This window comes from Micromonospora sp. NBRC 110038, from assembly GCF_020884815.1.
Taxonomy (GTDB): domain Bacteria; phylum Actinomycetota; class Actinomycetes; order Mycobacteriales; family Micromonosporaceae; genus Micromonospora; species Micromonospora haikouensis.
This window is the reverse complement of the sequence record NZ_BBOL01000001.1, coordinates 621,199-736,541: the sequence shown is the minus strand read 5'-3', so window position 1 is coordinate 736,541 and position 115,343 is coordinate 621,199. Positions and strand designations below refer to the sequence as shown.

96 protein-coding genes, 3 tRNA genes and 1 pseudogene (2 of these 100 only partly in view) are annotated in these 115,343 nt (G+C 73.7%); 36 read left to right on the top strand and 64 right to left on the bottom strand.

Annotation, left to right across the window (positions count from 1 at the left end; all coding sequences use genetic code 11):
- The 3 genes from LPU61_RS03145 to ftsY form a co-directional block, all read right to left on the bottom strand.
- Positions 1 to 518, bottom strand: the start of a protein-coding gene (locus LPU61_RS03145; protein WP_043962325.1) for an ammonium transporter. The gene continues 892 nt to the left of window position 1, outside the view; the window shows 518 of its 1,410 coding nt (coding positions 1-518); it begins with the start codon at positions 516 to 518; its stop codon lies beyond the left edge, outside the window.
- A gap of 182 nt (positions 519 to 700) precedes the next feature.
- On the bottom strand, positions 701 to 1,612 hold the full coding sequence (locus LPU61_RS03140; RefSeq protein ID WP_229404048.1) for an aminoglycoside phosphotransferase family protein: 912 nt from the start codon (positions 1,610 to 1,612) through the stop codon (positions 701 to 703).
- Positions 1,572 to 2,759, bottom strand: a complete 1,188-nt coding sequence (ftsY, locus tag LPU61_RS03135) for a signal recognition particle-docking protein FtsY (RefSeq protein ID WP_043962323.1) — start codon at positions 2,757 to 2,759, stop codon at positions 1,572 to 1,574. The genes LPU61_RS03140 and ftsY overlap by 41 nt, the downstream gene beginning before the upstream one ends.
- 149 nt (positions 2,760 to 2,908) lie before the next feature.
- Here ftsY and LPU61_RS03130 point away from each other — a divergent pair, with 149 nt between their 5' ends.
- The 3 genes from LPU61_RS03130 (at position 2,909) to LPU61_RS03120 (ending at position 5,739) form a co-directional block, all read left to right on the top strand.
- Positions 2,909 to 4,627: an alkaline phosphatase D family protein gene (locus tag LPU61_RS03130; protein ID WP_229404046.1), complete on the top strand. Its 1,719-nt coding sequence runs from the start codon at positions 2,909 to 2,911 to the stop codon at positions 4,625 to 4,627.
- 26 nt (positions 4,628 to 4,653) lie between these two features.
- Entirely contained in the window at positions 4,654 to 5,094 is a 441-nt protein-coding gene (locus tag LPU61_RS03125; protein ID WP_052503669.1) for a MarR family winged helix-turn-helix transcriptional regulator, read from the top strand.
- Between the two features lie 123 nt (positions 5,095 to 5,217).
- Positions 5,218 to 5,739 carry a DinB family protein gene (locus tag LPU61_RS03120; protein ID WP_229404044.1) on the top strand — a complete coding sequence of 174 codons (522 nt, stop codon included), beginning with the start codon at positions 5,218 to 5,220 and terminating at the stop codon, positions 5,737 to 5,739.
- A 42-nt stretch (positions 5,740 to 5,781) separates the two neighbouring features.
- On the opposite strand, the gene LPU61_RS03115 is transcribed toward LPU61_RS03120, so the two are convergent.
- The 3 genes from LPU61_RS03115 to LPU61_RS03105 all read right to left on the bottom strand — a co-directional run bounded on the left by LPU61_RS03115 (position 5,782) and on the right by LPU61_RS03105 (position 10,575).
- Positions 5,782 to 6,402 (bottom strand): HAD family hydrolase, encoded by a 621-nt coding sequence (locus LPU61_RS03115; RefSeq protein ID WP_229404042.1) that lies wholly within the window; start codon positions 6,400 to 6,402, stop codon positions 5,782 to 5,784.
- Positions 6,402 to 10,070: a chromosome segregation protein SMC gene (smc, locus tag LPU61_RS03110; RefSeq protein WP_229404040.1), complete on the bottom strand. Its 3,669-nt coding sequence runs from the start codon at positions 10,068 to 10,070 to the stop codon at positions 6,402 to 6,404. Before smc ends, LPU61_RS03115 begins: the two co-directional genes overlap by 1 nt.
- A gap of 310 nt (positions 10,071 to 10,380) precedes the next feature.
- Positions 10,381 to 10,575, bottom strand: a complete 195-nt coding sequence (locus LPU61_RS03105) for a hypothetical protein (protein ID WP_036374707.1) — start codon at positions 10,573 to 10,575, stop codon at positions 10,381 to 10,383.
- Between the two features lie 356 nt (positions 10,576 to 10,931).
- Between LPU61_RS03105 and LPU61_RS03100 the strand changes: the two genes are divergently transcribed.
- Together LPU61_RS03100 and LPU61_RS03095 are read left to right on the top strand one after the other, a co-directional pair.
- Positions 10,932 to 12,239, top strand: a complete 1,308-nt coding sequence (locus LPU61_RS03100) for a CAP domain-containing protein (protein WP_229404553.1) — start codon at positions 10,932 to 10,934, stop codon at positions 12,237 to 12,239.
- Positions 12,240 to 12,442: 203 nt separating this feature from the next.
- Positions 12,443 to 13,321 carry an endo alpha-1,4 polygalactosaminidase gene (locus tag LPU61_RS03095; protein WP_229404038.1) on the top strand — a complete coding sequence of 293 codons (879 nt, stop codon included), beginning with the start codon at positions 12,443 to 12,445 and terminating at the stop codon, positions 13,319 to 13,321.
- Positions 13,322 to 13,436: 115 nt separating this feature from the next.
- Here LPU61_RS03095 and LPU61_RS03090 read toward each other — a convergent pair whose 3' ends face one another.
- The 9 genes and pseudogenes from LPU61_RS03090 to rsmD all read right to left on the bottom strand — a co-directional run bounded on the left by LPU61_RS03090 (position 13,437) and on the right by rsmD (position 21,639).
- Positions 13,437 to 15,692 (bottom strand): caspase family protein, encoded by a 2,256-nt coding sequence (locus LPU61_RS03090; protein WP_229404037.1) that lies wholly within the window; start codon positions 15,690 to 15,692, stop codon positions 13,437 to 13,439.
- A 338-nt stretch (positions 15,693 to 16,030) separates the two neighbouring features.
- On the bottom strand, positions 16,031 to 16,888 hold the full coding sequence (mutM, locus tag LPU61_RS03085) for a bifunctional DNA-formamidopyrimidine glycosylase/DNA-(apurinic or apyrimidinic site) lyase (protein ID WP_043962316.1): 858 nt from the start codon (positions 16,886 to 16,888) through the stop codon (positions 16,031 to 16,033).
- Positions 16,889 to 17,066: 178 nt separating this feature from the next.
- Positions 17,067 to 17,822, bottom strand: a pseudogene (gene rnc, locus LPU61_RS03080) (ribonuclease III); the annotation flags it as partial.
- Positions 17,823 to 17,919: 97 nt separating this feature from the next.
- Positions 17,920 to 18,945, bottom strand: a complete 1,026-nt coding sequence (locus LPU61_RS03075; RefSeq protein ID WP_043964139.1) for a fatty acid synthesis plsX protein — start codon at positions 18,943 to 18,945, stop codon at positions 17,920 to 17,922.
- A 114-nt stretch (positions 18,946 to 19,059) separates the two neighbouring features.
- Positions 19,060 to 19,233 (bottom strand): 50S ribosomal protein L32, encoded by a 174-nt coding sequence (rpmF, locus tag LPU61_RS03070; protein ID WP_043962315.1) that lies wholly within the window; start codon positions 19,231 to 19,233, stop codon positions 19,060 to 19,062.
- A gap of 5 nt (positions 19,234 to 19,238) precedes the next feature.
- Entirely contained in the window at positions 19,239 to 19,802 is a 564-nt protein-coding gene (locus LPU61_RS03065) for a DUF177 domain-containing protein (protein WP_043962314.1), read from the bottom strand.
- A 109-nt stretch (positions 19,803 to 19,911) separates the two neighbouring features.
- Positions 19,912 to 20,409, bottom strand: a complete 498-nt coding sequence (locus tag LPU61_RS03060; protein ID WP_043962313.1) for a hypothetical protein — start codon at positions 20,407 to 20,409, stop codon at positions 19,912 to 19,914.
- 181 nt (positions 20,410 to 20,590) lie between these two features.
- The gene (coaD, locus tag LPU61_RS03055) at positions 20,591 to 21,079 is read right to left on the bottom strand and encodes a pantetheine-phosphate adenylyltransferase (RefSeq protein WP_043962312.1); all 489 of its coding nucleotides are present in this window, start codon (positions 21,077 to 21,079) and stop codon (positions 20,591 to 20,593) included.
- A complete protein-coding gene (gene rsmD / locus LPU61_RS03050) occupies positions 21,076 to 21,639 on the bottom strand; it encodes a 16S rRNA (guanine(966)-N(2))-methyltransferase RsmD (protein ID WP_043962311.1) in 564 nt (187 codons plus the stop codon). The genes coaD and rsmD overlap by 4 nt, the downstream gene beginning before the upstream one ends.
- Before the next feature lie 311 nt (positions 21,640 to 21,950).
- Between rsmD and LPU61_RS03045 the strand changes: the two genes are divergently transcribed.
- Positions 21,951 to 23,231: a cell wall anchor protein gene (locus LPU61_RS03045; RefSeq protein ID WP_229404034.1), complete on the top strand. Its 1,281-nt coding sequence runs from the start codon at positions 21,951 to 21,953 to the stop codon at positions 23,229 to 23,231.
- A 757-nt stretch (positions 23,232 to 23,988) separates the two neighbouring features.
- Here the strand turns inward: LPU61_RS03045 and recG are convergent.
- Together recG and LPU61_RS03035 are read right to left on the bottom strand one after the other, a co-directional pair.
- Positions 23,989 to 26,220, bottom strand: a complete 2,232-nt coding sequence (recG, locus tag LPU61_RS03040) for an ATP-dependent DNA helicase RecG (protein ID WP_043962310.1) — start codon at positions 26,218 to 26,220, stop codon at positions 23,989 to 23,991.
- Positions 26,217 to 27,866, bottom strand: coding sequence for a DAK2 domain-containing protein (locus LPU61_RS03035; protein ID WP_229404033.1), 1,650 nt, complete (start codon positions 27,864 to 27,866; stop codon positions 26,217 to 26,219). Before LPU61_RS03035 ends, recG begins: the two co-directional genes overlap by 4 nt.
- Positions 27,867 to 28,121: 255 nt before the next feature.
- Between LPU61_RS03035 and rpmB the strand changes: the two genes are divergently transcribed.
- Together rpmB and LPU61_RS03025 are read left to right on the top strand one after the other, a co-directional pair.
- Positions 28,122 to 28,313, top strand: coding sequence for a 50S ribosomal protein L28 (gene rpmB, locus LPU61_RS03030; protein ID WP_007075181.1), 192 nt, complete (start codon positions 28,122 to 28,124; stop codon positions 28,311 to 28,313).
- A 92-nt stretch (positions 28,314 to 28,405) separates the two neighbouring features.
- A complete protein-coding gene (locus LPU61_RS03025; RefSeq protein WP_043962307.1) occupies positions 28,406 to 29,662 on the top strand; it encodes an ATP-grasp domain-containing protein in 1,257 nt (418 codons plus the stop codon).
- 93 nt (positions 29,663 to 29,755) lie between these two features.
- Here the strand turns inward: LPU61_RS03025 and LPU61_RS03020 are convergent, their stop codons facing one another.
- Together LPU61_RS03020 and LPU61_RS03015 are read right to left on the bottom strand one after the other, a co-directional pair.
- Positions 29,756 to 30,223 carry a GNAT family N-acetyltransferase gene (locus tag LPU61_RS03020; protein WP_229404031.1) on the bottom strand — a complete coding sequence of 156 codons (468 nt, stop codon included), beginning with the start codon at positions 30,221 to 30,223 and terminating at the stop codon, positions 29,756 to 29,758.
- Positions 30,224 to 30,253: 30 nt separating this feature from the next.
- Positions 30,254 to 31,192 (bottom strand): thiamine-phosphate kinase, encoded by a 939-nt coding sequence (locus tag LPU61_RS03015; RefSeq protein ID WP_043962304.1) that lies wholly within the window; start codon positions 31,190 to 31,192, stop codon positions 30,254 to 30,256.
- A gap of 248 nt (positions 31,193 to 31,440) precedes the next feature.
- Between LPU61_RS03015 and LPU61_RS03010 the strand changes: the two genes are divergently transcribed.
- Both LPU61_RS03010 and LPU61_RS03005 read left to right on the top strand, forming a co-directional pair.
- On the top strand, positions 31,441 to 31,674 hold the full coding sequence (locus LPU61_RS03010) for an Lrp/AsnC ligand binding domain-containing protein (protein WP_043962303.1): 234 nt from the start codon (positions 31,441 to 31,443) through the stop codon (positions 31,672 to 31,674).
- Positions 31,675 to 32,310 carry a DUF3515 family protein gene (locus tag LPU61_RS03005; protein WP_082106224.1) on the top strand — a complete coding sequence of 212 codons (636 nt, stop codon included), beginning with the start codon at positions 31,675 to 31,677 and terminating at the stop codon, positions 32,308 to 32,310.
- A 100-nt stretch (positions 32,311 to 32,410) separates the two neighbouring features.
- Here LPU61_RS03005 and LPU61_RS03000 read toward each other — a convergent pair whose 3' ends face one another.
- From LPU61_RS03000 to LPU61_RS02990, 3 genes are all read right to left on the bottom strand, one after another.
- Positions 32,411 to 33,508 (bottom strand): D-alanine--D-alanine ligase family protein, encoded by a 1,098-nt coding sequence (locus LPU61_RS03000; RefSeq protein WP_229404030.1) that lies wholly within the window; start codon positions 33,506 to 33,508, stop codon positions 32,411 to 32,413.
- Between the two features lie 202 nt (positions 33,509 to 33,710).
- Positions 33,711 to 33,950: a hypothetical protein gene (locus tag LPU61_RS02995; protein ID WP_374199575.1), complete on the bottom strand. Its 240-nt coding sequence runs from the start codon at positions 33,948 to 33,950 to the stop codon at positions 33,711 to 33,713.
- Entirely contained in the window at positions 33,923 to 34,126 is a 204-nt protein-coding gene (locus tag LPU61_RS02990; RefSeq protein ID WP_043962300.1) for a hypothetical protein, read from the bottom strand. The genes LPU61_RS02995 and LPU61_RS02990 overlap by 28 nt, the downstream gene beginning before the upstream one ends.
- A gap of 228 nt (positions 34,127 to 34,354) precedes the next feature.
- Here LPU61_RS02990 and LPU61_RS02985 point away from each other — a divergent pair, with 228 nt between their 5' ends.
- On the top strand, positions 34,355 to 35,200 hold the full coding sequence (locus LPU61_RS02985) for a helix-turn-helix transcriptional regulator (protein ID WP_043962299.1): 846 nt from the start codon (positions 34,355 to 34,357) through the stop codon (positions 35,198 to 35,200).
- A gap of 3 nt (positions 35,201 to 35,203) precedes the next feature.
- On the top strand, positions 35,204 to 35,416 hold the full coding sequence (locus LPU61_RS02980) for a DUF397 domain-containing protein (RefSeq protein WP_043962297.1): 213 nt from the start codon (positions 35,204 to 35,206) through the stop codon (positions 35,414 to 35,416).
- Between the two features lie 168 nt (positions 35,417 to 35,584).
- Here LPU61_RS02980 and LPU61_RS02975 read toward each other — a convergent pair whose 3' ends face one another.
- The 4 genes from LPU61_RS02975 to LPU61_RS02960 form a co-directional block, all read right to left on the bottom strand.
- Complete coding sequence (locus tag LPU61_RS02975; RefSeq protein ID WP_229404028.1) at positions 35,585 to 36,337, bottom strand: putative protein N(5)-glutamine methyltransferase; 753 nt, start codon at positions 36,335 to 36,337, stop codon at positions 35,585 to 35,587.
- Positions 36,338 to 36,407: 70 nt separating this feature from the next.
- Positions 36,408 to 37,523: a cystathionine gamma-lyase gene (locus LPU61_RS02970; RefSeq protein ID WP_229404551.1), complete on the bottom strand. Its 1,116-nt coding sequence runs from the start codon at positions 37,521 to 37,523 to the stop codon at positions 36,408 to 36,410.
- Between the two features lie 55 nt (positions 37,524 to 37,578).
- Positions 37,579 to 38,586, bottom strand: coding sequence for an NAD(P)H-dependent glycerol-3-phosphate dehydrogenase (locus LPU61_RS02965; protein ID WP_077936620.1), 1,008 nt, complete (start codon positions 38,584 to 38,586; stop codon positions 37,579 to 37,581).
- A complete protein-coding gene (locus LPU61_RS02960; protein WP_043962296.1) occupies positions 38,583 to 39,329 on the bottom strand; it encodes a 1-acyl-sn-glycerol-3-phosphate acyltransferase in 747 nt (248 codons plus the stop codon). The genes LPU61_RS02965 and LPU61_RS02960 overlap by 4 nt, the downstream gene beginning before the upstream one ends.
- Before the next feature lie 123 nt (positions 39,330 to 39,452).
- Between LPU61_RS02960 and cofC the strand changes: the two genes are divergently transcribed.
- From cofC to LPU61_RS02940, 4 genes are read left to right on the top strand one after another with little or no spacing between them, the layout of a single operon-like run.
- A complete protein-coding gene (gene cofC, locus LPU61_RS02955; RefSeq protein ID WP_043962295.1) occupies positions 39,453 to 40,133 on the top strand; it encodes a 2-phospho-L-lactate guanylyltransferase in 681 nt (226 codons plus the stop codon).
- A gap of 31 nt (positions 40,134 to 40,164) precedes the next feature.
- Positions 40,165 to 40,362 (top strand): cold-shock protein, encoded by a 198-nt coding sequence (locus LPU61_RS02950; RefSeq protein ID WP_043962293.1) that lies wholly within the window; start codon positions 40,165 to 40,167, stop codon positions 40,360 to 40,362.
- A 53-nt stretch (positions 40,363 to 40,415) separates the two neighbouring features.
- The gene (locus LPU61_RS02945; protein WP_229404026.1) at positions 40,416 to 42,887 is read left to right on the top strand and encodes an RNA degradosome polyphosphate kinase; all 2,472 of its coding nucleotides are present in this window, start codon (positions 40,416 to 40,418) and stop codon (positions 42,885 to 42,887) included.
- Between the two features lie 15 nt (positions 42,888 to 42,902).
- Positions 42,903 to 43,781, top strand: coding sequence for an NUDIX hydrolase (locus tag LPU61_RS02940; protein WP_043962292.1), 879 nt, complete (start codon positions 42,903 to 42,905; stop codon positions 43,779 to 43,781).
- A gap of 35 nt (positions 43,782 to 43,816) precedes the next feature.
- On the opposite strand, the gene LPU61_RS02935 is transcribed toward LPU61_RS02940, so the two are convergent.
- The 4 genes from LPU61_RS02935 to leuC all read right to left on the bottom strand — a co-directional run bounded on the left by LPU61_RS02935 (position 43,817) and on the right by leuC (position 48,910).
- Positions 43,817 to 45,814 (bottom strand): endonuclease/exonuclease/phosphatase family protein, encoded by a 1,998-nt coding sequence (locus tag LPU61_RS02935; protein WP_229404024.1) that lies wholly within the window; start codon positions 45,812 to 45,814, stop codon positions 43,817 to 43,819.
- A 154-nt stretch (positions 45,815 to 45,968) separates the two neighbouring features.
- The gene (locus LPU61_RS02930; RefSeq protein WP_043962290.1) at positions 45,969 to 46,691 is read right to left on the bottom strand and encodes an HU family DNA-binding protein; all 723 of its coding nucleotides are present in this window, start codon (positions 46,689 to 46,691) and stop codon (positions 45,969 to 45,971) included.
- Positions 46,692 to 46,863: 172 nt separating this feature from the next.
- Complete coding sequence (gene leuD, locus LPU61_RS02925) at positions 46,864 to 47,451, bottom strand: 3-isopropylmalate dehydratase small subunit (protein ID WP_043962289.1); 588 nt, start codon at positions 47,449 to 47,451, stop codon at positions 46,864 to 46,866.
- Between the two features lie 16 nt (positions 47,452 to 47,467).
- Positions 47,468 to 48,910: a 3-isopropylmalate dehydratase large subunit gene (gene leuC, locus LPU61_RS02920; protein ID WP_043962288.1), complete on the bottom strand. Its 1,443-nt coding sequence runs from the start codon at positions 48,908 to 48,910 to the stop codon at positions 47,468 to 47,470.
- A gap of 49 nt (positions 48,911 to 48,959) precedes the next feature.
- On the opposite strand from leuC, the gene LPU61_RS02915 reads away from it, so the two are divergent.
- A complete protein-coding gene (locus tag LPU61_RS02915) occupies positions 48,960 to 49,646 on the top strand; it encodes an IclR family transcriptional regulator (protein WP_013284529.1) in 687 nt (228 codons plus the stop codon).
- Between the two features lie 197 nt (positions 49,647 to 49,843).
- Here the strand turns inward: LPU61_RS02915 and LPU61_RS02910 are convergent.
- The 4 genes from LPU61_RS02910 to LPU61_RS02895 all read right to left on the bottom strand — a co-directional run bounded on the left by LPU61_RS02910 (position 49,844) and on the right by LPU61_RS02895 (position 51,466).
- Positions 49,844 to 49,916 (bottom strand) — tRNA-Glu (locus LPU61_RS02910).
- A 342-nt stretch (positions 49,917 to 50,258) separates the two neighbouring features.
- Positions 50,259 to 50,331: transfer RNA gene (locus tag LPU61_RS02905), tRNA-Glu, on the bottom strand.
- A 133-nt stretch (positions 50,332 to 50,464) separates the two neighbouring features.
- Positions 50,465 to 50,536 (bottom strand) — tRNA-Gln (locus LPU61_RS02900).
- A 126-nt stretch (positions 50,537 to 50,662) separates the two neighbouring features.
- Entirely contained in the window at positions 50,663 to 51,466 is an 804-nt protein-coding gene (locus LPU61_RS02895; RefSeq protein WP_077936592.1) for a fumarylacetoacetate hydrolase family protein, read from the bottom strand.
- Positions 51,467 to 51,631: 165 nt separating this feature from the next.
- Here LPU61_RS02895 and LPU61_RS02890 point away from each other — a divergent pair, with 165 nt between their 5' ends.
- The 3 genes from LPU61_RS02890 to LPU61_RS02880 all read left to right on the top strand — a co-directional run bounded on the left by LPU61_RS02890 (position 51,632) and on the right by LPU61_RS02880 (position 54,812).
- Positions 51,632 to 53,089, top strand: coding sequence for a hypothetical protein (locus tag LPU61_RS02890; RefSeq protein WP_043962284.1), 1,458 nt, complete (start codon positions 51,632 to 51,634; stop codon positions 53,087 to 53,089).
- 46 nt (positions 53,090 to 53,135) lie between these two features.
- Complete coding sequence (locus tag LPU61_RS02885) at positions 53,136 to 54,008, top strand: 3-methyladenine DNA glycosylase (protein WP_229404022.1); 873 nt, start codon at positions 53,136 to 53,138, stop codon at positions 54,006 to 54,008.
- A gap of 87 nt (positions 54,009 to 54,095) precedes the next feature.
- Positions 54,096 to 54,812 carry a class I SAM-dependent methyltransferase gene (locus LPU61_RS02880; protein WP_229404020.1) on the top strand — a complete coding sequence of 239 codons (717 nt, stop codon included), beginning with the start codon at positions 54,096 to 54,098 and terminating at the stop codon, positions 54,810 to 54,812.
- Between the two features lie 209 nt (positions 54,813 to 55,021).
- On the opposite strand, the gene LPU61_RS02875 is transcribed toward LPU61_RS02880, so the two are convergent.
- The 8 genes from LPU61_RS02875 to LPU61_RS02840 all read right to left on the bottom strand — a co-directional run bounded on the left by LPU61_RS02875 (position 55,022) and on the right by LPU61_RS02840 (position 61,913).
- On the bottom strand, positions 55,022 to 56,167 hold the full coding sequence (locus LPU61_RS02875; protein ID WP_229404018.1) for a cellulose binding domain-containing protein: 1,146 nt from the start codon (positions 56,165 to 56,167) through the stop codon (positions 55,022 to 55,024).
- A 173-nt stretch (positions 56,168 to 56,340) separates the two neighbouring features.
- Complete coding sequence (gene arfB / locus LPU61_RS02870; RefSeq protein WP_043962281.1) at positions 56,341 to 56,766, bottom strand: alternative ribosome rescue aminoacyl-tRNA hydrolase ArfB; 426 nt, start codon at positions 56,764 to 56,766, stop codon at positions 56,341 to 56,343.
- A 9-nt stretch (positions 56,767 to 56,775) separates the two neighbouring features.
- The gene (locus tag LPU61_RS02865) at positions 56,776 to 57,081 is read right to left on the bottom strand and encodes a hypothetical protein (protein WP_043962280.1); all 306 of its coding nucleotides are present in this window, start codon (positions 57,079 to 57,081) and stop codon (positions 56,776 to 56,778) included.
- A 109-nt stretch (positions 57,082 to 57,190) separates the two neighbouring features.
- Positions 57,191 to 58,054 carry a S1C family serine protease gene (locus LPU61_RS02860; RefSeq protein WP_229404016.1) on the bottom strand — a complete coding sequence of 288 codons (864 nt, stop codon included), beginning with the start codon at positions 58,052 to 58,054 and terminating at the stop codon, positions 57,191 to 57,193.
- A 72-nt stretch (positions 58,055 to 58,126) separates the two neighbouring features.
- Positions 58,127 to 59,086 carry a VWA domain-containing protein gene (locus LPU61_RS02855; protein WP_043962278.1) on the bottom strand — a complete coding sequence of 320 codons (960 nt, stop codon included), beginning with the start codon at positions 59,084 to 59,086 and terminating at the stop codon, positions 58,127 to 58,129.
- Entirely contained in the window at positions 59,083 to 60,099 is a 1,017-nt protein-coding gene (locus LPU61_RS02850) for a DUF58 domain-containing protein (RefSeq protein WP_043962276.1), read from the bottom strand. The genes LPU61_RS02855 and LPU61_RS02850 overlap by 4 nt, the downstream gene beginning before the upstream one ends.
- A gap of 65 nt (positions 60,100 to 60,164) precedes the next feature.
- The gene (locus LPU61_RS02845; protein WP_043962275.1) at positions 60,165 to 61,214 is read right to left on the bottom strand and encodes a MoxR family ATPase; all 1,050 of its coding nucleotides are present in this window, start codon (positions 61,212 to 61,214) and stop codon (positions 60,165 to 60,167) included.
- 168 nt (positions 61,215 to 61,382) lie between these two features.
- On the bottom strand, positions 61,383 to 61,913 hold the full coding sequence (locus LPU61_RS02840; RefSeq protein ID WP_043962274.1) for a hypothetical protein: 531 nt from the start codon (positions 61,911 to 61,913) through the stop codon (positions 61,383 to 61,385).
- A 399-nt stretch (positions 61,914 to 62,312) separates the two neighbouring features.
- On the opposite strand from LPU61_RS02840, the gene LPU61_RS02835 reads away from it, so the two are divergent.
- Positions 62,313 to 63,260 (top strand): endonuclease/exonuclease/phosphatase family protein, encoded by a 948-nt coding sequence (locus LPU61_RS02835; protein WP_043964131.1) that lies wholly within the window; start codon positions 62,313 to 62,315, stop codon positions 63,258 to 63,260.
- A 6-nt stretch (positions 63,261 to 63,266) separates the two neighbouring features.
- Here the strand turns inward: LPU61_RS02835 and cimA are convergent, their stop codons facing one another.
- Entirely contained in the window at positions 63,267 to 64,850 is a 1,584-nt protein-coding gene (cimA, locus tag LPU61_RS02830; protein ID WP_043962273.1) for a citramalate synthase, read from the bottom strand.
- 372 nt (positions 64,851 to 65,222) lie between these two features.
- Here cimA and LPU61_RS02825 point away from each other — a divergent pair, with 372 nt between their 5' ends.
- From LPU61_RS02825 to LPU61_RS02810, 4 genes are all read left to right on the top strand, one after another.
- Positions 65,223 to 65,783, top strand: coding sequence for a peroxiredoxin (locus LPU61_RS02825; protein ID WP_043962272.1), 561 nt, complete (start codon positions 65,223 to 65,225; stop codon positions 65,781 to 65,783).
- Between the two features lie 2 nt (positions 65,784 to 65,785).
- The gene (locus LPU61_RS02820; RefSeq protein WP_229404014.1) at positions 65,786 to 66,316 is read left to right on the top strand and encodes a carboxymuconolactone decarboxylase family protein; all 531 of its coding nucleotides are present in this window, start codon (positions 65,786 to 65,788) and stop codon (positions 66,314 to 66,316) included.
- A gap of 142 nt (positions 66,317 to 66,458) precedes the next feature.
- A complete protein-coding gene (locus tag LPU61_RS02815) occupies positions 66,459 to 66,917 on the top strand; it encodes a PRC-barrel domain containing protein (protein WP_229404013.1) in 459 nt (152 codons plus the stop codon).
- 59 nt (positions 66,918 to 66,976) lie between these two features.
- Positions 66,977 to 67,717, top strand: coding sequence for a tyrosine-protein phosphatase (locus LPU61_RS02810; RefSeq protein ID WP_229404012.1), 741 nt, complete (start codon positions 66,977 to 66,979; stop codon positions 67,715 to 67,717).
- A 91-nt stretch (positions 67,718 to 67,808) separates the two neighbouring features.
- Here LPU61_RS02810 and LPU61_RS02805 read toward each other — a convergent pair whose 3' ends face one another.
- Together LPU61_RS02805 and LPU61_RS02800 are read right to left on the bottom strand one after the other, a co-directional pair.
- On the bottom strand, positions 67,809 to 68,903 hold the full coding sequence (locus tag LPU61_RS02805) for a branched-chain amino acid aminotransferase (protein ID WP_043962269.1): 1,095 nt from the start codon (positions 68,901 to 68,903) through the stop codon (positions 67,809 to 67,811).
- A 173-nt stretch (positions 68,904 to 69,076) separates the two neighbouring features.
- On the bottom strand, positions 69,077 to 70,108 hold the full coding sequence (locus LPU61_RS02800; protein ID WP_043962268.1) for a 3-isopropylmalate dehydrogenase: 1,032 nt from the start codon (positions 70,106 to 70,108) through the stop codon (positions 69,077 to 69,079).
- A gap of 226 nt (positions 70,109 to 70,334) precedes the next feature.
- On the opposite strand from LPU61_RS02800, the gene LPU61_RS02795 reads away from it, so the two are divergent.
- Complete coding sequence (locus LPU61_RS02795) at positions 70,335 to 71,210, top strand: FAD:protein FMN transferase (protein ID WP_229404010.1); 876 nt, start codon at positions 70,335 to 70,337, stop codon at positions 71,208 to 71,210.
- Between the two features lie 408 nt (positions 71,211 to 71,618).
- On the top strand, positions 71,619 to 71,975 hold the full coding sequence (locus LPU61_RS02790) for a hypothetical protein (protein ID WP_199485989.1): 357 nt from the start codon (positions 71,619 to 71,621) through the stop codon (positions 71,973 to 71,975).
- A gap of 129 nt (positions 71,976 to 72,104) precedes the next feature.
- Here LPU61_RS02790 and serA read toward each other — a convergent pair whose 3' ends face one another.
- The 5 genes from serA to LPU61_RS02765 form a co-directional block, all read right to left on the bottom strand.
- On the bottom strand, positions 72,105 to 73,703 hold the full coding sequence (serA, locus tag LPU61_RS02785; protein WP_043962265.1) for a phosphoglycerate dehydrogenase: 1,599 nt from the start codon (positions 73,701 to 73,703) through the stop codon (positions 72,105 to 72,107).
- Positions 73,704 to 73,969: 266 nt separating this feature from the next.
- Positions 73,970 to 74,983, bottom strand: coding sequence for a ketol-acid reductoisomerase (gene ilvC, locus LPU61_RS02780; RefSeq protein WP_043962264.1), 1,014 nt, complete (start codon positions 74,981 to 74,983; stop codon positions 73,970 to 73,972).
- A gap of 69 nt (positions 74,984 to 75,052) precedes the next feature.
- Positions 75,053 to 75,568, bottom strand: a complete 516-nt coding sequence (gene ilvN / locus LPU61_RS02775; protein ID WP_043962263.1) for an acetolactate synthase small subunit — start codon at positions 75,566 to 75,568, stop codon at positions 75,053 to 75,055.
- Between the two features lie 2 nt (positions 75,569 to 75,570).
- Entirely contained in the window at positions 75,571 to 77,451 is a 1,881-nt protein-coding gene (locus tag LPU61_RS02770; RefSeq protein ID WP_043962262.1) for an acetolactate synthase large subunit, read from the bottom strand.
- A gap of 193 nt (positions 77,452 to 77,644) precedes the next feature.
- Positions 77,645 to 80,080, bottom strand: coding sequence for a putative bifunctional diguanylate cyclase/phosphodiesterase (locus tag LPU61_RS02765; protein WP_374199615.1), 2,436 nt, complete (start codon positions 80,078 to 80,080; stop codon positions 77,645 to 77,647).
- Between the two features lie 129 nt (positions 80,081 to 80,209).
- Here LPU61_RS02765 and ilvD point away from each other — a divergent pair, with 129 nt between their 5' ends.
- On the top strand, positions 80,210 to 82,057 hold the full coding sequence (gene ilvD / locus LPU61_RS02760) for a dihydroxy-acid dehydratase (RefSeq protein ID WP_229404007.1): 1,848 nt from the start codon (positions 80,210 to 80,212) through the stop codon (positions 82,055 to 82,057).
- Between the two features lie 195 nt (positions 82,058 to 82,252).
- On the opposite strand, the gene LPU61_RS02755 is transcribed toward ilvD, so the two are convergent.
- From LPU61_RS02755 to LPU61_RS02740, 4 genes are read right to left on the bottom strand one after another with little or no spacing between them, the layout of a single operon-like run.
- Positions 82,253 to 84,379 (bottom strand): DEAD/DEAH box helicase, encoded by a 2,127-nt coding sequence (locus LPU61_RS02755; RefSeq protein ID WP_229404005.1) that lies wholly within the window; start codon positions 84,377 to 84,379, stop codon positions 82,253 to 82,255.
- Entirely contained in the window at positions 84,376 to 85,677 is a 1,302-nt protein-coding gene (brxD, locus tag LPU61_RS02750; RefSeq protein WP_229404003.1) for a BREX system ATP-binding protein BrxD, read from the bottom strand. Before brxD ends, LPU61_RS02755 begins: the two co-directional genes overlap by 4 nt.
- Positions 85,674 to 88,451, bottom strand: a complete 2,778-nt coding sequence (pglZ, locus tag LPU61_RS02745) for a BREX-2 system phosphatase PglZ (RefSeq protein WP_229404001.1) — start codon at positions 88,449 to 88,451, stop codon at positions 85,674 to 85,676. Before pglZ ends, brxD begins: the two co-directional genes overlap by 4 nt.
- On the bottom strand, positions 88,448 to 92,176 hold the full coding sequence (locus LPU61_RS02740) for a phage resistance protein (RefSeq protein WP_229403999.1): 3,729 nt from the start codon (positions 92,174 to 92,176) through the stop codon (positions 88,448 to 88,450). Before LPU61_RS02740 ends, pglZ begins: the two co-directional genes overlap by 4 nt.
- A gap of 341 nt (positions 92,177 to 92,517) precedes the next feature.
- On the opposite strand from LPU61_RS02740, the gene LPU61_RS02735 reads away from it, so the two are divergent.
- Genes LPU61_RS02735 through LPU61_RS02725 form a run of 3 tightly spaced genes read left to right on the top strand, consistent with a single transcriptional unit; the run spans position 92,518 to position 94,597 of the window.
- On the top strand, positions 92,518 to 93,309 hold the full coding sequence (locus LPU61_RS02735; protein ID WP_229403997.1) for a hypothetical protein: 792 nt from the start codon (positions 92,518 to 92,520) through the stop codon (positions 93,307 to 93,309).
- Positions 93,306 to 94,037 (top strand): hypothetical protein, encoded by a 732-nt coding sequence (locus tag LPU61_RS02730; protein ID WP_229403995.1) that lies wholly within the window; start codon positions 93,306 to 93,308, stop codon positions 94,035 to 94,037. The genes LPU61_RS02735 and LPU61_RS02730 overlap by 4 nt, the downstream gene beginning before the upstream one ends.
- Entirely contained in the window at positions 94,034 to 94,597 is a 564-nt protein-coding gene (locus LPU61_RS02725) for a 7-cyano-7-deazaguanine synthase (protein WP_229403993.1), read from the top strand. Before LPU61_RS02730 ends, LPU61_RS02725 begins: the two co-directional genes overlap by 4 nt.
- Here the strand turns inward: LPU61_RS02725 and LPU61_RS02720 are convergent, their stop codons facing one another.
- On the bottom strand, positions 94,598 to 96,601 hold the full coding sequence (locus LPU61_RS02720) for a hypothetical protein (RefSeq protein WP_229403992.1): 2,004 nt from the start codon (positions 96,599 to 96,601) through the stop codon (positions 94,598 to 94,600).
- Positions 96,598 to 96,849, bottom strand: coding sequence for a hypothetical protein (locus LPU61_RS02715; protein ID WP_229403990.1), 252 nt, complete (start codon positions 96,847 to 96,849; stop codon positions 96,598 to 96,600). Before LPU61_RS02715 ends, LPU61_RS02720 begins: the two co-directional genes overlap by 4 nt.
- 367 nt (positions 96,850 to 97,216) lie before the next feature.
- Here LPU61_RS02715 and LPU61_RS02710 point away from each other — a divergent pair, with 367 nt between their 5' ends.
- From LPU61_RS02710 to LPU61_RS02690, 5 genes are all read left to right on the top strand, one after another.
- On the top strand, positions 97,217 to 98,128 hold the full coding sequence (locus LPU61_RS02710) for a hypothetical protein (protein WP_229403988.1): 912 nt from the start codon (positions 97,217 to 97,219) through the stop codon (positions 98,126 to 98,128).
- A 52-nt stretch (positions 98,129 to 98,180) separates the two neighbouring features.
- Entirely contained in the window at positions 98,181 to 99,416 is a 1,236-nt protein-coding gene (locus LPU61_RS02705; protein WP_229403986.1) for a hypothetical protein, read from the top strand.
- Between the two features lie 230 nt (positions 99,417 to 99,646).
- The gene (locus tag LPU61_RS02700) at positions 99,647 to 100,531 is read left to right on the top strand and encodes a helix-turn-helix transcriptional regulator (RefSeq protein ID WP_229403984.1); all 885 of its coding nucleotides are present in this window, start codon (positions 99,647 to 99,649) and stop codon (positions 100,529 to 100,531) included.
- A complete protein-coding gene (locus LPU61_RS02695; RefSeq protein WP_229403983.1) occupies positions 100,524 to 100,718 on the top strand; it encodes a DUF397 domain-containing protein in 195 nt (64 codons plus the stop codon). The genes LPU61_RS02700 and LPU61_RS02695 overlap by 8 nt, the downstream gene beginning before the upstream one ends.
- Before the next feature lie 487 nt (positions 100,719 to 101,205).
- Positions 101,206 to 101,466, top strand: a complete 261-nt coding sequence (locus LPU61_RS02690) for a hypothetical protein (RefSeq protein WP_229403981.1) — start codon at positions 101,206 to 101,208, stop codon at positions 101,464 to 101,466.
- A gap of 13 nt (positions 101,467 to 101,479) precedes the next feature.
- Here LPU61_RS02690 and LPU61_RS02685 read toward each other — a convergent pair whose 3' ends face one another.
- The 8 genes from LPU61_RS02685 to LPU61_RS02650 all read right to left on the bottom strand — a co-directional run.
- Positions 101,480 to 102,274 (bottom strand): DUF4352 domain-containing protein, encoded by a 795-nt coding sequence (locus LPU61_RS02685; protein ID WP_229403980.1) that lies wholly within the window; start codon positions 102,272 to 102,274, stop codon positions 101,480 to 101,482.
- Between the two features lie 289 nt (positions 102,275 to 102,563).
- Entirely contained in the window at positions 102,564 to 104,096 is a 1,533-nt protein-coding gene (locus tag LPU61_RS02680; RefSeq protein WP_229403978.1) for an HNH endonuclease, read from the bottom strand.
- Positions 104,093 to 105,379: a PIN-like domain-containing protein gene (locus tag LPU61_RS02675; protein ID WP_229403977.1), complete on the bottom strand. Its 1,287-nt coding sequence runs from the start codon at positions 105,377 to 105,379 to the stop codon at positions 104,093 to 104,095. The genes LPU61_RS02680 and LPU61_RS02675 overlap by 4 nt, the downstream gene beginning before the upstream one ends.
- Positions 105,372 to 108,881 carry a BREX-2 system adenine-specific DNA-methyltransferase PglX gene (gene pglX / locus LPU61_RS02670; RefSeq protein ID WP_229403975.1) on the bottom strand — a complete coding sequence of 1,170 codons (3,510 nt, stop codon included), beginning with the start codon at positions 108,879 to 108,881 and terminating at the stop codon, positions 105,372 to 105,374. Before pglX ends, LPU61_RS02675 begins: the two co-directional genes overlap by 8 nt.
- Positions 108,878 to 113,020 carry a BREX system serine/threonine kinase PglW gene (gene pglW / locus LPU61_RS02665; RefSeq protein ID WP_229403973.1) on the bottom strand — a complete coding sequence of 1,381 codons (4,143 nt, stop codon included), beginning with the start codon at positions 113,018 to 113,020 and terminating at the stop codon, positions 108,878 to 108,880. Before pglW ends, pglX begins: the two co-directional genes overlap by 4 nt.
- A 305-nt stretch (positions 113,021 to 113,325) precedes the next feature.
- On the bottom strand, positions 113,326 to 113,703 hold the full coding sequence (locus tag LPU61_RS02660; protein ID WP_229403971.1) for a nucleotide pyrophosphohydrolase: 378 nt from the start codon (positions 113,701 to 113,703) through the stop codon (positions 113,326 to 113,328).
- A gap of 5 nt (positions 113,704 to 113,708) precedes the next feature.
- A complete protein-coding gene (locus LPU61_RS02655) occupies positions 113,709 to 114,719 on the bottom strand; it encodes a hypothetical protein (RefSeq protein ID WP_229403969.1) in 1,011 nt (336 codons plus the stop codon).
- A gap of 207 nt (positions 114,720 to 114,926) precedes the next feature.
- Positions 114,927 to 115,343, bottom strand: partial view of a SulP family inorganic anion transporter gene (locus LPU61_RS02650; RefSeq protein ID WP_229403968.1) — the 3' portion only. It continues 1,272 nt past the right edge of the window; 417 of the gene's 1,689 nt are visible here — the last part of the coding sequence; its start codon lies beyond the right edge, outside the window — the gene reads right to left on this strand; the stop codon is at positions 114,927 to 114,929.

Below are 115,343 nucleotides of genomic sequence, written 5' to 3'. Positions count from 1 at the left end.
AGCGCGTGGATGTCACCGCCGATGATGCCGCCGCCCCACACCCAGTGGGCGACCGGGAAGTAGACCAGCGTGGCCCACCCGAAGGCGAACAGCAGCCAGCCGCCGAACTTGGCCCGGTCGGAGATCGCGCCGCTGATCAGCGCGACGGTGATCACCGCGAAGACCATCTGGAACGCCATGAACACGTAGAGCGGGACCCCGATGCCGCTGGGGTTCTCCGCCGTGGCGCCCCACAGGTCGGTCTCGGCCAGGAAGGTCTTGGTGCCGAGGTACGCCCCCGGGTCGCCCCAGAAGCCGTTCACGTCGGTCCCGAAGGCGACGCTGAAACCGTAGAACCACCACAGAACAGAGATGAGCCCAATGGCGGAGAAGCTCATCATCATCATGTTGAGCACGCCCTTGGCCCGGTTGAGCCCGCCGTAGAACAGCGCCAGTCCGGGCGTCATGAGCAGCACGAGCGCGGTCGAAACCAGCAGCCAAACGGTGTTGCCGCCGTCGATCGTCGGTGCTTCAGGCACGCTGGCCTCCTAAAGGTGAAGTTCCCTCCTTCGCGGCTTCCGGGGCAGCGTCGCCCGTACGCCGGTTGCGCGGAAGCTTGGTCGCCTCCTGTTTCCTTCAGCGTCACCACGCGATTTCCAGCCCGTGACGCTGTGTTTCGGACGTGTGAAGAAAACCTCACCACCGCCGGACGGGGCGGGGCTCACCGCAGCGCGTACTCCAACGCGTGCCGTTCGTAGTCCAACAGGCGCAGGTCGCGCATCGGGCGACGGAGGTGACCCTTGTGCACGATCCGGACGAACGCCGGCTCACCCGCGGCGGCCATCCGGCGGATCCCCTCCACGTGGTCCACGACGCGCTTGCGGATCGTGCGCACCAGCCGGTGCCGGTCGCGCGGGATCAGCCCGTACGCGTCGGCGAACAGCCGCAGCCGGCGCGGCCGGTCCGGGTGCCGCCAGCCGAGGGTGATCGAGTCCCGGTCGGAGAAGATCGGCACCCAGGTCCACGCCGCGTACGCCACGTCGTAGATCCGCGCGCCCGGCGAGGCGAGGTCGAAGTCGATCAGCCCGAGCGTGCCGTCCGGCCGCCAGATCACGTTGTGCGGGGCGGCGTCGTGGTGGCAGATCACCTCGGTGTCCGGCGGCGGCGGGCCGAACGAGCGCCACACCGCCCCGGGCGGCGGGGCGAAACCGTACTGGGCGTCGTGGAACATCCGCAGCATGGTGGCGACCGTCACCAGCGCCTCGTCGGTGACCCAGTGCGGGGCCAGCGGGTATTCCCCGCACTCCCCCTCCAGGTACGACAGGACCTCCCGGTTGCGCTCGTCCATGCCGAGCGCCCGGGGCGCGCCGGTGAACCCGACGTACTCCAGGTGGCGCAGCAGGGCGTGCACGGACGGCGTCCACGGGCCGGCGTTGCGCCGGACGGTGTCGCCGACCCGGACGACGGTGCTGACGTTCCCGCCGTGCAGCGGGATCTCCTGCGAAGTCACGTACGGTCTCCCGAGGCCCGGCGCGGGGTGGCGGTCCTCGCGCCACCCGGCGTAGGCGCGATCGTCACTGGTCACTGCGAGGTTACGCGTCGCGGGCGAGCGGCTCGGTGCCGAGCAGCGCATCGACGAACTGCGCCGGGTCGAACGGGGCGAGGTCGTCCTTGCCCTCGCCGAGCCCGACCAGCTTGACGGGGATGCCGAGCTTGCGCTGCACGGCGATCACGATGCCGCCCTTGGCGGTGCCGTCGAGCTTGGTCAGCACCACACCGGTCACGTTGACCACCTCGGTGAAGACCCGGGCCTGCTCCAGGCCGTTCTGGCCGGTGGTGGCGTCGAGCACCAGCAGGGTCTCGTCGATCGGCCCGTGCTTCTCCACGACCCGCTTGACCTTGCCCAACTCGTCCATGAGGCCGACCTTGTTCTGCAACCGGCCGGCGGTGTCGATCAGCACCGTGTCGACGCCGGTGTCGATGCCGCGCTTCACCGCGTCGAACGCCACGCTGGCCGGGTCGGCGGCCTCCGGGCCGCGGACGGTCTCCGCGCCGACCCGGCCGCCCCACGTCTCCAGCTGGTCGGCGGCGGCGGCGCGGAACGTGTCGGCCGCGCCGAGCAGCACGCTGCGGCCGTCGGCGACCAACACCCGGGCGATCTTGCCGCAGGTGGTGGTCTTGCCGGCCCCGTTGACGCCGACGACCAGCACCACCGCCGGCACCCCGTCGGACGGCGCGGTGCGCAGCGACCGGTCCAGGGCCGGGTCGAGGGCGTTGACCAGCTCGGCGGCGAGCAGGGCGCGCAGCTCGTCGACGGTGCGGGTGCCCAGCACCCGGGTCCGCTCCCGCAGCCGGTCGACGATCTCCCGGGTCGAGTCGATGCCGACGTCGGCGGTGATCAGGCTGTCCTCGATCTCCTCCCAGGTGTCCTCGTCGAGCCGGTCCCGGCTGAGCAGGCCGAGCAGGCCCTTGCCGAAGGCGTTCTGCGAGCGGGACAGCCGGGACCGCAGCCGGACCAGCCGGCCGGCGGTCGGCTCGGGCACCTCGACGGCGGGCGGCGCCTCCACCACGGGCGGGGGCTCGACCAGGATCCCCGTGGCGAGGTCCGCCTCCGGCGCCTCGACGGGCGGCCCGGCGAGGTCCTGCCCGGCCCGGGTGTCCACCTCCGTCTCCGGCAGCGGCGGTTGCGGGCGCCGGCGCAGCCGCGGCACCACCAGCCCGAGGCCGCCGAGGATCAGCACGCCGAGCAGGGCGAGCGCGATGAGGAGGTATTCCGTCATGCCGAAATCCTGTCAGATGCCGGCGACGACGTCCCAGCCACCGCTACCGACGGGGGTGCGAGCTGCGGGTACGCTCGCGGCGGCCAGGGGTGGCGCGACGGCCGACCGGGTAGAAATGATGAGATCGTCTCGTCCCCTGGAGGTTCCCCATGCCGGCTCCCCGCCTGCTCATCGGCCCGCTGCTGCGCCGGGTCGTCGGCACGCGGGCCACCGTCTGGGTGGAGACCAGCGCGCCCGCGACGGTCCGGGTCCGCACGGCCGACGGCGCCGAGGGGACCGCGACCACCTTCTCCGCGTACGACCACCACTACGCGCTCGTCGTCGTCGAGGGGCTCACCCCGGACAGCGCCACGACGTACGAGGTGCTGGTCGACGACGAGCTCGCCTGGCCGGTGCCCCGGTCCGCCTTCCCGCCCAGCGTGATCCGCACCCGCGCCGCCGACGACCGGGACCAGCCGGTGCGCCTGGTCTTCGGCTCCTGCCGGGAGACCACCCAGCACTCGACCGCCCGCAAGCTGCCCCCGGACGCGCTCGACGCGTACGCCCGGCGGTTGATGGCCGACCCGGGCCGGGCCGACGCCCAGCCCGACCTGCTGGTGCTGCTCGGCGACCAGGTCTACGCCGACGAGACCTCGCCGACGGTGCGGCGGCTGCTCAAGCGGCGGCGCAGGCGGCCGGAGGGCGCCCCGGCGACGCAGGTGGTCAGCTTCGACGAATACACCAAGCTCTACCTGGAGTCGTGGCGCGACCCGGAGATCCGCTGGCTGTTCTCGACCGTGCCCAGCGTGATGATCTTCGACGACCACGAGGTGATCGACGACTGGAACACCTCCGCGTCGTGGCGCGACGACATGCGCGCCCAGCCCTGGTGGGCCGAGCGGATCGGCAGCGGCCTGGCCTCCTACTGGGTCTACCAGCACCTGGGCAACCTCGACCCCGACGAGATCGCCGCCGACCCCGTCTACCGGAAGGTCACCGCCGCCGCGTCGGACGCCACCGAGGTGCTGCGCGAGTTCGGCGCCCGGGTCGACAGGGAGGCCGACGAGGCGCACGACACCGAACGCTGGCGCGCGGTGCAGTACCAGTGGAGCTACGCCCTGGACCTGGGGCGCACGCGGCTGGTGATGCTCGACAACCGGTGCAGCCGGGTGCTGGAGCGGGGCAACCGGGCGATGCTGCCGCCCGGCGAGTGGTCCTGGTTCCTCGACCGGGCGCACGGCGTCTACGACCACCTCGTCGTCGGCGCGTCGCTGCCCTGGCTGCTGCCGCCGGGCATCCACCACGTGGAGGCGTGGAACGAGAAGCTCGCCGACTCCCGGCACCGCTGGGTGGCCGGGTTCGCCGAGCGGCTGCGCCGGGCGCTCGACCTGGAGCACTGGGCGGCGTTCCGCCGCTCCTTCGACGCCCTCGGCGCGCTCTTCGCCCGGCTGGGCAGCGGCCCGGCCGGGCACACCGGCGACCGGGTCGGCGCGGGGCCGGCGTACCCGCCGCCGGCGTCGATCAGCGTGCTGTCGGGCGACGTGCACCACTCGTACGTGGCCCGGGCCCGTTTCCCCGACCCGGCGGTGCACACCCCCGTGCACCAGCTCACCTGCTCGCCGATCCACAACCAGGTGCCGGCGGCGATGCGCCCGCTGATGCGGCTGGGCTGGTCGCCGGGGCCGGCCGGGGCCACCCGCGCGCTGGCCCGCTGCGCCGGGGTACGCCGCCCGAGCGTGCGCTGGCGCAAGCTGGCCGGCCCGTACTTCGGCAACGCGGTGGCCACCCTCGCCCACACCGGGCGCACCGCCGACGTGACCATCGAGGGCACCACCGGCGACGGGCACCTGCGAACGGTGTTCCGAAGGCGGCTCGCCTCCGAGGGCTGAGCCCGGCGCGCCCGTACCCTTGCGGCGTGGACGATCATTCCCCGGAGATCCTGCGGTTCGTCGAGCACGAGTTGACCGCGCTGCTGCGCCGGGGCCGCTCGCTCTCCTTCGAGGTCGCCCGCGAGGTGCACCCCGACCTGGACCAGAACGCGTACGGGCTGCTGCTGTGGCTGCGCCGGTCGGACGCGACCCGGCTGACCGACCTGTCGGCCCGGCTCGGGATCAGCAAGGGGACGCTCAGCCGGCAGATCAACGGCCTGGAGGCGCTCGGGCTGGTGCGCCGGGAGCCCGAGCCGGAGGACCGCCGGGCGTGGCGGCTCACCCTGACCGAGGAGGGGCAGCGCCGGTTCGACGCCGCCCGGGCGACCCGGCTGGCCATGTTCCGGCGCATAGTGGAGAGCTGGTCGAGACGGGACGTGGAGGACTTCGGCCGCCTGCTGCGCCGCTTCAACGACGCCCTCGACTGAGGGGCAAGGAAGGGCCCCTGTCAACGCTTTCTGTATAGGAAGGGCCCCTTCCTGACACCCGCGGCAGGCGGCGGGCGCGCAATGCGGTGGCCCACTGTCGGGGGCACCCGCCAGGATGGGCGGATGACCTGGAGAGCACCGCAGATCACCCGCAGCGACGCCCCGTTCGTCGGCGACGAGCGCACCATGCTCGACGGCTGGCTGGACTACCACCGGCAGACCCTGCTGCTCAAGTGCGCCGGGCTGACCGCCGAGCAGTTGCGCACGCCCAGCGTCGAGCCGTCCGGGCTGAGCCTGCTCGGCCTGGTGCGGCACCTGGCCGAGGTGGAGGCGTGGTGGTTCCGGGAGTGCTTCGCCGGGCAGCACGTCGACTACCCGTACTTCACGCCGGAGAACCCCGACGCCGACCACGACGTCAGCACCGCCGACGCCGAGGCCGACCTCGCCGTCTACCACCGGGAGGTCGGCCTCGCCCGCGCCGCCGCGGCGGGCCGCTCCCTCGACGAGACGTTCACCGAGGTCGGCCCCAAGCAGCGCACGTTCAGCCTGCGCTGGGTCTACCTGCACATGATCGAGGAGTACGCCCGGCACAACGGCCACGCCGACCTGATCCGGGAGCGCATCGACGGCGTCACCGGCGAGTGACGGTCCCGGGGCCGGCGGGCCGGCCGGCCCCGGGACGACCGCTCAGTACGCCAGGGCCGCCCGCAGGTAGCGCAGCCCCGACGGCCCGTCCCACCGGTACGCCGACAGCCCGGCCGCCCGCGCGCCCCGGATCGCCCAGTCCTCGTCGTCGACGAACAGCACCCGGGCCGGCGGGGTGTCCAGCGCCGCGCAGGCGGCCTGGAAGTATTCCTTCGCCGGCTTGTGCACCCCGACGACGGAGGAGTTGACCACCACATCCAGCTCGTCGGTCAGGCCCAGCGCGGCGAGATCGGTGTCGAGCAGGTCGGTGCCGTTGGTGCCGAGCCCGACCCGTACGCCGGCCGCCCGCACCTCGCGCACGAACGCCAGCACGTCGGAGTCGACCTCGCCCCGGTAGCGCTGCCACTGCTCCACGGCGGCGCGGGCGCGCTGCTCGCCACCGGCCGAGTCGGCCAGCGCGTCGGCGACGCTGTCGACCCAGTCGGCGTGGCTGACCTGGCCGGTGAGCACCGGCTGGAGGCGTCCCCAGTGCATGGCGATCTCGGTGAGCACCCCCTCGGCGAGGCCGTAGTCCCGTTCCACGCCGGCGGCGACCGCCGGGTCCCAGCGCCGCAGCACCCCGTCGAGATCCACCAGGAGCGCCGTCGCGCGTTCCCGAGCCACTACTGTTTCTCCTCGCCGCGGCCGTGCCGCTCGTCGTCGCCGTCCCGGCCGACGCCGCCGTCGACGGCGGCGCGGGCGGGCGGCCCCTGCTCACCCTCGGCCCGGTTGAGCCGCTGGCTGATCACCTGGGTGACCCCGCTGCGCATGGTCACCCCGTAGAGGGCGTCGGCGATCTCCATCGTCCGCTTCTGGTGCGTGATGACGATCAGCTGACTCTTCTCCCGCAACTGTGCCAGCAGCGTGATCAACCTGCCCAGGTTGACGTCGTCGAGGGCCGCCTCGACCTCGTCCATGATGTAGAACGGGCTGGGCCGGGCCCGGAAGATCGCCACCAGCATCGCCACGGCGGTCAGCGACCGCTCGCCGCCGGAGAGCAGCGACAGCCGCTTGATCTTCTTGCCGGGCGGCCGGGCCTCCACCTCCACGCCGGTGGTGAGCAGGTCCTCGGGGTCGGTGAGGATCAGCCGCCCCTCGCCGCCGGGGAAGAGCACCGTGAAGACCTGCTCGAACTCCCGCGCGGTGTCGGCGAACGCGCTGGCGAAGACCTCCAGGATGCGCTCGTCGACGTCCTTGACCACGGTCAGCAGGTCCCGGCGGGTGGCCTTGAGGTCCTCCAACTGCTCGGAAAGGAACTTGTAGCGCTCCTCCAGCGCGGCGAACTCCTCCAGCGCCAGGGGGTTGACCTTGCCGAGCAGGGCCAGCTCGCGTTCCGCCTTCGCGGCCCGCTTCTCCTGCACCGGCCGCTCGTAGCGGACCGGCTCGGGCACGGGCAGCCCGTCCCGTTCGGCCGCCGCCACGTCGGCCTGGGTCGGGGGTACGGGCTGCGTCGGGCCGTACTCGGCGAGCAGCGTCTCCACGTCGAGGCCGAAGTCCTCGGCGGCCTTGGCCTCCAGCTGCTCGATGCGCAGCCGCTGCTCGGCGCGGGCCACCTCGTCCCGGTGCACCTGGCTGGTCAGCCGCTCCAGCTCCGCGCCGAGGCGCTTCGCCGCGCCGCGTACCTCGGACAGCTCGGCCTCGCGGGCGGCCCGCTCGCGCGCCACGGCGTCGCGGTGCTCCTCGGCCCGCGCGATCGACACGGCGAGCCGGGCCAGCGCCTCGCGGGCGCCGCCGGCCACCGCGCGGGCGATGTTCGCGCCCCGGGCGCGCGCCGCGCGCCGGGCCGCCGCGCGTTCCCGCGCGGCCCGCTCGGCGGCGGCCTGCCGGCGCAGCGAGTCGGCCCGGCCGGCGATCGAGGAGACGCGCTCCTCGGCGGTACGCACGGCGAGCCGGACCTCCATCTCGTTCTGCCGGGCCTGCGGCACCATCGCGGCGAGCTGGTCGCGTTCGTCCGTGGACGGCTCGGCGTCGATCGGGGTGGCCTCGGCCAGCCGCAGCCGCTCCTCCAGCTCGGCCAGGGCGACGAGGTCCCGTTCCCGGGCCGCCTCGGCGCGGGCGCGGGACTCGCCGAGCCGGTCGGTCTCCGCCTTTGCCGACCGGGCGGCGGCGCCCAGCTCCGCCAGGCGGCGGGCGGCGGCGTTGCGGTGGCTCTCGGCCTCCCGCTTCGCGGCGGCGGCGTGCTGCACGGCCTCCTTGGCGGCGGCGACCTCGGCGCGCGCCTCGACGAGTTGCTCGCGCAGCTCGGCGGCGGTGCGCTCGGCGGCGAGCCGGTTGCCCCGGGCCTCCTCGACGGCGGCCTGCACCTCGATGAAGCTGGGCGCCTTCGCCGACCCGCCGGCCGCCGCGTACGCCCCGACGACGTCGCCGTCGGGGGTGACCGCGCGCAGCTCCGGGTTGTCGGCGACCAGTTCGGCGGCGGCGGCGAGGTCGTCGACGACGGCCACGTCGCGCAGCGCCCGGTGCACGGCGGGGCGCAGCTCGGCGGAGCACTCGACCAGGTCGGGGGCCCAGCGGGCGTGCGCGGGCAGCTTCGGGCGCAGGGCGTCGGCGCCGCCGGTCATGCCCGGCCCGGCGGGGCTGCCGACGAGCAGGCCGGCCCGCCCGGCGTCGGAGATCTTGAGCAGCCGCATCGCCTCGACGGCCTCGTCGACGCCGGTGACCGCGACCGCGTCGGCGAGCCCGCCCAGCGCGGCGGCGAGCGCGGCGGAGTGGCCGGGGGCGACGGTGAGCAGCCCGGCGAGGCTGCCGAGCAGGCCGGGCACCTCGCCGGCGCGGGCCAGCAGCGCCCCCGCGCCGTCCTTGCGGCGCAGGCCGATGGCGAGCGCCTCCTCGCGGGCCTTCTGCGTGGCGGCTTCCTTCTCGGCGGCCCGTTCCGCGTCGGCGAGCGACCGGGCGGCGGCCTGCGCCCGCTCCTGGGCGGCGACGGCTTCGGCGTGCCGGTCGTCGAGGTCGGCGTTGTCCCGGTCGGCCTCGGTGGACTGCTCGGCGACGGCGTCCAGGTCGGCCTGCGCCTGCTCGGCGCGGGCGAGGGCGTCGGCGTGCGCGGCGGCGAGCCGCTCGATCTCCTCCCCCGCGCTGGTGGTGCGGGCGCGGGCGGAGTTGACCTGGCCGGTGAGCCGGGCCAGCCCCTCGCGCCGGTCGGCGATCGCCTTCGCGGCGGCGACCAGCTCCCGTTCGGCGGCGGCGAGCTGCCGTTCCAGCTCCTGCCGCTGCTCGACGGCCTCGGCGAGGCGGATCTGGTCGTCGGTGAGCGCGCCGCGCAGCTCCTCCTCCTGCTCGCGGACCCGCTCCGCCTCGGCCTCCAGCTGGTCGGGGTCGCGGCCGGGGCGCTCGTCGTCGGGCGTGGCGGTGAGGTGGCGCAGCCGCTCGCGGGCGAGCTGCTCGACGGAGCGGAACCGCTCGGAGAGCGCGGAGAGCTTGTACCAGGTGTCCTGGGCGGCGGCGAGCAGCGGCGCGTCCTCGGCGAGGGCGGCCTCCAGCTCGCCGAGCCGGCCCTGCACCTCGGTGTGCTCCGCCTCGACCTCCTGGCGTCGCTCCCGCGCGGCGCTCTCGTCGGCGATCTCCCGGTCCAGGGTGGCGCGCAGGGTGTGCAGGTCGTCGGCGAGCAGCCGCAGCCGGGCGTCGCGCAGGTTGGCCTGGATCGCGGCGGCCCGGCGGGCCACCTCGGCCTGCCGGCCCAGCGGCTTGAGCTGGCGGCGCAGCTCGGCGGTGAGGTCGGTCAGGCGGTTGAGATTGGTCTGCATCGCGTCGAGCTTCCGCAGCGCCTTCTCCTTGCGCTTGCGGTGCTTGAGGACGCCGGCCGCCTCCTCGATGAACGCCCGCCGGTCCTCCGGCTTGGCGTGCAGCATCCCGTCGAGGCGGCCCTGGCCGACGATGATGTGCATCTCCCGGCCGATGCCGGAGTCCGACAGCAGCTCCTGGATGTCGAGCAGGCGGCAGGAGTCGCCGTTGATCTCGTACTCGCTCTCGCCGGAGCGGAACATCCGGCGGGTGATGGAGACCTCGGTGTACTCGATGGGCAGCGCGCCGTCGGTGTTGTCGATGGTGAGGGTGACCTCGGCCCGGCCCAGCGGGGCCCGCCCGGCGGTGCCGGCGAAGATGACGTCCTCCATCTTGCCGCCGCGCAGCGCCTTGGCGCCCTGCTCGCCGAGCACCCAGGCGATGGCGTCGACGACGTTGGACTTGCCGGAGCCGTTCGGGCCGACCACGCAGGTGATCCCCGGCTCCAGCTTCAGCGTCGTCGCGGAGGCGAAGGACTTGAACCCCTTCACCGTCAGGCTCTTGAGATACACCTTCTCGATCCTCGTCCGGTGGCCGCCGAGCGTCGTGGGCTGCGCGGACCTGGTGAACCCGCAGACTAACCCGGTCTCGCCGGCACTCGGGCACGCGACCCGCCCCGGGCCGGCGTCGACGGCCGGCCGGCAGGCCGTGTACCGGGTTTCCCGGCACGGATCGGACGGCTCACCCGATGCGGAGCTTGATCAATTATCCAAGATCGGAAAATGGTACGGGGAAATTGCCCGGACATGGCTGCGCGCCGGCACATAAGTGTCGGCGCGCGATTTCTGCGTGGTGCGATTCAGTTGTCGGACCTACTGGAGATCAGGTCAGCGCCGGCTCGGCCAGACGGAGGAGGTCGTCCGCCTCCGCCGCAGCCGCCGCAAGCCGATCGTTCTCGGCGCGCAGGCGCGTGATCTCGAACTCCAGAGCCTGAACCCTGGACCGCAGTCGGGTGACCTCGTCGAGCAGACGCCGATCGGGCGCTGCACCTACGTGGCCGTAGAGGGCCTTCGCCATGCTGACTCCTTGATATGCGCTGCCGGAAAGGCCGGACCAACGCGCGCCCACTCGTTCGCGGCTATCATTCCCAGCGATTCTGGGCACGACCGGGCGCGACTGGCGACACCTACATATTGAGCCGACAACCCCTCATTCGTCAAGTTACCGCAGGCCGTAGATCATCTTCACGTCGGCCGGGCCGCTTGTCGGTGGCTGCCACAAGGCGCGGACACGCTCTGTCCGGACGCGTTAACTGTACGCCCGGGAACAACGGAACTCACCCCACGCGAACCGCTTTCGTCTTAACTCTTTCTTAGCCACGTTGCCGCAGCTTGCGGCGCGCCCGTACGGTCACCCCGGCCCGCAACCGACCCATGGAGGCGACAGGCGTGTACGGCTGGACCGACCCGAACGACCCGGAGGGCGCGCGATGGCGCCAGGAGCCCCCGGCCGACGAGCCGGCCTGGCTGACCGACCGCCCGGCGCCCCGGTCGACCTACCTGTTCGGGGACGAACCGGACCAGCCGAGTGACCAACGGCACACCGACCAGCCCCCTGCGCCGCCGGCCGACCGGCCGTGGGCGGGCGAGCCCACCGCCCGGTGGCACTCCCCGGAACAGCCGAACGGTCAGTGGCAGTCCCCGGAACAGCCGAACGGTCAGTGGCACTCCCCGGAACAGCCGAGCGGACAGTGGCACTCCCCGGAACAGCCGAGCGGACAGTGGCAGCCGCCGGAACCACCGGGCGATCGGTGGCACGCGCCGGAACGGGCCTCCGACCAGTGGTATCCGGCCGACCAGCCGGCCCCGGCGGCCGAGCACACCCGGGCGCTCCCGGTCGTCGCCGGCCCGGCCGTCGGCGCGGCCACGCCGGCCGCCGCGCAGCCGGCCGACCTCGCCGCCCGCCGCGCCGACACCGCCGCGGGCAGCGGCGAGGGGCGGCACCGGCCCGCCCGGCGGCTCCCGCGCCCGCTGCTGATCGGTGGCGCCGCCGCGGCGGCCACCCTGGTGGTGAGCCTCGGGGTCGGCGCCCTCGTGCTGCCCGGCGGGGACGCCCCACGGACCGACCCGGCCGCGGCCGACGCGCCGGTCGCCGCGCCCGCCGACCCGGCCGACCCGACCTCGGCCGGCCCGTCGCCGTCGCCCTCGCCGAGCGCCTCGCCGACCAGCGCCAGCCCGTCGCCGTCGCCGAGCCGCACCGCCAAGCCGACCCCGAAGCCCAGCCGGACCACCGCCGCGTCGCGGAGCAACCAGCGCAGCAGCGCCCCCGCCACGCCCCGCGTCGCCGCCGCGCCGGGCGTGAGCGCGCAGGCGCAGGAGGTCGTCGACCTGGTCAACGCGGAGCGGGCCAAGGCCGGGTGCGGCGCCCTGAAGATCGACGACAAGCTCATGGCGGCGGCCCAGGCGCACAGCCAGGACCAGGCCGACCACCGGAAGATGACGCACGACGGCAGCGACGGCAGCGACGTCGGCGAGCGGCTCGACCGGGCCGGCTACGCCTGGCGCGCGTACGGCGAGAACGTCGCGTGGAACCAGCAGACCCCGGCCGCGGTGATGGACGCCTGGATGAACAGCCCGGGGCACCGCGCCAACATCCTGAACTGCTCCTTCACCGAGATCGGCGTCGGCATCGCCAACAGCAACGGGCCGTACTGGACGCAGGACTTCGGCACGCCGCGCTGACCCGGGCCGGGCGTGGCCCCCGGGACGGGGAGAGGCGAGTCGTCCCGGGGGCCACGCTCGTTTGACCCGGTGAGGCGCGCCGGGGCGGTGCCCTGGGCGGCGGGTCCGCCTCGGGGCGACCGGCGGCCGGTCCGCTGCGGGCGGCCGGTGGGCGCACCCGCCTCCGGGCGGTTCGACGCCGCCCGCGACCTGCGGAGCTGCCGATGCGGATCGGGCCGCCGTCGCCCCGCGTCGGGCGCGCGTCGCGCCGACTGCTGCGCCTGCTCGTCGCGCTGACGCTGCTGACGACGGCGTACGGCTGCCGGGCCGTGGTGACGCCGCCGGGCGCGCCCACCCCGTGGCCGCCCGGCCAGGCCCGGCACTGGCGCTGGCAGTGGCAGCTCACCGGCCCGCTCGACACCACGGTCGAGGCGGACGTGTTCCTGCTCGACCCGGTGCGTACCACGAGCACCGAGACCGCGGCGCTGCGCGGCCGGGACCGCCGGCTGGTCTGCCAGGTCGGCGTCGGCGCGTACGCGCGGACCGACCCGGACGCCGACCGGTACCCGCCGGAGGTCGGCGGCGCGGCCGGCCGGTCGCCCGGCACCCGGTGGGTGGACGTGCGGCGGTGGGACGTGCTGGAGCCGATCCTGGCCGACCGGCTACGGCTGTGCCGGGGCAAGGGCTTCGGGGCGGTGGCCCTCGCCGACGCCGACGGCTACGCCCACCCGACCGGCTTCGACCTGGACTTCGACGACCAGCTGCGGTTCAACCGGCGGGCCGCCGCCCTGGCCCGCTCACTGGAGTTGTCCCCCGGCCTGCTCGGGGACGTGCCGCAGGTGACCGCCCTCGCGCCGGACTTCGACTTCGCCGTCAACGAGGAGTGCGTCCGGCTGCGCCAGTGCGCGAAGCTGCTGCCGTTCGCGGACGCCGGCAAGCCGGTGTTCCACGTCGAATACACGGGCGACCCCGACGAGTTCTGCGTGACCACCCTCGGCTACGGCTTCGCCTCCATCCAGAAGCGGCGCGAGCTGGACGCGTGGCGGGACGCCTGCCCGGACGCCCCGCCGGCCCCCGGGCGCAACGGGACCGGCGGCCCCTGAGCGGGTCCGCCGGTCCACTCTCCACGGCCCCGGGCGAGGCCAAGGGCCGGCCGCAGGGAAGGACCCGTCGCCGAAGCCGACGCTCCTCGGCTTCCCGCTTGCTCCTCCGCCCGCCTCAGATGCTGAGTGCGACCAGAGACTCGCTGATGATGTCGGCAGAGGCCTTGACTCCCTCCCGGTCGAGCTGCCGGGGCGCAATCTCCACGAACACCTCGTAGGTGCCGTGCCGGCCCGCGCGCCGGATAGCCAGCGAAGAATGCCGTTTCAGCGCCTCGTCCAGCCGCTTGTTGAGGGTTCGGCGCATCTGATCGTTGGGCACGTTCTCCAAGCCGATCTTGCCCTGCGGCTGGAAGTGCGCGTTCAACACCGGCTTGTACTGTTTGCGTCTCGCCTTTTCCTGCCAGTCGAACATCACCCGCCAGGTGCCAGCGGCGGAAAGGAAGGAGGAGATGGACCCGGGTACGACAGGCCGCCCGGACAGCATCGCGATGAGCTCGGCCACGAACCCGTCCCGGTCGAACATCTTCGTCGTGGACGTGTGGAGCAGGGACGCCTCGATGCCTCGCAGCTCGCTGAGCACGGGAACGAAGTTCTGGAGCCGGGTGGTGTGGTCCCAGAGGGTCGCCTGCTGATAGAGGTCGCAGAGCGACAGCACGCTGGTGTTGTCGAGCCCTTTGCGGATCGCCGTCTCCTCCAGCGTCTCGCGGTTCACGTCGAGACGGACGGGGTCCGGGTCGCGACCGGTGAAGCAGTAGAACATGAGCTGACCGAATGAGAAGACGTCAAGGGCCGGGGTCTTCGCCAGGGCTGCCTTGGGGTCGAAGGCAAAGAACTGCTCCGGGGCCGCGTAGTAGACCACTCCCATCGCGGTCTTCGTCGCCCGCTGGGTGTGCGTGTTGAACCAGGCGAGGTCGAAGTCGGTGAGGTAAGGCAGGAACGAGCCGTTCTCCTGGTGTTCGCAGACGATGTTCTCCGGCTTGATGTCCCGGTGGATCACGTCGTTCTGGTGTGCGTGCTGGATCGTCTCTCCGATCCCGATCAGCAGGCGGATCAGCGCTGCCGGCTCCATGAAGGCGTGCGGCTCGAGCTTGCGGAGGTTGGGGCCATCGATAAAGTCCATGACAAAGCCGGTCGGGCATCGGCTGTAGCGCTGGACGGCCACGACCTGCGGGTGCCGCAGCAGTCGCATGGCATCGTAGCCGTTCTCGAAACGCCTGGACTTCTCGGCGTCGTACATCTCGTGCGGGTGATAGAGCTTGAACGCCACCCGCTTGCCGGTGTGCTTGTCGACCACCTTCCAGACCGCGCCGAACCCCCCCTCGCCGATGCGCTCCTCCAGCTCACCCTCGGCGATGACCGTCCCCGCCTCGACGTAGCCGAGTTCCGTGCGATACCTGAGCAGCGTCTCCATGGACTTCTTGAAATCGGGCCGGGTGAGCAGCCCCGGGGTCGCCCGTCGCTTGGTGAACCACTTGTCGATGTTCTCCAGTCGACGGCTGCACGACTCATGCCCCTGGTCCCGCCAGGACGTGGTGTCGAACTGGGACTTGTAGCTGTTGTAGCCCTCGATCAGGTCGGACGCCTCGACTTCGATCTGTCGCAGCTCCTCGTCCGGCAGCGGCGGCGGGAGCACCGGTTCCAGGCCCGACGCGAGGACCAAGCGTCCGGAAAGGTGGCCGGCGAACACCGGCTTCTGGCGGCCCTCACCGAACCCGTCGAGGGCGGCCATGTTCCGGGAGACGACATCGTAGAGGCTGTTGGCGGTCAACTGCCCCTGATGGTCCACCGCGTCGCCGAGCAGCGCCTGGAGGAGGTGGTGGGTGAAGACGCCGTGCCCGGTGTTCCGCTCCTCCCAGGCGAGCTGCTGCTCGGTGCAGGCAGCGACCACCGCCACGGAGTGGGCGGTCGGCCGGAACGCCTGCTGCACATCGGCGTTGTGCAGCAGGCGCACCTGATAGGGCAAGGGCCCGAAGCTCGCGGCGGCACCGGAGTGGCAGCAGTCCAGGATGATCAGTGCCTGGCTGTCGCTGTCGGCGGAGCCGAGGATCTCCGCCAGCTTGCGCAGCTCCACACCCTCGTCGAAGTCCCCGTTGTCGTGTGACACCAGGTAGGTGCCGAACTCGGTGGCGGCGCCGTGCCCGGAGAAGTAGAAGACCACCGTCTTTGCTCCCGAGTTGCGCGCCTCGATCAACTCGCGCACGATCGCGGGCTTCGTGGCCTGTTCGTTCTTGAGGGTGCGGACCCGAAAGCCATACTCCGGCATTTCGAGGATCGCCGCCAGTTCCTCGACGTCATGGACGCTGCAATCCAACGCGGTCCAGCGCTGCGCATAGCTGTCAATACCTGCAAGTATCGCAATCTTGTCAGTCACGGAAGCTCCCGGCTCGTCGGCGCAGAGACGCACCCTACTACCGCTCCCGTCCACAGAGGAACTCGGCCGAAAAGCGGATTCGCCTACCCCGACGGCCTGATGTCCACTCAGGACAACCGGCCCCGGGCACCGCCTCGAACCCGACGGAAACCGGATTCGCCACCGGCTTCAAGATCCGCCACCCGGATTACCCGTTCAAGGCAGCATGACGAGGGCACTGGGCTGCTGGATCTCCCGTGCGCGGTAATTGCATGGTTCTCGTCGGAAGACGTGCTCGCCGAGCGTCGGAGGGCGCGCACGAATCCGTACCGGCGGGAGGTTTCGGAACGAACTCCGGGTCAGCCCCGCAGCGCGGCCCGGGGCCGGGGCTGGCAGCGGGGGCAGCTGTACGAGGACCGGTTCATGAACGCCTCCCGGCGCAGCGGTGCGCCGCACCGCCGGCACGGCTCGCCCTCCCGCCCGTACGCGTTGAGCGCCCGGTCGAAGTAGCCGCTCTCGCCGTTGACGTTGACGTAGAGGGCGTCGAAGCTGGTGCCGCCCTCCTTGATCGCCTCGCCGAGGACGTCCCGGACGTGGCCGAGCAGCCGCTGCGCGACGGGCGCGGTCAGCTGGTCGGTGGGCCGGGCCCCGTGCAGCTTCGCCCGCCACAGCGCCTCGTCGGCGTAGATGTTGCCGACCCCGGAGACGAGGGTCTGGTCGAGCAGCGCCCGCTTCACCTCCGTGCGCCGCCGGCGCAGGGCGGCGACGAAGGCGCTGTCGGAGAACTCCGGGTCCATCGGGTCCCGGGCGATGTGCGCGATCTCGGGCGGCAGCTCGGCACCGCCGGAGGAGACCGCCAGCCCGCCGAACGTGCGCTGGTCCACGAAGCGCAGCTCGGGGCCGTCGTCGGCGAACCGGAACCGGACCCGCAGGTGCAGCTCGTCGGCCGCCGTCGCCGGCTGGAGCAGGAGCTGGCCGGACATGCCGAGGTGGCCGACGATCGCGTCGCCGCTGTCCAGCGGCAGCCACAGATACTTGCCGCGCCGCCGCACGTCGAGCACCGTCCTCCCGGCGAGCACGTCGGCGAAGTGCGCCGGCCCGGCCAGGTGCCGGCGCACCGCCCGGGGATGGCGCACCTCGACGCCGACGATCCGGCGGCCGGTGACCCACTGGGCCAGGCCCTGCCGGACGGTCTCGACCTCGGGCAGCTCAGGCACGGTTCGCCTCGCCGGCCGCCGGGGCGTCGGCGGGCCCGCCGGTCGGGGCGTCCGCGGGCTCACCGTCGGCGGCGACCAGCGCCGACGCGCCCACGGCGCCCGCCGCGTCGACCTCGACGACGCCCACGACGTCCGTGCCGTTGACCGCGCCCGGCTCGACGGGCCCGTCCGACGCCTCGGCGGCGGCCCGCTCCCGTTGGGCCGCCTCGGCCTGCTCCCGCTCGGCCTGGGCGGTCAACTCCCGCCAGGCCGACTCGGCGGCCCGCTGCTCGGCCTCCTTCTTGCTGCGCCCCTCCGCCCCGCCGTACCGGTTGCCGGCGACCACCACCCAGGCGGTGAACGTCTTGAGGTGGTCCGGCCCGGTGCCCTCGATGCGGTATTCGGGCACGCCCAGCCCGAGGGCGGCCGTCAGCTCCTGGAGGCTCGTCTTCCAGTCCAGCGCGGCACCCCGCCCGGCCGACTCGGCCATCAGCGGGTCGAACAGCCGGTGGATCACGATCGCGGCGGTGTCCAGGCCGTACTGGAGGTAGATCGCGCCGAGCAGGGCCTCCAGGGTGTCGGCGAGGATGCTCGCCTTGTCCCGGCCGCCGGTGCTCTCCTCGCCCTTGCCCAGCAGCAGGTACGCGCCGAGCCCGTCCGGGCCCAGGCCCCGTGCCACGTCCGCGAGCGCCCGCATGTTGACCACACTCGCCCGCAGCTTGGCCAGCTGGCCCTCCGGCAGGTCGGGATGGTTGTGGAACAACGCGGTCGTGATCACCACGCCGAGGACCGAGTCACCGAGGAACTCCAGCCGCTCGTTGGTGGGCAGGCCGCCGTTCTCGTACGCGTACGAGCGGTGGGTCAGCGCCCGCTCCAGCAGCTCCGCGTCCAGCGAGACCCCGAAGGCGGCCTCCAGGTGACCGATGGGCGCACGCCGCCGCTTGTCGATGGTCATGATGCGGTTACCTCTCGGTTCACGACCGGGCGGCGCGCGCCGGGCGCACCCGCCGGTGCCGGCGCGCCGACGCGGCCGGTCGGGACGGTACGGGCGGTCACAGGCTCACCTCGGTGTCGGTGGTGCGCTCGGTGTGGTCACCGGGCTGTGCGGAGGTCTCCGGGGCCACCCCGGCCGGGCCGGCGCCGCCGGGGACGCCGAGCAGCACGGAGACGGTGTCGGTGGCCCGCCGACGCCACAGGTGGGCGGCCAGGGCGATGCCGGAGGCGACGTCCTGGCCACGGGCCGCGCCGTGGCAGACCACCACCGTGCCGGCCACCCCGAGCAGGGCGGCGGCCCGGGGGGCACCGCCGCCGGGCGGGGGCCCGCCGGCCATCGCGTACGCGCCCTCGATCGCCTTCAGCAGCACGTTGCCGGTGAACCCGTCGGTGACCACCACGTCGGCGCGCAGGCCGGAGGCGATGTCGTACCCCTCGACGAGGCCGACGTAGCGCGCGGCGCAGGGCAGCGCCGCGGCGGCGAGCACCGGGTCGGCGCTGCGGCGCAGCCGGTCCCCCTTGCCCGCCTCGGTGCCCACCGACAGCAGCCCGACGCGCGGCTCGACCACGCCGTGCGCGACGGCCGCGTAGGCCGCGCCGAGCACGGCGTGCCGCGCGAGGGTGGCGGGGCCCGGCTCCAGGGAGCCGCCGACGTCGAGCAGCACCACCGGTCCGGCGACCGCCGGCAGGGTCGCGACCAGGGCCGGCCGGCGCACGTGCGGCCACCGGCCGAGGCCGAGCGCCGCCGCGGTAACGGTCGCGCCGGTGGAGCCGGCGGAGACCATCGCGTCGGCGAGGCCGTCGCGGACGGCGGTGGCGGCCGTGCGTACGGTGCTGTCGGCGCGGGCGGCGACCGGGTTCTCGGCCATGCCGACGGCGGCGCGCACCGGCCGGACCGTGACCCGGGCGCGTTGCGCCGGATCGAGGGCACCGATCAGCTCGTCGGCCACCTCGGCGGGGCCGACGAGCAGAAGGTGCAGGTCCGGGTCGGCGCGCATGGCCCGCAGAGCGCCGTCAACCACGACGGCGGGAGCATCGTCCCCGCCGAGGAGGTCAACGGCGATCCGCGCGGTGCCCGGCTCCAGCGGGACACCGGCCGGAACGGGCCGGCCGGCGACGGCGGGAGCCGGGGCACCGGGCGATCGCCAGGATGCGCGCGCCACCCGACCGGGGGTCGGGGGCGTCACTCGGCGTCCAGGTCAGACCTCGAGAACCTGGCGGCCGTTGTACGTGCCACAGACGGAGCACGCGGCGTGCGGCAGCTTCGGGGACTTGCACTGCGGGCAGGCGGTGGTCGCCACCACGGTCGCCTTCCAGTTCGCCCGGCGGGACCGGGTGTTGCTGCGCGACATCTTGCGCTTCGGGACGGCCACGGTTCCTACTCCTCTGTACGGTTCAGTTGCGACAGGCCCGCCCAACGCGGGTCGATCTGCTCGTGACTGTGGTCGGCCGGCAGATCGTCCCAGTGCACCCCGCACTCGGGGCACAACCCTGGGCAGTCCTCCCGGCAGAGCGGGTTGGTCGGCAGCATGAGCACCACCGCGTCCCGCAGCGCCGGCTCCAGGTCGATCAGATCGTCCTGCATCCGGCCCACCTCGTCCTCGTCGGTCGTGGCGTCCGTGGTGCTGTTCTCGTACGCGTACAGCTCCTGGACGGGCACGGCCACCGAGTCGTCGATCTCACGCAGGCAACGCCCGCACTCGCCCTTGACGCGACCGCTCACGGTCCCGGAGACGAGCACCCCCTCGGACACCGACTCCAGCCTCAGGTCGAGGTCGAGGTCCGCGCCCTCCGGCACGCCGATCAACTCCACGCCGAGGTCCTTCGGTGCCGGGACGACCCGCCGGAGCGTACGCAACGCGCCAGGGCGACGCGGCAGGTCCCTCGTGTCGAGGACCAGCGGCGCCTTGGGGTTGAGTGATGAAGGCGAGTGTTTGGGCATAGTCAGACTCCGGCCGGTGAGAGGCCGACAAAAAAGGTTACCTGGACGACCGCCGGACCGTCGAACCGGGGGCGACGCCCGCCCCGCCTGTCGGCTGCTGAGGTGCCGCTCAGAAGGGTAACGGGCGCTCCGCCTCGTCCCCACCGAAGGTGCCGATCTCGCGCAGCGCGTGCATCTTGTCCCGCCCGCGCTCGATGGAGGCCAGCGCCCGGGTGAGGAACTGCTCGAAGTTGGCCAACGCGGTGTCGACGTAGTCGTCGACCTCCTCGCGCAGCCGCTGCGCCTCGGCGCGGGCCTCGGCGATGATCCGGGCGCCCTCGTGCTCGGCCGAGACCGTGATCTCGTTCACCGACACCAGGCGGGCGTGTTCCGCCTCACCCTCGCTGATGATCCGGTCGGCCTCCCGCTTGCCGGCCTCCATGATCTTGTCCCGCTCCCCCAGCAGGGCCGCCGCCCGGCGCAGATCGGCGGGGAGGTCAGCGCGCAGCTCGTCGAGCGCGGCGATCATCTCGCCCCGGTCGACCATGCAGTTGTTCCGCGACATCGGGACGGAGCGGGCCTGCTCCACCATGGCGATCAGTTCGTCGATGCGGTCGAGCGGGTCCACCGGTACCTCACTCCTGTCGTCGTCGGCCGACCTACATGATGCGGGCTACGGCCGGGTTCCCGCTCGAACCATCATGTCGCGCCCCGGCCACCGCCCGCCGATCCACCCCGCCCGGCGCGTCGTGTCGCGGCCGGTCAGGGCACCGTGTCGCGGCCGGGCCGGGGTCGTCACGCCCCGCCGGTCAGGGGCGCGGTGGCGGGCCGAGCCGGACCTGGAGGGCCTCGCGGACCAGGTCGGGGACGTGGGCGGAGACGTCGCCGCCCCACTTCGCCACGTCCTTGACCAGGCTGGAGGAGAGGAAGGAGTAGAGCGGGTTGGTCGGCATGAACAGCGTCTCGACGCCGGCCAGGCCGATGTTCATCTGGGCCATCTGCAGCTCGTAGTCGAAGTCGCTGACCGCCCGCAGGCCCTTGATCAGGACGCTGGCCCGCTGGGCCCGGCAGAAGTCGACCAGCAGGCCCCGGAAGGACGCGACCCGCACGTTGTCGTACGAGGAGGTGACCTCGCGGAGCATCTCGATCCGCTCCTCGACGGTGAACAGGCCACTCTTGGACTGGTTGACCAGCACGCCGACGATCACCTCGTCGAAGAGCCGGGCGGCCCGCCCGATGATGTCGAGGTGTCCATTGGTGACCGGGTCGAAAGAGCCGGGACACACCGCACGTCTCATGATCGGCGACCGTACCAAAGGGTGGTCTCGCCGTAACGGCGGCTGCGCTCGGCAGTGACGCCCTCCACCCAGTCGACCGGGCCGCTCCGGCTGGAGCGCTCCACCACCACGAGGGCGTCCGCCGCCAGCCAGCCGCCGTCGACCAGCGCGGCCAGCATCGCGGTGACGTCGGCATCGGGTACGGCGTACGGGGGGTCGGCGAAGACCACGTCGTACGGCCCGCCGTCCGGGCCGGCCGCCAGCACCGTGGCGACCTTGCCGGTGACCAGCCGCGCCGCCGGGGCGGCCCGCAGCGCGGCGATGTTCTCCCGCACCACGCGGGCGGCGCGCGGGTCGGACTCCACCAGCAGCACGTGCGCCGCCCCCCGGGACAGCGCCTCCAGGCCGACGGCACCCGATCCGGCATACAGGTCCGCGAAGCGCGCCCCGGCCAGGTCGACGTCGGCCTGCACGGCGCTGAACAGCGCCTCCCGGACCCGGTCGGAGGTGGGCCGGGTGCCGGCGCCGGGCGGCGCGGCGATGCGCCGGCCGCCGAGCGTCCCGGCCACGATCCGGGTCACCGACTGCTCCTGCTCATGCCCCGACGCTACGCGACGCCGGCGCGCAGGCGGGCGGCACCGTGCGTACCACCAGAGTCCCGACATGATCACTTTACGTATATCAATGATCTCAAATTGATAACATCACTCTTAGGGCTATCTGAGCGCTGTAACGGTCGGCGCGTTCTCGCTAGGGTCTGCCGGGTGCCGGCTGCGCTCCGCCGGCCCACCCGGCGCCGGGAGGCGTCGTCGCGGGCGCGCCTCACCGGCCGCGACCGCTGACCGCCGTTGCCCGCGCCGCGCCCTGACGTTTCTTCACCCCGGGAGTACGCGTGATCCGTCCCAAGCTGTCGCCACGGCGGCCGCTCGTCGTGGCCACCGCCGCCCTGGCGGGCCTCGCCACGGCGTTCGCGGCCTCGTCGCCGGCCCTGGCGACCAGCCCTTCGCCGTCGGCGTCGGCGACCGCCACGGCGTCGCCCAGTCCGACCGTCACGCCGACCTCGCCCGCCCCGGAGGGGCCGGCCTGCGTCAGCGCGGCCGACGCCCGCTACACGCACACCTTCAAGGGCAAGCGCGGCGAGGCCAGCATCACGCTGGTCAACGGCCCGCTCTGCGAGGGCCAGGAGCAGTCCTTCGCGCTGGTCTCCTACGTCGCCCCGTCGGCGAAGGTCGCCTTCCCCCAGTACGTGCTGGACAAGTCGGTCAAGAAGTTCACCGGCGTCGGCGCGGGCGAGCTGGGCGTGGCCACCCTCGACTTCAAGGTCGAGGTTCCGCAGTGCTACACCCAGGTCGACTTCGTCTTCGGTGACGAGATCATCGACCCGCTCACCGACAACGGCTCGCGGTACGGCCACCGCAAGGTCGGCAGCCCCAAGGCCCCCGGCTCCCAGTCGACGGGCAAGCCCCAGCAGGCCTGGTACAACGGCGGTTCGGAGACCTGCAGCCCCGCCCCTGAGGTCATCGCCGAGTCCGACTGCGAGGGCAACGTCGAGCTGACCCTGGTCAACCGCAGCGGCAACGCGGCGGCAGCGTTCACCATCACCGGCAGCGGCGGCTACACCGAGACCGTCTCCGTGCCGATGCGCAAGATCGAGACCCGCAAGCTGAACCCCGGCCAGGCGCAGGAGATCAAGGTCGCCGCCCCCGGCATGGAGGACTTCACCGGCGGCTGGGCCAAGCCCGAGGACTGCCAGGAGCCCGAGGTCGGCGAGCCCGACGGCGGCTACGAGTCGACCTGCGACGAGCTTATCTTCCGGATCGCCAACCCGGAGAACGGCGCGACCCTCACCTCGACCTTCACCCCGAGCACCGGCGAGCCGAAGACCGTCACGGTCGAGGCCGGCCGCGACGTCACCGTCACCTTCCCGGCGAGCCCGGGCCTGACCGTGACCGTCACCGGTGACCTCGCCTCCGGCGAGGCGATCAAGTGGGAGCAGCCGAAGGACTGCGAGGACGGCGAGGAGGGCGGCTCCGGCGGCGGCGACCAGGAGGGTGGCCTCCCCGTGACCGGCGCGGCGGCCGGCGGCATCGCCGCCGGCGCGGTGGCCCTGCTCGCGGTCGGCGCGGTGCTCTTCGTGATGGCCCGTCGTCGGCGGATCCGCTTCACCGCCTGATCGGGCTACGGCCTGAACTGATCTGACGCACCTGCGAGGGCGCGTCGACCACCCGGTCGGCGCGCCCTCGCCGTGTGTCTGGTGTCTGGTGCCTCGCGTCTGGGTGGCGGGTGCCTCGCGGCGGGGGCGGGTGCCTCGCCCCGTACGCCCAGCGCCCAACGGGTAGATCGCGCTCGATCGCGGATCGAGTGGCATCGCGCCCCGCTCGGAAGCCACTCGATCCATGTTTAGGCACGATCTTGGCGCGGGCGTACGCGCAGGCGCGGTCCGCCCCGGCGGGCCCCGCAACGGACCCGGCGTGGCCTGAGCCCGCCGCCGGGGACCGAGCTGTCATGTCGGCGACATGGCGGTATCCGGGCCCCGCTGATACCGCCATGTCGCCGACATGGAGTCGATCATCGGCCTGGCACGAACGCGAAGACGACCGTCTCCAGGCCCAGGCTCAGCAGCCAGAGCTGCCGCAGGACCAGGCCCAGCCCGGCGAGCGCGGCGGCCAGCGCCACCCGCGCCAGTCGGATAACCGGGCCAGGCAGGAACCCGGGCTGGGCGGGGAGGCACGCCAGGCAGGGAGCCGGCTCCAGACAGGGGAGCCGGCCCAGACAGGGGAGCCGGCCCAGACAGGGGAGCCGGCCCAGACAGGGAGCCGGGCTGGGCGGGGAGGCACGCCAGGCAGGGAGCCGGCTCCAGACAGGCAGCCAGCCCAGGCAGGGAGCCGGCCCAGGCAGGGAGCCACGGCCAGGAGGGAAGCCTGGGCCGGTCAGCCCTTCTCCAGGTATTCCGCGCGTTCGGCGTCGACCAGGGCGGCCACCGAGGCGGCCAGCGCCGGATGGCGGGCCAGCTCCGGGTCGTCCTCCACCAGCGCGATCGCCTCGGCGCGGGCGTCGCGGATCAGGTCGGTGTCGCGCAGCAGGGACAGCAGCCGCAGGTGCGAGCGCCGGCCGGACTGGGTCGCCCCGAGCACGTCGCCCTCGCGGCGCTGCTCCAGGTCGAGCTCGGCGAGCTTGAAGCCGTCCGTGGTGGACGCCACCGCGTCGAGGCGTTCCCGGGCCGACGAGCCCTCGGCCGCCTCGGTGACCAGCAGGCAGAGCCCCGCCGCCGAACCCCGGCCCACCCGGCCGCGCAGCTGGTGCAGCTGGGAGACGCCGAACCGGTCGGCGTCCAGCACGATCATCACGGTGGCGTTGGGGACGTTGACGCCGACCTCGATGACGGTCGTGGCGACCAGCACGTCCAGCTCGCCGTCGGCGAAGGCGCGCATCACGGCGTCCTTCTCGTCGGCGGGCAGCCGCCCGTGCAGGATCCCGATCCGTAGCCCGTGCAGCGGCCCCTCGGCGAGCAGCGGGGCGACCTCGGTCACCGCGAGCGGGGGCCGCCGGCCGTTGTCGTCCTCCCGGGGCGGCTCCTCCTCCGACCCGGACCCCGGGCCACCCGACCCGGACCCCGCATCCCCGATCCGGGGGCACACCACGTACGCCTGGTGGCCGGCGGCGACCTCCTCGCGCAGCCGGCGCCAGGCCCGGTCGAGGAACGCCGGCTTCTCGGCGGCCGGCACCACGTGCGAGGCGATCGGCGAGCGCCCCTGCGGAAGCTGGGTGAGCGCGGAGACCTCCAGGTCGCCGTAGACGGTCATCGCCACGGTGCGCGGGATCGGCGTCGCGGTCATCACCAGCACGTGCGGCGGCTGATCCGCCTTGGCGCGCAGCGCGTCGCGCTGCTCCACGCCGAACCGGTGCTGCTCGTCGACCACGACGAGGCCCAGGTCGGCGAAGTCGACGCCCTCGTAGAGCAGGGCGTGGGTGCCGAGCACGATGCCGGCCCGGCCGGCGGCGACCTCGGCGAGGGCCCGGCGGCGGGCCGCCGCGCCCAGCGAGCCGGTGACCAGCTCCACCGAGGTGGCCCCGTCGGCGGCGCCCAGCTCCCCCGCCCTGGCCAGCGGGCCGAGCAGGTCGAGGATGCCCCGGTGGTGCTGGGCGGCGAGCACCTCGGTCGGGGCGAGCAGGGCGGCCTGGCCCCCGGCGTCGACCACCTGGAGCATCGCCCGCAGCGCCACCACCGTCTTGCCGGAGCCGACCTCGCCCTGCAACAGCCGGTGCATCGGGTGGGCGGTGGACAGGTCGGCGGCGATCTCCGCGCCGACGGCCCGCTGGCCGCCTGTCAGCTCGTACGGCAGCCGGGCGTCGAACGCGTCGAGCAGCCCGCCGGGGCGCGGCGGCCGGGACCGGGCCGGCCAGGCCGCGGCCCGGTGCTTGCGCTGCACGAGGGTGAGCTGCACGGCGAACGCCTCGTCCCACTTGAGCCGGCGGCGGGCCCGGTAGAGGGCCTCCTTGCTCGACGGCCGGTGGATCTCGCGCAGGGCGGTGCCGAGGTCGATCAGGTTGCGGGTGGCCCGGACGGTGGCGGGCTGCGGGTCCTCCGGCGGGGTGAAGGTGTCCAGCACCACGCGCACGCAGCGGGCGATCACCCAGGTCGGCACGGCCGCGGCGGCCGGGTAGACCGGGATCAGGGCCCCGGCGAACTCCTCGACCTCCTCGTTGGCGGCGGCCTCGCCGTCGCCGCCCTCGCCGAGCAGCACGTATTCCGGGCCGTTGAGCTGGCGCTTGCCCCGGAACTCGGTGACCTTGCCGGCGAACAGCCCCCACCGGCCGGGGCGCAGCTCGCGCTCCCGCCACGCCTGGTTGCCGAAGAAGGTGCAGGTGAGCACCCCGCCGGAGTCGTCGCCGACGGTGACCTCCAGCAGCTTGCCCCGGCGCTGGCGCATCGGCCGCACGTCGGTGCGCCGCACCTGGGCCAGCACGGTGACCTGCTCGCCGACGTCGAGCGACCGGATGTCGGTGTGTTCGCCGCGCTCGTCGTAGCGGCGGGGGAAGTGGTGGACCAGGTCGCCGGCGGTGTGCAGGTCGAGGTGGGCGGCCAGGGCCTTGGCCGTCTTCTCCCCGACCAGCTTCTTCAGCGGCGTGTCGACCGTGGCCGGCTCGGACGTCGTCGTCATTCGACCCCCACCAGGAGCGGATAGTGCGGCTGGCCCCCCGCGTAGGCCTGGACCTCCACGAACGGCCAGCGCCGCGCGACGTGTTCGGCGACGGCGTCGGCCAGCCCCTCGGGGGCGTCCGCGCCGGAGAGCAGGGTGACCAGCTCCCCGCCGCCGCCGAGCATGCGGTCGACCACGGCGGTGCAGGTGTCGGCGAGGTCGGCCCCGATCAGGTGCACCTCGCCCTCGACGAGGGCCAGCACATCGCCGGGGCGGCACGGGCCGGCGACGGTGAGCGCCTCGCGGCTGGCCCAGCAGACCTCGGCGTAGCGGCACGCCCCCGCCGCCTCGGCCATCGCGATCACGTCGTCGGCGAAGCGGCGCTGCGGGTCGCGCACGGCGAGCGCGGCCAGCGCCTGCACCGGCGACCGGGTCGGCACCACGCTGACCCGCACCCCCAGCGCGTGTGCCTCCCGCGCGGCGGCGTTGGCGACGGCCTGGGTGTTCGGGTCGTTGGGCAGCACCACCACCCGGGCCGCGGCCGTGGCGCGGATCGCGTCGAGCAGCTCACCGGTGGACGGGTTGCCCGGCACCACCGTCGCCCCCTCGCCCGTGAACAGCTCGGCGATGCCCGCCCCGGAGGCGACCACCACGGCCGCCCGGCCGTCGCCCGCCGGTGCCGCCGTGCCGTGGGCCGCGACGGCGTCGGCCGAAGCGGCGGGCGGCTGGTCGGCGAAGCGGGTCACCGAGATCCGGTGCGGCCGGCCGGCCTCCACCCCCGCCTCGACCGCCGCGCCGACGTCGTTGACGTGCACGTGCACGTTCCAGGTGGCCGACGCCGCGTCGGTGGCCCCGTCGCCGACCACGACCAGCGAGTCGCCGAGCCCGGCGAGGGTCTGCCGCATCCGGGCCACCGCGTCGGCGTCGGCGTCGAGCAGGAACTGCACCTCGTACGCGTAGTCCGTCGAACCGGTCTCGCGGGCGGCCGTGGCCGGCGGGCGGACCGGGCGGGGCGCGGGGGCGGGCCGGCACGGGCTCTCGCCCGTGACCACCTCGACCAGCGCGTCGAGCAGCAGGCAGAGCCCCCGGCCGCCGGCGTCGACCACGCCGGCGCGGGCGAGCGCCGGCAACTGCTCTGGCGTGCGGGCCAGCGCCTCGGCCGCCGCGCCGGCCGCCGCCCGGGCGACGGTGGGCAGGTCGTCGCTGTCGGCCGAGCCGGCCGCGCGGGCCGCCGCCGCGACCACGCTGAGCACGGTGCCCTCGACGGGCTGGGCGACGGCGGAGTAGGCGGCGGCGGTGGCGTCGCCCAGCGCGGCGGCGAGCTGCCGGCCCCGCACCGCCGGGGCGGCGGCCAGGGTGTCGGCGAGGCCGCGCAGGATCTGCGACAGGATGACCCCGGAGTTGCCCCGGGCGCCCAGCAGTGCGCCGCGCGCCATCAGCCGCAGCGCGTGCCCGTGCGCGGTGGACCCGCCGTCGGGCAGGGTGGCCAGGTCCATCGCGAGCGCCTGCTGGGCCGAGGTGAGGGTGAGCACCAGGTTGGTGCCGGTGTCGCCGTCGGGGACCGGGTAGACGTTGAGGTCGTCGATCTCGCCCTGGTGCCGGCGCAGCGCGGCCAGCCCGCCCGCGCACCAGCGGCGCACCGCGGCGGCGTCGAGGGTGTCCAGCACGTCGGGAAGCCTACTGGCGCGCACCGACACCCGCCGGGGGCGACGCCACGATGTCGGCGACATGGCGGGCGATGTCGTGGCGGCGGCGCGGCAGTGGCGCAGCGGCATCGCGGCGACCGGCGCCGGAAATGCCCCCTGCCCCGGCATCACCAGGGGCCCGGTTGGGCGGCGACGGGGGGATCGGGTAACCTGGCCAGGTTGCCCGGGCTGCGCCTGGCGGCGACCTCATGAACGTATCAATCCCAGGAGTATCCCGTGGCTAGCGTGTGCGACGTCTGTGGCAAGGGGCCGGGCTTCGGCCACAACGTGTCCCACTCGCACCGGCGGACCAACCGCCGCTGGAACCCGAACATCCAGTCGGTGCGCACCCCGGCCGGTGGCGGCACCACCAAGAAGTTGAAGGTCTGCACCTCCTGCATCAAGGCAGGCAAGGTCACCCGCGCCTGACTCGGTAGCGCCGACCCACCCATCGTCGACAAGCCGGCGGGCCTGAGGGCCCGCCGGCTTGTGGCGTCCGCGTACGCAGCACGGAGGCACCGTTGGACCTGGACCTGGGCCCCGCCGAGATGATCGTCGTCGGGGCCTCGCTGGGCACCCTGCGCTGGTTCGACGAGGAGCTGCCGGCGGGCAGCGTGGTCGTCGTCGAGGAGCCCGACGTGATCAGCCGGCGTGGCATCGGCGAGCTGGTCGGGCGGCTGTCCGTCCTGGCCCGGGTCGTGCCGGCCGAATACCAGACGGGCTTCGACGCGGACGCGCTGCTCGCCCGCGAGCCCGATCTGGCCGGGGCCCGCCTCGTCATGCCGGGCCTGGAGTACGCCGTGGGCGCCGCCGCCCGCCTCGCCGCCCGCCTCGGCCTGCCCGGTGCCGGGGCGGAGGCCGCCGACGTCTTCTCCGACAAGCACCGGATGCGGCTGCTCGCCGCCGACGCCGGCCTGCCGAACCCGGCGTACGAGCTGGTGGGCGGGCCGGCGGAGGCGGTCGAGTTCGCACGCCGGCACGGCGACCGCTGCGTGCTCAAGCCGACCCGGCGCTCGGGCAGCCTCGGGGTGCGGCTGGTCGCCGACCCGGCCGAGATCCCGGCCGCCTGGGCGGCCACCGCGGCCCCCGAGGCCCCGCCGGAGGCCACCGACCGAGGGCTGCCCACGCAGGTCCTCGCCGAGCAGGTGCTCGACGGCCGGGAGCACAGCGTCGAGCTGCTCGTCGCCGACGGCGAAGTGATCTTCGGCAACGTCACGGACAAGCGGGTGCTCCCCGGTCCCCTGCCGGTCGAGACGGGGCACACCGTGCCGTCGGCGCTGCCCGGGGCGGCCCGCCGCGACCTGCTCGACGCGGCGGGGCGGCTGTGCGCCGCCGCCGGGTTCCGCACCGGGGTGCTGCACAGCGAGTGGATCGTCGTCGACGGCGTGCCGCACCTGGTGGAGTGCGCCGCCCGGCTCCCCGGCGACATGATCACCGCGCTGATCTCGATCGGCTACGAGTTCGGCTTCATCGACGCGTACCTGCGGGTGTTGCGCGGCGAACGGCCGGCGCTGCCGACCCGGCCGACCGGGGCGGCGGCGGTGGAGTTCCTGCTCGCCGACCCGGGCACCGTCACCGGCGTCGAGGGGCTGCGGCCTGCCCGCCGGGTGCCCGGGGTGCTGGAGGTGCAGCTCGACACCGCCGTCGGCGCGACCGTCGCGCCGGTCACGTCGTCGGGCCGGCGCAGCGGGCACGTGCTGGCCTGGGGCGTCGACCCGGCCGAGGCCGAGCGGGCCGCCCGCGCCGCCGCCGCCGAGATCCGCGTCACCGTCGCCTGACGGGCCGCCGCCGCGCAGCCGCCCAGGCGACCGGGGCACGGGCCGACCAGGGCGCGGGTTGCTAGGGACGCAGGTCGGCGGGCAGCAGCTCGGTCAGAGGGTGCGGCCGAAGGAGAGGCAGCTCGGGTAGTCCCGGTAGAAGCCGAAGTTCGGGATGCGCTCGTAGCCGGCCGCGTGGTAGAGCGCGATCGCCTCGGGCTGCTTGTCGCCGCACTCCAGGACGAGCTGCTTGCGCCCGTGCTCGCGGGCGGACCGCTCGACGGCGGCGAGCACCGCCCGGGCCACGCCCCGGCCCCGCGCCTGCGGGCTGGTGTACATGCGCTTCAGCTCGGCGGTCTCCCCGTCGTCGCCGTGGCTGCGCCAGCCGCCGCACCCGACCGGCTCCCCGCCGAGGTAGGCCACCAGGAACGCGCCGTGCGGCGGCACGAACTCGGCGGCGTCGACCGGGGTTTCGTCGCCGCTGCCCCCGTACCGCCGGCCCAGGTCCGCCAGGGCGGCCCGGATGAGCTCCTGGGCCTGCGGGGAGTCGAAGCGGTCCGGACGGATCTCGATCTCGCTCACGGGGGAAAGGGTACGTCGCCGGCCGGTCCCCTACCGGAAGTGGTCCCAGCCGGTCGGGCCGTCGTACGCCTCGCCGTCGACGGTCACGCCGGTGCCCTCCGTCACCCGGCCGACGACCCGCCACGGGTCGGGCAGCGCCACCGCCGGGGGGAACGTGGCCGCCAGCGCGTGGTCGTCGCCGCCGGCGAGGATCCAGGAGTACGGGTCGACCCCCAGCGCCTGGGCGGCGTCGCGCATCTGCCGGGGCACCTCGAAGGCGTCCCGCCGCACGTCGATGCCGACCCCGCTGGCGCGGGCCACGTGCCCGAGGTCGGCCAGCAGCCCGTCCGAGACGTCGATCATGGCGGTGGCCCCGAGCCGGGCGGCGTGCGGCCCGGCCGCGTACGGCACCTCGGGCCGTCGGTACGCCTCGACCAGGAGCTTCGGCGTGCGGAAGCCCCGGGACAGCACGGTGTAGCCGGCGGCGGCGTACCCGCTGCGGCCGGCGAGCGCCACGACGTGCCCCGGGCGGGCCCCCGAGCGGACGACCGGGGCCCGGCCGCCCAGGTCACCCAGGGCGGTGACGGCGATCGTGAGCGTGGGGCTCGCCGACATGTCGCCGCCGACCACGCTCGCGCCCACGGTGGCGGCCTCGGCCCCGAGCCCGTCGGCCAGCTCCTCGGCCCAGGTCGGGTCGAGGTCCGCCGGCATGCACAGGGCCACCAGCAGGGCGGTCGGGGTGGCACCCATCGCCGCGATGTCGGCCAGGTTGGCCGCCGCCGCCCGGTGCCCGACGTCGCGGGCGGCGGACCAGTCCCGGCGGAAGTGCCGCCCCTCGACGAGCACGTCGGTGGAGGCGACCACCCGGGCGTCCGGCGCGGCCAGCACCGCCCCGTCGTCGCCGGGCCCGAGCAGGCAGGACGCCCCCTGGGGCAGCCGGGCGGTGACCCGGTCGATCAGCCCGAACTCGCCGATTCCGGTCACGCTCATGCCCGCTCCCCGCCGCGCCCGTGCCCATCGTGGACCCGGGACGGCCCCGCGCCCCGCCCGCCGTGGACCCGGGATCGTCCCGCGCCCCGCCCGCCGTGGACGCGGGATCGTCCCGCGTCCCGCCCGCCGTCGCGCCCGTCGCGCTCGCTCACCGCTTCTCCTTGGCCACCGATAGGGATCAGACCTGGTCCGTAAGGTAGTTTCACCCTTCGGGCCGCCCAGCGGCGGCGACGGACGGAGGTCGAGTCGTGGTACAGGCGTACATCCTCATCCAGACAGAGGTGGGTCGGGCGCGTGACGTGGCCGGCCTGATCGGCGACCTTCCCGGCGTGGTGCGGGTCGACGCCGTCACCGGGCCGTACGACGTGGTCGTGCTCACCGAGGCCAACACGGTCGACGAGCTCGGCAAGCTCATCGTCAGCAACGTGCAGATGGTGCCCGGCATCACCCGCACCCTCACGTGTTCGGTGGTGCGCCTGTAAGTGGACGAGATCACTTCCTCCTCCGAGTCCCCCGCCGGGGCGGGGACGAGCGACGACGCCGGCGCGCCGCGCCGGGACCGGGCCAACCGCAGCGCGGCGCTGCTGGCCACGCTGGTCGCGGTGCCGGTCACCGTGGCCGTGGCCGGGTTCACCTTCGCCAAGCTGACCCCGGACGCCCCGGCCGCCGAGCCGGGTCCGGCGGCGACCAGCGCCGGGCCGCGGTCCACCGCGCCGGTCGAGATGGCCGCCCCCCGGTTGGCCGAGCGGCCCGCCACGGTGTGCCGCGCCCTGACGTCGCAGCTCCCGTCGACCGTGCGCGACCTGGCCCAGCGGCCGGTCACCGCCGGCCCCGAGCAGAACGCCGCGTACGGCGACCCGGCGCTCACCATCGCCTGCGGCGGCGCCGAGCCGGAGCCGGGCGACACCGACGACATCTGGGTCGTCAACAAGGTCTGCTGGTACGCGGCCGAGGGCCCGGACGCGACGGTGCTCACCACGCTGGACCGGGAGACGGCGGTGCGGGTGACCGTGCCCCGCACGTACGGGGCGGCCCTGCAGTGGGTCAGCCCCATCTCCGACGTGGTGATCGCCTCGGTGCCCTCGGGCGGCGACGCCCCCGGCGGCTGCACCGGCTGACCAGCAGCCCCCGCCGGCTGGCCAGTCCTCACCGGCTGCGGCGGCTGACCGGCCACCGCCGTCGGCCGCGCCTGCCGGTCGCCCCGGCGGCTGCGCGCGTTCAGTGCAGGCCGACGCCGCGCCGCTGGGCGGTGCGGATCAGTCGGTTGACCAGCTTCGGATACTCCAGCCCGGAGGCGGCCCACATCAGCGGGAACATCGACGTCGGGGTGAAGCCGGGCATCGTGTTGATCTCGTTGAGGTAGACGTCCAGGTCCGGGGAGACGAAGAAGTCGACCCGGGCCAGCCCGGCGCAGTCCAGGGCGGCGAACGCCCGGACGGCGTACTCCTGGACCTGCCGGGTGACGTGGTCGGGCAGGGTGGCCGGCAGGTCGTACTCGGGCTCGGAGAGATACTTCGCCTCGAAGTCGTACCAGTCGTGGTCGCCGCCGGCCCGCACCTCGGCCAGGACGGACGCCTCCGCGCCGCCCCCGGCCTCGCCCTCCAGCACGCCGCACTCGACCTCCCGGCCGACGATCGCGCCCTCGACCAGCACCTTCGGGTCGATCTCCCGGGCCGTGGCGACGGCGGCCTCCAGGTCGGCCCAGTCGTCGACCTTGGTGATGCCGAACGACGAGCCGGCCCGGGACGGCTTGACGAAGACGGGCAGCCCGAGCCGCTGCTTGTCCTCCTCGGACAGGGTGACCCCGCTGCGCAGCACCGCGTACGGGCCGACGGGGATGCCCTCGGCGGCGCAGAGCTTCTTGGTGAACTCCTTGTCCATCGCGGCGGCGGAGGCGAAGACGTTCGCCCCGACGTAGGGGATGCCGGCCATCTCCAGCATGCCCTGGATGGTGCCGTCCTCGCCGTACGCGCCGTGCAGCACGGGGAAGACCACGTCGACGTCGGCGAGCACCCGGGGCCCCTCGGCGGGGTCGAGCACCAGCAGCCCGTTGCCGGTGGGGTCGGCCCGCAGCACGAGGTCGGCGCCGGCCTCGGCGGTGATCTCCGGCAGCCGCCGGGCGCTGATCGCCAGCTGGGCCGGGTCGCCGCTGGTCAGCACCCACTTGCCGGCGCGGGTGATGCCCACGGGGACCACCTCGAACTCGTCCGGGTCGAGCGCGCTGAGCACGCTGCCGGCACTGACGCAGGAGATGCCGTGCTCGGGGCTGCGGCCGCCGAAGACGAGGGCCACACGGGTCTTGCCTGGGGTGGTCACTCGGTCACCCTTTCGTTCGCGACTGCGAGGCTCGTGGTGCTCGCCGGTGGCGCTCACCCGGATGACCTTACTGTGCGTGGCCGGACAACGGAGTTGATACCCGGGGAGAAGCGGCAGCACTGCGCAACCGGTCAACAGTGCATATACACTGCGTAATCACACCACGCCGGACAGCGGCTCCCGGCGGGCGGCAGGCGGCGCGTCAGAGGCCGTAGCGGCGGCCGACGGCGATCACCTTCACCCGCTGCCGCCCGGCCCGCACCATGCCCAGCGCCATGAACGCGCCGGCGATCCGGTCGGCCGCCTCCCGGCTGCTCGCCCCGACGACCTGCCGTCGCCGCTCGGGGGCCTGCCGCTCGTCGCGGCGCACGTCGTCCACGGGGCGGACGTCGGTGAGCACCACCAGGAACCGGGTCACCGCCGGCCTCCCGCAGCGCCCCACGCCGCCCGGCCGGGCGACCCCTCCGGCTCCGCGGTGGTCGCCGCCAACCCGCCGGAGCGGTCCCGGCAGACGTACGCCAGGTGGGCGTGGATCCACGCGTCGTCGTTGTCGCGCAGCACGGGGTGTGCGCACCAGCGGCACCTCGACACCCGGGGCCAGCAGGCGGTCACCGTCATCCGAGTCCCTTCCGGTGCGTCCCGGGTGGCGGCACGCGGCGATCGGGTACGGGGGAGAAAACCCGATCGCCACGCGCCCCATCCCCTCCGGTCACTCACCACCGCCGTCGCCACGACAACCGGCAGTGAGGAACTGGTCACAGGTTGACATGTGGACTGGCGTGAATGCAACTCTCATCGCCGTTCTCTCATGTGCACACTCCCGGCCACGTATGTCACCATCGACGCATGGCACCGAAGACGGCCCGGGCCCGACGGCTCGGCATCGCGCTGCGTACGCACCGGGAGGCGGCCGGCCTCACCCTCGAAGCCGCCGCCGACGAGATCAACAGCACCCGGAGCACCCTGTCCCGGTACGAGAACGCCCAGACGCTGATCAGCCCCGCCACGGTGCGCGCCCTGCTCACCCTGTACGGGGTGGGCGCCGACGAGCTCGCCGCCGCCGTCCAGCTCGCCAAGGACGCCCGCAAGCCCGGCTGGTGGGTGTCCTATTCGTACCTGCTGGACCGGCGGACCATCGACTTCATCGCGCTCGAGGCCGAGGCCACCGGCATCGCCAACTTCGAGCCGTCGGTGGTGCCCGGCCTGCTCCAGACCGCGGACTACATCCGGGGGGTGATGCGGGGCGGCCCGCACACCCTCAGCGACGAGCAGGTCGAGCAGCGGGTCCACCTGCGACTCGACCGGCAGCAGCGGATCACCGGCGACGATCCGGCGATCCTCGACGCGATCATCGACGAGGGCGCCCTGCTGCGCCCCGTGGGCGGCCAGGCCGTGATGGAGGCGCAGCTGCACCACCTGCTCAAGATGGCCGAGCTGCCCAACATCACGGTCCAGGTGATCCCCCTGTCCGCCGGCTACCACCGGGGCACCCGGGGGTCGCTGCACATCCTGGAGTTCCCCGACCCGGAGGACCCGCACATCGCGTCGGTGGAAACGGTCGCCGGCCAGATGGTCCTCGACCGGCCCGGTGACCTGCGTACCTGCACCAAGATCATGGAGCACCTGCGGACGGTCGCACTCAGCCCCGCGGCCACCCGGGACCAGCTCCTCCGACTCCTGAAAGGACGGTAGAACATGACCCCGACGACGAGCGCGGCCCTCGCCACGGCGCGATGGCGCAAGAGCAGCCGCAGCGGCGACGAGGGAGCCTGCGTGGAGATGGCGGTCGTACCCGGCGCGGTGGCCGTCCGCGACTCGAAGGACCCGACGGGCCCGGCGCTGCTCTTCCCGCCGACCGCCTGGGCCGCGTTCGCCGCCGCGCCGCCCCTGACCTCCCGGCGCCCCTGACCGCCGCGCGGGCCGGCCGGGGGGTCCCGTCCCGGCCGGCCCGCGCGGCCCCCGTCGTGGTCCACCCGCCGTCCGGTCCGCACCGCCGGCCGGCGGGTGGGCCACCACCTCGTTCCGGCCCGCCGGCACCCCGGCCGAGCCGGAGCACCGGGGCGCGGTCCGCCGCCGTCAGCCGGGCCGGCGGGCGGTCACCGCGGTCGCGCCCAGTTCCTCGTCGTACGCCACGGACGGCGTCAGCCCGAGGTCGGCCAGCGCGGCGCACAGCACCTCGACCTGCCCTGCGCCGGCCTCCACGGCCAGGTGCCCGCCCGGCGCGAGCCAGTGCACCGCCCCACGCGCCACCCGGCGCAGCACGGCCAGCCCGTCCGACCCGCCGTCGAGCGCCACCGGCGCCTCGTGCAACCGTGCCTCGGGCGGCATGAGCGCCACCGCCTCCGTCGGCACGTACGGGGCGTTGGCCACGATCAGGTCGAGCCGGCCCCGCCATTCGGTCGGCACCGGCTCGTACAGGTCGCCCTGGTAGACGGGCACGCCGAGGTGGGCGAGGTTGCGCCGGGCGCACGCCACGGCGGCCGGGTCGAGGTCGGCGGCGGCCAGCCAGCGGGGACGCAGCCGCCCGGCGAGCACCAGCGCGGCGGCACCGGACCCGCAGCACAGGTCCAGCACGGCCGCGCCGGGCCCGGTGACCGCCGCGGCGGCCGACACCAGCAACGCGGTACGCGCCCGCGGCACGAACACGCCCGGGTCGACGCCGACCCGCAGGCCGCAGAACTCGGCCCAGCCGAGCAGGTGCTCCAGCGGCAGGCCGGCGACCCGCCGCTCGACCAGGTCGGCGAGCCGCTCGGGAGTGTCGGCGGCGGCGGCGAGCAGCTCCGCCTCCTCCTCGGCGAAGACACAGCCGGCGGCGCGCAGCCGCGACACGAGCGCGTCCGTGGACGGGGCGTGAGAAGGGGATCCTTCTCTGCCGGATGCGTTGATCGGGGACTTCCTCTCAGGCAGGCAGGGCGGCGGTGACGTCGGCGACCAGGTCGGCGGTGTCCTCCACGCCGCAGGAGAGCCGGACGAACCCGGGCGGCGTGTCGTCGCCCCACTGCGCCCGCCGGTCGGCGGTGGTGTGCAGCCCGCCGAACGACGTGGCGGCGGCCACCAGCCGGGACGCGGTGAGGAAACGGGCCACCCGCTCGGCGTCACCGAGGTCGAACGACAGCACCCCGGGCATCCGACGCAGCTGGGCCGACGCCAGCGCGTACGCCGGGTCGCCCGGCAGCCCCGGCCAGCGCACGCCGGTGACGTCGGGACGGCCGGCGAGCAGCCGGGCGAGCGCCTCGGCGTTGGCGCTCTGCCGGGCCAGCCGCAGGTCCAGCGTGGCCAGCGAGCGGTGCGCCAGCCACGCGTCGAACGCCCCGGGCACCGCCCCGGTCATGGTGCGCCAGGCGGTGACCGGGTCGAGCAGCCCGGCGGAGCGGGTCGCCACGTACCCGAGGAGCAGGTCGGAGTGACCGGTCAGGGCCTTCGTGCCGGAGGCGACGACCACGTCGGCGCCGAGGTCCAGCGGGCGCTGCCCGAGCGGGGTGGCCGTGGTGTTGTCCACCGCCACCAGGGCACCGGCGGCGTGCGCGGCGGCGGCCAGGGCAGGCACGTCGGCGACGTCCAGGCCGGGGTTGGCCGGCGACTCCAGCAGCACCAGCCGCACCCCCGCGAACGACGGGTACGGCCCGGCGGTCGGCGCGAACAGCACCCGCACGCCGATCCCGGCGAGGGTGTCGGTGGCGAACGCCCGCACCGGGAAGTAGCCGTCGGCGGGGAGCACCACCGTGTCGCCGGGGCGCAGCACGGCCAGCAGCAGGCCGGTGATCGCCGCCTGCCCGCTGGCGAAGACGCGCACGTCGCCGCCCTCCAGCTCGCCGATGGCCGCCTCCAGCAGCCGCCGGGTCGGGTTGTCGGGCCGGCCGTACCCGTTCGGGGTCGCCGCCGGGCCCTGCCGGGGGTCGAGGTGGTAGGGCGCGGCGAAGACCGGGCCGGGCAGGAACGGCTGCCCCGGGGCGGGCTCGGGCAGGCCGGCCCGCACGCACCGGGTGCCGTCGCCGTCGGTGCTGTCGGTGCCGATGCGTTCGCCGTCGGTGCCTTCGCCGTCGGTGCCGGGGGTCGTCACGCGGGCCGCCTCACTCGTACGACTCGGGCTTGGCGGTGCGGCTCATCAGCGCGTCGACGGCGAGCCGGGGGTCCATCCCCTCGTGGCAGATCCGCTCGATCTGCTCGGTGATCGGCATCTCCACCCCGTGGGCGCGGGCCAGGTCCCGGATCGCCAGGCAGCTCTTCACGCCCTCGGCGGTCTGCCGGGTCGCCGCCTGGGCCTGCTCCAGGGTCTCGCCCCGGCCCAGGTGCTCGCCGAAGGTGCGGTTGCGGGCCAGCGGCGACGAGCAGGACGCCACGAGGTCGCCCATCCCGGCCAGGCCGGCGAAGGTGATCGGGTCCGCGCCGAGCGCCACCCCGAGGCGGGCGGTCTCGGCGAGCCCCCGGGTCATCAGCATCGCCCGGGTGTTGTCGCCGAAGCCCATCGCGGTGGCGATCCCGTACGCGAGGGCGATCACGTTCTTCACGGCCCCGCCCAGCTCGCAGCCGATCACGTCGTCGTTGGTGTACGGCCGGAAGTACGGCGTGCGGATCGACGCCTGGACGAGCTGGGCGCGGCGGTCGTCGGTGCCGGCGACCACGGTGGCGGCGGGCTGCTCGGCGGCGATCTCGGGGGCGAGGTTGGGGCCGGAGACGACGACCACCCGGTCCGGGGTGACCCGGGCGGTCTCCACGATCACCTCGCTCATCCGCTTGGTGGTGCCCAGCTCGATGCCCTTCATCAGGGACACCAGGGTCGCGTCCGGGTGCAGGTCGCCGACCCATTCGGCGAGGTTGCCGCGCAGCGTCTGCGACGGCACCGCGAGCACCACGATCTCCGCGCCCCGGATCGCCTCGGCGGCGCTGCCGGTGCCGGTGACCCGGTCGGGCAGCCGCAGGTCGGGGAGGTACTCCGGGTTGTGCCGGCGCAGCCGGATCGCCTCGGCCACCGGCTGCCGCCGGGCCCAGATCGTCACGTCCCGGCCGGCGTCGGCAAGGATCTTGGCGAAGGCGGTCCCCCACGACCCGGCCCCCAGCACCGCCACGTGGCCGGTCACGCCGCGTCCTCCCGCCCCCGCGTCGGGCGGGCGGCCCCGGCGGCCCGCGCCGGTCGTTCCCACAGCGGCGGCGGCGTCCCGCCCCGGATCTCGGCGAGCTGGTCGCGCAGGCGCAGCATGATGGTGTCGGTCATCTCTTCCAGGGTGGCCTTGGTGGGCGTGGAGCCGGCCCACCGGCTCAGGTCGACGGGCGGCCCGGCGACGACGGTCACCGGGATGCGGGGCCGCAGGCCCAGCCGGTTGTTGCGGGGGTCGAAGAGCCGCTCCGGACCCCACATGGCGACCGGGATCACCGGCGCGCCGGTGGCCAGCGCCAGCCGGGCGGCCCCGGTCTTGCCCCTCATCGGCCACAGGTCGGGTTCCCGCGTGGTGGTGCCCTCCGGGTAGATCACCACCGCGCCGCCCTCGCGCAGGGCGGCGACGAGGGCGTCCAGGGACTTGACGGCGTCGACCGTGCCGCGCTCGACGGGGATCTGGAGGCAGCGGTGCAGGATCCAGCCCACCACCGGCACCCGGAAGACGCTGGCCTTGCCGAGGAACCTCGGCCAGCGCCCGGCGTCGTAGACGAAGTGCGCGGAGACCAGCGGGTCGGCGTGCGAGAGGTGGTTGGGGACGATGATGATGCCGCCGTCGTGGCGCAGGTGCTCCATGCCCCGCCAGGTGCGCCGGGTCCAGACCGTCATGACGGGCTTGACCAGCACCACGGCGAACCGTTGCCAGAACCCCAGCCTGCGCCGCGTCACCCTGCCTCCTCGTAGCCCCGACCCCACGCCGCACCCGCCCGTGCCGCCCGCAGCGAAATCATGCCTGCTCGCCCCCGGTACGGCCAGTGAGGGTACCGCCGGGGTGACTGGCAGGATTGTGCCGTGCGGCAGCGGACCTGGACTGTGGTGGTGCCGGTGAAGCGCCTCGGCGTGGCGAAGAGCCGGCTGCGGGGGGCGCTGCCGGGCGTACCCCATGAGGAGCTGGCGCTGGCCCTGGCGGCCGACACGGTCGCCGCGGTGCGGGCGTGCCCGGCGGTCGCCGGGGTGGTGGTCGTCACCCGCGACGCCCGCGTGGCGGCGGCCGTCCGCGCGGCGGACGTGCGGGTCGTGCCGGACGCGCCGGACGCCGGGCTGAACGCGGCCTTCCGGCTCGGCGCGGTGATCGCGGCCGACGGCGGGGGGTGGGTGGCCGGGCTCACGGCGGACCTGCCGGCGCTGCGCCCGGCCGAGCTGGCCGCCGCGCTGCGCGCGATCGCCGCCGGCCCACCGGGGGTACGCCGGTTCGTCGCCGACGCGCCGGGGGCCGGCACGGTGCTGCTCGCCGCGCCGCCCGGTGTGCCGCTGGACCCCCGGTTCGGGGTCGGCTCGGCCGGGGCGCACGAGGCGGGTGGGGCGCTGCCGCTGGCCGGCGACTGGCCCACCCTGCGTCGGGACGTCGACACCGCCGCCGACCTGGCCGCCGCCGCCCGGCTCGGGCTCGGGCCGCGCACCGCCGCCCTCACCGGCGTGACCCACCTGGTCGACGGGACCGGCGCGACCGAGCCGGCCGGCCGCGCGGGCTGAGCCGCCCCCCGCGCCGGTGTACGGTGCTGGCATGCAGGGCACCGTGGCCACCTACGACGCGGCGACGCGCAGCGGCATGCTGTTGCTCGACGACGGCACCGAGCTGGCGTTCCCCGCGCGGGCCTTCGACGCCTCCGGCCTGCGGCTGCTGCGGCTGGGCCAGCGGGTCCGGGTCGAGACCGACGCCACCGGGGAGATCGTCCGGGTGACGTTGCCGACGATGCCGTGAGCTCCCCACCCAAGTTCATTTTGCGTTAACCCGTTCCGGGACATTATGAGCGGGTGAGCACCCCTCGCGAGCACCCCACCGGCCCGGCCGACGACCACCGACGCGCCGACGACCGTCCCACGCCGGGCCACGACCGACCCGAGCCCGCCGACGACCGACCCGAGCCCGGCGAGCCGGCGCGACGGCGCAACGGGTCCCGCCGACGCGGCACCGACGGCCGGTTCCGCCCGCACGACACGCCGACCGACCCCGCCGGGACGACCGGAGCGGCGAGCTCCACCGGCCCCGCCGGGACGACCGGCCCCGCCGCGATGACCGGGGGCGGACCGGCGGCGGCAGGTGCCGACCCGGCGACCGGCGACCCGCCGGCGGCCCCGCTGGGCCGGGCGGCGGCGTCCGCCGGGCTGGAGGAGGTGCTCGACGTCGACCCCCTCCCGGACGACGAGCCCGCGCCGCCGAAGCCGCTGCCCGAGGACCGGTTCCTCAACCGGGAGCTGTCCTGGCTCGACTTCAACGCCCGGGTGCTCGCCCTGGCCGAGGACCCGCGCACGCCGCTGCTGGAGCGGGCCAAGTTCCTGGCGATCTTCGCCAGCAACCTCGACGAGTTCTACATGGTCCGGGTCGCCGGCCTGAAGCGCCGCCAGTCCGCCGGGCTGCCGGTGCGCGGCGGGGACCGGCTGCCGCTGCGTACCCAGCTGGAGCGGATCGGCGAGCGGACCGCCGAGCTGGTCGGCCGGCACGCCTCCTGCTTCGTCGACGACGTGCTGCCGAAGCTCGCCGCCGAGGACATCCGCATCCTGCGGTGGACGGACCTGGACGCGCCCGAGCGGGAACGGCTGCGCACGTACTTCCGGGAACACATCTTCCCCGTGCTCACGCCGCTCGCGGTCGACCCGGCGCACCCGTTCCCGTACATCTCCGGGCGGTCGCTGAACCTGGCCGTCGCGGTCCGCGACCCCGACGGCGGCTCGGAGCTGTTCGCCCGGGTCAAGGTGCCGAACAACGTGCCGCGCTTCGTCCGGGTCGACCGGGAGTCCCCCGGGGTGCGGGTGCTCCCGGTCGAGGAGCTGATCTCGGTGCACCTGGGGCAGCTCTTCTCCGGCATGCAGGTCGTCGAGTGCCACCTGTTCCGGGTCACCCGCAACGCCGAGGTGGAGGTCGACGAGGACCGCGACGAGGACCTCCTGCAGGCCCTGGAGCGGGAGCTGGCCCGCCGCCGGTTCGGCCCGCCCGTGCGGCTGGAGGTCGCCGCCTCGATCTCCGACCACATGCTGGAGCTGCTCGTCCGCGAGCTGGACATGGACAGCCACGACGTGCTGCGGGTACGCGGTCTGCTCGACCTGTCGGCGCTGTGGCAGCTCTACGGCGACGCCGACCGCCCCGACCTGAAGGACCCGCCGTTCGTGCCGGCCACCCATCCCCGGCTCACCGAGGGCGAGGTGCCGCGCAGCGTCTTCGCCACCCTGCGCGACGGCGACGTGCTGGTCCACCACCCGTACCACTCGTTCGCGACCAGCGTGCAGCGTTTCGTGGAGCAGGCCGCCGCCGACCCGGACGTGCTGGCCATCAAGCAGACCCTCTACCGCACCAGCGGGGACTCCCCCATCGTCGACGCGCTGGTCGACGCCGCCGCCGCCGGCAAGCAGGTGGTGGTGCTGGTGGAGCTGAAGGCCCGCTTCGACGAGGTGGCCAACATCGGCTGGGCGCGCACCCTGGAGCGCGCGGGCTGCCACGTCGTCTACGGCCTGGTCGGCCTCAAGACGCACTGCAAGACCGCCCTGGTCGTGCGCCAGGAGGGCAACCAGATCCGCCGGTACTGCCACATCGGCACCGGCAACTACCACCCGAAGACCGCACGGCTGTACGAGGACTTCGGCATGCTCACCGCCGACCCGGAGATCGGCGCGGACCTGACGGACCTGTTCAACGTGCTGACCGGCTACAGCCGGCAGACCGCGTACCGGCGGTTGCTGGTGGCGCCGCAGGGCATCCGGCGGGGGCTGATCGAGCGGATCGAGCGGGAGATCAGCCACGTCCGGCTCGGCATGCCCGGGCTGGTCCAGTTCAAAGTCAACTCGCTGGTCGACGAGGAGGTCACCGACGCGCTCTACCGGGCGTCCCGGGCCGGGGTGCACGTGGACCTGCTGATCCGGGGCATGTGCACGCTGCGCCCGGGAGTGCCGGGGCTGTCGGAGAACATCCGGGTCCGCTCGATCCTCGGCCGGTTCCTGGAGCACTCCCGGATCTTCCGCTTCGGCAACAACGGCTCCGCCGAGTTCTGGATGGGCTCGGCCGACCTGATGCACCGCAACCTCGACCGCCGGGTGGAGGCGCTGGTGCAGGTGAGCGACCCGGTGGCCCGCGCCGAGCTGGACCACGTGCTCACGGCCGCGTTCAGTCCCGACGTGGAGGCGTTCGAGCTGCACGGCGACGGCTCCTGGACGCGGCGCACCGGCACGGAGCAGGCCCAGCCGGCCCATCTGCAGGACCTGCTGCTGCGCCGGGTCGGCGGCACGGCCGGATGAGCCTAGGCTGAGCGGATGCCGGAGGGGGAACGCGTGATCCGGGCGGCGGGCGGGGTGGCCTGGCGGCAGGCCGATGGCGGCGTGCTGGTCTGCCTCGTGCACCGCCCCCGCTACGGCGACTGGTCGCTGCCGAAGGGCAAGCTGGAGCCGGGCGAGCACCCGCTGCTGGCCGCCGTGCGGGAGGTCGCCGAGGAGGCCGACGTGCGGGCGGTGCCGCAGGTGCGGCTGCCCACCGTGCGCTACCGCAGCGAGGGCCGGCCGAAGGTCGTCGACTACTGGTCGATGCGGGCCGTCGACACGGGCGGCTTCCAGCCCGACACCGAGGTCGACGGCATCCGCTGGCTGCCCGTCGGGGAGGCCGCCCGCCTGGTCAGCTACCCGCACGACGCCGAGGTGCTGACCGCGTTCGCCGCCCTCCCGCCGGTCACCGCGACGGTGGCCCTGGTCCGGCACGCGCAGGCCGGCCAGCGCGGCACCTGGTCCGGGCCGGACTCCGCCCGGCCGCTCGACGCCACCGGCTGGGCCCAGGCGCACGCCCTCGCGCCCCTGGTGGCGCTGGTCCGCCCGACCCGGCTACTGTCCGCGTCCGCCCGCCGCTGCGTGCAGACCCTCGACCCGGCCGCCGCCCTGCTCGACCTGCCGGTCGAGGTGACCGGTGACCTGGACGAGCCGCGGCCCGGCCAGGACCCGCACGAGCGGGCGCTGGCCGCCGCCGCCTGCCTGGCCGAGCTGGCCGCCGCCGGGGGCGCGGCCGGGGCGTGCAGCCAGGGCAAGGTGATGCCCGGCGCGCTGGAACGCCTCACCGGCCGCGCCGGCGACTTCACCACCTCCAAGGGCGGCGGCTGGCTGCTCGCCTTCGCCGCCGACCGCCTCCTCGCCGCCGACCGCTGGTAAGGAAGGGCCCTACCTGTCGCATCCGGGCGCGGGCGTCACGGCAGGGCCAGGGTCACCGCGACCGGGAGGTGGTCGCTGGCGATGCTGCGGGGCGCCACCGGGTCGGCGGCGCGCATGCCCGCCGAGACCAGCACGTGGTCGATCTGTTCGCGCGGCTCGTCCGCCGGGCTCGTCGGCAGGGGCCGGGCCGAGGCGAGGGCGTCCACCAGCCCCGCACGGGTGAACTCCGCGTAGCCCGGGGCGCCCGGCTCGGTGTTGAGGTCACCGGCGACCACGAGGGGCAGTCCGGCGGCGTACCGGAGGGCGAAGGCCGCCACCGCGCGGGCCTGCGCCACGGGCTCCCGCCCCGGCGGCGGCTGCAGGTGGGTGGCGACCACCGCGAGGCGTACGCCGCCGCCGAGGTCCACGGTGACGCCGAGCGCCTGGGCTCCGGTGGGCGCGCCCGCCGGGGCCAGCCGCTCGCTGCGGGCCGCCGCCAGGGGGAACCGGCCGAGGACCGCGTCGCCCCAGAGCGGATCGGCGGCGGGCGCGAAGACGTACGACATGCGCAGCCGCGCCGCGAGCAGGGCGAGGGTGTCGTGGCCGCCGTTGAGCAGCCAGCCCCGGTCCACCTCGCCGAGGACCACCACGTCGGGGCGCTCGCGCGCGACCACCCGGGCCAGCCCGTCGGGGTCGAAGCGACCGTCCAGTCCGAACCCCATCCGGATGTTGTAGGCCACCACCCGGACCGCCGCCGGGGGCGTGCCGGGCCGCAGCGGGGCGAAAGCGCCCGACGGCAGTCCCGTCGCGACGAGCACGACGAGACCGCCGGCCGCGGCGATTCCCCGCACCCACCGTCGGGGCGGCGTGGACGTCGCCCTCCGGGGCCCGCCGAGGGCCACGGCGGCGACGAGGCCGGCCATCGCGACCGGCACGGCGGCGTTGGGGTAGCCGAGGTCGTAGGCGGCGTAGTAGCCGACGGCGGCGACGGCGAAGAGCAGCATGCCCAGCACCGCCGCGAGGCCGGGCCGACCCGGCGCGACCCCGGGGGTGGACGACGCGGCGGCAGACGACGGGACAACGGACGGCGCGGCACCGGCGGACGGCACGGCGACGGGCGGCACGGCGACGGGTGGCACGGCGACGGGTGGCACGGCGACGGGTGGTGCGGCGGCGGGCGGCACGGCGTCGGCGAGGGCGAGACAGGCTCCCGTGCCGGCGGCGGTCAGCACGACCGCCGGCCCCAGCAGCCCGGCGTCGCGGGTGGCGAACAGCACCGCCCCGACCACCAGCGCCAGCGGGCCGGCCAGCCGCCAGCGCCCCCGGGGCGGCCGGGCCAGCGCGGCGAGCAGGAAGATGCCGACCGCCCAGGCCGGCAGGGTGGGCACGTCGCCGGCTTCCGGTGGCCAGGAGAGCCCGCCGCCGGGGCCGCGCCAGTAGGAGGCGGCCGTCGCGGCCGCCGCCGGGGAGAGCGCCACGAGGCCGGTCAGCAGCAACGCCGGGCCGGCGAGCAGCCACGCGCGGGCCCCGCCCGGTTCCGCCTGCCGCGCGGGACGGGCCGCGACGACCAGGAACACCGCCACGAGGGCCACGCTGCCGGCCCACCCGACCGGGCCACCCCGCCAGACCAGGTCGTACGTGCCGAGCACCGCGTGCACGACCGCGCCGAGGGCGATGCCCAGCGCCAGCCCCGGCACCGGCCGGCCCGTGGTGGTGGCGGTGCCGGCCAGCCAGAGCAGTCCGGCGAGGAGGCCGACGGTGGCCAGCCAGAGCTGCGTACGGCCGCCCGGTGCGGCGGTGAGGGCGAGCCGCGCGCCGCCCAGCGCGACGGCGGCGGCGAACGTGACGGGCCGCACCCCGAGCCGGCGGACCAGCGGCGGGAACGCGAGCGCGAACACGAACCAGCCCAGCGCGAACGCGCCGAGCAGCTCGGCGGGGGTGGTGGCGGCCTGCCCGAAGATGGTGATGACCGACGGGAGGAAGACCCGCAGCACGTCGGTGAGCACGACGATGCCGAGGGCGAGCGCGGCGGTGCTGAGGTGGCGGTAGCGCACGGGCTGCCTTTCGCCGACCGTTCGAGGGGTTCGGCGATTCTCCGCGCGGGGCACGCCGCCGGTCAACGGTGGGGACGGCGCGGGCTGTCCGGCCCACGCGCGCCGCGGGGCGCCCACCGTTCGGGTGGGCGCCCCGCGGGACGGTGCCGGCCGGTCAGCGCTTGGTGGCCGCCTTCTTGGCCGGGGACTTCTTCGCCGGCGCCTTCTTGGCCGCCGTGCTCTTGGCCGTGGTGCTCCTGGCCGCCGCCGTGGTGGTCTTCTTCGCCGCGGTCGACTTGGTCGCCGCCGCCGACTTCTTCGCCGGGGCGGCCTTCTTGGTGGCGGTCTTGGCCGCCGTCGTCTTGGTCGCCTTCGCCGGGGCGGCCTTCTTCGTCGCGGTGGTGGCCTTCGCGGTGGTGGCCTTCGCCCCCGTCGCCTTGGCCCCGGCCGCCTTGGCCGTGGTGGCCTTCGCCCCGGCGGCCTTGGCCCCGGCCGCCTTCGCGGTGGTGGCCTTGGCCGTGGTGGCCTTGGTCCCGGCCGCCTTGGCCGTGGTGGCCTTGGCGGTCGTCGCCTTGGTGGCGGCCGTGGCGGTCTTCTTCGCCGCCACCGTGGCCTTCGGCACCTTCCCGCTGGCCACCATCTCCTTGAAACCGGCGCCGGCCCGGAAGGTCGGGACGGATGTCTTCTTGACCTTCACCGCCTCGCCGGTACGCGGGTTGCGCGCTGTTCGCGCACCCCGGACGCGCTTCTCGAACGCTCCGAATCCGGTGATCGCCACCTTCTCGCCCTTGGTGACCGCCGCCTGGACCTCAGCGAGGACCGCGTCGAGCGCGGCCGTCGCCGTCTTCCGGTCCCCCAGGCGAACGGCGAGCGCCTCGATGAGCTCGGCCTTGTTCACGACTTCCTCCCGATTGTGCAACTGACTCGACGCGAGCCATTCTGCGCGCACGGTATGCCCTGTGCTGCCTGGACACAAACATTCGGTGGAAAAAAGCCCTTGTGTCGTAACGGATTCGCCCCCACCGGCGAGGCCGGTGGGGGCGGAAACCGATGCGGGATCGGGCGTACGGCTATGCCACGGAGGGCAGGAACGGCCTCCGGCCGCGCTCGTAGGAGGTGATGTCGGGCTCGTGCCGAAGAGTGAGTCCAATGTCATCCAACCCCTCCATCAGCCGCCAGCGGCTGAAGTCGTCGAGGGGGAAGGACCAGGTGGCGTCCCCGGCCCGGACCTCACGGGACGCCAGGTCGACGGTGACCGGGGTGGCCGGGTCGGACTCGACGAGGGACCACAACTCCTCGACGGCCCGCAATTCCAACTCGACCGGCAGCAGACCCTCCTTGAGGGCATTGCCGCGGAAGATGTCGCCGAACCGGGGCGAGACCACCGCCTTGAACCCCCAGTCGCGCAGCGCCCACACGGCGTGCTCCCGGGAAGACCCCGTGCCGAACTCCGGGCCCGCCACAAGAATCGACGCACCCGAATACGCGGCATCGTTCAACACGAATGAGGGGTCCTCCCGCCACGCGTTGAAGAGCCCGTCGGCGAATCCCGTCCGGGTCACCCGCTTGAGGTACACGGCGGGGATGATCTGATCCGTGTCCACGTTGGAACGGCGCAGCGGCACGGCGGTGCCGGTGTGCACGGTGAACTTGTCCATCTGTGCGGCTGCCCTTCTACAGGTCTGCGGGGGCGGCGAGCCGGCCGACCACGGCGGTGGCGGCGGCGACCGGCGGCGACACCAGGTGGGTGCGTCCGCCCCGGCCCTGGCGGCCCTCGAAGTTGCGGTTGGAGGTCGAGGCGGAACGCTCACCCGGGGCGAGCGTGTCCGGGTTCATGCCCAGGCACATCGAGCAGCCGGCGAACCGCCACTCGGCCCCGGCGTCGGTGAAGACCTTGTCCAGCCCCTCGGCCTCGGCGGCCTCCCGGACGGCGGCCGAGCCGGGCACCACGAGCATCCGTACGCCGTCGGCGACCGTGTGTCCGCGCAGCACGTCGGCGGCGGCGCGGAGGTCCTCCAGGCGGCCGTTGGTGCAGGAGCCGACGAAGACCACGTCGACGGAGAGGTCGCGCAGCGGAGTGCCGGGGGTGAGGTCCATGTACTCCAGCGCGCGGCGGGCGGCGGCCCGCTCGGACTCGCCGGCGAACTCCTCCGGGTCGGGGACGGCCGCGCCCAGCGGCGCACCCTGGCCCGGGTTCGTGCCCCAGGTGACGAACGGCGTGATCAGGCTCGCGTCGAGGGTCACCTCGGCGTCGAACGTCGCGCCCTCGTCGGTGGGCAGGCTCCGCCAGTACTCCACCGCCGCGTCCCAGTCGGCCCCCTGGGGCGCGTTCGGCCGCCCCTTGAGGTACGCGAAGGTGGTCTCGTCCGGCGCGATCATGCCGGCCTTGGCGCCCCACTCGATCGACATGTTGGCGACGGTCATCCGCCCCTCCATGGAGAGCGCGCGGATCGCCTCGCCCCGGTACTCCACGATGTGGCCGCGGCCACCGCCGGTGCCGACCTGGGCGATGAGGGCGAGCACCAGGTCCTTGGCGGTGACGCCGGGGCCGAGCTGGCCGGTGACGTTCACGGCCATCGTCTTCGGGCGGGCCTGCGGCAGCGTCTGGGTGGCCAGCACGTGCTCGACCTCGCTGGTGCCGATGCCGAAGGCGAGCGCGCCGAAGGCGCCGTGGGTGGCGGTGTGGGAATCGCCACAGACGATCGTCATGCCGGGCTGGGTGACGCCGAGCTGCGGACCGATGACGTGCACGATGCCCTGGTTGGCGTCGCCGAGCGGGTGCAGCCGCACGCCGAACTCGGCGCAGTTGCGGCGCAGCGTCTCGATCTGGGTGCGGGAGGTGGGGTCCGCGATCGTGAGCAGGTCGCCGCGCCGCTGCGAGAACGCCGGGTCGGCGTACCCCGTGGGGGTGTTGTGGTCCTCGGTCGCGAGCGTGAGGTCGGTGCGGCGCACGCGGCGGCCGGCGAGCCGCAGGCCGTCGAAGGCCTGCGGGCTGGTGACCTCGTGCAGCAGGTGCAGGTCGATGTAGAGCAGGTCCGGTTCACCGTCGGCGGACCGGACGACGTGCGCGTCCCAGACCTTCTCGGCCAGGGTCCTCGGTCGAGTGTCTCCCACCATCTGGACATCCTAAATTCTGGGAGGTAAATTTCGGCTTGTGGGACACAGTATGAGCGGTGTCGGCGTTCTCGACAAGGCGGTGGTCATCCTGGCCGCCTGTGTCGACGGCGCCAGCCTGGCCGAACTCGTTGAACGCACCAAGCTGCCCCGGGCCACCGCGCACCGGCTGGCACAGGCGCTGGAGATCCACCGGATGCTCGTCCGGGACACCCAGGGCCGTTGGCGCCCCGGCCCCCGGCTCGGTGAGCTCGCCAACGCCGCGCCGGACGTGCTGCTGACGGCGGCGGAGCCCCTGCTGGCCGCGCTGCGCGACGCCACCGGGGAGAGCGCCCAGCTCTACCTGCGCCGCGCGGACGAGCGGATCTGCGTGGCCGCCGCCGAGCGGGCCAGCGGGCTGCGGGACACCGTCCCGGTGGGCTCGGTGCTGCCGATGACCGCCGGTTCGGCGGCGCAGATCCTGCTGGCCTGGGAGCCGCCGGAGGCGGTGATGCCGCTGCTGCCCCGGTCGAAGTTCACCGGACGCACCCTCGCCGAGGTGCGCCGCCGGGGCTGGGCGCAGAGCGTCGCCGAGCGGGAGGCGGGTGTGGCGAGCGTCTCGGCCCCGATCCGTGACCGCACGGGCCGGGTGATCGCCGCGATCAGCATCTCCGGCCCGATCGAACGCCTCGGCCGCCGCCCCGGCGAACGCCACGCCATGGCCGTCGTCCGAGCCGGCCAACGCCTGAGCGGCCTCTAACCCCCACCCTGCCCCCACCCCCACCCCCGCCCCTCCCCCTTTGCCCCCGGTGATCAAGAGATTTGCGTCATCTGTCGCACCGAACCTGACGCAAATCTCTTGATCACCGACACGAAGTGGGCGGGGGCGGGCAGGGCGGGGTGGGTGAAATGGGGGAAGGCCCGGCTCACCGGGGGTGAGACGGGCCTTCCTGGGTGTAGCCCCGACGGGATTCGAACCCGCGCTACCGCCTTGAGAGGGCGGCGTCCTGGGCCGCTAGACGACGGGGCCAGAACTTTGCTGCTTCACCACCCTGCCGGACGGTGCCGCTGTAGTCTAGCGACGGGCCCCGGGGGTGAGCGCACAGGGGTGCGCGTCGCGCCACGGCATCCCGGGCCGGCACGCGACAGGCCGCCCGCACGAGAACGGGCCGCACGAGAACGGGCCGCACGAGAACGGGCGGCCGGCACGAGACAGGCGGGCCCGCACGAGGCAGAACGCCGGAACCAAACAGGCCCCGGCACCGAAGCAGGCTGGCACGAAGCAGGCCGGCACCAGGCCGACCGCCGGCACGACGAAGCCTGGGACGCAAATCAGCCCGCCTCACCACAGTGAGACGGGCTGGAGAACCTGTAGCCCCGACGGGATTCGAACCCGCGCTACCGCCTTGAGAGGGCGGCGTCCTGGGCCGCTAGACGACGGGGCCAGAACCTGTCTTGCTCCACCGCCCTGCCGAGCGGTGCCGCTGAAAACTACCAGAGATCATTCAGGCCCGCTTGCGCGGGCCGGAGCGCTCTCCGACTTGATCCAGCGACCGGCACTCTCACGAACGCCGGTTGCTGGGGTACCAGGACTCGAACCTAGACTAACTGAACCAGAATCAGTCGGGCTGCCAATTACCCCATACCCCATTGGCACCTCGCGGTGCCGTTCGGCGCCTTGCGGCACCGGAGAGAAACTTTACCCTCCCGCTCCCCACAGGCCAAATCGGGGGCCCGAAACCGCATCTGGCCTGCGGCTTCGGGCTTCCCGACGACTCAGGTCACCGGGACGACCGGGTTGCTCAGCTCCCCGATCCCCTCGATACGCACGGTGACCGTATCCCCCTCCGTGAGCGGGCTAACCCCGGCCGGCGTGCCGGTGAGGACGACGTCCCCGGGGAGCAGCGTCATCACGTGCGAGACGTACGACACCAGGGCCGGCACGTCGAAGACCATGTCCCGGGTGCGGCCGAGCTGGCGTACCTCCATCTCGTCCGGGTTGCGGCCGACCTCGCAGCGGACCTCCAGGTCGGTCACGTCGAGCCCCGTGGTGATCCACGGGCCGATGGGGCAGAACGAGTCGAAGCCCTTGGCCCGGGTCCACTGCCCATCGGAGCGCTGGAGGTCCCGCGCGGTGACGTCGTTGGCGCAGGTGTAGCCGAAGATGGCCCGCTCGGCGGCGGCCCGGTCGGCCCGGCGGGCCCCCGGCGCGCCGATCACCACGGCCAGCTCGGCCTCGTGCTCGACCTGCTTGGAGAAGATCGGCAGCCGGATGGCGTCCCGTGGCCCGATCACGGAGGTGGACGGCTTGAGGAACAGCAGCGGCTCCTTGGGCACGTCGTTGCCCAGTTCGGCGGCGTGCTCGGCGTAGTTACGGCCGACGCAGACCACCTTGCTGGGCAGGATCGGGGAGAGCAGCCGGACGTCGGAGAGCGCCCACCGGGCGCCGCTGAACTGGATCTGGCCGAACGGGTGACCCTCGATCTCGGCGACGGTCAGGCCCTCCGGGCCCGCCCCCGGTTCGCCCTCGACGACCCCGAACGACATTCCCTTGGCATGAGCGAAACGAGCGATACGCACCAGGCCAATCTAGCCCGCCCGCCCCGGGCGGCACCGGCGCCGGCCGCTTGGCGGCGCGCGGCGGGCCAGCGTACGCCGGATGCCGCCGCCGCGGGCCGGGTTCGCCGCTTCGTACCCGCACGGCGGGGAGCCGCACCTAGCGTCGGCTACCGGAGGTTCGTTCGTATGCCTGCATCGAGACGACACCACAGGGCCCTCGCAGTGTTCGTGCACTGCCTGGGCATTCTCGCCGCCGTGCCGGCGCTGCCCACGGTGGCCCCGAAGCCCGCCACGCCCGCGGCCACCGCACCCGGAGCCGCCCCGCCACAGGGGTCGCTCCGGGCGGCGGCGGCCACGATGGCGCCGACGCCGACGGACACCGCGACCCCGACGGGCACCGCGACGCCCGCGGCCCCCGCGCCGCCGCCGCTGGTCTCCCCGTCCGTGATCGTGCCGACGCGGGGCGCACCGTCCGCCGTGACGGTGGCGGTCACGCCGGCCGGCACGCCGGCCCCGGGCTACCAGGTCCAGGTGCGCAACGCCAGCAGCATGCCCGTGGCCACCACCGTGCGCCAGGAGCTGCCGCCCGGAACGTCGGCGACCTGGGTCACACCCGGGGGGCGGACCAGCCGCTCGGCCACCACCACGGAGGTGACCTGGCAGCTGCGGCTCCCGCCGCGCAGCACCACGACCCTGCACACGGCGCTCACCACCGCCGCGCCGGGCCGCGCCCTGTCCGCACCGGCCTGCGCCTTCGCCGCCGGCGGCGACCGGCCGTACGACTGCGCGACCGCGACCTGGGACCGCTCACCGGTCCCGGTGGCCCAGGCCACGAACGCGCCGGCCTGGCGGCGGCCCGCGGCGCTGCTCGCCGCGCTGGCCGGGGTGTTCCTGCTCACGGCCGGCGGGCTCTGGTGGTGGCAGCGGCACCGCCGCGCCGGGGCCACGGCCGCGTCGACCGGCGGGCGCACCGGATCCGGCGGTGCGGGGAACCGGCCCGCCGGTGCGGGGACCGTCTACGCCGGCACCGGCGCGGGGTCCTCCGGCACGGCCCCGGCGGCGGCACCCGGCCAGGGCGGACAGCCCCGTCCGGTCGCGCCGGTCGCCGTGGCCCGCCGGCGCAGGCCCCCGGTGTGGCTGCTGGTGGGGGCGGCCGCCGCGGTCCTGGCCGGCGTGGTGCTCGCCGCGACGCTGACGGCCACCCGACGGGTCGCCGCGATCGACACCACCAAGCAGCCGAGCACCGGCGCGTGGGTGGGCCACAGCACCACCGGCGTGATCGGTGTGCCCCTGCGGGAGCAGGCGCTGGAGTTCACCGTCTACCGGATCGCCTGCCCCTCGACGCCGTCGACCGCCGGGCGGCAGTGCCAGGCCACGGTCGGGGTGCGCAACCTCACCCCCGAGCAGCAGACCTGGCACGGCGAGATGCAGCGGGCGTACCTGCCGGGCGGCACCTGGGTCAGCGCCGACGAGGCCGCCACCCGACTGGCCAACCAGGGACGGGACGTCTTCGGCCAGCCCCTGGCCGCGGGCAGCCGGCTGGTGCTGCCGCTGGTGTTCACGGTCGACGGCACGGACCGGCCCAGGCAGCTGGAGCTGCGCAGCGGGGTGTTCTCCGCCGGGGTCCGGGTCGACGTGCCCTGACGCGGGGCCGGCGGGGGCGGCCGGGCGGCGGCCGTACGCTGGTCGGGTGACCGCCGCCCTCGCTCCCGCCGCGCCGCTCGACCTGGCCGACTGGCAGGCGCGGCGGCGGGCCCACGAGGAGCGGGTCGACGCGTGGCTGGCCCCGCACCTGGCCCGCCGCCGCGCCGGGCGCAAGCACCCCGTGGAGGACTTCCTCTTCACCTACTACTCGCACCGTCCCGCACAGCTGCGCCGTTGGCACCCGGGCGCGGGGGTCGCGCTGCGCGGCGCGGACCCGGCCGAGTTCGGCCGGGACTACCGCGCCACGTCCGCCGGGCTCACCCTCGACACCGACGCGGTACGCGCCCGGCGGGCCGAGTCGGTCGACTGGATCCGTGCCCTGCTCGCGGCGACGGCGGGCCGGCCGGCGCACCTGGGCTGCTTCGGGATGCACGAGTGGGCGATGGTCTACCGGCAGACCCAGGAGGAGGTACGCCACAACGCGTGGCCGCTGCGGCTCAGCCCGGCGCGCACGGCCGAGGTCGTGCAGGAGCGGGGCGTGCGGTGCAGCCACTTCGACGCGTACCGGTTCTTCACCGCGCCGGCCCGGCCGCTGAACGTGCTCACCCCGACGCGGGAGCGCCAGCACGAGCTGGAGCAGCCGGGCTGCCTGCACGCCAACATGGACCTGTACAAGTGGGCGTACAAGCTCTCCCCGCTGGTGCCGAGCGAGCTGGTGGCGGACGCGTTCGCGCTGGCCCGCGAGATCCGCACCCTGGACATGCGGGCCAGCCCCTACGATCTCGCCGCGCTCGGTTACCCGCCGGTGCGGGTGGAGACGCCGGAGGGAAGGGCCGAGTACGCCGCCGCCCAGCGGGGCTTCGCCGAGCGGGCGGCCGGCCTGCGGGCCCACCTGCTCGCCGCGCTGGGCGCTGCCTGACACACCCCGTTTCGCACCTTTCATCACTTTTTGTGCTCGTCGTTCGTTGGCTCCCTGTACACGCGAGGCCGAGGAAACGGGAGCACCATGACCAGACGATCACTCGCCGGGCGGGCGCGGGGCCTGATCCTGCGCACCGCGCCCGGCATTCCGCGCTCTCGCCGCGAGGCGCGGACGTCGTTGGAGGCCCTGGCCACCCTGCGCGGGCAGGGCTGGCACCGGTCCGTGGGGGCAGCACCCGTCGACGGCGAAGGCCGGCCGCTGCCCTGGCTCAGCTACTCCGCCGTGCGGTGGCTGGACGAGGTGCTGCACCCCGGCGTGCGGGTGTTCGAGTACGGCTCGGGGTCGTCGACGTCCTGGTTCGCCCGGCCCGGCCGGGTCGGCGAGATCGTCTCCGTGGAGCACGACGCGGCCTGGTTCGCCCAGCTCCCCCAGCCGGCCAACGGGGAGATCCGGCACGTGCCCTGCGCCGACGGCTGGTGGGACGGCTCGGCGGACTCCCCGTACGTGACGGCGGTCGCCGACGGGGCCCCCTGGGACGTGGTGGTGATCGACGGCGCCTCCCGCACCGTCTGCGCCCGGGTCGCGCCGAAGTACCTGGCCCCGTCCGGCATGGTGGTCCTCGACGACACGGACCTGGCGACGACCGACCCGGCGGCGGCGGAGCTGGCCGCCCACGGCCTCGGCCGGCTCGACCTGTGGGGCTTCAAGCCCGGCGTCCAGCGGATGACCTGCACCTCGGTCTTCAGCTGGGACTTCAACCACTGGCTGCTGCCGGGGCCGGCGCACCACCACACCCGCTGACGGCGGGCCGGCGGCGCCGCGCGCCGACCTCCACCGACCGCCCCCTCCACACCCACACCCACCCACCACTTCTCCGCCCTTTGCTCTGCACCCGCGGGCGCAGCGGTCACCGACGGTGACTGTTGCGTATCAGGGTGCAGAGCAAAGGGACGGAAACGAAGGGTGGCGGCGGCGGGGCTGTCAGCCCGAGCGCGCGGCCCGGCCGGGGATCAGGACGTGGCGCAGCTCGTCTGCGGCACCGGGTTGCTGGAGCCGGCGCTGGCGAGGAACCCGAAGGTCGCCTCGGCACCGGGGGCGAGGCCGCCGTTCCAGCCCACGTTCCGCGCGGTGACCGCGGTTCCACTCTGCGTCACGTCGGCGTTCCACGCCTGGTTGATCCGCTGGCCGTCGGCGTAGCCGAACCGGACCGTCCAGCCGCCCAGCGCGGCGGTGCCCGTGTTGCGCACGGTCACCTCGCCCTGGAAGCCGCCCTGCCACTGCCCGACGATCCGGTAGACGGCCGTGCACCCGCCGCCGGGGTTCGAGGTCGGGGTGACCGGCGGCGACAACGTCGGCGTGACGGACGGGGTGGGCGTCGGCGTGGCCGTGGGGGTCGCGCTGGGGGTGACCGTGGGAGTCGCCGTGGGAGTGGTGCCGGTCAGCGCGGCGACCACCGCCGGGTACCAGCGGTCCGACATCTTCTGGTCACCGGCGGCGTTCGGGTGCACCCCGTCGTAGGTGTCGGCGGCGGTGCTGAAGCCCGTCCACTGGTCGACGACCACGATCGGCGACTGCGCGGTGGTCTTGCCCGCCGCCCAGCCGTCGATCGCGCTGTTGAGCGCCACCACCCGCTGCCCGCACTCGGCGCAGCTCGCGGGGGCCATCGGAATGATCTTCGCGACGATCACCCGCATCGCCGGGTTGCTGGCCCGCATCTGGTCGACCAGCTTGGAGTACGCGGCCAGGATGGTCGCCGGGGCGATGTTGCTCCACACGTCGTTGGTGCCGAAGTGCATGAGCACGACGTCCGGGTCGGTGGCGGAGAGCCAGCCGGGCAGCAGGTTCTGGTTGGCGACGTTCGTCACCAGGTACCCGCCGTGGCCCTCGTTGTCGCCGTCGTACGGCTGGCCGCAGCCCTGCGGGCCGAGGGTGCCGACGAAGTCGACGTTCGTGTGGCCGGTGGACTGGAGGCGGTTCCAGAGGATGGAGCGCCAGCAGCCGGGCGAGCCGGTGATGGAGTCGCCGAGGGGCATGACGCGCACCGGTTCGGCGGCGGCCGGCAGGGCGGGCGGCGCGGCGACGAGCCCGAGCAGCAGCGTCAGCGGCACGGCCGCCAGGGCGGCGAGGAAGGCGGAGAGGAAGGGCTTTCGGGGCATGGCGGAGGAACTCCTGTCACGTGGCGTCGTACGCGGTCGGTGACGGCCCTGTTGCTCCCGGAGCCATTCCAGCAGACCCGGGCGTCGCGCTCAACCGCCTCCCACGTTCCGCCCCGAGCCGCCACGGCACGGACGGAGCCGCCACGGCACGGACGCCGCAGCGCGCGGCGCGGTCAGTCGCCGTCGACCCGGCGGTCGCGCTTGCGCTGCGCCTGGCGCTTCTTGTCGGCGAGGCGGCGTTCCTTCGCGCCCCGCGACGGGCGGGTCGGGCGGCGCGGCGGGGGCGGCGGGGCGACCGCCTCGCGCAGCAGGGCCGCCATCCGCTCCCGGGCCGCCTCCCGGTTGGCGAGTTGGGCCCGGTGCTCGCTGGCGGCGATGGTGAGCACCCCGTCGACGAGCCGGCCGGCCAGGCGGTCGAGGGCCCGGGCGCGCAACGGCTCGGGCAGGCTCGGCGAGCCGGCGACGTCGAAGCTCAGCTCCACCCGCGAGTCGGTGGTGTTGACGCCCTGCCCGCCCGGGCCCGACGAGCGGGAGAAGCGTTCCCGAAGCTCGGCGGCCGGCACCACCAGCCGGTCGGTCACCCGCAGTCCGTCGTCCACGTGAGCAGGCTAGCGCCCCGCCCGGGCACCGTGCGTGGCCGTGGGGGTCGCCGAGGGGCCCGGCGCCGGTCCCGCGCGGTCGTCACCGGAGCCGGCGGCGTACGCGACCGCACCGACGAGCAGCAGCGCGATCACGCCGACCTTCGTGGTGACGGCCCGGATCAGCCCGAAGGCGGCGCGGCGCGCGCCCGGGACGGTGTTGCGCGCGGTGCGGTAGTCGGCCCATCCGCGGCGGGCCCGCGCGTACGCCGACCCGACGCCGCATCCGACGAGGAGGCCCACCACCAGCAGGGCCGCGATGACTTCTCGCTCCATCCTCGCGAGTATCCATACTCAGCGTGATATTTCCATGGGCCGATGATCCCACGCCCAATATCTGCCAATTCTCCCCTCCGTGCCGCCCGGGAGCGCGGCCCGGCCCAGGTCAGCCGCCCTTTCCGATGATCGCGTCGGCGCTCTGCTGCACCTGCTCGATCGGGATGGCGAAGCCGATGCCGATCGAGCCGCTGCCGTCGATGGTGGCGATGGCGGTGTTCACCCCGACCACCTCACCTCGGGCGTTGACCAGCGGGCCGCCGGAGTTGCCCGGATTGATGGACGCGTCGGTCTGCACGGCGCGGTGCCGGTTCGTGCCGAGGCGTACCTGACGGTCGAGCGCGCTGACGATACCCGCGGTGACGGTCCCGGCCAGCCCGAGCGGGGACCCGACCGCGAGCACCGGCTCGCCGACCCGGGTGGCGCCCGGCTTGGCCAGCGGCAGCGGGGCCAGGCCGGCGTCCGGCGGCACCCGCAGCACGGCCAGGTCGCTGCCGGGCTCCCGGCCGACGACCTCGGCGGCGAACCGTCGGCCGTCCGGCAGTTCCACCGTCACCGCCCCGCCGCCCCCCTTGGCGAGGATGTGGTCGTTGGTGATCAGGTGCTGCTGGTCGTCGATGGCGAACCCGGACCCGGTCGCCGAGCTTCCGGCGGCCCCGCCCACCAGCACCGACACCACCCCCGGCACGGTGCGCTCGGCCGCGGTCACCAGCTCCGCCGGCACCGGCGCGGCCGACGCCGCCTCCGGGCCCGGCACGTCGGGTGAGTCGGCGACCCAGGCGCCGGCCGCCGCACCGGACAGGGTGGACAGCGCCACCACCCCGGCGGCGGCCAGCAGCCGGCCCTGCCAGCTCCGCCGCCGGTCGGCCCCGCCCCCACCGGGTATGTCCCGACGGCCACGCCCGTCGGGGTCGAGCTCGGGCGAGACGAACCACGGCCCGCGCGGCTCGCCCAGTCCGGTCTGTACTGCCATCCGCTGCTCCTCACGTCCACGTCTGTCGGGGAGGTCCGGCCGGCTCGGGCCGGCCGGTGGGGGCCGCCGCGTTCAGGGCAGCCGGGAGAACCACCGCATCGATCCCGCCGCGGCGCCCATGGCCAGCACCAGGCCCAGCCCGATGAACCGGGCGGAGACGTCCTGCCGCTGGGTGCGGTAGCCGACGGAGGTGCCGATGTCGTCGTAGACCGCCCGCAGTTCCTCGCGGCTGGTCGCCTCGTGGAAGCCGCCGCCGGTGGAGTCGGCGACCGCCTTCAGGGTCTGCCCGTCCACCGGCACCTGGATGGGCCGCCCGCCCCGGTCGACGAACCCGGACGGCGTGCCGAACGAGATGGTGTGCACCGGCACCTTCGCGTCGACGGCCTCGGCGGCGGCCTCCATCGGGTCCATGCCGGAGGTGTTCGCGCCGTCGGAGAGCAGGATGATCCGGGCTGGCGGCAGGTCCTTCGCCGCCTGGCTGTCCAGTGCCCGCACCGCACCGAGGGAGGTGTTGATCGCCTCCCCGATGGCGGTGCCCTGCACGCCGGTGCTGCCCTCGGCGAGGCGTTCGATGCCGTCGTGCAGGGCCTCCCGGTCCGTGCCGGGCGGCACCAGCACGGCGGCGCTGCCGGCGAACGCGACCAGACCGACGTTGAACTCTTCGGGCAGGCCGTCGACGAAGCGCCGGGCCGCGTCCTTGGCGGCGCTGAGCCGGTCCGGTTCCACGTCGGAGGCGAGCATCGAGGTGGACACGTCGACCGCCACCATGACGGTGGCCCGTTCCCGGGGCACCCGCACCTCGGCGCTGGGCCGGGCGAAGCCCACCACCAGCAGCGCCAGCATGGCCAGGAACAGGCCGGCCGGCACGTGCCGCCGCCACGCGGGGCGGTGCGGGGCCACCCGGTCGAGCAGCCGCAGGTTGGTGAAGCGGACCGCGTACCGGCTGTGGCGGCGCTGGGCGAGCAGGTAGCCGACGGCGAGCGCGGCGACCCCGAGCAGCAGCCAGAGCCGCAGGGGCGACTGCCAGGTCACGCGGCACCTCCCGACAGCGCGCCGGGGCGGGCCGTCCGGCCGGTGCCGCTGGCCGCCGGGGCCAGGGCGAGCCGGCGCTGGGCGTGCACGTGCCGGACGATGTCGGCGCACCAGTCGCGGTCGGTGCGCAGCGGCAGGTGGGCCGCCCCGCACCGGCGCAGCACCTGGCGGATCTGGTCGCGCTGGGCGAGGGCCGCCTCGGCGTACCGCTCGCGCAGCCGGCGGTCGCCGGTGAAGACCTCCCGCCGGCGGCCGGTCTCCGGGTCGACCAGGGTGATCAGGCCGACGTCCGGCAGTTCCAGCTCGCGCGGGTCGGTCACCTCCACGGCGAGCACCTGGTGCCGGACGGCGAGCCGGCGCAGCGCCGCCTCCCAGGGCGGCGGGTCGGCCGGGTCGTCCGGTAGCCCGTCGAGGAGGTCGGAGACCACCACGACGAGGCCGCGCCGGGTGGCGGCCCGGCCCACGGCGACCAGCCCGTCGGCGAGGCCGGGCGCGGCGGGCGGGCCGGCGGCCGGGTCGGTCGCGGCGGCGCGCGGCGCGGCCAGCAGGGCCCGCAGCAGACCGAGCAGGTGGGTACGCCCGCCCCGGGCGGGGAACCGGCGCAGCCCGGGCGCGCCGAGCAGTTGCGCGCCGAGCCGGTTGCCCGAGCCAGCCGTGAGGAAGCCGACCGCCGCCACGGCGGCCACCGCCAGCTCGCGCTTGTCCAGCTCGGCGGTGCCGAACTCCATGCTGGGGCTGGCGTCGACCAGCAGCCAGGTGGTCAGCTCCCGGTCGGCGTCGACCTCGCGGACGTGCGGGACGGTGGTGCGGGCGGTGACCGCCCAGTCCATCCGGCGCACCTCGTCCTCGCCGGGCCGGTACTCGCGGCTGCCGGCGACCTCGCTGCCGGGCCCGGGCAGCAGGCCCCGGTGCTCGCCGTGCAGCAGCCCGTCGAGGCGGCGGGTGACGGTCAGCTCCAGTCGGCGCAGCCGCCGGTCCGGCGCGAGGTCGGCCAGGGTCGGGTCCGGCGGCACCGGCCCCGATCCCCCGGCGGCACGCGCTCCCCCGGCGGAGCCGGCGGGCGGGGCGGCCGGGCCCCTCACGCCGCCGCCAGGTCGGTGGCGTATCCGGTGTGGTGGGCGGCGACCCGGGGCGGGGGCACGGCGGCGACCAGCCGGTGGACCACCGCCTCGGCGGCGACCCCGTCGGCGACCGCGTCGAAGGAGAGCACCAGCCGGTGGGCCAGGACGTCGACCGCCAGTTCCCGGACGTCCTCGGGCAGCACGTGGTCGCGGCCCCGCAGCAGCGCCTGGGCGCGGGCGGCGGCGACCAGGCCGAGGGTGGCCCGAGGGCTCGCCCCGTACGCCAGCAGCGGCGCGATCTCGGGCAGCCCGAACCGGCCCGGGTCCCGGGTGGCCAGGATCAGCCGGACGACGTACTCGGCGATGGCGTGGTGGACGAACACGTCGCCGGCCCGCCGCTGGAGCGCGCGCAGCCGCTCGGGGTCGAGGACCCGGCGCGGGGTGGGCCGGTCGGTGCTCATCCGGTAGAGGATGGCCAGTTCGTCGGCGTCCCCGGGGTAGTCGACGACGATCTTCATGAGGAACCGGTCCCGCTGCGCCTCGGGGAGCTGGTAGACCCCCTCCGACTCGATCGGGTTCTGGGTGGCCAGCACCAGGAACGGCGTGGGGACCGGAAAGGCGCGCCCGCCGATGGAGACCTGCCGCTCGGCCATCGCCTCCAGCAGCGCGGACTGCACCTTCGCCGGGGCCCGGTTGATCTCGTCGGCGAGCACGAGGTTGGCCATGATCGGGCCGAGTTCGACGTCGAAGCTCTCCTTCGACGCCCGGTAGATGCGGGTGCCGACGATGTCGGAGGGGACCAGGTCCGGGGTGAACTGGATCCGGGAGAAGGTCCCGCCGACCACGGTCGCGAGGGTCTGCGCGGCGAGGGTCTTCGCCACGCCGGGGACCCCTTCCAGGAGGCAGTGGCCGCCGGCGACGAGGGCGGTGAGCAGGCGCTCGACGAGCCGATCCTGCCCGACGATCACGCGTTTGACCTCGAAGAGGGTCTGTTCCAGCTCGACGCCGCTCGGATCGGGATCGACCGCGGTGGGCAGGCTGGCCAGGGTGTCCGAGATGTCCGTCACGGTGCTTGCTTCCCGTGCCGGCACCCGGGCAAACGTCGGAATTCGAGCACCTTACCGGGCCGAACCGGGACGAGGACCGTCATCCGCCACCGAAGGCCGCAGGGGGCGCGGACGGCGCGAGGGTGCCGGCCCCGTCGCCGGGACCGGCACCCTCGTCCCGCGTACGGGTCAGGGAGTGAACACGGCCAGGTGGAACGGCCGGTCGGCCGGAGCGCCGGTGGAGTCGTACGTCTGCACGAAGACCCCGTTCGGCGTGGCCAGCCGCGGCGCGACCGAGATCTCGCCGGCCGGCGGGATGCAGCACGAGTCCGTGGTGCCGATCGTGGCCACGAAGGCAGCGCTGGTCAGGCTGCGGTTGAAGATGACCTGGTACTGGCCGGGGCCGTACTTGGTCGCGGAGACGGCGTCCCGCGAGCGGAGCAGGGTGCCGGCGCTGCTGACGACGGCGAAGGACGTGGAGCCGTTGACGTAGGACGGGCTCACCCCCTTCTTCATCGCCGCCTTGGCCGCCGCCGCCTCGGCCACCGTCGGCTGCGGCTGTCCGGACGGCGCGGCGGCGCGTTCGCCCGGCTGCCCGGACTGGGCCGCGGGCCTGGCCGCCGTGGTGGTCTGGGCGGCGGCGATCCCGCCGCCGGCCAGCGTCAGCACCAGCGCGCCGAACGTGACCGCGACCGCCCTACGGGAAATGATTCTTGCCATGACAGGTCCCCCTTGTTGACCGTGTCGACACGACCGACTCGCGAAACAACGAGCCGGTTTTATCCGAGCCTGCCAACACCGCAAAATTGTCGCCTGAGCGACCGCCGCCAAGCCGGCTGGAGAAGCACCCACACCCGCCTTGAGCAGCCAATATTGCCGTGCACATCGAGGCTGGAACCAGGTGGAAAGTAGCACCGGCAAAAGCGCGTGGTCAATGGCAGACGGCGGCGTTTCAGACTGTTTCAGCCCGCCCCCCGAATTGCGAAACATGAACGCTCGACAATTCATGATGGGGCCTGCCCGGCGCGGGTGGCGTCGCCGGTCGAGCACTGCCGCTACGGTGTCGACGTGCTCACCTACGCCGACACCCGCGCCCGCCCGGCCGGTCGCGCCGCCCGGATCCGGACCTGGCTGTGCTGGCTCGCGGTGACCCCCGGGCTGGTGTGGGCGGCGGTACGCCTGCCCGGCCTCGAACGGGGGCCGGCGGTGCAGGCGGTCGCCTTCACCCCGTACGTCGCGGCCTGGACGCCCGTGCCGCTGCTGCTCGCGCTCGCCCTGCGGCGCCGCTGGCCGGCGGCGGTCGCGGCCCTGGTCGCGGTGGCGCTGATCGCCGTGGTCGCGCCCCGGGCCGTGCCGTCGGCGCAGCCGCGGGCCGGCGGGCCGACGCTGCGGGTGCTCACCGCCAACCTGCTGGCCGGCGCCGCCGACGCCGGCACCGTGGTCGGCCTGGTGCGCGACCTGCGGGTCGACGTGCTGGCCGTGCAGGAGTTCACCCCGGGCGCGGCGGCCGAGCTGGACCGGCTCGGCCTGGCCGGGCTGCTGCCGCACCGGCAGCTCAACCCGCAGGTCGGCACCGTCGGCTCGGGGCTCTACGCCCGCTTCCCCATCGCCGGGGGCGGCATCCGGCAGCACCGCGGCGGCTGGGGCTTCACCCAGGCGTACGGGACGCTCACCCCGCCGGGCGGGCCGCCGGTGCGGGTCGAGTCGGTCCACCCGGCGGCCCCGTACGCGCTGGACCAGGTCGGGTTCTGGCGCACCGACCTGGCGGCGCAGCCGCCGGCCACCCCCGACGCGGGGCTGTCGATCCTCGCCGGGGACTTCAACGCCACCCTCGACCACGCCCCGCTGCGCGACCTGCTCGCCACGGGGTACGCCGACGCGGCCGACGCCACCGGCGCCGGGCTCGTCGGCACCTGGGGCCCGTACGACGGCGACCCGATCCCGCCGGTGACGATCGACCACGTGCTGGTGGACCGGCGGATCGCCGTCCGGTCCGTGTCGGTGCGCGCGGTGCCGGGCAGCGACCACCGCGCGGTCCTCGCCGAGCTGCGCCTGCCCGCCGCCTGAGCCGCCCTACACGTGGGCGCGGTCCAGGCCGTAGGTGAGGGCGTCGACGAGGGCGTGCCAGGACGCCTCCACCACGTTGGGGTGCACGCCGACGGTGGTCCAGTCGCGGCCCGCCCCGTCGGCGGTCTCCACCAGCACCCGGGTCACCGCGCCGGTGCCGTGGCTGCCCTCCAGGATGCGCACCTTGTAGTCGGCCAGCTCGAAGTCGCGCAGCTCCGGGTAGTGCCGGGACAGGCCGACCCGCAGCGCCTCGTCGAGCGCGTTGACCGGCCCGTTGCCCTCGGCCGTGGCGATCAGCCGCTCGCCGCGTACCCGGATCTTGACGGTGGCCTCGGAGACCACCGAGCCGTCCTCCCGGTGCTCGACCAGCACCCGATACGACTCCAGGGCGAACGGTCGGACCGGGGCGGCGTCGGGCAGCTCGGAGCGGACCAGCAGCTCGAACGAGGCGTCGGCGGCCTCGAAGGACCAGCCGCCGGCCTCCAGCTCCTTGACCCGCCGGGTCACCCGGGACAGGGTCTCCGGATGGCCGGCCAGGTCCAGGCCCAGCTCGCGGCTCTTCAGCTCGACGCTGGCCCGGCCGGCCATCTCGGTGATCAGGATCCGCATGTCGTTGCCCACCACGGTCGGGTCGACGTGGTTGTAGAGCAGCGGATCCACCTTGATCGCGCTCGCGTGCAGCCCCGCCTTGTGGGCGAAGGCGGCGGCCCCGGCGTACGCCTGGTGGGTGTCGGGGGCGATGTTGGCGATCTCGGCGATGGCGTGGGAGACCCGCACCATCTGCTCCAGGCAGCCCTCCGGTAGGACCGGCAGCCCGAGCTTGAGCTGGAGGTTGGCGGCGACGGCGAAGATGTCGGCGTTGCCGGGGCGCTCGCCGTAGCCGTTTGCGGTGCCCTGCACGTGGCGCACGCCGGCCTCGACGGCGGCGATGGTGTTGGCCACCGCGCAGGCGGTGTCGTTCTGGGCGTGCATGCCCAGGCGGGCAGGGTCGACGCCGGTGCGGGCGGTCAGGTCGGCGATCGCCGCGCTCACGTGGGAGGGCAGCATGCCGCCGTTGGTGTCGCAGAGCACCATCACCTCGGCGCCGGCGGCCAGCGCGGTCTGCACGACCTCCGCGCCGTACGCGGGGTCGTGCCGGTAGCCGTCGAAGAAGTGCTCGCCGTCGACGAAGACCCGCCTCCCCTCGGCGACGAGGTGGCGCACCGTGTCCCGGATCATCGCCAGGTTCTCCTGCGCGGTGGTGCGCAGCGCCCGCTCGACGTGCCGCAGGTCGGCCTTGGCCACCAGCGCGACGGCCGGGGTCTGCGCGTCGAGCAGCGCCCGCACCTGCGGGTCGTCGGCGACGGCGACGCCGGCCTTGCGGGTGGCCCCGAACGCCACGAGCAGGGCGTGTTTCAGGTCGAGTTCGGTGCGGGCCCGGCGGAAGAACTCGGTGTCCTTGGGCACCGCGCCCGGCCAGCCGCCCTCGATGAAGCCCACGCCGAACTCGTCGAGCAGTCGGGCCACGGCGAGCTTGTCGACCACCGAGTAGGTGAGCCCCTCGCGCTGGGCACCGTCGCGCAGCGTCGTGTCGTACAGCTGGAACGTCATGGGGAGTCCTTTCGGGCGCGGGCGGGACGGGTGGGGTGGCGGAGGGGGACCAACAAAAAGACCCCCCGCGGATGCGGGAGGTCTGCGCGCTCGGCGAGTCGGTTGCCGGGCGCGCTAGTTGCCAATAATGACGACGGTGCTGGTCACGGTCGCCACTCTGCCACCCGCACCCGGGTTTCGGGAGGAACAATCCACATGCCGGGACGGTCACGGAGGGTGGCCATACCGCAGGTGGCGTCGACCGCGGGGCGAAACGCGCCGCTGGTGATCGACTTCACAAGTCATCCGGCCGCTATCGAGCCGAAACACCGCTGCGGCAGTATCTGGAACCGATCAAGTTACCGGCCCCGTGCCGCTGTCAAGGAGGACCCCGTGCTCACTGTCGGTGACCGCTTCCCCGAGTACGAACTGACCGCCTGCGTCTCGCTGGACGCCGACCGGGCGTTCGAGTCGATCAACCACAAGTCGTACGAGGGCAAGTGGCGCGTCGTCTTCTTCTGGCCGAAGGACTTCACGTTCATCTGCCCGACGGAGATCGCCGAGTTCGGTCGGCTCAACGGCGAGTTCGCCGACCGGGACGCCCAGGTGCTCGGCGTGTCGGTGGACAACGAGTTCGTCCACTACGCCTGGCGCAAGGACCACCCCGACCTGCGTGAGCTGCCGTTCCCGATGCTCAGCGACATCAAGCGCGAGCTGACCGACGCCTGCGGCGTGCTCGGCGCCGACGGCGTGGCCCAGCGGGCCACCTTCATCGTCGACCCGGACAACGAGATCCAGTTCGCCATGGTGACCGCCGGCTCCGTCGGCCGCAACGTCTCCGAGGTGCTGCGCGTGCTCGACGCCCTGCAGACCGACGAGCTGTGCCCCTGCAACTGGAACAAGGGCGGCGACACCCTCGACGCCACCAAGCTGCTCGCCGGCGCCGGGGCCTGACGATGGGCCTCGACGCGATCAAGGCGGCCCTGCCCGAGTACGCCAAGGACATCAAGCTCAACCTGGGCTCCACCGTCGGCGCCACCACCCTCAAGCCGGAGCAGGCGTGGGGCACGGCGCTGGCCTGCGCCGTCGCCGCCCGCAACCCGGTCGTGCTGCGGGAGATCGCCGCCGAGGCGGCCACCCACCTCACCCCCGAGGCGGTCGAGGCGGCCAAGGGCGCCGCGACGATCATGGCGATGAACAACGTCTACTACCGGGCCAAGCACCTCATCGGCGACGAGAACTACGCGTCGATGCCGGCCCGGCTGCGGATGCAGATCATCGCGCGGCCGGGCGTGGAGAAGGGCGACTTCGAGCTGTGGTGCCTCGCCGTCTCGGCGATCACCGGCTGCGGGGTCTGCCTGGAGTCGCACGAGAAGACCCTGCGCGCCGCCGGGTTCACCCGGGAGCAGGTGCACGAGGGGCTGCGCATCGCCGCCGTCGTGCACGCCGCCGCCGTGGCCCTCGACGCGCAGGCCGCGCTCGGCTGAGCCGTACGCCCGGGGACACCCGCCGGCGCCGCATCCCCGCGGCCCCGGCGGGTGTCCGCGTGTAGGCGGCCCGGGGGCCGGGTAGGTGGTTGTCCGGAGACGACCCTCCGAGACGACCACGACGGTCGGGGCAGGAGCACCCATGGACAGGCTCGACCCGCACGCCGCAACCGGCACGCCCGACCCGATGCGGCACGGCGACCAGGGCGCGATCGCCGGCGGCGCCCCCGCCGGGGCGTTCGACCCGTGGAGCTACCGCGACCGGCCCTCGGTCGCCGACGCCGACCTCGTCGGCTACCACGTCGAGGCCACCGACGGCGGCATCGGCAAGATCGACAGCGCGAGCCACGAGGTCGGCGGCAGCTACCTGGTGGTCGACACCGGACCCTGGATCTTCGGCAGGAAGGTCATGCTGCCCGCCGGCACGGTCAACCACGTCGACCACGACGCCCGCACCGTGTACGTCGACCGGGAGCGCGACCAGATCAAGGCCGCCCCCGAGTACGACGAGGACAGCCACAGCGATCCGGCGTTCCGCGACCGGCTCGGCGGCTACTACGACGAGAGCTACGGCAACCTGCCCCCGGGCACCGCGCGCTGAGCCACCGTCCACCGTAACGGCCGGTGGGGTTCCGGCCCACCGACCGTTACGGTGTCAGCGTGGACGCGACCGAGGACAAGCGCAGGATCCCCTTCACCGCCCTGTTCAACTTCCGCGACGTCGGCGGCTACCCGGCCGACGACGGGCGCGCGGTCCGCTGGGGGCGGCTCTACCGCTCCGACTCCCCGCACCGCATCGACGGCCCCGACCGGGAGGCGTTCGCCGCCCTCGGCGTGCGCACCGTGATCGACCTGCGCCGCCCGACCGAGGTGGCCCGGGACGGCCGGGTCCCGGAGCTGCCCGGGCTCGCCTACCGGCACATCCACCCCGAGCACGCCGACTGGGCGGAGGCCCAGTACGAGCCCGGTACGAGCCTCGCCCGATTCCTCGCCGACCGGTACGCCGACCTCGCCGGCACCGGCGCGGCCGGGCTCGCCGAGGCGGTCGGGCTGATCGCCGACAGCGCCGCCGAGCCGGTCGTCGTGCACTGCGTGGCCGGCAAGGACCGCACCGGCATCGTCTGCGCGCTGACCCTGTCGGCGCTGGGCGTGAGCGACGCCGACATCGCGGCCGACTACGCGCTGAGCACCGAGGCGTCGCAGCGGTTCAGCGCCTGGGTGGCCGCCACCATGCCGGACGCCCGGGACCTGCCGGCGCCCTATCTGGCCTCGCCCGCCGAGGCGATGACGCTGTTCCTGGCCGAGCTGCGGGAGGGGCACGGCTCGGCGGAGGGCTACCTGCGGCACGCCGGCGTCACCGACGCCCAGCTCGCCGCACTCCGCGCGCACCTGCTGGAGTGAGCCGGACCGGCCGGCCGCCCCGCCCAGCCCGGCCTGGTTAAGAAGGGCCCCTCCGCTACGCCAATCGTCAAGAAGGGGCCCTTCCTTGCACCTACAGGCGGGTCACCCAGCCGTGCTCGTCGGCGGCCCGGCCGCGCTGGATGTCGACGAGCCGCTGCTGCAACGCCGTGGTCACCGGGCCCTGCCCGCCGTCGGCGACGAGGAACTCGCCGTCGGGGTACTTGACCCGGCCGATCGGCGTGATCACCGCCGCCGTGCCGCAGGCGAACGCCTCGCGCAGCCGGCCGCTGGCCGCGTCGGCCTCCCAGTCGGCGAAGCTGACCGGCCGCTCCTCGACCCGGTGGCCGGCCTCGGCGGCCAGGGTGAGCAGCGCGTCCCGGGTGATGCCGGGCAGGATGGTGCCGGTCAGCGGCGGGGTGACGAGGGTGTCGTCGTCGTAGACGAAGAAGACGTTCATCCCGCCCAGCTCGTCGACGTAGCGGCGCTCCACCGCGTCGAGGAAGACGACCTGGTCGCAGCCGGCCTCGATCGCCTCGGCCTGGGCGGCGAGCGAGGCGGCGTAGTTGCCGCCGCACTTGGCCGCGCCGGTGCCGCCGGGGGCGGCGCGGGTGTAGTCCGGCGAGACCCAGACCGTGACCGGCTTGACCCCGCCCGAGAAGTACGACCCGGCCGGGGAGGCGATCACCACGTAGAGGTATTCGTTGGACGGCCGGACGCCGAGGAAGACCTCGCTGGCGATCATGAACGGGCGCAGGTAGAGGCTGGCCCCGTCGCCCTCGGGGATCCAGTCCCGGTCGATGTCGACGAGCCGGCGCAGCGAGTCGACGAACAGCTCCGGCGGCAGCTCCGGCATCGCCATCCGGCGGGCCGAGTCGACGAACCGGGCGGCGTTGGCCTCCGGCCGGAACATGGTGATCGACCCGTCGGCGAGCCGGTAGGCCTTCAGCCCCTCGAAGATCTCCTGTGCGTAGTGCAGCACGGCGGAGGCCGGGTCCATCGGGATCGGCCCGCGCGCCTCGACCCGGGCGTCGTACCAGCCCTTGCCCTCGGCGTACCGGATCGTGACCATGTGGTCGGTGAAGACGCGGCCGAACCCCGGGGCCGCGAGCAGGGCCGCCCGTTCGACGGCGGATACCGGCGTGGGATTCGGACGGATCTCGAAGTCGAGCATGTCACCACCGCTCATCGCGCGTGCCTCCCTGGGGAACGACGGCGCGCGGGACCGCACGCCGGAGGAAAGTGCTGCCAGAAACCTACCCCGAACGCTCGTTCAGCGGGTAGCGCCAACCGACAGGCGGTGGCTTCTGACAGGGGTGCCGGCGGTGCCGGCCGCCGGGTGCGCGACGGCTACCCGGTCGTTCAGGCCACCGCGTAGCCGGCGAGCCGGTCGCCTACCTCGGCGGTGCGCAACGGTACGCCCGCGCCACGGTTGGCCAGCTCCGTGCCGACGGCGGCGGTGACCCGGGCGGCGGCCTCGGCGTGCCCGAGCTGGTCGAGCAGCAGGGCGGCGGAGAGCACGGCGGCGACCGGGTCGGCGACGCCCTGGCCGGCGATGTCCGGCGCGGAGCCGTGCACCGGCTCGAACATCGACGGGTACGCCCCGGACGGGTTGATGCAGCCGCTGGCGGCCAGCCCGATGCCGCCGGTGACGGCGGCGGCGATGTCGGTGAGGATGTCGCCGAAGAGGTTGTCGGTGACCACCACGTCGTAGCGCTGGGGCTGGGTGACGAGGAACATCGCGGCGGCGTCGACGTGCTGGTATTCCGTGGCGACGTCGGGGTGCTCGGCGGCCACGGCCTCGAAGGCGCGGGCCCACAGCGACCCGGCGTGGGTCAGCACGTTGGTCTTGTGCACCAGGGTCACCTTGCGCCGCTCGCGGCGCGACGCCCGGGCGAACGCGTCGCGGATGACCCGCTCCACGCCGTGCCGGGTGTTCAGGCTCTCCTCGGTGGCCACCTCGGCCGGGGTGTCCCGGTGCAGGGAGCCGCCCGCCCCGGCGTAGAGCCCCTCGGTGCCCTCGCGGACCACGACCAGGTCGACCTCGCCGGGCTTGACGTTGGCCAGCGGGCCGGCCACGCCGGGCCACAGCCGCGACGGGCGCAGGTTGACGTACTGGTCGAAGGCGAAGCGGAGCTTGAGCAGCAGGCCCCGCTCCAGCACGCCCGGCGGGACGGTCGGGTCGCCGACGGCCCCGAGCAGGATCGCGTCGTGCCCGGCCAGCTCGGTCAGCACCGAGTCCGGCAGCACCTCGCCGGTGCGGTGGTAGCGGGCCGCGCCGAGGTCGTAGGCGGTGGTCTCCACCCCGGGGAGCACGGCGTCGACGACCTTGAGGGCCTGCGCGACCACCTCGGGTCCGATCCCGTCACCGGCCACCACCGCGATGCGTGCCACGTCCTCAGCTCCCTCGCCTCGTCGTCTTCGCCCAACGGTACGGCCCCGTCCCGCCTCCCGGTACGAGCCTTCCACAATTCGGGAAAGCGGAATGCACAGCAGGCTCCCAGGTGGGATTCATGGTGCGGTCAACTTCCCTGCATAGGGTCGGTGGCGAACGGGTCACGGGGGCCCGGACGGGTGGTCGCCGCGGTGCTGCGGCGCCGTCAGCGAAGGAGCGGCAGCGATGCGCATCGACGAGCAACCCCGGCAGCGCTGGGTCGACCAGCAGCCGCGCACCCGCTGGGTCGACCAGTCCGCCTTCGCCAGCCGCCGCCCCGACCTGCGGCTGGGCACCCGCAGCCACCGCCTCGACGCCGCCGGCGGCACCGCCGTCGACCGGATCGCCGTGCAGCACACCGTCCGGACCGGGACCGCCGAATACTCGCTGCTGCTCAACGCCCCGAGCTGGCTGGGCCGGCGCGGGGTCGGCGAGGCGCTGGCCGACGCCGTCGCCGAGCTGCGCGCCGTCGACCTCACCTACGGTCCGACCCGCCCCGACAGCCTGGTCTCGCGGCTGCGCCGGGGAGAGATCAGCCCCGAGTCGTACGCGCCGCTGGCCGACCTGGTCGACCGCTGCGCCGCGATGCGGGCGGCCACCGACGGCTGGTTCGACGCGTGGGCGGTGCCCGGCGGCTTCGACCCGGGCGGCCTGCTCGGCGGCTGGGCGGTGGAGCGGGCCGCGGCCCGGCTGCACGCCGCCGGCATCCACGACTACGCCGTGCTCACCGGCGCCGACCTCGTCGTACGCGGCCACGCCCCGCACGGCGGGCCGTGGCGGGTGGCGGTGCACCACCCGACCGACCCCCGACGCGCCCCGCTGGCGCTGGAGATGACGGCCGGCGCGGTGGGGACCTCCGGGGTGACCGGCCGGCGGGGACACGTGGTCGACCCGCACACCGGGGAGCCGGCCGACCAGCTCGACGCCGCCACCGTGATCGGCCCGGACCTGGCGGTGGCCGACGCCTACGCCACCGCGCTCTACGCCGCCGGCCCGGCGGGGCTGGCCTGGTTCCGCAACGGATCGGACTACCGGGCGCTGTTCGCCCACCGCCGGCGCTGAGGCCATCGGGGCCATCGAAGCCACTGCGGCGGCTGGGGCCTGAGCCCGCCGCCGCAACCGACCCGCGCCACCCGCACCGGCCGGCCTTCGCATCCCGGCCGCCGGGTGGTCGGCGATCGGCCCCCACGGTCTCGGCAACGACCGTGGGGGCCGATCAGCGACGAGTGCGCGTGGCTCGCGCAATCGAGGGGTGCGGGACCGGCCGGGCCCGAGGTCAGACCACGCCACCCGAAGACGGGCCGACGACCGAACTCAGCCAGTGACCGCACGAGTACGCTAGCGAATCGACGCAACTCGACGCAAGAGTCTCCACAGCGGACCGTCTCCGGGGGACGGTCGGAAGATTCGCGGTTGACCTGCGGTGGGGTCGCGGTGACTTCCCGGCCACAAGATGGCACGCTGTCCGCCGTGAGTTTCGATCTGAGCGTGTGGGCCCTCCCGGACGGGGCCACGCCCGCGGACGTGCGGGCAGCGGTGCAACGGTGCCGGCAGGGGCAGCACGGCGAACGTTACCCGGACCCGCGGGTCGTCGCCTTCTACCGGGCGATCACGGCCAGCTATCCCGACCGGCCGGCCGGCCCGGGTTCACCGTGGGAGGTCGTGCCGCTGCACGCGGCGAACGACCACATCGAGATGAACCTCAACCCCGCCTGCGAGGACCAGGTGCTGCTCGACATCGAGCGACTGGCCGGCGAGTACAACCTGATGCTCTTCGACTACCAGGACGGTTCGGTCTATCCGCCGCCCGCCCGCACCCGGCGCTGAACCGGCCCGTCCGCCGAACCGACCCGACCCGATCTGACGCGGTACGACACGACGCGGGGCCCGGCCGATTCGGCCGGGCCCCGCGTCGTCCCAGGTGGACCGTGCGCGACGGTCCACGGTGGACGGAGACTACTCGTCGCGCAGGTCGGCGGCGCTGGCCGAGGTCGCGCCGATCGAGTCGGCAGCCGAGGTGAGCAGGTCGGCGCCGAGGGCCTGGTCGACCGTGAGGGTCATCAGGGTCTCACCGCCGGCCTCCCGGCGGGCCACCTGCATGGCGGCGATGTTGATGCCGGCCTCGCCGAGCAGCGTGCCGACGGTGCCGACCACGCCCGGACGGTCCACGTAGCGCAGGAAGAGCAGGATGCCCTCCGCGCCGATCTCCACGTCGAAGCCGTCCACCTCGGTCAGCTTCAGCACGTCGCGGGCGCCCGCCGCGGCGACCGTGCCGGAGACGCTGACGGTGCGGCCGTCGGGCAGCGCGCCGCGGACCGTCACCAGGGTCGGGTGGTCGGTCGTCTCGGCCTGGCTGGCCAGGTTGACCTCGACGCCCCGCTCGGCGGCGAGGTGCGGCGCGTTGACGTAGGTGACCTGCTCCTCGACCACCGAGCTGAACAGCCCCTTGGTCGCGGCGAGCTTGAGCACCGACACGTCGTGGGCGACGGCCGCGCCGCGCACCTCGACGGTGACGCTGGCGGCCACCCCGCCGGCCACGGCGGTGAACGCCCGACCCAGCTTCTCGGCCAGCGGCAGCAGCGGGCGGATGTCCTCGGCGACGACGCCGCCGGCCTGGACGTTGACCGCGTCCGGCACGAACTCGCCCTGCAGGGCCAGCTTCACGCTCTTGGCCACGGCGAGGCCGGCCTTGTCCTGCGCCTCGGCGGTGGACGCGCCCAGGTGCGGGGTGGCCACCACGTTGTCGAAGGCGAACAGCGGCGAGGAGGTGCACGGCTCCTTGGCGTACACGTCGACGCCCGCGCCGCCGACGCGGCCCTCGGCGATCGCGTCGGCCAGGGCCTGCTCGTCGACCAGCCCGCCCCGGGCGGCGTTGACGATCCGCACGCCCGGCTTGACGATCGCCAGCTCCTTCTCGCCGATCAGGCCCACGGTCTCCGGGGTCTTCGGCAGGTGGATCGAGATGAAGTCGCTCTCCCGCAGCAGCTCCTCCAGCCCGACCAGGCGCACGCCGAGCTGGGCGGCGCGGGCCGGCTGGATGTAGGGGTCGTACGCGATCAGCCGGGTGCCGAAGGCGGCCATCCGGGACGCGAAGAGCACCCCGATGCGGCCGAGGCCGACGACGCCGACGGTCTTGCCCTGCACCTCGACGCCGGTGTACTTGGACCGCTTCCACTCGCCGGCCTTGAGCGCGGCGCTGGCGCTGGCGGTGTTGCGGGCCACGGCGAGCAGCAGCGCGACGGCCTGCTCGGCGGCGGAGACGATGTTGGAGGTGGGGGCGTTGACGACCATGACGCCCCGCGCGGTGGCGGCCGGCACCTCGACGTTGTCCAGGCCCACACCGGCCCGGGCGACCACCTTCAGCCGCGGGGCGGCGGCGATCGCCTCGGCGTCGATCTGCGTGGCGCTGCGCACGATCACCGCGTCGGCCTCGGAGAGCGCGGAGAGCAGGGCCGGGCGGTCGGTGCCGTCGACGTGACGGACGTCGAAGTCGTGGGCGAGCACCTCGATGGCGGCGGGGGCGAGTTCTTCGGCGATCAGTACGACAGGATTCATCGGTCCTCGTAGAGGTCGTATGGCGGTCGGCCGGGGCGACGGGGCGCCGCGCTGCGCCCTGCGCTGGTTCGTGCCATGGCCGTCAGGTGCCGGCTACGCACCTACCCGCGATCGTAGGGCGCGGGCCGCCCGGCGTGCCCCGGACGCTGGGGTGAGTGCCCTCACAAACCCGACATGTCAAGGGTGTTAAGGCTGGGTGAAATGACACGGCGACCCGCCCGACGCCGGGGAGAGCGTCGGGCGGGTCGCCGCGGTGCGGGCAGTGCTCAGGCGGTCTCGGTGATCGGCCGGTCGACCCAGCTCATCATGGACCGCAGCTTCTGGCCGGTCGCCTCGATCGGGTGCGCCGCGCCCTCGGCCCGCCACTTGGCGAAGTTGGGGCGGCCGTTGTCGTCCTCGGCGATCCACTCGCGGGCGAACTCGCCCGACTGCACCTCGGACAGGATCTTGCGCATCTCCTCCTTGACCCGGGCGTCGACGACGCGCGGGCCCCGGGACAGGTCGCCGTACTCGGCGGTGTCGGAGACGCTGTAGCGCATCCGGGCGATGCCGCCCTCGTACATCAGGTCGACGATCAGCTTCAGCTCGTGCAGGCACTCGAAGTAGGCGATCTCCGGGGCGTAGCCCGCCTCGGTGAGCACCTCGAAGCCGGTCTGCACCAGCGCCGCCGCGCCGCCGCAGAGGACCGCCTGCTCGCCGAACAGGTCGGTCTCCGTCTCCTCCTTGAAGGTGGTCTTGATCGCGCCCGCGCGGGTGCCGCCGATGCCCTTGGCGTACGCCAGGGCCAGGGCGAACGCGGTGCCGCTGGCGTCCTGCTCGACGGCGACGAGGCAGGGCACGCCCTTGCCGTCGACGTACTGGCGGCGGACCAGGTGACCCGGGCCCTTCGGGGCGACCATCGCCACGTCGACGTCGGCCGGGGGCTTGATCAGGTCGTACCGGATGTTGAAGCCGTGGCCGAAGAAGAGCGCCTTGCCCGGGGCCAGGTTCGGGGCGATCGCCTCGGTGTAGAGGCCGCGCTGCGCGGTGTCCGGGGCCAGGATCATGATCACGTCGGCCTCGGCCGCGGCCTCCGCCGGGGTGAGCACCCGCAGGCCCTGCTCCTCGGCCTTGGGCCGGCTCTTCGAGCCCGCCGGCAGGCCGATCACCACGTCGACGCCGGAGTCGCGCAGCGACAGCGCGTGGGCGTGGCCCTGGCTGCCGTACCCGATCACCGCGACCTTCTTGGCCTGGATCAGGCCGAGGTCGGCATCGTCGTCGTAGTACACCTCAACGCTCATTGACTTCCCTTTCGTACGGCGGCCCGGGTATGGCCCGTCGTGGCTTGTGCGGTCGGTAGTGGCGGGGAATCAGGCGGCCCGCAGGGCCGGGCCCGCGGTGATCGAGCGCGAGCCGCGCCCGATCGCCACCGTCCCGGACTGGACCATCTCCTTGATTCCGTACGGTTCGAGGTCGCGCAGCAGCGCGTCCAGCTTGTCGGGGGTGCCGGTGGCCTCGATCGTCAGCGTGTCGGGCGCGACGTCGACCACCCGGGCGCGGAACAGGTTGACCGTCTCCAGCACCTGGCTGCGCGCCGCGCGGTCGGCGCGGACCTTGACCAGCAGCAGCTCCCGGGCGACCGAGACCTGCGGGTCCAGCTCGACGATCTTGAGCACGTTGACCAGCTTGTTGAGCTGCTTGGTGACCTGCTCCAGCGGGGACGACTCGGCGTTGACCACGATGGTGATCCGCGAGACGTCGGGGTTCTCGGTCTCGCCGACGGCGAGGCTGTCGATGTTGAAGCCGCGCCGGGAGAACAGCCCGGAGACCCGGGCCAGGACACCCGGCTTGTTCTCCACCAGCACGGAAAGCGTGTGCATCGTCATGGTTAGATGTCGTCCTCGTCGAAGGCCGGGCGGACGCCGCGGGCGAACATGATCTCGTCGTTGCTGGTGCCGGCGGCGACCATCGGCCACACCATCGCGTCCTTGCCGACCACGAAGTCGATCACGACGGGGGCGTCGTTGATCGCCATCGCGGCCTCGATGGTCTTGTCGACGTCGGCGGCGTTCTCGCAGCGCAGGCCGACGCAGCCGAGGGCCTCGCCGAGCTTGACGAAGTCGGGGATGCGGTGCTTGTGGGTGCCCAGCTCGGTGTTGGAGTAGCGCTCGTTGTAGAACAGCGTCTGCCACTGCCGGACCATGCCGAGGTTGCCGTTGTTGATCACGGCGATCTTGACCGGGATGCCCTCCAGCGCGCAGGTGGCCAGCTCCTGGTTGGTCATCTGGAAGCAGCCGTCGCCGTCGATCGCCCAGACCACCGTGTCCGGCCGCCCGACCTTGGCCCCCATCGCGGCCGGGACCGCGTAGCCCATCGTGCCGAGGCCGCCGGAGTTGAGCCAGGTGCCCGGCTTCTCGTACGAGATGAACTGCGACGCCCACATCTGGTGCTGGCCGACGCCGGCCACGTAGACGGCGTCCGGGCCGGCGATCTTGCCCAGCCGCTCGATCACGTACTGCGGGGAGAGGGTGCCGTCGGCCGGCTCCTCGTAGCCCAGCGGGTAGCGCTCGCGCAGGTCGTCGAGCTGGGTCCACCAGTCGCCCAGGTCGGCCGGTCGCCCGGCGGCCCGCTCGGTGGTGACCGCCGCGATCAGCTCCTCGATCACGTGCTTGGCGTCGCCGACGATCGGCACGTCCGCGTGCCGGTTCTTGCCGATCTCGGCCGGGTCGATGTCGGCGTGCACGACCGTCGCGTCCGGGGCGAAGGAGTCCAGCTTGCCGGTCACCCGGTCGTCGAACCGGGCCCCCAGCGCCACGATCAGGTCGGCCTTCTGCAGGCCGTAGACGGCCGCCACGGTGCCGTGCATGCCGGGCATGCCCAGGTGCTGCCGGTGCGAGTCGGGGAACGCCCCGAGCGCCATCAGCGTGGTGACCACCGGGATGCCGGTCAGCTCCGCCAGCCGGCGCAGCCCCTCGGTGGCCCCGGCCTTGAGCACGCCGCCGCCGACGTACAGCACCGGCCGGCGGGCGCTGGTCATCAGCCGGGCCGCCTCCCGGATCTGCTTGCCGTGCGGGTGCAGGGTCGGCCGGTAGCCGGGCAGGTCCAGCGTCGGCGGCCAGGAGAAGGTGGTCTGCGCCTGCAGGACGTCCTTGGGGATGTCGACCAGCACCGGGCCGGGACGGCCCGTCGAGGCCAGGTGGAACGCCTCGGCGAGCACCCGCGGGATCTCCTCGGCCGTCTGGACCAGGAAGTTGTGCTTGGTGATCGGCAGGGTGATGCCCTGGATGTCGGCCTCCTGGAAGGCGTCCGTGCCGATCGACGGCCGCGCGACCTGGCCGGTGATCGCCACCATCGGCACCGAGTCCATGTACGCGTCGGCGATCGGGGTGACCAGGTTCGTCGCGCCCGGGCCGGAGGTGGCCATGCAGACGCCGACCCGGCCGGTGGCCTGGGCGTAACCGGTGGCGGCGTGGCCGGCGCCCTGCTCGTGCCGGACCAGGATGTGCCGCACCGTGGAGTCGTACAGCGGGTCGTACGCCGGCAGGATCGCCCCACCCGGGATGCCGAACACGACGTCGACGCCGAGCGCCTCCAGGGACCGCACGAGGGAACCGGCCCCGGAGAGCTGGACCGGCTCGGGCTGCCGTACGGCCGGGGCGGCCGGGACGGCGGCGGCGCGGCCGGTCGCCGCGGCGTCGGTCGCGGGCTCGGCGCCGGCGCGGGCCCGGCGGGCGGAGTGGGCGAGTGTCTCTGGCGTGGGTCTCGTCATTGCGGTTCAGGCCTTCGGCTGGAGTGGCTGGTGCTCTGCAGGCGTGCGACGCGGGCGGGTGCCCGCCCCGATGCGATGGGTCCGATGGCAATAAAAACGGCCCTCGTGCAGACATGCACGGGGCCAGCGCACTCTCGACGACGGAGAGTGCGCTCAGGTAAGTACTCGCGGAGACCGGTTCGACGACATGCGGTCAAGCCTGCCGCATCTCACGCGATGAGTCAACTGATCCCACATTTTGGTTAACGGATGTCGGCGCGTCCTGCCCCGACGCGCCGCCGGCACCCGCCGCGAGCTGCGCGGACCCCTCCCAGTCGGCCCGTTGCGCGGGCCCGTCCCAGTCGGCGCGCTGTGCGGGCAGGCGCGCCGGTCGCACCGGTGCCGGCGGGGCAGCCGGTGTCGACACCGGGGTCGGGGCCGGGGAGCGGCGGGCCCCGGGCGACGTCGCGGCCTCCAGCATCGCCTCCAGGTGCTCTGCGGGCACCCCCCAGCCGAAGAGCGCGCCCTGGCCGAACCGGCAGCCGGCGGCGACCACGGCGGCCAGCTCGGTGGGGTTGGTCACCCCCTCGGCGATCACCTCCAGCCCCAGCTGGTGCCCCAGGCGCATCACGATGTCCACCATCGGGGCGAAGGGCGGGCCGTCCGCGCCGGCCGGACGGACCGGCTCGTGCTCGGCCACCAGCCCGTGATCGATCTTGAGAATGTCGATCGGCAGCCGACGCAGCTGGCCGAGTGACGAATATCCCGCGCCGAAGTCGTCGAGGGCGATCCGGACGCCGGTGCGCCGCAGCGCGGTCAGCCGCCGGATCAGCTCGTCGAGGTCGGTGGCGACGGCGTGCTCGGTGACCTCCAGCACCAGCCGCTGCGGCGGCACGTGGTGGGCGCGCAGCGCGTCGGCGACCTGCACCACGTACTCCGGGGCGTGCAGTTCCCGGGGCGAGACGTTCACCGACACCCAGACGTCGTGCCCGTCGGCCAGCCAGCGGGAGAGCTGGTAACACGCCTGGTGCAGCACCCACGCGCCGAGCTTGGCGATCATCCCGCACTCCTCGGCCAGCGGGATGAACTCGTCCGGGCGCACGTGGCCCAGCTCCGGGTGGTGCCAGCGCAGCAGCGCCTCCGCCCCCACCGGGCGCACCGAGGGCAGCGACGCCACCGGCTGGAAGACCAGCCGCAGCTCGTCGCGTTCGATCGCCCCGCGCAGCTCGTGCTCCAGCGTCGTGCGGCGGCGCAGCAGCTTGTCGTACGCGCCGTCGTAGTGCTCGATCCGGTTCTTGCCGCGCTGCTTGGCATAGCGCAGGGCCAGGTCGGCGTGGCGCAGCAGCAGCTCCGTGTCCGGCTCGTCGGGCAGCCCGGCCACCCCGATGCTCACCGACAGGAAGACCGGCCCGCCCGGCTGGTCGTACGGGTCGCCGAGCACCCCGAGCAGCCGCTCGGCGATCCGCCCCGCGTCGGCCGGGCGGCCCGGCACGAGCACCGCGAACTCGTCCCCGCCGAGCCGGGCGGCCAGGTCGTCGGGGCGCAGGTTGCCGCGCAGCCGCCGGCCCACCTCCGCCAGCACCTCGTCGCCCACGTCGTGCCCGCGCATGTCGTTGACGTTCTTGAAGCCGTCGAGGTCCAGCCCGAGCAGCACGCACGGGTCACCGGAGCCGGTGGCCTGGTGCAGGGCGCGCAGCAGCCCCCGCCGGTTGGCCAGGCCGGTCAGCGGGTCGGTGTGCGCCAGCTCGCGGAAGTGCGCCTCCCGCTCGGCCAGCCGGCCCGCGTAGCGGCGCACGTCGTGCAGGGCCAGGTATTGCCGGGCCACCAGGGCGAAGCCCTCCAGGCTGCCGGCGACGATGCCCAGCGCGTCGAACCGGCCGCCCTGGAGCAGGTGGTACATCGCGGAGGCGGCCATCGCGCCCATCGGGACGAAGGCGTACGCGCCGTCGGAGCCGATCAGGTCGACGTCGAGCTGCCCCGGCGGGTCGGCCCGGCGCACGACCAGCGCGGCGGTCAACAGCCCCGCCGCGAGCAGCGCGGCGCCGGCAAGCACCATGCCCGGCACGGCCTGGCAGAGCCCGCCGGCGATGCCGAGCCCGCCGGAGGTCACCGCCGTGATCCCGGTGCCGAGCAGGGCCAACCGGCGGCGGGGCCGGGCGGCGCGCAGGAGCACGATCAGGGTGAGCCCGGCGGTGAGCGCGACGCTGACGGTGGCCAGCAGGATCGGCGCGCAGGCCATCGGGGTGGCGGTGCCGAGCAGCCGGGTCGGCTCGGAGAAGAGCACCCAGCCCACGAACCAGAGCGCGGTGGCCATGGTCACGCTGTCGAGGACCAGGCGGGCCGTCGCCGCGCGGGTCACCCCCGCGCCGGGCAGCCGCAGCAGGCCCGCGCCGAAAGCGAGCGCGCTCGCCGCGACCCCGGCGGAGACCAGGGTGGCCCAGCCGGTGCGCTGCCCCTGCCGGTGGGCCAGGTGTTCGCCGGTCAGCGCCACGGCCAGCCCGACCGCGAGGCCGGCCACCGCGAAGCCCCCCGCCACGGCGACCAGCCCGGCGGCCCGCCCGCACTGGCGGCCGCCCCGCCGGGCGGAGGCGACCAACAGGGCGGTCGCGCCGGCGGCGACGAGCCCGCTCAGCACCACGACGGCGATCATGCCCGGGGGGAAGTGCACGCTCCCAACTGTGCCGGATGCCCGCTGTCCGTGGGGGGCCGGGTGTGCATCTGTTGGGACACGGGGCCGCGCCCCGGCGGCGGCCCGTCCGGCGGTGCAAGACTGGTACCCATGCCTGAGCTGCGGTCGAGGACCTCCACCCACGGTCGGACGATGGCCGGCGCCCGGGCCCTCTGGCGGGCCACCGGGATGACCGACGACGACTTCGGCAAGCCGATCGTCGCCATCGCCAACAGTTTCACCCAGTTCGTCCCCGGCCACGTACACCTCAAGGACCTCGGCGGCCTCGTCGCCGACGCGGTCGCGGAGGCCGGCGGGGTCGGCCGCGAGTTCAACACCATCGCCGTGGACGACGGCATCGCCATGGGCCACGGCGGCATGCTCTACTCGCTGCCCAGCCGCGAGCTGATCGCCGACGCCGTCGAGTACATGGTCAACGCGCACTGCGCCGACGCGCTGGTCTGCATCTCCAACTGCGACAAGATCACCCCGGGCATGCTGCTGGCCGCGCTGCGGCTCGACATCCCCACCGTCTTCGTCTCCGGCGGCCCGATGGAGGCCGGCAAGACGGTGGCGATCGAGGGCATCGTCCACTCCAAGATCGACCTGATCGACGCCATGATCGCCTCGTCCAACGAGGCGGTCACCGACGACCAGCTCGGCGAGATCGAGCGGTCCGCCTGCCCGACGTGCGGCTCCTGCTCCGGCATGTTCACCGCCAACTCGATGAACTGCCTCACCGAGGCCATCGGCCTGGCCCTGCCCGGCAACGGCTCGACGCTGGCCACCCACGCCGCCCGCCGGTCGCTGTTCGTCGAGGCCGGGCGCACCGTCGTGGAGATCGCCAAGCGGTGGTACGACGGCGACGACGCCTCCGTGCTGCCCCGGCAGATCGCCAGCCGGGCCGCGTTCGAGAACGCCATCGCCCTCGACGTGGCCATGGGCGGGTCCACCAACACGATCCTGCATTTGCTCGCCGCCGCGAGAGAGGCCGAGCTGGACTTCTCCGTCGCCGACATCGACGCCGTCTCCCGCCGGGTGCCCTGCCTGGCCAAGGTCGCGCCGAACTCCCCGAACTACCACATGGAGGACGTGCACCGCGCCGGCGGCATCCCCGCCATCCTCGGCGAGCTGGACCGCGCCGGGCTGCTGCACCGCGACGTGCACGCCGTGCACTCCCCCTCGCTCGCGCAGTGGCTCGCCGACTGGGACGTCCGCGGCGGCTCCGCCACCCCGGAGGCGATCGAGCTGTTCCACGCCGCCCCCGGCGGGGTGCGCACCACCGAGCCGTTCTCCACCACCAACCGCTGGTCGACGCTGGACACCGACGCGGCCGGTGGCTGCGTGCGGGACCGCGAGCACGCGTACAGCGCCGACGGTGGGCTGGCCATCCTGCACGGCAACCTCGCCCCGGACGGGTGCGTGGTGAAGACCGCCGGCGTGCCCGAGGAGTGCCTGACCTTCCGCGGCCCGGCCAAGGTCTACGAGTCGCAGGACGACGCCGTCACGGCGATCCTGGCCAAGGAGATCGTCGCCGGCGACGTGGTGGTGATCCGCTACGAGGGCCCGAAGGGCGGCCCCGGCATGCAGGAGATGCTCTACCCCACCTCGTTCCTCAAGGGGCGAGGGCTGGGCCGCTCCTGCGCGCTGCTCACCGACGGCCGGTTCTCCGGCGGCACCTCGGGGCTGTCCATCGGGCACGTCTCCCCCGAGGCGGCCTCCGGCGGCCTGATCGCCCTGGTCGAGCCCGGCGACGAGATCGTCATCGACATCCCGGGCCGGTCCATCGAGCTGAACGTGCCCGCGGACGTGCTGGAGGCGCGGCGGATCGCGCAGGAGAAGCGCGCCAAGCCGTACACGCCGGCCGACCGGCAGCGCCCGGTGTCGGCGGCGCTGCGCGCGTACGCGTCGATGGCCACGTCGGCCAGCGACGGCGCGTACCGCCGCGTTCCTGAGTGAGGTGAAAGGAGGGGCCCTTGTTGACGCCTGGCGTCTAGCGGGGCCCCTTCTCACCGCCCTGCGGCCGGTCCCCGGGCAGGCCCGGGTGCCTGGGCCCGCCGCGACTACCGGACCTTGGACAGTTGCTGCAAGTGACGAACAGCAACTGTCCAAGGTCGGCCAGAGCCGTGCGAAGGAATGGGAGACAGGCCGGGATCAGTCGGGCAGAGCGACGAAGCGGACCGGTTCCGCCAGGACCGCCGCCGCCCCGGGTAGATCGGCGAGGCGCGCGGCGAGGGTCGCGCGGGCCAGGCGTTCCGGCAGCGCGACGCCGAACTTCAGCCCGGCGAGGGCCCGTGCGTTGACCTCGGGCAGGCAGATCCGCTGCCCCGCGTCGGCCACCAGCGAGCGCCACTGCGACCGGTCCAGGTCCGCGCGGAGCCGGATCATGTAGTCGTCATACCGCTGCATCGGGTCGACGACCTCGCTGAGCGTCGCGGCCAGGGTCGCGTTCGCCCGCAGCCCGGCCCACGTCCACCAGGTCAGGTCGCCGTTCTCGGCCCGGACGACGAGGCTGCCGCCCGGGTGCACCACTGCCGAGCGGTCGGCGCGTTCGGCTGCCAGCCGGTCCGTTGCCCTCCCGGTCAGCCGTACGGGCGGATCGTCGCCCAGCAGGACGCCCCGCATCGCCCGGGTCAGCGGGTGGCTCCAGCCCACCCAGCCCAGGGACGTCCACCGCGCCCGGCCGCCGTCGTCGACCGGTTCCACGAAGCAGCGCCGCCGACGCCAGTCGATGTACGTGACCCGCCAGCTGCGCCCGCCGAGCAGCAGCCGCCGGTCGCCTCGTACCTCCTCGGTGAGCAGGCTCGGGTCGACCCGGCCGAGTTCCTGGCGGCCGTGCAGCACGGTGAACTCCGGCGGGCCGGTGAACACAGCGGTCATGTCCATGAAGTGCCGCCGGCCGAACCGCCGTTCCGCCTCCGGCCCGATGAACAGCAGCCCACCGTCGCTGTCGAGGTAGCCGTGGTCGACAAGGTGCCGGACGATCGGCTCGGCCCCCGGCCCGAAGGGCGGCAGGCCGTTCCACGCCTGCGTCCAGAGGCGGTCGCCGACCCGGTGTTCCTGCAGGCAGAGCGCGAGCACCTGCTGGGCGACGATGTGCCGGGGGTCGGGCGGCGGGACGACCGGCTCCACCCAGCCGCGTCCCCAGAGCGACAGCAGCGCCGCCGCCCGGACCAGTTCCTGCCCCGTACGGCAGAGGAACAGGCAGTTGCGGGCGCTGCCCGGGCGGCGGCCGGTGCGGCCCAGCCGCTGCAGGAACGACGCCACCGTGGCGGGCGCGTCGATCTGCACCACCCGGTCCAGGTCGCCCACGTCGATGCCCAGCTCCAGGGTGCTGGTGGAGACGATGACGCAGTCCCTGGCCTCGGCGAACGCCTGCTCGGAGCGGCGTCGCTCGTCGGCGGAGAGCGAGGCGTGCGACAGGAAAGTGCTCACCCCCCGTTCCCGCAGCAGTTGGCCGAGTTCCTCGACGGTCTGTCGGGACTCGCAGAAGACCAGCCGCTTCTCCCCCGCGTGCAGGGCGGCGATCACCTTCGCGGCGTTGAACAGCGACCCGACGTAGTCGAGTTCGACGTCACCGGCCGGCGGGCCGGTGACGTCGGAGGGGCCGATAGCGGCGGGCACGTCGGGGGCGACGACCCGCCCCGGCCTCCTGTCCGTCGCCGCCCCTCTCAGCCAGGTCAGCAGTTCCTCCGGGTTGCCGACGGTGGCCGAGAGCCCGACCCGTTGCAGTGGTCGCCCGGCCACCCGGGCCAGCCGCTCCAGCACCGCGAGCAGGTGCCAACCGCGGTCGTCCCCCGCGAAGGCGTGCACCTCGTCGACCACCACCGCCCGCAGCCCGGCGAGGAAGCCACGGTGGTCGACGTTGACGCTCACCAGCATCGCCTCGAGGGATTCGGGGGTGGTGAGCAGGATGTCGGGGCGCTGCCACAGCACGGCCCGCCGCGCGGCGGTGTGCACGTCGCCGTGCCACAGGGCCGCCGTGCGCCCCAACCAGGCGGCGTACCGCTCGATGCGGGGGTGCAGGTTGTTGAGCAGGGCCTTGAGCGGGCACAGATAGAGCACCGAGGTGCCGGTCCAGCCGTCCCGCGCCATTCGGGACAGCAGCGGGAACATGGCCGCCTCGGTCTTCCCGCCCGCCGTCGGAGCGAGCAGCAGCGCGTCGTCGCCGTCGAGCAGCGGCCCGATCGCGTCCCGTTGCAGCGGGCGCAGCTCGGGCCAGCCGAGGCTGTTGACGACGTGGTGCAGCAGCACCGGGTCGAGCGCCGCCTCGTCGCTCACAGGGTCAGGTCGACGTCGTCGGCCGACGCGGCGTTGCGCTCGACCTCCGTCAGCTCGTCGGAGCGCAGCGTCAGCGCGTAGTGCTCCCGGGGGTGCCAGTCGACGAACTGGTCCACGCGGTCGAAGACGTCGGCAACCAGCTTCTTGAGGTAGACGCGGGGGGCGACCCCGACCTGGCCGCCCAGCCGGCCGGCGACGGCGCGGGCGAGTTCCCCGAGGTAGGCGTCGTCGACGACCTCGCTCACCCGGGCGCTGCCGTAGATGTCGCGCACCCGCATGCCGAGCTGGACCAGGGCGGCCTCGGTGAAGCCGGGAAGGCGGAGCTGGGTGGCGCGCGGGTTGTCCCAGCGCGGCTCCGGCCCGAAGCCGGTGGCGAGGCGCTGCGCCAGCGGCGCGAGCCGTTGCACGCCCTGCTGGCCGTCGAAGAACGCCGGGGTGCCGGTGATCAGCAGGAACAGGCCGGGGAAGCGCCCGGCGTAGATGTCGTCGACGAGCTGCCGCAGCGCGTTGAGGGCCTTGTCGCGGGCGTCCGACCGTACCCGTTGCAGGGTCTCCACCTCGTCGAGGACCAGGAGCAGGCCCGGGTGGCCGCTGTCCCGCAGCACCGTCAGCAGGCCCTGCAGGAAGCTGAGCGCCCCGAAGTGGTCGAGGTCGCCCTTCACCCCGGCGGCACGTCGTGACGTGGCCGCGACGTGCGGTTGGCCGCCGAGCCAGGCGGCCAGCCCGCCGGCGGTCACGTGGTCGCCCGAGGCGATGGCGGCCCGGTAGCCGCGCAGCGCCGCCGCGAAGCCGGGGGTGCTGCGGGAGATGTCCGCGAGCCGGCGCTCCAGCAGCTCCCCGACCGCCCGGTCGAGGCCGTCCGCGTCGGCCTCGGCGACCGCGCCGGCGGCCAGCACGTCCTCCTCAAGAGCGAAGATCCAACCGTCGAGTACGGGTCGCAGCGCGCTCGGCGCGAACTGCTCGGTGGTCAGTTGCTCGACCAGCCGGCGGTAGACCGTCTCCATTCGGTGCAGCGGCGTCTCCAGCTCGGAGACCTGCACCTCCGCCACTGCGAAGCCGCGGCGTTTCGCCCGCTCGCCGAGCCATCGGGTGAAGAAGGTCTTGCCCGCGCCGTACTCGCCCCGCACGGCCTTGAACACGCTGCCGCCGCCGGCCACCCGGTCCAGGTCCTCGTCCAGGGCCGTGGCGAAGCGGTCGAGTCCGACGGCGAGGGCGTCCAGGCCGTTGGCGGGCACGGCTCCCCGGCGGAGCGCGTCGACGATGTCCTTGCGCCGCCGGGCACTCACCTCGACCGTCACGGGACCTCCAGCCCGAACTGCTCGACCATGAGGGCGATGTCGAGCTTGGCCGTCCGCCCGTCCGGGTCGAGGCTGAGCACCGGATACCCCTCGACCTGCAGCAGCCGGCGCAGGGCGGTGAACGTGCCGGAGACCCGGTGCACGGGTACGCCGGCCCGGGTGGCCAGGGTCTCCAGGGTGGCCCGCCCGTTGCCGGCGACGAGGGTGGTGACCATGGCGGCGACCCGCTCGTCGGGCAGGGGTGCGCGAGTACCCCGGCGGTCGGCGTACACGGGGCTGGCCAGCAGGGCGTCGACGAGGGCCGTCGCGGGGTCGACCGGGGCCGGCGCGGCGGCCTCGACCACGGGGGTCGGCGCGGGCAGGTCGAACAGGCCCTCGTCCTGCACCGGCGGCCGGGCGGGCCGGCGGCCGGTACGCCTGCCGTCGGGCGGGGCCGCCTCGGCCGGGGTCGCGTCGGCAGCCGCCGGCCGAAGCGGTTCCCGCCACCATTCCGGGCTGGACACGGGCGCTCCCGTCCACCCGGGCACGGCGGCTTCGTCGTGGGCGGCGAAGAGCAGCAGCGGGATGACGGCCTCGGCGGGGGCTGCGCCACCGTGGTACCCGGCCTTGCGCGGGCCGTACCGCAGTTCCTCCCGCCAGGGCAGGATGATCGCCCCGCCGCCGAGCGCCACCCGGCTGCCCTTGAAGAGCAACTCGCCGTCACCGGGCTCGCCCGTTGCCGGTCGCCACCGGTTCTCGCTGGAGTCGGCGGGCCGCAGGACCGCCTCGGTCCCCCGGTCGACGACGTGCCCGTGGTCGGAGACCAGCACCACAACCCGGTCCTGGGCGACCGCGAGGAGGTCCCGCAGCCCGTTGACCGTGTCCGTGCTCCACTCGGTGGTGCCGGGGTCGCTGCGGTCCAGCGCGTCGTCGATGGTGTTGATGACGGCGGCCACCAGCGGCACGGACGGCTCGCCGATGGCGGCGGCCACCTCGGGGTCGACGGCGAGGCCGGCCGGGGTCCGCAGGTCGGCCTTGTGCAGCAGGACGCTGCCGGGGAACTGTGTGGTGAACGCCCGCAGCTCGGCACCCCGGTCGCCGACGGCGAGCCGCCCGCTGAACAGGCTGCACCGGTTGACCTGGGTTATCGTCGGCAGGGCGGCGAGCACGCCGGTGCGCGGGCCGCCGTCGGGGGTCAGCTCGGTCCAGGCGCCGCTGCGGCCGAGGGATTCGGCGATCTCGATCGCCGCAGCGGCGCCCATGCCGTCGAGGACGAGCATCAGGACCCGCCGCCCGTTGTCCAGGACAGGGCGGACCACCCGGTCCAGGACGTCCTCGACCCGCAGCAGGGCGCCCGGTTCGCGTTCGGCGGCGGTCATGTCCTGCAGCAGCTCGGCGAACTCGCGGTCGTGCCGGGCACGGCGGGCGTCGACGGCGGCGTGCAGCAGCCGGTACGCCTGCGCGACCTGCTGGTCGACGTCGCCGGCGAACACGTCGAGCCGGGCCCGGTCGACCCACCCGTCGTCGCGGACCTGCCGGTGCACCGCGTCGAGCATCGTGGCGGGGACGGCCCTTTCGGGCAGGGCCAGCCAGCGCAGCAGCCGCACGGCCATCCGGGCGGTCTCGACGCGGGACCGATCGGCCGATCGGTGTGCCTCGACGTCGGCGAGCCGGTCCTGCGCCCGCTCGATCAGCTCACCGGCGAGCCCGGCCGCCCCGACACCCGGGCTGGCGAGGCGCGCCGCGTCCCCGGTGCCGGACGCCGCCCCGGGGACGGCCAGCCGCACCGCGGCCCCGAACGCCCGCATCCGCTGGGTGAACCCGGCCGGCAGCAGGGCCGAGGCGGCGAGCCGACCGGCGACGTCCACCTCCTGGGCGATCACCTCCGCGCGGCGCAGCATCCGGCGCGCGTCGTGGCGGGCGGCGGGCTCGCCGTCGAGGGCCCGGTAGATCCACGCCTCGGCTGCCTCCCCGAAGGCGACGGCCTGCGCCTCGGTCAGCCGGTTCCCGCCGAAGCGCGGTTCGAGCCGGGTCCGGGCGATCACCAGCTCCACGTCGGCTCCCTGGCCGGCGCCCCGGGGCCAGAGCACCTCGGCGAGCAGCCCGAGCGGGATGGCGTCCACGCCGTGCCCGGCCCGCGCGGCGGCGAGGACCGGCGAGGCGACCGGCCCGGCGACCTCGGCGAGGAATGCGGCGATCCCCTCGGCCCAGTCGGTAGGCAGGTCGCCGTAGCGCAGTTGGGCGGGGGCGTCGGTGCTCCACTGGAGGAGCCCGGCACCGTCCAGCTCGTCGGGGTCGAGGCAGAGGACGGCCCCGGCGAGGTGCCGCAGCGCGTGGTCGCGGGTGAGGATGAGGCCGGTGGGCGGGGCCCAGCCCTGTGCCGGGGCGAGGTCGGTGAGGGCGTCGGCGACCCAGCGGCCGGTGCGTACGAGGGTGGAGTCGAGTCGCACCTGGCCGCCGAACACCTGGGTGACCAGGTCCCAGGGGTCGACGCTGCGGCCCTTCTGCATGCTGACGTGGGCCAGCAGGCCGTCGCCCAGCTCCATGTCGGTGAGGTCGGTCAGCAGGACGAGCTTCTCGTGCGCGGCCCGGTCGGCCAGCGCGGCGCGCGCCGCGATCGGCGTCGGGCAGGGCACGACGCGCACCGGAGTCCCGCCGACGGTGAGGATCGGCTCGTGGGTCCACTCGGGACGGGCGTGCAGGACGATGGCGACGGTGTCGTCGCGTTCGGCGAGCCACGACTCGACCTTGCGCCGCACGGCGGCCGGACGGACGGCGGCCCGGGTGAGGCTCACGGCCGGCGCTCCGGCTCCTCGGCGTGCCAGGTGACGGTGACCCGACGACCGGCGGTGACCTCGACGCGCAGCTCCCCGACGAGCCGGTCCAGCTCCTCGGCGTCGCCGATGGTCGCCCGGCGGGCGGCGGGCGGCGGGGTGACCGGGTCGACGACCGGCGGTTCCGGGTCCGCCACGGGCGGCAGCGGGTCGACGACCGGCGGCAGCGGGGGGACGATGGGCGGCTTCGGCTCGGCCTCGGCCAGCAGGGCGGCGGCGGCTCCCACCGCCTCCCGCAGCGCCTTGGCCAGGTCGGAGCCGTGCTGCTCGGCGCGGGCGGCGGCGTGCAACTGCTCGATGATGACGCGCGCCCGGTCGTCGGTGGCCGTCCGTCGCCGCACCGCGCCGATCAGCGGCCACTGCGCGGCGTCCAGCGCCGAGGCGAGCCGCTGGGCCTGCCTGTAGACGCTGCTCGCGGCCTGGCCGTCCAGGCCGCCGAGGCGTGCCTCGCCCTCGGCGGCCAGGCCGACGGCGACGACGTCGTCCCGTTCGTCCCTGAGCTGGGCGAGCAGGTCGGCGACCCGCCGCGCGGTGGCGAGCCGACCGGTCTGGGCAGCCGGGTCGAGGCCGAGGAGTTCGGCGTGTTCCTCAAGTTTCGTCACGAGTTCCCGGGCGAGCGCGGCGTACGTCGTCGCGACGCGCCGCAGTTCGCTGGCGAGGGGGGCGAGGTTGGCCGGGTTGCGGAACCGGGGCAGCACCACCCCGAAGAAGGGCTCCCCGAACCGCACGGCCGCCTTCCACGCCTCGTCGGACGGCAGGTCGGGCTGGCGCAGTTCGAAGCGGTCCTCCACGCCGTTGACGGCGGCGACGGTGATCCGGCCGCCATGTTCGTACCAGCTGAGCTGCTGTTCGAACGCGAACACCGCGATGATCAGGTTCTGCAGGTCCCGGTCGAAGCCGCGCCGCTTCGGCACGTCGAGCCACTCCCGCAGCCTGTGCACGGGGAAGTGGTCGCGGTAGTCCTCCTTGGCCGCCTCCTGCAGCAGGTGCCGGCTCCACCAGCAGGTGCTCATCGTGAGCACGTACCGGTGGTCGACCAGCTCGCCGAGCTGCAGCGGGTTGCAGATGCGGCGGAGCACCTTCTGGTCGGCGGGCGAGTCGACCGAGACGCCGTGGGTGGGGTCGGCGGCCGCCCGCTTGGCGTACTCCAAGACCCTGGTCAGGTCGCCGCGGGTGAGGGGCTTCTCGTCCACCGGCAGGGCCGGGGTGCCCGGGTACGACCATTCCAGCAGCTCGGCGGTGAGGTTGCGGAACGCGTCGGCGAGGGTGCCGCCCCGGGGGTCGCCGATGCGCAACCCCTCGGCGAGGGTGTGCAGCACCCCGACGGTGTCGTCGTGCACGTCTGAGGGCTGCGGGTTGGCGGCCCCGTACGCCTGCTTGAGCGCGGTGATCAGGCCGTCGCGGAGCTGGGTCTGCCGTTGCAGCAGGTAGACGCGGCCCTGCTGCCGGTCGGCCTTGGGCCAGTCGGCGGCGAGGGTGTTGAGGCGCTCCCCCGCGCCACCGACCCCGAGCAGATAGTTGATCTTCGCAAGCTGGGCGACCCGGCCCATCATGTCGTCGGTGAGATACAGCGGCAGCCAGAACACGGTGTTGGAGCCCCGGGGCAGCTCCTCGATACGGGCCCGGTCGGCGCTGCGCGGGTAGTCCTGCGGGTCGAACGGGTAGTCGATGACGATCCGCCAGGACTCGCCGGGGGCGAGCAGGGCGGCGACGGGCATGGTGTCGGGGTCGCGTACGTTGCCGAACTTGACCTGCACGACGTGCCGCCGCCCCCGCCAGTCGCGGGGCTGCTGCAGCTCGCCGTGGCTGCCCTCGCTGCCGGCGAGGCCCATCTCGGCGCTGATCAGCTCGCGGAGAAGCTGCTGCCGCACCCCGGCCGAGGTCTCGTTGTGGGGCACCAGGTCGAGCAGCTTGTCGAAGTCGACGGTGTGCAGCTTCAGCGACACCACCGGGTCGTGGTCGTCGGTCAGGTGCAGCTCGCCCGCGTCCTGCTCGATCTTGCGCAGCCGGTTGAGCACCATGGTGTTCTCGTAGCCGGGGATCGGGGAGGCGATGGAGCCGAAGTTCAGCGCGTGCAGCTTCGCGGCGGTCAGGTTGTGCAGGGCCGGCACCTCGGGCACCAGCGCGCCGAGCAGGATCGTCTTGACCAGCTTGTCGTCGAGTTGGAACTGGGTGTGCGTGGCGGCCCGGTCCTCGTCGATGCCGTTGAGGGTGAGCAGGATCGGGCGCAGCTTGCGCAGGTAGAGCGTGCGGGCGGCGTCGAACTGCTGACGCAGCTTCGGCCGGTCGGGCAGCTCGCCGTGCAGCACCAGCGGGTCGAACAGGGCGGCGACCCCGATCAGGTCGTTGACGCGCAGGCTCTCCCGCCGGTCGACCAGCAGCTCGGTCATCACCTTTAGGGCGGTCCGCTCGCGCTGCAGCGCCTGGGACAGCGCGACGAGGGTCGCCACGAGGGCCGGCGAGAAGGGGTAGAGCTGGCGGAAGGCGGTGGCGTCGGAGCCGATGCCGGCGTCGCCGTACTGCGCGCCGAGCAGCAGGGTGTCCCACACCTCGCGGTTGTGCCGCACGGCGGCGAAGGCGTTGTCGATGGTCGCCCTGGCCGCGTCGTCGTTGGGCTTGAGCAGCCGCTTCTCGGTGATCTCGGGCAGGTTGGTGTCGGCGAGCACGATCTCCCCGAACCGCCCCTGCAGGCTGCGCATGACCTGCGCGAGGGCCTCCCGCTCGGTGCCGCCGACCTGCGGGCCTAGGAAGTCCTCCAGGTTGCGCTGCCGGGCCACGAAGGACACCAGCGGCAGCGGCCGGGCGGCGTCGGCGGACTCGACCAGCTTGTTGAGCTTGGCGCCCTCGGTGTTGACGAAGGTGTAGTCGGCGAGCCGGCCGGAGAGCCAGAGGATCAACTCGTCGAGGAAGAGCACGATCGAGTCGTACCCGAGGGTCTTCGCGTGCCGGGTGATGACGGCGAGTCCCGTGTCGAGGTCGAGGTATTCCGCGCTGTGCACCGCGCCGCTGAAGAACGCCTGGGTGAGCGCGCTGACCAGCGCGTCCCGGTCCTTCGTGCCGGGCGGCTGCGCGGCGGCCTCGGCGTACCGCTGGGGGGTCCAGCCCTCTCTGCCGGCCCGCAGCGCGGCCAGGCCGCCGCCCGCGCCCGGCGCGGCGGCACCGCCGCGCAGCGCCGCGAAGAACGTGTCGTCGCCCATCGCCTGACGCAGGCCGGCCGCGTCGGTCAGCAGCGCGTCCGACCGGTGTACGGCGGGCACGGGCGCATCCGGGTGGGCGGCGGTGACGTGGCGCAGGTAGCCCTCCAGGATCGCCTGTTCCACGGAGCGCGCGTCGAGCATGTGCAGGGTGAGGGTGAGGAATCTGCGGCCGGGCAGCCACGGATCGGCGGCGACGACGGGGCCCGCCAGCCCCGGGATGCCCCGGGCCCTCGGGTTGTGGCCGAGGATCTCGCGCAGCACGGCCATGAAGTGCGACTTGCCGGAGCCGAACGAGCCGTGCAGGAACATCGCCTGCGAGCGGCCGGTGGTGATGGCGTGGCCGATCCGCTTCAGCGCCTCGGTGAAGTTGTCCCGGAGCTGGTCGGTGACGACGTAGTGGTCCAGGTCCGCGCCCTCGGCCGCCTTGACCACGAAGTCACCCTCACCGACGGACATCGGGATGTCGATCAGGTCGCGCAGCAGCGTCACCGGTGTGCCTCCAAAGCCTCCCCAGGGTGCCCGACACGCTACCCATTGATGCGTTTGCCGGTAACCGGGCCGGTTGGCGGCTATCTGGGCCGTTCACCCGGAACGTCCACCCCAAGGGACCGGCCACTGTGGCCGAAACGACCGAGGAAACGCAGGCCAGCGCCCTTGCTGTGCAAGCGAATCGCGAGACCGTGCAGAGTGGACAGCCTACGCCACCGACGTGAGTCAGCTTCCGGACAGCACGCCCCATCCCCCCGTCCAACCACCGAGAGAACATGGAGGATGACGATCAGTATCCATAGACTCTGATCGACAACCGCCTGAGTCTGCGAGGTGGGGAAATGGGCACGTCCACCGCGTTGCCGAGGCCCCGCGCCGACCCCTGGTCGGCGGTCAGTGAGTTCACGCGGTGGCGCGGCTGGTCGAAGGCCCCGCCCGATCCGGGGCGACCGCCGGCACCCGAGCCCACCGCCGAGCAGGAGGAGAAGGCCGAGCGGCTGGCGGAGCGCCTCCGGGCGGCGCTGTCCCGCTCGCTGTGCGACGACCCGGAGATGTCCGGTCTGCGGCGGGCGGCGCTGCGGGCGGGCGAGAACCTGGTGGGCGTCCTCGGTGAGCTGCAGGACGGCAGGTCCGGCCTGTTCACCGCCCCGTCCGGCACCACCGCCCGGCAACGCGAGGACGAGTTCGTCACCCGGTTCGTCGTCGCCGTCGGCGGCGGGGGCGGGCTGATCGGTGACGCCGTCGCCCGCCGCGCCGCCCGCAGTGCCGCCGAGCGGCTGCTGGCGGAGGCCGCACCGGCGACGGCACCGGCCGGCGACGGCCTGCCGGTCCGCCTCACCGGGGAGGTCTTCTGCGACGTCTACCGCTTCTTCTTCGGCGAGTTCGTGGGCGAGTTCGTCCGCACCGTGATCTCCGAGAGTCTGCCGCTGGCGGTCGTACCGTTCGCGCTCCCGGTCGACCCCACCGGCCTGGTCGCCGGAGCCGTCACCCGTCAGGTGATCGCCGTTCTGCCGGATCCCTGTGCCGAGGCCGGCGGTCGGGAACCGCGCCCCGGCCTGCTGACCGAGACCGCGCACGAGTTGCTGAACGCGACGGTGGAGCATGCCCTCGGCCTGCGGGAGGAGCAGCCGTGACCGCCGGCCACTACGCCTACCACTACCCCACCAGCCGCCATGACCGCGTCGGGTCGGCCCCCGTGGGCGACTGGCGGTTCCGGGCTGCCAGGGAGACCTTTGAACAGGCCCTGACCGGCGGGGATATCCCGCCGCCCTGGGCGCAGGATCTCCTGCGGATCGCCAGGGCGGTCTATCTCGCGGACAAGCTGTCACCGCGGCGGGACGCCCCGGACGGCTGGACTCGAAGCATCGACCTCACCGTCCAGCTTGTCGAGGTGGACCGGTGGCGCGACCGGGCCGAGCCCATCCTCGCCGACCTGCTGGAGCTGCTCACGGCCGATCGGTGGCGCCTGCGCCTGCACGGTGGCGCGGCCGGGTGCCAGAGCGTCCCGCAGGTCCTGTTCGGCGGTGCCCCGGCCGAGGAGGTCGCCCTCTTCTCCGGCGGCCTGGACTCCACCGCGCACGCGGCGGAACGGGTCGGGGTCCGGGGCGGTCCGCTGCTCTTGGTCTCCTACTACGACCCGGCCCTCAAGCCCCGTCAGGATGAGGTCTTCGACGCTGTGCGGCGGCTGGGCAGTCGCCCGGTGGCGCACCTCTCGGTGCTGCAACAGATCACGCGCGAAGGGGCGACGTTGGAAAGCATTCCCGCTCCCGGGGGCTGCTCTTCCTGGCCACCGCCGTCTACGTGGCCGCCGCGCACCATCTCGGCGAGCTGGCGGTCCCGGAGAACGGGCAGTTGGCGGTGAACCCGCCACTGACGGCCGGCCGGGTGGCTTCGGGCTCGACGCGCTCGGTGCATCCCCGCACGCTGCACCTGGTCAACCGGTTGATCGCCGCTGTCGGCGGGACGGTCCGGGTGGCCAACCCGCTGCTGTCGGAGACCAAGGGTGAGGTGTGCCGTCGGGCCTGGGAGGCCGGGCTTCCCCTCCCCTCGCTGATGCGGACCGTGAGTTGTGGCCAACGGCCGGAGAGCCGCACCGGCAGTCCCTTGACCGACTGTGGCTACTGCTACCCCTGCCTCATTCGCCGGTCTGGGCTGCTGGCCGGGGTGGGCCGGGACGACACGGAGTACGAGACGGACGTGTGGGCGCTGCCGCCGGACACGAACAAGGCCCGACACCGACGGGCGCTCGCCGCCTGGCTGGCGAGGGACTTCGGCCTCCGCGAGCTGGTCACCGACCTGCCCCTGCCGTCGGAGGTGAGCCCGGCCGCCCTGCTGCGGACCCTTCAGCGCGGGCGGACGGAGCTGCGCCTGGTCTTCGACCGGCACGGCGGGACGGGCTGGCCGCCGCCAGCCGTGGCCTGATCACCCGAGCCGGAGGGCGCACAGGGCGGCGGGCAGGTCGGCCGCCTCGGCGAGCAGGCGTACCCGATCGCCGTCGTGCCGGCGCACGGCGCAGCCGGCCCGGGTGAACCGGACGGTGACCACCTGCCCGGCGTGCCCGGCGGCGAGGCGCTCCAGCGCCGGCACCGGGTCGGCCACCGGGTCGTGCGGGGTCGCGGCCGGGGAGTGCGGGGCCGGCACCGGCTGCTCCGGCTCCGTGGGGACGGCGGCGGCGAGGGCGTTCTCCAGGTATTCGAGGCAGTATGCGACGGCCGCGCCCACCGTGGGCAGGCACGGTTGGCCCGCCGGGTCCGGTGGCTCGGCGAGCGCCGTCAGCTCCACCGACCAGCGCAGCCCGCCGAGCTGCACCGGGTCGGCGGCATGGAGGTGCCGCAGGTCCCAGAGGCCGACCACGCAGGCCAGGTCCAGGCCGAGGGCGAGCCGGATCAGCTCGGCCAGCGGTGGGGCCTGGGCCGGTGCCGCCGCCACGATCAGCCGGCCGGCGGGCAGGCCGGGGCCGGCGGCGGCGATGTGCTCGGCCACCGGATCGGCGCCGGGCCAGGGCAGCGTGACGTACCCGCCGCACAGCTCCGGCGAGACCTCGAAGCCCCCGTCGACCTCGGTGAGGTCCTCCGGTCGGGCACCGAGGACCTCGGCCCAGGCCGCCAGCCGGTAGCGGCCGGGCAGCCGCACCACGGGCCGCCCGCCGGGCCGGGCGCCGGCCGGCGTGGTCGGCTCCGGGGTGCCGGCGTGCCAGGTCAGGTGGATCACCCGGTGCCGCAGATCGGTCAGGGTGACCACGGCCGCCTGGTGGATCCGGTGGCCGCCGCCGTAGTCCGGGCAGGGCCGCCACGGGATCGGCTCGCCCCACCAGGACGGGTCGGGCGGCTCGACGGCCCGGTGCAGCGGCTCGTGTGCCCGCCGCAGCGCCTGGCCGGTCGCCTCCTCGACCAGCGTCTCGGCCGGGTCGCCGGGCTGAAGGCCGGTGTGCCACCACCGGCCGTCGCGCCAGATCGCCTGCGCCCCGCGCAGCTCGGCACCGGTGGTCAGGTCGAGGCAGCCGGCGAAGAGCCGGCGGTCGAGCTGGTCGAGGTCGACGCCGCCAGCCGCCCCGGGTTGTCCCGGCAGCCCGGCGCGGCCCGCCGGGCCGGGCAGGTCGGCGGGCAGCCGGTGGGCGGGGTCGGCCCGCAGCAGGTGGGCCGGGGCGTGCCGGCCCCGGACGCCGAGCCCGTCGAGGGCCCGGCCCACGTCGGTGCGGGCCAGCGCCGCCCGCAGGCCACCGCCGTCGTCCCAGCCGGCGACCTCCTCGGGTACGGGCGAGCCGGGCAGCTCGTAGCGGACGTCCCAGCAGAACGAGCCCGGTGCGCGGCGCACCTCGATCACCAGGTCGAGCAGGAGCAGGTCGGCCAGGGCGCAGAGCCGGGCCAGCCGGGCCCCCGGATCGACGGCCGGCGGTGGGGCCGACCGGCCGAGCAGCACCCGCCAGGGCTGGTGGTCGTGCCGGACGAGAGCGAGCGCCTCCAGCTCGTGCCGCCGCTGGGCGGGCAGCTCGGGCCGCCAGGCCGGCGGCAGCAGGATCGGCAGCGGCTCGGGGCCGCCCACCGCGACGCCGATGGTGGCGGCCAGCTCGCGTACCAGGGGAGCCAGCTCGACCACCCAGCCACCCGCCGGATCGAGGTGGGGGGTCAGCGCGCCCGGCACGAGCCGGTGGGAGGCGACCGCGCCGGTGTCCAGGTTGGCCACGGTCAGCCCGAACTGCGCGCGCCGCCGGCCGAGCAGACGGCAGTCGGAGCAACCCACGGCGATGCTGCCGGCCCCCTGGCAGATGGCGCAGGCCGGGTCCGCCTGCCGGGCCCCACCCGCCCCGGCGCGCGGGTCCTTGTCGGGCCGGGCGCAGTCGTCGGGCCGCGCGCACCGGCACGCCGCGAGCCGGAAGGTCAGCCCGTCGCAGTCGGGACAGCCGATCACGGTCGGCGCCCCGGTCACCGGCGCGACCGCCACGAGCAGTCGCCGTCGTGCTCGGTGCGGCGGACGCAGCGGCGGCCGGAGTCGAGCGGCCGGTCGCAGAAGACCCGGTGGCGTGCGCCCTGGTCGTCCTCGGCCGACACGGTGGTCTCGCCCTGGTCGACCTCGGTGAGGAAGGCGAGCGACCGCGCCAGCGTGCCGGCGAACTGCCGGGCGGCCGGCAGGTCGGGTGCGATGAAGGGCAGATGCGCCACGAAGCGCCGGCTCACCGCCGGACCGCCCCGGACGGAACACGGATGAATGCGCCCACGACAGCGCCTCCCCTGGCTCGATGGATATGCCGCCGGAATGGCGGCAATGGGCAGGATCAGCGCCCCTGCCGGGCCAATGAAAGCAATAAGCAGGGCCCGGAAACAACGGCCGACACAAAAATTCCCGCAATTATTTGTGCGTCACCCGAGCACGTTCGACGAAATTCGGCGAGATGTTGCATATTCACACCCCGATTACGGGCGCGGCCCCTACGGTGCGGCGACCCGTCGCGCGGGCATCCGGGCGGGAACACCCTCCATGGTGGACGGCACGGCTTAGCCTGCGAGGGGCGAGGCGCAGCAGGGCCGCACCCGAGGAGGAGAGATGCACGATCAGCCGAGTCGTGACTCCGCGCCGGAAATCCCGCTGTCCTGGCTCGCCGACGCCCCGCTGTTCATCGACCGCGCACAGGTGTCGGCCTTCTACGACGCGGTGGTCATGCCGGAACACGAGGAGGGCAAGCTCTCGATCTCCACGAGAGACATCCACCTGGCCAGGACCAGCACCAGCGGCAAGCTGGGGGCCCGCGTCGGCACCAGGGCCCTGCTCACGACGATCTTTCCCTTCCTGGACGCCCACCTCACCCTGGAGGGGGCCCGGGGCAGCGAGAAGTCGAAGCAGTCCGAGGATTCGGGCACGATCGAACTCCAGCGCATCAACAATCCGCACCGCCAACTCGTCCAACTCGCCCTGCACTACGCGGCGCACCTGCCCGGCAGGGTGCGATTCGCCCGGGACGAGACGTGGCTGGACGACCTCGACGACGCCTACGTCACGGACAGCCCCCGGGCGCTCGTCTTCTTCGACCTGCCGGCCCGGCAGGCGATCATTCCGCTGGCCGCGGAGCTGACGAGCGGAAAGGTGGTGACGGTCTTCGAGGAGCTGACGGCCGAGGTCTCCAGGACCGTCCGCTCGCTGCCACCGCCCTACCCGGCGACCGAGCAGCACGAGGCGAAGCGCGAATACTGGCGCTGGTTCTCGGACAACTACCGCCCCATCTCCGCGATGAACGTGCTCGAACGCGGCATCGGCGACGGCGGGGCGACCCGCTGGGTGGACTACCGCGTCCATTCCGGCGACCGGGCGCTCCAGCTGTCCCTGCGGGGTCGCGGCGAATTCGAGACGGGCATCTTCGCGTACTCGATGATCCGTCGCGGCAACCAGCACGGGCTACGGATCGTCGGCACGCTGAAGTCCGGGCCGGGGCTCAACGTCCTCGCCGTCTTCGAGAAGTAGGCCGGGCCGACGGACCGATGTCGGTAGCGCGGTGCGAAAAGGATGTGAGGCGATGGGCGAGCCGTTGCAGGTGAGCCGGGCGGCGCGGGGCTTTCCGCGCCGGTCCCGTGTGCGTACCGCGTTGGCGGTGGCCCTGGCGGCTGCCGCCGTCGTCTCGCTGACGCCGCGGTGGTGGTCGGATGTCGCGGTCCTCGCCGGCCATTGGGTGGGCCGGTTCTGGCTGCCGTTGGTGCTGCTGGTGCTCGCCGCGGCGGCAGCGGGCGGCCGACACCGGAAGATGGCCGTGGCAATGGTCCTGGGTCGCCGCCCCGGCACCCCGAGGATGCCGCTGCTGCTGCAGGTGACGCTGCTGCTGGGCCTGACGTTCGCCGTGGCCGTGGCCGCAGGGGCGCTGCTGTGGCAGGTGCTGGGGCAGCCGACCATCGGCACCGCCCCGGGGTCGCCGCCGGTCGGTGCGCCGGCACCGACGGTGTGGAGCATGCAGGAGGCGCTCGAGGCGGTAAAGACCGTGCTCACGATCGTGGCGGGCATCGGGGCCGTCGTGGCGCTGACCGTCGCCTACCGGCGGCAGCGCCTCAACGAGGTGGAGGCGCACCGCGAGGACGCCAAGCTGTTGCTCGAACGCTTCTGCCAGGCGGCGGGGCTGCTGGGCGCGCCCGACGCCTCTGTGCGGGTCGCTGGGGTGTATGCGTACGCTGCGCTGGCCAACGACGCGCCCGAGGCCCGGCAGGGCTGCATCGACGTGCTCTGCACCTATCTGCGCCAGCCCTACGTCCCTCCGTCGGGAGACGACACCCACGGGAGGACGGCGTCGGCGGCACCGGCCGGGTCCGCGCGGATCGCACCGGACGACGGGCCCGTCGCGCGGAACCCGAGGCAGGAGCGGCAGGTCCGGCTCACGATCATCCGGATCATCCGCGACAACCTGCACATTCCCGAGGACGACCCGCGCAGTTGGCGCGGGCACGACTTCGACTTCACCGGAGCCGTCCTCGACGGTGGCGACTTCACCGGGGCGACCTTCACCGGGGGTGCACGGTCACCTTCGCCGACGCGACGATCGCCTGCCGGCTGTCATTCGACCGTTGCACATTCGCCGCCGGAACGGTCTCCTTCGACGGCGCGCGATTCCCGGGCGGCGGCATCTCCCTCGACGGCGTCAGGTTCAGCGGGGGCGTCCTGGACCTGTCCGGGCTGGACGAGGCGTACGCGCAGGTTGCCGTCGACCTGTGGCCGGCTGGTCCGGCACCTGCCGGTCTGCGGCTGCCGCCCGCAGGCTCCGAGCTGATCCGCAGTCCCGCGCCCCGCCCCTGACCGGCCGCCCCAGGTCGCTTTCGACACAACAACACTCCCGTGGAAATTCCACGGTATTCGCCTTTGTCGGTGCCCTCTTATAGGGTTCTGCATTATGGCGATGATTGCCACCGCCCACTTTCAAACCGTTGGCCCGCAACGCATTCCATGTTGCACCACGGCCGTTGAGATGTTGCAGAATTCGACAGGAAGGAGGGCTTCCCGATGGCCGACGACATGGGCTCCACGGTGCCCCGACGGCAGCTCGGCCGCGCCCTGCGGCAGTTGCGCACCGAGGCCGGCGTCACCCTCGACGCCGCCGCCGACGCCCTGGAGTGCAGCCGACAGAAGGTCTGGCGCATCGAGTCCGGCCTCGGCGCGGTGCGCGGCGTCGACGTCCGCGCCATGTGCGAGCTGTACGACGCCACCGCCGAGCTGACCACCGCCCTCACCGGCCTGGCCAGCGAGACCAGGGCCAAGGGCTGGTGGCACGCCTACGGCGACGCCATCCCCGAGTGGTTCGAGCTGTACGTCGGCCTCGAATCCGCCGCCTCCCACCTCCGCTTCTTCAAGAACACATTGGTGCCGGGCATCCTCCAGTGCCGGGACTATGCGCTCGGCATCTACCGCATCGACCAGCCGGCCTTGAGCGAGGAGGACCGGGAGCGTGCGGTCGAGCTGCGATTGCAACGCCAGTCCCTGCTGACCCGGCGGATGCCGCAGGCACCTCGACTCCAGGTGGTGCTCTGCGAGTCGGTGCTGCTGCGCCCGGTCGGCGACGCTGCCACCACGGCCGAGCAACTCCGAAGCCTTGAGCGGGTTTCCCAGTTGCCGAACGTCTCGATCCGGGTGCTTCCCCTGGCCGCCGGCCCCCACCACGGCACTGCAGCGGGTGAATTCGTGCTGCTCAACTTCCCGCCCGGCAACCGCAACACGCCGGAGCCGTCGGTGGTCTACAGCGAGTCGGTGACCGGCGCCCTCTACCTCGACCGGCCCGCCGAGTTCGCGACCTACGACAACATCTGGGCGAGCCTGCTCGGGCTTGCCCTCGATGAGGGACAATCAATGCAGTTGATCGACAAGATCGCCCGGGAGGTTCACCATGGCTGACTTGACCGGCGCACGCTGGCGCAAGAGCACCCGCAGTGCGGGCAACGGCGGCGAGTGCGTCGAGGTCGCGGACAACCTGGCCGGCGTCGTCGCCGTCCGGGACAGCAAGGACCAGACCGGCCCCACGCTCGCCTTCGCCCCCGCCGCTTGGTCCGCGTTCATCCAGGCCACCAAGACGACGCGCTGACGAGCGTCAGCGAATCGACACTGCGCCCCCGGCGACTCCGCCGGGGTCACGTTTCGTTGCGCTGCCAAGGCCGTTCGACCCGCCCCGAGACCTCGGCCTCGACTCCCCCCTCGTCGGCTGTTGCTATTTGACAGTCCACCGGGGTGCGACCGGTTCCCCCTCGGGGGCGTACTCGACCGCAACCGGTCGCTGCTTACCAGGCACCCCGTAGGTGATCCAGCCACGCACACACCGACCAGGGGCAAGCCGCTTATCTCCAAACGGGTACCCAGGCTCCGGAAACTGGCTGTAGCCGACGGAGGACGCCTCGATCTGGCTGTCATCGTCATACACCAACGTCCACGGCCCATCGGACACCGAGATGCCATCCGGTGCCGCATCAGACCTGAGAGCGCACACCTTGACGTCGATCGCAGCCCACACATAGCCGGGCTGCTCTTCGGGCCTGGGAGCCGTCCGAGCGACGTTGTGACGGTAGCCATAGACGGTGGCGCTGCCGATGCCGTCCGAAGTGGTGAAGGCTCTGCGCATCGCAAGGGGAGCGTACGGATCGACAGTGGGGCTCGGGCTGGCGGTCGGGCTTGACGTGACGGTCGGGCTCGGGCTGGCCGTGGTCGGGAGCGGAACGGCTGAACTGGCGGCGGCAAGAGTCGGCCGGTCGTCGCCGCCACAGCCAGCAGCCGACAAGACGGCGATCAGCGCGACCGCGCCGAGGCGAATTGTTCTCTGGCGCATGACGAACTCCTGAAATCAACGATCGGTCACAGGGTGATGACGGCGTCCTCAGCGAGGGTGAACAGGCCAGCGTCGAGCGTGATCGTCTTGAGCTTGGTGCCCTTCGGCACGTCGAAGTAGACGTTCGCGGTCACCGAGTTGCCAGGGTTGATCTCGTCGAGGAAACCCTGCCCGTCGCTGTTGCCGTAGATCCCGGCCTCTCCGTCGGCCTCGTACTCCCGGCCACTGGCGTCCTTGGCGGTGAGGCTGCCGTCGGCGTGGAAGGTGTGCGCCCGCTTGGTGACGTTCTTGACCGTCACGCTGACCCGGCAGAAGGCGCCCTGGGCCTTGGTGTTGAGAAAGTCACTGCCGACCTGGGAGATGCCACACTTCACGCCCTTCACGGTGAACTCGAAGTCACCTCCGCGCACCTTGTCGCCGATGCCGGAGGTCTTCGGCTTCGTGGGCGTGGGAGCGGCAGTCGTCTTGGCCGGCGCGGGTGCCGCCGCGCTCGCGGCGGTGCTGCTCCTGGCAGAGGGAACGCCGCTGCTGACGGAGGTGGCCTCGGTCTTCTTGTCCTCGCTGGCCAGACCGATCACCATCGAGCCGCCACAGCACAGCAGCACGACCGCCCCGACACCGATGAGGGTGGGCAGCAGCCAGGAGGCCCGCTTCTTCGGAGTTGGCGGCGTAAATGGCGGGCCGGGCATCGGCGGGGGGAACTGGCCTGCGGGTGGCGGCGGGAACTGCCCGGCGGGCACCTGCGAGAACTGCGCGTTCGGCGGCACCGGCGGCTGGCCCGCGTGCGGCTGGTTCTGGGCAGGGTCATAGGGGGTGGTCATCGAGTGGTGTCTCCCGGGTCTTGATTCGCGCAGCAACCGCGCACGGAGCGAAGCGCCTCTCAAGATGCCACAGTCGATCCGAAGGAATGGTCGTCCGGCTGGCCCGACCCGCACGACTGCTTAGTTCAAGGAAAAACCAATCCGACGACCTGATCGTCAGACCTTAAGGCAACGCAAGGGCTCCGGCCTGCATTTGAGTGCAGCAATGACCGCCGAGCCGAAACGCCACCCCTGTCGGATATCCGCCAACAGATTCCTCGCTCGCTGGAGTAAGCGCACGCCTGGGACGCTAGTCCGCCCTTCCGCAGAACCGACGGTGGTGTTGAAGGAAATCCGGTCCGATCCGATGCCCCGGGTGCAGACGTAGCTTGCCGATCTTCTCGCCGTCAACGGTCCACCGGACGACAAACTCGCTATCGACGTAGATGGCGAACTTGTCGAACTGGACGTGGTGGTTGGGGCACAGGCAGAGGAGGTTCTCAAGCAGGTCCGGGCCCTCGTGGGGTCTGCCCAGCCCCTTGATGTGGGCGGCCTCGCTGTAGAAGCCGTACCGCGTCGCCAGTCGGGTCGCACAAACCTGACAATGGTGCCCATGGAGCCGCTTGACCGTCTCGGCGTAGACCGAGCTGCGGATGATGCGATCGGTGCGTACCGTCCTCCGCCTCGCTGGCCCTGGATGCCCCGCGTCTGATCCGGCCGCCTCCCCGTCCAGCACTCCCGAGGCCGAGTCGTAACCGGCCAGCCCTATGTCGGCGAGGAGTGCTGCCCGGTCGATGTCGGCTGGCAGCGCGTCGAGAAGCAACCCGACCGCGCTGCCCCGGTTCTCGGGCTCACCAAGCAGACCCGTCACCGCCGGGGTGAACCGGACGGGGGAGACCGCGCCTGCGCTGAGTCCACGTCCCGCGTGGAAGGCGGAGGAATCGGCTTCCCAGAGTGCCTCGCTGCGGACGATGCCCCACAGCTTGCTGTGCTGCAGGTTCCGAACCTGTTCGACAGCCCCTGGCTGGCTTGCGCCCGTCGCGCCGTACCGAGCAAGGATCGACTCGAGGCCGGAACCTGGGTCCTGCGGTTCCCCAGGATGACTCTCAGCGGAGGCGATCTGGCCGATGCTCCAGAGCACACTTACCGACAGGACCCGGGCCGCTTGGTCCGCACTGTGTTCGCCGCAGGCATCGGCGAGTCGCTTCAACGCCTTGACCAGCCGCTTCCGGGTCATCTTGCGCCGAGCGCCGCCGACGGTCGTGCGGGGGGTGACGCCTGCCGCAGCCAGCAGCGGCAGGATCGTGGCGTACCCATCGGCGTCGACCAGGGTGAGGCTCCGCAGCGGCACGCTCAGCCCGAGCCGTCGCAGGATCGGCTCGGCCAGGACGGGCCGTTCCAGGCGCTCGACGTCGCCGAGCGCCATCATGTGTTCCCAGGTCCGCCCGTCGTCGTCGGCACCCCAGATCCGCTTGGCCGCAGCCGGGTTGTGCAGCAGGTGCAGGATCCGGGCCCGCGCATAGAACACCGTGTCCGCGTAGAAGAGGACGTCGTCGCCGACCTGCCGGTCGCGCAGCGCACGTGCCTTGTAGTTGTTGACCTGGTTGGTCGGCGTCGAGCCCCAGAATCGGGCGACGCCGCCCGGGTAGAGCTGACGCAGCACCGCCAGGTCTGCGCCGAGTTCCACAGCGATATCGGCCAGCCGGATGCCCTGCTCGACCGAGTGCGCGTAGTGCTGCGGTCCTCTCATGCTCGGCCCGCCCCGCAGTTGCAGGACCAACTGGGGCAGCTGTTCGCCCCTCTGCACGAACGCCTGATGACCGTTCCGACCGTGCAACGTCATGCCTCCCGACCCACGCTTTCCACCACGGAGCGAGGCACCACGAAGCCCTCAGCCTTGCCTGGCTTCAGGTAGTGGGCGCGCAGGGCCGGCTCCAGTCCTTCGGGAAGGCTGCCTGTCGTGACGAGGTCACGCATGGCCCCGATGACCGGGCGGGTGAACCCGACCAGGAGGCGCCCCTCGGGATAGTCACCGAGTTCGTAGACGCGCTGCCTCGGCACGAAGCCCTTCGGATCCCGCGCGGCCTCGCGCAGCACCTTGACCCGCAGCGGATAGCCGGACTCTTCGAGCCGGGACAGCAGCGTGTCGAACAGCTCTCGGGACCAGGGCAGCGGCCCTTCGGGCTCAGGATCCTCGGCCAACCGCTCCGTGGTGTCCAGCGTGCTCTCGCTGACCTCCACGTGGAACGCCTCGGAGGCCGCCTCCAGGAAGTCCCCCGGCACGGCCAGGTAGAAGCCGACGCCCGCCCGGTCGGCCATCTCGTTGACCAGCTCGACGCGGGGGCCGATCGGCTCCCGCGCAGCGTCGAGTCGCCACCAGTCCTCCTTGCGGTCGCGCGTGACGAAGAGGAGATCCTTGCCCTCGGCCGACGCGCGCTGGATCAGTTGCTCCCACACCAGGTAGTCGCCGGTGCCCTCCTCCTGCTGCCCCGGCTTGTCCGCGTCCATGTAGCCCGGGGGGATCCTGCGGGCGAAGCGCTGCCGCCCGGCGGCCACCAGCTCCGTCAGTCGCTCGGCAGTGAAGGGTCGCCCGACCCGGCCCGCGAACAGCGCGGCGAGCCTGCCGAGCACCGGATCGTCGCTGACGTCTCTGAGCGCTGCCCGAAGGTTGAGCCCGCTCCCGCCCTGCTCGACGCGGGCGATCACCTGTTTGAAGGCGGCGTCCAACAGGTCGTGGAGTTCCTTGGCCTCGCTCTCGGACATGGTCCGGGTCCCCCAGGAGGACAGCTCGCCGGAAGCCTTCTTCCTGGCCTCCCGTAGGCCGCTGACCGAGTTGGTGGCGATCACCTCACGGATGACCTGATCCCGGTTGCGCCAGAACTCCTTCTGCACCTGCGCGGGCATGAACAGGGCGGCCGGCACCGCTTCCAACGCCGTGAAGACCTGTTCCCTGGCGCTCTTCGAATAGCGGTAGAGATCCAGGAGCAGGTTGGTGTCCAGCGCGACGATGCCCGACCGCAGCACCCGGTCCAGGTCGGCGCGCTCCACGTTGCGGTAACCCTCGAAGCCGTCGAAGAGGCCACCCAGGTCCTTGGGGCTCGACACGTCGTCGTCCTTCCTACTCACGGCCGCTCGTCGGGTCGCTCAGGCCCCGCAGTGCGACCAGCGTCGGGCGGTCCGCGCCGAGCTGCGACAGCTCAGCGTCGACGAGGTCGGTGAAGAACTGTGCGGGCGAGCCGGGGAAGTCGGGGCGCTCGTCGGCGTACCACTGGTGCAGCCACGGCTCCAGCTCCGCGATGCCGGCCAGCAGCGGCAGCAGCCGCTCCGCCGGCCAGGCCGCCTGGAGCTTGCGGTCCAGGTAGACGGTCGCCAGGGCCTGGGCCTGCGCGAGGTGGTCCCACCCGGCCCAGCCGAGCAGCTCCGTGCCGTCGCCATCGCGGCCCGCCTTCGGGTACGAGATGAACCGCTCCTTCGGCACGTCGAGCTTGCCCCGGGCCCGCCAGTACGACGGCTTGGCGAAGTCGGCCGACGTGTACTTCGGCGGCACCGCGATCTGCACGCTCTCGCCCGCGTCCTCCAGCCGCTGCTGCGCCCAGGTGCGCTCCCACTGCGCCCGCTTCCGCAGCCCGGACGGCTTGTAGCGGTAGGTGGGGAGATAGGGCACGTGCTCGTCGGCGACCAGCTTGGCGAGGGTCTTCGCCAGGTCGTAGTCGTCGCGCCCGGCCCACAGCTCCAGCACCGACCGGAAGTCGTCGTCGTGGCGCACCTTGTCGGCGAGCTGCGCGACCGACTGCGGCGTCGGCCGGTCACCCCACAGCTCGGGAGCCTCCAGCCGGTCGAGCAGCCAGTCCCGCAGCGCCTTGGCCTGCATGGCGTCCCAGCCGTCGGTGGCCCACCGCCGCTTGCACTCCGGCCGCTCGATCAACGCGATGTTGCGATCCGACTCGATGACCGCGATCCGCCGCTGCACCAGCGCCCGGTACCCATCCGACCAGTGCGCCGGCAGCTCGGAAACCGGCGTCGACCCGTGCCGCGCGAACCACTGCGTCTCCACCTCACCGGCCGCCATCTTCCGCGCCAGCACGATCTCGAACGCCCGCTCCCCCAGCTTGATCTCCGGCGGCTCCGGGCAGGCCAGGTCGTCCCTGAGCAGCCCGTAGAGCCGGTAGACCTCCCAGTCCAACTCCTCCTGCGCCGCGATCATCTGCGCACGGGTCAGGTCGTAGTCGCGGTGCGCCGCGCGCAGCCGCTCCCGGGTTGGCACCTCGGACTCCGCGACCGCCGCCGGGGTCAGGCTGGCGAGCCGCTGTGCCAGCGAGTCGAGCACCCGCGCCCGCCCCAACGGGTACGCCTCCGGCAGCGGAAACTCCTGCAGCTTCGTCCCGGTGAACTCGTAGCTCCAAGACCACGGCTGGTTTGCCTGACCGCCACCCGAATTATTCGCCCCACCCTTCTTCTGGCTGACCTGCTTGAGCCAGAAGCAGGCAGTCGAACTATTCAGCACCCCGAGCAGCCGCAGGTGCTCGTCCTCCGTCGCCCCCTCCGGCAACTTGATGGCCGGTGCCGACCTGTTGAAAACCTTCCCACCCCGATCCAGCACGAAGTGGTTATGCGTTGCCACGAACGCAAAGACAACGGATAGATCCGTTCGGTACGCGGAAGCGGTGTGTTGGTGATATTCCCACCAACGAAGGCCAGCATCAGCCATGCTGCCCTGGAAGGTCCGCCTCGCCGCGAGCAGCGAACGCCAGGGCCAAAGCTCGACCGAAAGTCCCGCCTCATCAAGAGACGCGTCGTAGGGGTACCAAATCGTGTCCTCGGGAGACGAGCGCCAGTCCCGAACAACCTCGCCGATCAGCAGCGGACGCAGGGCATCAGGATTGGCCGAGGTTCGAAGAGTGCGACCGAACGGTCTCATGAAAGCTTCGTCCGACCCGGCTCTGATGGCGCGCCCTACCGGCAGGTCGATGAGGTTCGACATCTTGACCGACCCCGACTCGATGTCGGCAACCAGGTCGCCCGCCCCGCCCCCACTGAGACTCCACGGATGAAAAGCAAACCTGGCACGCGGCAGGTCGGTGACCGTTACCCACTCGGAGCGGCTGGCAGGATCCTCTACGCCTGCTCTGATGGCAGACCACACCAATCCCGCAGCGGGGACTTCCGGCTGGGCTGGCTCCCCTCGAACGCCCAGAACGGTAAGGATGGTCGAAGAAAGCTGACGGTCCCGGGGGCGGCCGATCAAGATGACGGTCGGGGTGCCGTGACCAGGGATGTAAGCCCCTGAGGTATCGATGACCTCGGTCAGCTCGACTTTGGAGGCGAAGTATTCCTCGATTAGTCTCTTGCCGAACTCGCGCTTCATAAAGGCGTTGCCGGTGATCTGGCCGACGTGACCCGCGCCCTCTCCGTGCTCGTCGGAGCGCCTGGCCAGGTCGAAGAAGCGCCTGGCGAACGGCACGGTGAGGGCATACTGCCGGTGACAGACGTCGGGGTAGATGTCGCGGTAGAGCCTGTTGCGGGCCGGGTCGGCAACGGTGATGTAGGGCGGATTGCCCACCACCGCCGTGTACTGCCCCTCCCTCAGATAGTCGGCGAGCAGGTCAGCGTCCTCACTGACGTAGGCGAAGGCATTCCGGCCCTCAAGTACAGCCAGTAGATCGCCCTGTGCCCGGGACGAACGCCCCCAGTGCAGCAGCGAGTCGCCCGTCGCCACCCTGACAGTCCAGGCGGGAATCCGCTCCAGCGACGTGAGTCCGCACTCGTTCATCGCCGCGACCAGCAGCCGGAACCGGGCGATCGCCACCGCGAACGGGTTGATGTCCACCCCGGTCACCTGCCCGAGCGCCCGCTCGACCAGCACCCGCACGTCCGTCGCCGGCTCCCGGTCCCGCCACTTGCGCACCAGCCGGCCGAACGCGCCGAGCAGGAAGTGGCCCGAGCCGCACGTCGGGTCGATGACCGACGTCTGCGGCAGGCCGAACTCCTTCACCGCCGGCTCGAACGTGCGGTCGAGGATGAACTCCTCCACGAAGTCCGGCGTCTGCAGCAGCGCGTACGTCTTCTTCGCGTGGGTCGACAGGTCCTGGTAGAGGTCGCCGAGGAAGCGGGTGTCAAGGTTCTCGACCCGCAGCGACGCCAGCCCCGCACCGCGCCGGAAGAACTCCGACAGCTTCTCAGCCGCCTCGCCGGAGATGTCGAACCGCCACACCGGGTTGTGCTCGTCGAAGATCTTGCCGGTGGCCTTGAGCGTGCGCAGATAGTCGAACGCCTCGCGCAGCCAGTGCCGGTCGTTGTGCCGGGGGTTGTCGATGATGTGCTGCTGGCGGTGCTGCATGGCCCGCTCGACCGGGGCGGCCGGCTCCGGGCCGCCGATCCAGAGCGGGTCGACCAGCGCGTTGTCCTCGCAGAAGCGCACGAACACGCAGCCCAGCACCCACGCGACGGCCGCCTGGTCGAGGACGTCCTCCAGCCAGGTCTCGAACGTCCCCGCCGTGCGCCGCGCCTCTGTCGCCTGGGCGTGTTCCTTGCGCAGCGACGACTCCAGCTCGGAGTCCCGGGCGACCTGCCCGCGCAGGTCGTCGGTGAGGGCGGTGACCTGGGCCTGCAGGGCCTTCAGGGGGATCATCGGGGGGTGGTCCTCTTCTCCGGGACGAGGGGGGTGGCGGCGCACCACTCCTCCGGCAGCCACAGCGACTGGCTGGCCGGGGAGGTGAGCGGGAGTTGCCGGCCGTCGAGCAGCACCGGCTCGGTGCGGCGGACGGGCACCAGCAGCAGCCGGGCAGCGGGTCGGGGCCGGGTCGGGTCGGCCAGTTCCTGGATCAGCCGGAGCTGCTGGTAGCGGGCCAGCGGCGCGGCCTCGGTGATCAGCACCGGCCGGTCGGTCCCGGCGAGCTTCCGCTCGATCGCGGGCATGACCTCGTGCTGGAACAGTTCCACGAGCGAACGGAAGTCGGGGTCGGTCGCCGAGCCGGTGTCGGCGGCGACGATGGCCTCCCAGGGGAAGCCGAGGGCCCGCAGCCGCTCCAGCATGATCGCGGTGACGTCGACCTCGGCGAGGTCGTAACGGGTGAGCAGGGCCCGGCGGGCCTGGGCGGGACGGCGGATCGAGGTGAGCGCCACCAGGAAGCCACGCCGGTCGATGACGTCGATGAGGCGTTGGCTGGTGCGCGCGGCGGCGTCGGGCTCGACGATCGGGCCGACGGTGCTCAGCGAGCGGGTGCCGGTGACCGAGGAGGTGTGGGTCGGCGGGGCGTACCGCTCCCGGACCCCGTCCCAATAGAGCGGGATCTGCCGCAGCAGGGCGTCGAGCTGCGGGCGGGGCGGGAGCTTCTCGGCGCGGGGGAACCGGGCGCGCACTCTGGCGCGTACCGTCTCGGGGTCGAGTTTCTGGCCGACGAGCGCGCCCGCGGCGAGGCGCAGCGCGCGCTCGGCGGGCATCCCCGCCGGGTAGAGCTGGCCCTGCGCGTTGACGGCGGCCTCGCCGCCGCTGCCGGCGGCGGCAAGCTGCAGCAGCCGGGCGTCGCTCAGCGGCGGCATGCCGGCCGGCGGCGGCTCCAGCGCCCGCAGCTCCTCCACGGCCCGCGCCCGGGTGGGCAGCGGGTCCGCGCCGGCCAGGGCGACGGCGCGGCGGCCGAGCCGGGTCACGTACCCGAGCAGGTCGTCGGCCGTGCGCGCGGTGCCCGGGTCGTCGGGCTCCCGGCCGATGAGCACGGTGTCGCTGCCGCGCAGCCGGTGCATGGCCAGCCGGGCGTCGCCGCCCCGGGCCAGCTCGGTCTCGACGGCGGCCCGGACCAGGCCGATCGCCTGGGCGGTGCGTTTCGGCTCGGGCGTGTAGGAGCCACGGGCGGCGATCAGCGCCTCCGCGATCTCCTCGGCGGAGGCCACCCCGCCGCGCCCGTCGAGCAGCGCCACGATCTCGTCGCCGACCAGGCCGAGGGCGGGGTTGGGCTGCCAGTCCCGGGTGACGACACGTCTGAGCAGGCGGGACACGTCGGGCTGGTGCTTGCCGGTCACCCGGGCCACGTCCGCCTGGGACGGCCAGCGCAGGTGGTTGCCGTCGGCGTCGGCGGCCTGGCCGAGCAGCACCTGCACGGCCGTGCGGTGCCAGGCGGTGCGGCCGGTGGCGTCGGGCAGCAGGGTGGCGCACAGCGCCTCCACGCCCTGCGCGTACGGGCGGGCGGTGGCGGCCGGCGCGGGGCCGGTTTCGAGCAGGTCCCGCAGCTCGCGGGTGCGGGCCAGGATCTCCTTGCGGGTGGCGTCCGGGACGCCCCGGGCGCGGGTCAGCGCCGACGGCTCGGCGGCCAGCAGCTCGCCGACCGTGGTGATGCCGAGCCGTTCCAGCGCGGAACGGGCCCGCGCGGTCAGCTCGGTGGTCTCCAGGGGCGAGGCCCGGCCCAGCGGGGCGACCGCCCCCGTGTCGTCGGTGGAAGCCGCCGGCTCGGGGATCTCCCGGAACACCGCCCGCCACGCGTCGGTCATCTCGTCGAGGGTGTCGAACCGGTCGGCGGCGTCCCGGGCGAGGGCCTTGGCGAAGAAGTTGACGAGCCGGTCGGCGACCGAGGCGTCGAAGGCAGCCGGGTCGAGGGTGACCTCGTCGGGGACGGTCGCCGGGTTCGCCCCGTCGCCCCACCGGGGCAGAGTGCCGGTGGCCATCTCGTAGAGGGTGACGGCGGCGGCGAACCGCTCGGCGGCGGCGTCGAAGCGCGGCCGGCCCGGGGTGCCGAGGAACGGGTCGAGGTAGGCGGTGGTGCCGGCGGAGAGCTGGTCGGCGGGCACCCCGGCGAGGGAGAAGTCGAAGATGCACAGGTGCGGCTGCTTGTCCTTCGGCCGGGGGCGCGACGCCAGGTTGGCGGGCTTGATGTCGCGGTGCCACACCCCCTGACCGTCGAGGAAGGAGACGATCTCCAGGAGGTCACGGCCGTAGCGTTCCAGCAGGTCCAGCGCCAGCCGGCCACCGCGCAGGTCCTCGGCGAGGGTGCGGTCGCCGGCGTTCTCCAGCAGCAGGGCCGTGCGGTTGCCGACCTTGATCGGGCCCTGCACGAGGGCGGCCACCCGCGAGTCGCGCAGCTTGTCGACGGTCTGCGCCTCGGCGGCGAACCGGTCGGCGTACTGCTCGTCCCGGGCCACCTTCAGCACCAGCTTGTCGCGCCCATCGGGGTTGTCGGCCCGGGTGACGGCGAGGGCGATGGCGGTGGCCCCGCTGCCGAGGTTGCCCAGCACGGTGAGGCCGCCGTCGAGCACGTCGCCCCGGTGGGCCTGCAGCGGGTCGACCACCGGCTCGGGCTCCGGGGCGGTCAGCTCCTCCCAGACCAGGTCGAGCCAGGTGAGGAACTCGCCGACCCCCTTCATCCGCTGCGCCGGGTCGCCCCGGGTCGCGTCGTAGACGGCCGAGACCAGCGCGTACGGCATGCCGTCGGCGACCGCGTCGAGGTGCAGTCCGCCGTCGGCGACCGCCGAACGCAGCTCCTCGGCGGAGGTCGCCGGCTCGACCCCGGCGAAGATCCGGTACGCGAGCGCGCCGAGGGAGAAGATGTCGAGCTGGTGGCCCGGCAGCTCGTCCAGGGTGGCCGCCTCGGGCGCCTGGTAGCGGCGGACCGCGTCGTCGAAGAACAGCTCCAGGCTGGCCGGGTCGGTCGGGGAGCCGAGCGTGGTGACCCGGGTGCCGGGCAGCCGGCCGCCCGTCTGCCAGTCGGTCACCACCAGGGTCGGGCGGGCGCTGTCCGGGTCGCAGACGAAGACGGCGCGGGGGTTCAGCGAGCGGTGCGACAGCCGCCGGGAATGCGCGTGGTCGACGATCTCGGCGAGATCCTGCACGAGCTGGAGGCGCTGCGCCAACTGGAGCCGGCCGTCGCGCTCGGCGAGCCACTGGTCGAGGCGTACCCACTCGGGCCGGTGGTCGAAGACGACCGCCGGCCCCCAGGGGTGCTCGACCAGGTCGAGTGCGCGGGCGATCCCGGGGTGGTGGATGCCCTGCAGCAGCCGGAACTCCCGCTCCGCCGCGAGCTTGATCTTCGGTACGTCCTCCTCGGCGGCCCGGCTGGTCAGATAGAACCGGACCCGGCGCAGCAGCTCGACGCCGGCTGTGTGGTCGGCGAGGAAGTCCTGCCAGCCGATGCCCTCGGCGAACGGCCGCTGGTGCAGCACGAGCTGGTTGACCCGGCGGTCGGCCACCGAGGGGCGGATCCGCGCGCCCTTCACCAGCTCGACGATCTGCCGGCCCCGGACCGCGTCGACGTGGTGCCGGGCGTCCAGCGGCTGGGCGAGCAGCATCTCCTTGAGGCTGGGCAGCTTCCCGGCGGCGTGACCGTCCAGGCCGTAGACGTGCTGGCGGCCGATCTCGTCCAGCTCGGAGCGCGAGTCGCGGGCGTGCAGGAAGACCGCCGCCTGCACGTACGGCACGCGCGCGCCGGGCGGAGCGTACTGCTGGATGACGCTGCGCAGCCGCTTCGCCTTGCGGTTGGCCAGGATCAGCGGGCTGTCGAGCACCTGGGTGCGGCCGTTGGGCTTGTGCCGCCGCCACTGCTGGCCATCGCCGGAGACCCGGCCCCGCCAGTGCTTGAGCTCCAGCACGTAGAGGCCGCTGCGGGTGAGCACCAGCGCGTCGACCTCGTTGATCGAGCCGTCGGTGCCGACGAACTCCACGTTGGCCCACACGTGGTAAGGCTCGGCGTCCGGCAGGTACGACGCCAGCTCGCGCAGGCCCTCCTGCTCGTGCTGGTAGGCGCTCGGATTGATCTGCTCCCAACGCGGTGAGTCTTCACGCATGCCGTGCCCTGCGCCCCCGCGCGATCATCAATGCCACTCCCGATACCCGACCGTCCTGCAGTCCGGTGGACGGTACCTTCCCCTGCCATTGCTGCCCATAGGCCGGAGGTCAGGACAAGTGAACCGGATGACGGGAAGTGACATTGACCGGGCCGATTCGCTGTCTCACCTGCGAATTCGGCTCTCTCACGACATCAGCGCGAGCCCTCGGTCGGAAATCCGACAGTCCGTTGCGGCTGGGCGGTGCCACCGTCGACCCGCCCCTGACCGGTCCCGGAACCCTACCCAGACGGATCGAATCCGGGCTACGCGCGCGGCGCCTTGGCGGCCGACCCCCGCACCGCGTCCGTCGGGTACCGCCGGGCCGCCTCCGCCAGCTTGTCGCCCGCCGCCGAGAGCAGATCGATCCCCAGCACATCGGCCAGCCGGGTCAGGTAGATCATGACGTCACCGATCTCTGCCCGGACGCGGCCACCCAGCTCCGCGTCGGCCATCAGGCGCACCGACTCGTCGGGCGTCAGCCACTGCAGCTCGGCCAGCAGTTCGCCGACCTCGCCCGCCAGCGCCATCGCTAGGTTCTTCGGCGTATGGAACTGCTGCCAGTCCCGCTCGTCGGCGAACCGCCGGAGCTGCTCGGCGAGTTCCGCGACGGCGGCTGGGCCGCTCTTGTCGTTGCCGTTCATGGCGTCTATACCCGTTCGCTGTGCTGCCCCGGCTGCACGGACACCTGCCTGTCCTGAGCCCCGTGGCGGTAGTCGACATCCAAACCGAAGCCAGAATCACGGGCCGGGGCAAGCAAACTCCGCGCGGCGTGCGCCGCGAAGTACGGTGCCGATGCCGAGTCGAACGCTGGACACTTCCTGCCGCCCAGTTCCTTGATCAGATCGGCGACGTCCGGGCCGGCCGCCCGCCCCGGACGGATCAGGCCATCGGCATCGACGTGCACGTGCCCGTGCTCGAAGAGCGCATCACATCCGAGCACACAGGCGGCCATGACGTTGGAAAGGTCCAGCCTTTCCCGGTAACTCGAATCCGCCCGCCGCTTGATGTGCGCCAGGACGACCAGATGCCGGGGCATGTCCCGGCCGCACAACTGGCAGCGAACGACCTCCCGTTCGCCGAGCTTCAGCCGGCGCAGTCGCCGCTGTTCCTTCCGTCGCGCCACCAAGGCGTACGCGTCGAGCCCCTCGTCGGACTCTTCGTCGAGGTCGGCGGTCTTTTCGTCTGCGGCGGGCGTCGCGGCATCTCCGCCGCCGTGGGTGAGCGCCGCGACCGGAACAGGGGAGCCGGCGACTGGGACGCCCTTCGTGTTGGCGGAATAGTTCAGAGCCATCATCCCCGGTTCGCCCACCAGATGGCCCGGCACGTTGTCGATGACGTCCAGAACGCACAGCCCGACACGTTCGGGAAAGACGTCGTCCGGCCAGATCCGCTCCTGATCCTCGTAGAGCGTCTTCACGATCCGGGTGATCACCAGCCGGCGCATCTTCCCGGCGAGGTAGGTTCCTCGTTCCCTTGGGCTCGGACCCCACCAGCCGAGGACCAGGTGGTCCCCGGCCCGCATCGAACGCGCCACTCTGCGGGCATCACCGTCGCGAAGGTCCAGCGCGGACGAGCGCCAGCCCCAGACGGACCGCTCGATTCCGATTCCGAGATTCCCCTTGTGCTGCCTGCCGACATACACGTAGTAGGAGCGCACCTTGGCCCTTTCCGTCGTCCGACCACGGACAGCGCCGTCGGGCCGGGCCTGCAGTCATGCCGACTGTAGCCACAGACGCTCGCGCTCGACTCGACCGGCCGCCGGGTTGATCGACTTCATGTCGGGGAGGTGGGGGTGTCCCGGGCGCGGGATACCCCCACCTCCCCGACATGACGCGTCGCTGAGCGACGCGGCGGCCGGCGGCCGTCAGGCGGTGGCCGCGCCGTGCAGCAGGCCGCGGGCGTACGCGATGGCCGCCGGGGTGTCCGGGAAGACCAGCCCGTCGCGGCGCAGCTCGTCGGCCACCCCCAGCGTGGCGAGCACCTGGTCGTGGCCGGGGGTGATGCCGGAGAGCAGCACGGTGATCCCCCGGCCGCGCAGCCGCCGGATGGCGTCGCCCAGCACGTGTGCCCCGGTGGCGTCCAGCGCGGACACCCGGGACATCCGCAGGATGACCACCCGCACGTCGGCGACGTCGGAGAGCTGGAGCAGGAAGGTGTGCGCGGCGGCGAAGAAGAGCGGCCCGTCCAGCCGGTACGCCACGATGTGCTCGGCCAGCAGCGCGTGCTCCTCGGCGCTGTGCTCGCCCCGGTCGAGGGGCACCTGCTCCAGTCTGGCGCTGCG

Bases quoted from the DNA above. Each gene is read 5' to 3' on its own strand.
- LPU61_RS03140 (WP_229404048.1), bottom strand. From the start codon at position 1,612: ATGCGCTGCTCGGCACCGAGCCGCTCGCCCGCGACGCGTAACCTCGCA.
- ftsY (WP_043962323.1), bottom strand. From the start codon at position 2,759: ATGACGGAATACCTCCTCATCGCGCTCGCCCTGCTCGGCGTGCTGATC.
- LPU61_RS03130 (WP_229404046.1), top strand. From the start codon at position 2,909: ATGCCGGCTCCCCGCCTGCTCATCGGCCCGCTGCTGCGCCGGGTCGTC.
- LPU61_RS03120 (WP_229404044.1), top strand. From the start codon at position 5,218: ATGACCTGGAGAGCACCGCAGATCACCCGCAGCGACGCCCCGTTCGTC.
- LPU61_RS03105 (WP_036374707.1), bottom strand. From the start codon at position 10,575: ATGGCGAAGGCCCTCTACGGCCACGTAGGTGCAGCGCCCGATCGGCGT.
- LPU61_RS03100 (WP_229404553.1), top strand. From the start codon at position 10,932: ATGGAGGCGACAGGCGTGTACGGCTGGACCGACCCGAACGACCCGGAG.
- LPU61_RS03095 (WP_229404038.1), top strand. From the start codon at position 12,443: ATGCGGATCGGGCCGCCGTCGCCCCGCGTCGGGCGCGCGTCGCGCCGA.
- LPU61_RS03065 (WP_043962314.1), bottom strand. From the start codon at position 19,802: ATGCCCAAACACTCGCCTTCATCACTCAACCCCAAGGCGCCGCTGGTC.
- coaD (WP_043962312.1), bottom strand. From the start codon at position 21,079: ATGAGACGTGCGGTGTGTCCCGGCTCTTTCGACCCGGTCACCAATGGA.
- recG (WP_043962310.1), bottom strand. From the start codon at position 26,220: ATGACGACGACGTCCGAGCCGGCCACGGTCGACACGCCGCTGAAGAAG.
- LPU61_RS03015 (WP_043962304.1), bottom strand. From the start codon at position 31,192: ATGAGCGTGACCGGAATCGGCGAGTTCGGGCTGATCGACCGGGTCACC.
- LPU61_RS02990 (WP_043962300.1), bottom strand. From the start codon at position 34,126: ATGACGGTGACCGCCTGCTGGCCCCGGGTGTCGAGGTGCCGCTGGTGC.
- LPU61_RS02985 (WP_043962299.1), top strand. From the start codon at position 34,355: ATGGCACCGAAGACGGCCCGGGCCCGACGGCTCGGCATCGCGCTGCGT.
- LPU61_RS02980 (WP_043962297.1), top strand. From the start codon at position 35,204: ATGACCCCGACGACGAGCGCGGCCCTCGCCACGGCGCGATGGCGCAAG.
- LPU61_RS02950 (WP_043962293.1), top strand. From the start codon at position 40,165: ATGCAGGGCACCGTGGCCACCTACGACGCGGCGACGCGCAGCGGCATG.
- LPU61_RS02940 (WP_043962292.1), top strand. From the start codon at position 42,903: ATGCCGGAGGGGGAACGCGTGATCCGGGCGGCGGGCGGGGTGGCCTGG.
- leuD (WP_043962289.1), bottom strand. From the start codon at position 47,451: ATGGACAAGTTCACCGTGCACACCGGCACCGCCGTGCCGCTGCGCCGT.
- leuC (WP_043962288.1), bottom strand. From the start codon at position 48,910: ATGGTGGGAGACACTCGACCGAGGACCCTGGCCGAGAAGGTCTGGGAC.
- LPU61_RS02915 (WP_013284529.1), top strand. From the start codon at position 48,960: ATGAGCGGTGTCGGCGTTCTCGACAAGGCGGTGGTCATCCTGGCCGCC.
- LPU61_RS02890 (WP_043962284.1), top strand. From the start codon at position 51,632: ATGCCTGCATCGAGACGACACCACAGGGCCCTCGCAGTGTTCGTGCAC.
- LPU61_RS02880 (WP_229404020.1), top strand. From the start codon at position 54,096: ATGACCAGACGATCACTCGCCGGGCGGGCGCGGGGCCTGATCCTGCGC.
- LPU61_RS02875 (WP_229404018.1), bottom strand. From the start codon at position 56,167: ATGCCCCGAAAGCCCTTCCTCTCCGCCTTCCTCGCCGCCCTGGCGGCC.
- LPU61_RS02865 (WP_043962280.1), bottom strand. From the start codon at position 57,081: ATGGAGCGAGAAGTCATCGCGGCCCTGCTGGTGGTGGGCCTCCTCGTC.
- LPU61_RS02860 (WP_229404016.1), bottom strand. From the start codon at position 58,054: ATGGCAGTACAGACCGGACTGGGCGAGCCGCGCGGGCCGTGGTTCGTC.
- LPU61_RS02840 (WP_043962274.1), bottom strand. From the start codon at position 61,913: ATGGCAAGAATCATTTCCCGTAGGGCGGTCGCGGTCACGTTCGGCGCG.
- cimA (WP_043962273.1), bottom strand. From the start codon at position 64,850: ATGACGTTCCAGCTGTACGACACGACGCTGCGCGACGGTGCCCAGCGC.
- LPU61_RS02820 (WP_229404014.1), top strand. From the start codon at position 65,786: ATGGGCCTCGACGCGATCAAGGCGGCCCTGCCCGAGTACGCCAAGGAC.
- LPU61_RS02815 (WP_229404013.1), top strand. From the start codon at position 66,459: ATGGACAGGCTCGACCCGCACGCCGCAACCGGCACGCCCGACCCGATG.
- LPU61_RS02805 (WP_043962269.1), bottom strand. From the start codon at position 68,903: ATGAGCGGTGGTGACATGCTCGACTTCGAGATCCGTCCGAATCCCACG.
- LPU61_RS02795 (WP_229404010.1), top strand. From the start codon at position 70,335: ATGCGCATCGACGAGCAACCCCGGCAGCGCTGGGTCGACCAGCAGCCG.
- serA (WP_043962265.1), bottom strand. From the start codon at position 73,703: ATGAATCCTGTCGTACTGATCGCCGAAGAACTCGCCCCCGCCGCCATC.
- ilvC (WP_043962264.1), bottom strand. From the start codon at position 74,983: ATGAGCGTTGAGGTGTACTACGACGACGATGCCGACCTCGGCCTGATC.
- ilvN (WP_043962263.1), bottom strand. From the start codon at position 75,568: ATGACGATGCACACGCTTTCCGTGCTGGTGGAGAACAAGCCGGGTGTC.
- LPU61_RS02770 (WP_043962262.1), bottom strand. From the start codon at position 77,451: ATGACGAGACCCACGCCAGAGACACTCGCCCACTCCGCCCGCCGGGCC.
- LPU61_RS02765 (WP_374199615.1), bottom strand. From the start codon at position 80,080: ATGATCGCCGTCGTGGTGCTGAGCGGGCTCGTCGCCGCCGGCGCGACC.
- ilvD (WP_229404007.1), top strand. From the start codon at position 80,210: ATGCCTGAGCTGCGGTCGAGGACCTCCACCCACGGTCGGACGATGGCC.
- LPU61_RS02735 (WP_229403997.1), top strand. From the start codon at position 92,518: ATGGGCACGTCCACCGCGTTGCCGAGGCCCCGCGCCGACCCCTGGTCG.
- LPU61_RS02710 (WP_229403988.1), top strand. From the start codon at position 97,217: ATGCACGATCAGCCGAGTCGTGACTCCGCGCCGGAAATCCCGCTGTCC.
- LPU61_RS02705 (WP_229403986.1), top strand. From the start codon at position 98,181: ATGGGCGAGCCGTTGCAGGTGAGCCGGGCGGCGCGGGGCTTTCCGCGC.
- LPU61_RS02700 (WP_229403984.1), top strand. From the start codon at position 99,647: ATGGCCGACGACATGGGCTCCACGGTGCCCCGACGGCAGCTCGGCCGC.
- LPU61_RS02695 (WP_229403983.1), top strand. From the start codon at position 100,524: ATGGCTGACTTGACCGGCGCACGCTGGCGCAAGAGCACCCGCAGTGCG.
- LPU61_RS02685 (WP_229403980.1), bottom strand. From the start codon at position 102,274: ATGACCACCCCCTATGACCCTGCCCAGAACCAGCCGCACGCGGGCCAG.
- LPU61_RS02680 (WP_229403978.1), bottom strand. From the start codon at position 104,096: ATGACGTTGCACGGTCGGAACGGTCATCAGGCGTTCGTGCAGAGGGGC.
- pglX (WP_229403975.1), bottom strand. From the start codon at position 108,881: ATGATCCCCCTGAAGGCCCTGCAGGCCCAGGTCACCGCCCTCACCGAC.
- pglW (WP_229403973.1), bottom strand. From the start codon at position 113,020: ATGCGTGAAGACTCACCGCGTTGGGAGCAGATCAATCCGAGCGCCTAC.
- LPU61_RS02660 (WP_229403971.1), bottom strand. From the start codon at position 113,703: ATGAACGGCAACGACAAGAGCGGCCCAGCCGCCGTCGCGGAACTCGCC.